The sequence below is a fragment of the Corynebacterium sp. AOP12-C2-36 genome (assembly GCF_052379185.1).
GTDB lineage: Bacteria > Actinomycetota > Actinomycetes > Mycobacteriales > Mycobacteriaceae > Corynebacterium.
Window position 1 is genome coordinate 1 of sequence record NZ_JBQSYJ010000006.1, and the last position, 115,343, is coordinate 115,343.

General features: G+C 69.3%; 102 protein-coding genes, 1 tRNA gene and 1 pseudogene (1 of these 104 running past the window's edge). 27 read left to right on the top strand and 77 right to left on the bottom strand.

What is annotated here, in order from left to right:
- Positions 1–221 precede the first annotated feature (221 nt).
- The 17 genes and pseudogenes from tyrS to infC form a co-directional block, all read right to left on the bottom strand.
- Positions 222–1,487, bottom strand: coding sequence for a tyrosine--tRNA ligase (gene tyrS / locus ACT3UN_RS06555; RefSeq protein ID WP_441583135.1), 1,266 nt, complete (start codon positions 1,485–1,487; stop codon positions 222–224).
- Between the two features lie 34 nt (positions 1,488–1,521).
- A complete protein-coding gene (locus tag ACT3UN_RS06560; protein WP_301441923.1) occupies positions 1,522–1,695 on the bottom strand; it encodes a Trm112 family protein in 174 nt (57 codons plus the stop codon).
- 4 nt (positions 1,696–1,699) lie between these two features.
- Complete coding sequence (gene erm / locus ACT3UN_RS06565; RefSeq protein ID WP_301441924.1) at positions 1,700–2,572, bottom strand: 23S ribosomal RNA methyltransferase Erm; 873 nt, start codon at positions 2,570–2,572, stop codon at positions 1,700–1,702.
- A gap of 258 nt (positions 2,573–2,830) precedes the next feature.
- Complete coding sequence (gene argH, locus ACT3UN_RS06570; RefSeq protein WP_301441940.1) at positions 2,831–4,261, bottom strand: argininosuccinate lyase; 1,431 nt, start codon at positions 4,259–4,261, stop codon at positions 2,831–2,833.
- A gap of 33 nt (positions 4,262–4,294) precedes the next feature.
- The gene (locus ACT3UN_RS06575) at positions 4,295–5,494 is read right to left on the bottom strand and encodes an argininosuccinate synthase (protein WP_301441925.1); all 1,200 of its coding nucleotides are present in this window, start codon (positions 5,492–5,494) and stop codon (positions 4,295–4,297) included.
- 115 nt (positions 5,495–5,609) lie between these two features.
- Positions 5,610–6,098 (bottom strand): annotated as a pseudogene (locus ACT3UN_RS06580) (arginine repressor); the annotation flags it as partial.
- Positions 6,083–6,982, bottom strand: coding sequence for an ornithine carbamoyltransferase (gene argF / locus ACT3UN_RS06585; protein ID WP_441582751.1), 900 nt, complete (start codon positions 6,980–6,982; stop codon positions 6,083–6,085). The gene argF and the pseudogene ACT3UN_RS06580, both read right to left, overlap by 16 nt.
- Positions 6,979–8,169, bottom strand: coding sequence for an acetylornithine transaminase (locus tag ACT3UN_RS06590; protein WP_301441928.1), 1,191 nt, complete (start codon positions 8,167–8,169; stop codon positions 6,979–6,981). The genes argF and ACT3UN_RS06590 overlap by 4 nt, the downstream gene beginning before the upstream one ends.
- Positions 8,162–9,097 carry an acetylglutamate kinase gene (gene argB / locus ACT3UN_RS06595; protein WP_301441929.1) on the bottom strand — a complete coding sequence of 312 codons (936 nt, stop codon included), beginning with the start codon at positions 9,095–9,097 and terminating at the stop codon, positions 8,162–8,164. The genes ACT3UN_RS06590 and argB overlap by 8 nt, the downstream gene beginning before the upstream one ends.
- Before the next feature lie 17 nt (positions 9,098–9,114).
- Entirely contained in the window at positions 9,115–10,383 is a 1,269-nt protein-coding gene (gene argJ, locus ACT3UN_RS06600; protein ID WP_444656792.1) for a bifunctional glutamate N-acetyltransferase/amino-acid acetyltransferase ArgJ, read from the bottom strand.
- Between the two features lie 13 nt (positions 10,384–10,396).
- On the bottom strand, positions 10,397–11,425 hold the full coding sequence (gene argC / locus ACT3UN_RS06605) for an N-acetyl-gamma-glutamyl-phosphate reductase (RefSeq protein WP_444656793.1): 1,029 nt from the start codon (positions 11,423–11,425) through the stop codon (positions 10,397–10,399).
- A gap of 86 nt (positions 11,426–11,511) precedes the next feature.
- A complete protein-coding gene (pheT, locus tag ACT3UN_RS06610) occupies positions 11,512–14,097 on the bottom strand; it encodes a phenylalanine--tRNA ligase subunit beta (RefSeq protein ID WP_444656794.1) in 2,586 nt (861 codons plus the stop codon).
- 57 nt (positions 14,098–14,154) lie between these two features.
- Positions 14,155–15,177 (bottom strand): phenylalanine--tRNA ligase subunit alpha, encoded by a 1,023-nt coding sequence (gene pheS, locus ACT3UN_RS06615; protein WP_301441941.1) that lies wholly within the window; start codon positions 15,175–15,177, stop codon positions 14,155–14,157.
- Positions 15,178–15,308: 131 nt separating this feature from the next.
- Positions 15,309–16,253, bottom strand: coding sequence for a TrmH family RNA methyltransferase (locus tag ACT3UN_RS06620; RefSeq protein WP_441579219.1), 945 nt, complete (start codon positions 16,251–16,253; stop codon positions 15,309–15,311).
- Between the two features lie 146 nt (positions 16,254–16,399).
- Positions 16,400–16,783: a 50S ribosomal protein L20 gene (gene rplT, locus ACT3UN_RS06625; protein WP_301441933.1), complete on the bottom strand. Its 384-nt coding sequence runs from the start codon at positions 16,781–16,783 to the stop codon at positions 16,400–16,402.
- A 103-nt stretch (positions 16,784–16,886) separates the two neighbouring features.
- Positions 16,887–17,081, bottom strand: coding sequence for a 50S ribosomal protein L35 (rpmI, locus tag ACT3UN_RS06630; RefSeq protein WP_075815429.1), 195 nt, complete (start codon positions 17,079–17,081; stop codon positions 16,887–16,889).
- A gap of 50 nt (positions 17,082–17,131) precedes the next feature.
- Positions 17,132–17,653 (bottom strand): translation initiation factor IF-3, encoded by a 522-nt coding sequence (gene infC / locus ACT3UN_RS06635; protein WP_301441943.1) that lies wholly within the window; start codon positions 17,651–17,653, stop codon positions 17,132–17,134.
- 681 nt (positions 17,654–18,334) lie between these two features.
- Here infC and ACT3UN_RS06640 point away from each other — a divergent pair.
- Positions 18,335–19,897 (top strand): hypothetical protein, encoded by a 1,563-nt coding sequence (locus tag ACT3UN_RS06640; protein ID WP_301441934.1) that lies wholly within the window; start codon positions 18,335–18,337, stop codon positions 19,895–19,897.
- Between the two features lie 22 nt (positions 19,898–19,919).
- On the opposite strand, the gene uvrA is transcribed toward ACT3UN_RS06640, so the two are convergent.
- The gene (gene uvrA, locus ACT3UN_RS06645) at positions 19,920–22,766 is read right to left on the bottom strand and encodes an excinuclease ABC subunit UvrA (protein ID WP_301441935.1); all 2,847 of its coding nucleotides are present in this window, start codon (positions 22,764–22,766) and stop codon (positions 19,920–19,922) included.
- A 125-nt stretch (positions 22,767–22,891) separates the two neighbouring features.
- Between uvrA and ACT3UN_RS06650 the strand changes: the two genes are divergently transcribed.
- Entirely contained in the window at positions 22,892–23,536 is a 645-nt protein-coding gene (locus ACT3UN_RS06650; protein ID WP_301441936.1) for an MBL fold metallo-hydrolase, read from the top strand.
- Positions 23,537–23,540: 4 nt separating this feature from the next.
- Here the strand turns inward: ACT3UN_RS06650 and ACT3UN_RS06655 are convergent, their stop codons facing one another.
- Positions 23,541–24,263: an aspartate/glutamate racemase family protein gene (locus ACT3UN_RS06655; protein WP_441579222.1), complete on the bottom strand. Its 723-nt coding sequence runs from the start codon at positions 24,261–24,263 to the stop codon at positions 23,541–23,543.
- Positions 24,260–25,717: an NCS1 family transporter gene (locus ACT3UN_RS06660; protein ID WP_301441938.1), complete on the bottom strand. Its 1,458-nt coding sequence runs from the start codon at positions 25,715–25,717 to the stop codon at positions 24,260–24,262. The genes ACT3UN_RS06655 and ACT3UN_RS06660 overlap by 4 nt, the downstream gene beginning before the upstream one ends.
- A gap of 178 nt (positions 25,718–25,895) precedes the next feature.
- On the opposite strand from ACT3UN_RS06660, the gene ACT3UN_RS06665 reads away from it, so the two are divergent.
- Positions 25,896–28,199: a HelD family protein gene (locus ACT3UN_RS06665; protein ID WP_301441939.1), complete on the top strand. Its 2,304-nt coding sequence runs from the start codon at positions 25,896–25,898 to the stop codon at positions 28,197–28,199.
- A gap of 37 nt (positions 28,200–28,236) precedes the next feature.
- On the opposite strand, the gene ACT3UN_RS06670 is transcribed toward ACT3UN_RS06665, so the two are convergent.
- The 4 genes from ACT3UN_RS06670 to ACT3UN_RS06685 are packed head-to-tail and all read right to left on the bottom strand — an operon-like array spanning position 28,237 to position 31,973.
- On the bottom strand, positions 28,237–28,683 hold the full coding sequence (locus ACT3UN_RS06670) for a universal stress protein (RefSeq protein WP_301444262.1): 447 nt from the start codon (positions 28,681–28,683) through the stop codon (positions 28,237–28,239).
- A gap of 49 nt (positions 28,684–28,732) precedes the next feature.
- Positions 28,733–30,865 carry an excinuclease ABC subunit UvrB gene (uvrB, locus tag ACT3UN_RS06675; RefSeq protein WP_441579225.1) on the bottom strand — a complete coding sequence of 711 codons (2,133 nt, stop codon included), beginning with the start codon at positions 30,863–30,865 and terminating at the stop codon, positions 28,733–28,735.
- A gap of 4 nt (positions 30,866–30,869) precedes the next feature.
- On the bottom strand, positions 30,870–31,451 hold the full coding sequence (gene coaE, locus ACT3UN_RS06680; RefSeq protein WP_301442959.1) for a dephospho-CoA kinase: 582 nt from the start codon (positions 31,449–31,451) through the stop codon (positions 30,870–30,872).
- A gap of 54 nt (positions 31,452–31,505) precedes the next feature.
- On the bottom strand, positions 31,506–31,973 hold the full coding sequence (locus ACT3UN_RS06685; protein WP_301442958.1) for a hypothetical protein: 468 nt from the start codon (positions 31,971–31,973) through the stop codon (positions 31,506–31,508).
- Positions 31,974–32,039: 66 nt separating this feature from the next.
- Between ACT3UN_RS06685 and ACT3UN_RS06690 the strand changes: the two genes are divergently transcribed.
- Positions 32,040–33,320: a DUF4185 domain-containing protein gene (locus ACT3UN_RS06690; protein WP_444656795.1), complete on the top strand. Its 1,281-nt coding sequence runs from the start codon at positions 32,040–32,042 to the stop codon at positions 33,318–33,320.
- A 107-nt stretch (positions 33,321–33,427) separates the two neighbouring features.
- On the opposite strand, the gene ACT3UN_RS06695 is transcribed toward ACT3UN_RS06690, so the two are convergent.
- Positions 33,428–34,795: an acetyl-CoA C-acetyltransferase gene (locus tag ACT3UN_RS06695; protein WP_441579894.1), complete on the bottom strand. Its 1,368-nt coding sequence runs from the start codon at positions 34,793–34,795 to the stop codon at positions 33,428–33,430.
- Positions 34,796–34,976: 181 nt separating this feature from the next.
- Between ACT3UN_RS06695 and ACT3UN_RS06700 the strand changes: the two genes are divergently transcribed.
- The 4 genes from ACT3UN_RS06700 (at position 34,977) to ACT3UN_RS06715 (ending at position 40,232) form a co-directional block, all read left to right on the top strand.
- Positions 34,977–36,314, top strand: coding sequence for a 3-oxoacyl-ACP reductase (locus tag ACT3UN_RS06700; RefSeq protein ID WP_301442955.1), 1,338 nt, complete (start codon positions 34,977–34,979; stop codon positions 36,312–36,314).
- A 13-nt stretch (positions 36,315–36,327) separates the two neighbouring features.
- On the top strand, positions 36,328–37,254 hold the full coding sequence (locus tag ACT3UN_RS06705) for a MaoC family dehydratase (protein WP_301442954.1): 927 nt from the start codon (positions 36,328–36,330) through the stop codon (positions 37,252–37,254).
- A 297-nt stretch (positions 37,255–37,551) separates the two neighbouring features.
- Positions 37,552–38,130: a YdhK family protein gene (locus tag ACT3UN_RS06710; RefSeq protein WP_441582754.1), complete on the top strand. Its 579-nt coding sequence runs from the start codon at positions 37,552–37,554 to the stop codon at positions 38,128–38,130.
- 59 nt (positions 38,131–38,189) lie between these two features.
- Positions 38,190–40,232: a heavy metal translocating P-type ATPase gene (locus ACT3UN_RS06715; RefSeq protein WP_444656826.1), complete on the top strand. Its 2,043-nt coding sequence runs from the start codon at positions 38,190–38,192 to the stop codon at positions 40,230–40,232.
- Here ACT3UN_RS06715 and ACT3UN_RS06720 read toward each other — a convergent pair.
- The 3 genes from ACT3UN_RS06720 to ACT3UN_RS06730 all read right to left on the bottom strand — a co-directional run bounded on the left by ACT3UN_RS06720 (position 40,192) and on the right by ACT3UN_RS06730 (position 45,087).
- The gene (locus tag ACT3UN_RS06720; RefSeq protein ID WP_444656796.1) at positions 40,192–42,216 is read right to left on the bottom strand and encodes a glucose PTS transporter subunit IIA; all 2,025 of its coding nucleotides are present in this window, start codon (positions 42,214–42,216) and stop codon (positions 40,192–40,194) included. The genes ACT3UN_RS06715 and ACT3UN_RS06720 overlap by 41 nt on opposite strands.
- Positions 42,217–42,389: 173 nt before the next feature.
- A complete protein-coding gene (rpsA, locus tag ACT3UN_RS06725; protein WP_444615001.1) occupies positions 42,390–43,859 on the bottom strand; it encodes a 30S ribosomal protein S1 in 1,470 nt (489 codons plus the stop codon).
- Positions 43,860–43,977: 118 nt separating this feature from the next.
- Positions 43,978–45,087, bottom strand: coding sequence for an isocitrate/isopropylmalate family dehydrogenase (locus ACT3UN_RS06730; RefSeq protein ID WP_444656797.1), 1,110 nt, complete (start codon positions 45,085–45,087; stop codon positions 43,978–43,980).
- 108 nt (positions 45,088–45,195) lie between these two features.
- Between ACT3UN_RS06730 and ACT3UN_RS06735 the strand changes: the two genes are divergently transcribed.
- Positions 45,196–46,212, top strand: coding sequence for a DUF368 domain-containing protein (locus ACT3UN_RS06735; protein ID WP_301441683.1), 1,017 nt, complete (start codon positions 45,196–45,198; stop codon positions 46,210–46,212).
- Positions 46,213–46,219: 7 nt separating this feature from the next.
- On the opposite strand, the gene polA is transcribed toward ACT3UN_RS06735, so the two are convergent.
- A complete protein-coding gene (gene polA / locus ACT3UN_RS06740) occupies positions 46,220–48,928 on the bottom strand; it encodes a DNA polymerase I (RefSeq protein WP_444656798.1) in 2,709 nt (902 codons plus the stop codon).
- A gap of 103 nt (positions 48,929–49,031) precedes the next feature.
- On the opposite strand from polA, the gene ACT3UN_RS06745 reads away from it, so the two are divergent.
- The 3 genes from ACT3UN_RS06745 (at position 49,032) to ACT3UN_RS06755 (ending at position 50,377) form a co-directional block, all read left to right on the top strand.
- Positions 49,032–49,682, top strand: a complete 651-nt coding sequence (locus tag ACT3UN_RS06745; protein ID WP_301441685.1) for a TetR/AcrR family transcriptional regulator — start codon at positions 49,032–49,034, stop codon at positions 49,680–49,682.
- A gap of 70 nt (positions 49,683–49,752) precedes the next feature.
- A tRNA-Leu gene (locus ACT3UN_RS06750) sits at positions 49,753–49,837 on the top strand.
- A 399-nt stretch (positions 49,838–50,236) separates the two neighbouring features.
- On the top strand, positions 50,237–50,377 hold the full coding sequence (locus ACT3UN_RS06755; protein WP_301441687.1) for a hypothetical protein: 141 nt from the start codon (positions 50,237–50,239) through the stop codon (positions 50,375–50,377).
- Here ACT3UN_RS06755 and ACT3UN_RS06760 read toward each other — a convergent pair.
- Entirely contained in the window at positions 50,374–51,642 is a 1,269-nt protein-coding gene (locus ACT3UN_RS06760; RefSeq protein ID WP_301441688.1) for a glutaminase, read from the bottom strand. The genes ACT3UN_RS06755 and ACT3UN_RS06760 overlap by 4 nt on opposite strands.
- Positions 51,643–51,755: 113 nt before the next feature.
- Between ACT3UN_RS06760 and ACT3UN_RS06765 the strand changes: the two genes are divergently transcribed.
- From ACT3UN_RS06765 to ehuA, 3 genes are read left to right on the top strand one after another with little or no spacing between them, the layout of a single operon-like run.
- Complete coding sequence (locus ACT3UN_RS06765; RefSeq protein ID WP_441582058.1) at positions 51,756–52,646, top strand: ABC transporter substrate-binding protein; 891 nt, start codon at positions 51,756–51,758, stop codon at positions 52,644–52,646.
- Positions 52,646–53,626 (top strand): amino acid ABC transporter permease, encoded by a 981-nt coding sequence (locus ACT3UN_RS06770; protein ID WP_301441690.1) that lies wholly within the window; start codon positions 52,646–52,648, stop codon positions 53,624–53,626. Before ACT3UN_RS06765 ends, ACT3UN_RS06770 begins: the two co-directional genes overlap by 1 nt.
- Positions 53,623–54,396 carry an ectoine/hydroxyectoine ABC transporter ATP-binding protein EhuA gene (gene ehuA, locus ACT3UN_RS06775; RefSeq protein ID WP_301441691.1) on the top strand — a complete coding sequence of 258 codons (774 nt, stop codon included), beginning with the start codon at positions 53,623–53,625 and terminating at the stop codon, positions 54,394–54,396. Before ACT3UN_RS06770 ends, ehuA begins: the two co-directional genes overlap by 4 nt.
- 26 nt (positions 54,397–54,422) lie before the next feature.
- On the opposite strand, the gene ACT3UN_RS06780 is transcribed toward ehuA, so the two are convergent.
- Positions 54,423–54,800 (bottom strand): hypothetical protein, encoded by a 378-nt coding sequence (locus ACT3UN_RS06780; protein WP_301441692.1) that lies wholly within the window; start codon positions 54,798–54,800, stop codon positions 54,423–54,425.
- A 64-nt stretch (positions 54,801–54,864) separates the two neighbouring features.
- Between ACT3UN_RS06780 and ACT3UN_RS06785 the strand changes: the two genes are divergently transcribed.
- The 3 genes from ACT3UN_RS06785 (at position 54,865) to ACT3UN_RS06795 (ending at position 58,630) form a co-directional block, all read left to right on the top strand.
- A complete protein-coding gene (locus ACT3UN_RS06785) occupies positions 54,865–56,232 on the top strand; it encodes a DUF4921 family protein (protein WP_444656827.1) in 1,368 nt (455 codons plus the stop codon).
- 349 nt (positions 56,233–56,581) lie between these two features.
- Positions 56,582–57,364, top strand: a complete 783-nt coding sequence (locus ACT3UN_RS06790) for a hypothetical protein (protein WP_301441694.1) — start codon at positions 56,582–56,584, stop codon at positions 57,362–57,364.
- Positions 57,365–57,397: 33 nt separating this feature from the next.
- Positions 57,398–58,630 carry an amidohydrolase gene (locus ACT3UN_RS06795; RefSeq protein WP_301441695.1) on the top strand — a complete coding sequence of 411 codons (1,233 nt, stop codon included), beginning with the start codon at positions 57,398–57,400 and terminating at the stop codon, positions 58,628–58,630.
- 36 nt (positions 58,631–58,666) lie between these two features.
- Here ACT3UN_RS06795 and ACT3UN_RS06800 read toward each other — a convergent pair whose 3' ends face one another.
- The 17 genes from ACT3UN_RS06800 to hisD all read right to left on the bottom strand — a co-directional run bounded on the left by ACT3UN_RS06800 (position 58,667) and on the right by hisD (position 75,261).
- Positions 58,667–59,563, bottom strand: a complete 897-nt coding sequence (locus tag ACT3UN_RS06800) for a patatin-like phospholipase family protein (RefSeq protein WP_301441696.1) — start codon at positions 59,561–59,563, stop codon at positions 58,667–58,669.
- Positions 59,564–59,580: 17 nt separating this feature from the next.
- Positions 59,581–60,996 carry a pyruvate kinase gene (gene pyk / locus ACT3UN_RS06805; protein ID WP_301441697.1) on the bottom strand — a complete coding sequence of 472 codons (1,416 nt, stop codon included), beginning with the start codon at positions 60,994–60,996 and terminating at the stop codon, positions 59,581–59,583.
- Positions 60,993–61,970: a prolipoprotein diacylglyceryl transferase gene (lgt, locus tag ACT3UN_RS06810; RefSeq protein WP_441579364.1), complete on the bottom strand. Its 978-nt coding sequence runs from the start codon at positions 61,968–61,970 to the stop codon at positions 60,993–60,995. Before lgt ends, pyk begins: the two co-directional genes overlap by 4 nt.
- Entirely contained in the window at positions 61,967–62,740 is a 774-nt protein-coding gene (gene trpA, locus ACT3UN_RS06815) for a tryptophan synthase subunit alpha (RefSeq protein WP_301441699.1), read from the bottom strand. Before trpA ends, lgt begins: the two co-directional genes overlap by 4 nt.
- Positions 62,740–64,077: a tryptophan synthase subunit beta gene (gene trpB / locus ACT3UN_RS06820; protein WP_301441700.1), complete on the bottom strand. Its 1,338-nt coding sequence runs from the start codon at positions 64,075–64,077 to the stop codon at positions 62,740–62,742. Before trpB ends, trpA begins: the two co-directional genes overlap by 1 nt.
- A 30-nt stretch (positions 64,078–64,107) precedes the next feature.
- Entirely contained in the window at positions 64,108–64,920 is an 813-nt protein-coding gene (gene trpC, locus ACT3UN_RS06825; RefSeq protein ID WP_301441701.1) for an indole-3-glycerol phosphate synthase TrpC, read from the bottom strand.
- 107 nt (positions 64,921–65,027) lie between these two features.
- Positions 65,028–65,705, bottom strand: a complete 678-nt coding sequence (locus ACT3UN_RS06830; RefSeq protein ID WP_301441702.1) for a TIGR02234 family membrane protein — start codon at positions 65,703–65,705, stop codon at positions 65,028–65,030.
- Positions 65,702–67,243 carry an anthranilate synthase component I gene (locus ACT3UN_RS06835; protein ID WP_301441703.1) on the bottom strand — a complete coding sequence of 514 codons (1,542 nt, stop codon included), beginning with the start codon at positions 67,241–67,243 and terminating at the stop codon, positions 65,702–65,704. The genes ACT3UN_RS06830 and ACT3UN_RS06835 overlap by 4 nt, the downstream gene beginning before the upstream one ends.
- Positions 67,236–67,622, bottom strand: a complete 387-nt coding sequence (gene hisI / locus ACT3UN_RS06840; protein WP_301441717.1) for a phosphoribosyl-AMP cyclohydrolase — start codon at positions 67,620–67,622, stop codon at positions 67,236–67,238. The genes ACT3UN_RS06835 and hisI overlap by 8 nt, the downstream gene beginning before the upstream one ends.
- A gap of 5 nt (positions 67,623–67,627) precedes the next feature.
- Positions 67,628–68,404, bottom strand: coding sequence for an imidazole glycerol phosphate synthase subunit HisF (gene hisF / locus ACT3UN_RS06845; RefSeq protein ID WP_301441704.1), 777 nt, complete (start codon positions 68,402–68,404; stop codon positions 67,628–67,630).
- A gap of 7 nt (positions 68,405–68,411) precedes the next feature.
- A complete protein-coding gene (locus ACT3UN_RS06850) occupies positions 68,412–69,437 on the bottom strand; it encodes an inositol monophosphatase family protein (RefSeq protein ID WP_444656799.1) in 1,026 nt (341 codons plus the stop codon).
- On the bottom strand, positions 69,430–70,188 hold the full coding sequence (gene priA, locus ACT3UN_RS06855; protein WP_301441706.1) for a bifunctional 1-(5-phosphoribosyl)-5-((5-phosphoribosylamino)methylideneamino)imidazole-4-carboxamide isomerase/phosphoribosylanthranilate isomerase PriA: 759 nt from the start codon (positions 70,186–70,188) through the stop codon (positions 69,430–69,432). Before priA ends, ACT3UN_RS06850 begins: the two co-directional genes overlap by 8 nt.
- A gap of 52 nt (positions 70,189–70,240) precedes the next feature.
- The gene (gene hisH / locus ACT3UN_RS06860) at positions 70,241–70,900 is read right to left on the bottom strand and encodes an imidazole glycerol phosphate synthase subunit HisH (protein WP_301441707.1); all 660 of its coding nucleotides are present in this window, start codon (positions 70,898–70,900) and stop codon (positions 70,241–70,243) included.
- A gap of 28 nt (positions 70,901–70,928) precedes the next feature.
- Positions 70,929–72,182, bottom strand: a complete 1,254-nt coding sequence (locus ACT3UN_RS06865) for an MFS transporter (RefSeq protein WP_441579366.1) — start codon at positions 72,180–72,182, stop codon at positions 70,929–70,931.
- A 29-nt stretch (positions 72,183–72,211) separates the two neighbouring features.
- Positions 72,212–72,808, bottom strand: a complete 597-nt coding sequence (gene hisB / locus ACT3UN_RS06870; protein ID WP_441579362.1) for an imidazoleglycerol-phosphate dehydratase HisB — start codon at positions 72,806–72,808, stop codon at positions 72,212–72,214.
- Positions 72,805–73,941, bottom strand: a complete 1,137-nt coding sequence (locus ACT3UN_RS06875; RefSeq protein ID WP_301441710.1) for a histidinol-phosphate transaminase — start codon at positions 73,939–73,941, stop codon at positions 72,805–72,807. Before ACT3UN_RS06875 ends, hisB begins: the two co-directional genes overlap by 4 nt.
- Positions 73,942–75,261 carry a histidinol dehydrogenase gene (gene hisD, locus ACT3UN_RS06880; RefSeq protein WP_301441711.1) on the bottom strand — a complete coding sequence of 440 codons (1,320 nt, stop codon included), beginning with the start codon at positions 75,259–75,261 and terminating at the stop codon, positions 73,942–73,944.
- Between the two features lie 92 nt (positions 75,262–75,353).
- Between hisD and ACT3UN_RS06885 the strand changes: the two genes are divergently transcribed.
- A complete protein-coding gene (locus tag ACT3UN_RS06885; protein ID WP_301441712.1) occupies positions 75,354–77,060 on the top strand; it encodes a hypothetical protein in 1,707 nt (568 codons plus the stop codon).
- A gap of 16 nt (positions 77,061–77,076) precedes the next feature.
- Here ACT3UN_RS06885 and ACT3UN_RS06890 read toward each other — a convergent pair whose 3' ends face one another.
- Positions 77,077–77,598, bottom strand: coding sequence for a hypothetical protein (locus ACT3UN_RS06890; protein ID WP_301441713.1), 522 nt, complete (start codon positions 77,596–77,598; stop codon positions 77,077–77,079).
- The gene (locus ACT3UN_RS06895; protein ID WP_301441714.1) at positions 77,595–78,311 is read right to left on the bottom strand and encodes an Rv0361 family membrane protein; all 717 of its coding nucleotides are present in this window, start codon (positions 78,309–78,311) and stop codon (positions 77,595–77,597) included. Before ACT3UN_RS06895 ends, ACT3UN_RS06890 begins: the two co-directional genes overlap by 4 nt.
- Positions 78,312–78,425: 114 nt before the next feature.
- Here ACT3UN_RS06895 and ACT3UN_RS06900 point away from each other — a divergent pair, with 114 nt between their 5' ends.
- The 4 genes from ACT3UN_RS06900 to ACT3UN_RS06915 are packed head-to-tail and all read left to right on the top strand — an operon-like array spanning position 78,426 to position 81,352.
- Complete coding sequence (locus tag ACT3UN_RS06900; protein WP_301441715.1) at positions 78,426–78,962, top strand: TetR/AcrR family transcriptional regulator; 537 nt, start codon at positions 78,426–78,428, stop codon at positions 78,960–78,962.
- 11 nt (positions 78,963–78,973) lie between these two features.
- Positions 78,974–79,816: a BRCT domain-containing protein gene (locus ACT3UN_RS06905; protein ID WP_441579809.1), complete on the top strand. Its 843-nt coding sequence runs from the start codon at positions 78,974–78,976 to the stop codon at positions 79,814–79,816.
- 16 nt (positions 79,817–79,832) lie between these two features.
- Positions 79,833–80,354 carry a hypothetical protein gene (locus ACT3UN_RS06910; protein WP_441579810.1) on the top strand — a complete coding sequence of 174 codons (522 nt, stop codon included), beginning with the start codon at positions 79,833–79,835 and terminating at the stop codon, positions 80,352–80,354.
- A complete protein-coding gene (locus tag ACT3UN_RS06915) occupies positions 80,351–81,352 on the top strand; it encodes a GTP pyrophosphokinase (protein ID WP_301443705.1) in 1,002 nt (333 codons plus the stop codon). The genes ACT3UN_RS06910 and ACT3UN_RS06915 overlap by 4 nt, the downstream gene beginning before the upstream one ends.
- Here the strand turns inward: ACT3UN_RS06915 and ACT3UN_RS06920 are convergent.
- The 7 genes from ACT3UN_RS06920 to nadA all read right to left on the bottom strand — a co-directional run bounded on the left by ACT3UN_RS06920 (position 81,334) and on the right by nadA (position 89,241).
- Positions 81,334–81,690, bottom strand: a complete 357-nt coding sequence (locus tag ACT3UN_RS06920; protein WP_301443706.1) for an RNA-binding S4 domain-containing protein — start codon at positions 81,688–81,690, stop codon at positions 81,334–81,336. The two genes, ACT3UN_RS06915 and ACT3UN_RS06920, sit on opposite strands and share 19 nt — an antisense overlap.
- Positions 81,691–81,693: 3 nt before the next feature.
- Complete coding sequence (locus ACT3UN_RS06925; RefSeq protein ID WP_301443707.1) at positions 81,694–81,924, bottom strand: hypothetical protein; 231 nt, start codon at positions 81,922–81,924, stop codon at positions 81,694–81,696.
- Between the two features lie 19 nt (positions 81,925–81,943).
- Positions 81,944–82,591, bottom strand: a complete 648-nt coding sequence (locus ACT3UN_RS06930) for an IMPACT family protein (protein ID WP_301443708.1) — start codon at positions 82,589–82,591, stop codon at positions 81,944–81,946.
- Positions 82,588–86,151, bottom strand: coding sequence for a DNA polymerase III subunit alpha (dnaE, locus tag ACT3UN_RS06935; RefSeq protein ID WP_441582051.1), 3,564 nt, complete (start codon positions 86,149–86,151; stop codon positions 82,588–82,590). The genes ACT3UN_RS06930 and dnaE overlap by 4 nt, the downstream gene beginning before the upstream one ends.
- 166 nt (positions 86,152–86,317) lie before the next feature.
- Positions 86,318–87,076, bottom strand: a complete 759-nt coding sequence (locus tag ACT3UN_RS06940) for a hypothetical protein (protein WP_441579926.1) — start codon at positions 87,074–87,076, stop codon at positions 86,318–86,320.
- A 171-nt stretch (positions 87,077–87,247) separates the two neighbouring features.
- Positions 87,248–88,162: a carboxylating nicotinate-nucleotide diphosphorylase gene (gene nadC, locus ACT3UN_RS06945; protein ID WP_301444063.1), complete on the bottom strand. Its 915-nt coding sequence runs from the start codon at positions 88,160–88,162 to the stop codon at positions 87,248–87,250.
- Entirely contained in the window at positions 88,159–89,241 is a 1,083-nt protein-coding gene (gene nadA, locus ACT3UN_RS06950) for a quinolinate synthase NadA (protein ID WP_441579927.1), read from the bottom strand. The genes nadC and nadA overlap by 4 nt, the downstream gene beginning before the upstream one ends.
- A 62-nt stretch (positions 89,242–89,303) precedes the next feature.
- On the opposite strand from nadA, the gene ACT3UN_RS06955 reads away from it, so the two are divergent.
- Both ACT3UN_RS06955 and ACT3UN_RS06960 read left to right on the top strand, forming a co-directional pair.
- Positions 89,304–90,476 (top strand): amino acid deaminase/aldolase, encoded by a 1,173-nt coding sequence (locus ACT3UN_RS06955; protein WP_441582050.1) that lies wholly within the window; start codon positions 89,304–89,306, stop codon positions 90,474–90,476.
- Entirely contained in the window at positions 90,473–91,780 is a 1,308-nt protein-coding gene (locus ACT3UN_RS06960; protein ID WP_444656800.1) for a D-arabinono-1,4-lactone oxidase, read from the top strand. The genes ACT3UN_RS06955 and ACT3UN_RS06960 overlap by 4 nt, the downstream gene beginning before the upstream one ends.
- On the opposite strand, the gene rarD is transcribed toward ACT3UN_RS06960, so the two are convergent.
- From rarD to lspA, 4 genes are read right to left on the bottom strand one after another with little or no spacing between them, the layout of a single operon-like run.
- Complete coding sequence (gene rarD, locus ACT3UN_RS06965; RefSeq protein ID WP_301443405.1) at positions 91,777–92,652, bottom strand: EamA family transporter RarD; 876 nt, start codon at positions 92,650–92,652, stop codon at positions 91,777–91,779. The genes ACT3UN_RS06960 and rarD overlap by 4 nt on opposite strands.
- Entirely contained in the window at positions 92,649–93,329 is a 681-nt protein-coding gene (locus ACT3UN_RS06970; protein ID WP_301443404.1) for a hypothetical protein, read from the bottom strand. The genes rarD and ACT3UN_RS06970 overlap by 4 nt, the downstream gene beginning before the upstream one ends.
- Positions 93,329–94,240: an RluA family pseudouridine synthase gene (locus tag ACT3UN_RS06975; RefSeq protein WP_301443410.1), complete on the bottom strand. Its 912-nt coding sequence runs from the start codon at positions 94,238–94,240 to the stop codon at positions 93,329–93,331. The genes ACT3UN_RS06970 and ACT3UN_RS06975 overlap by 1 nt, the downstream gene beginning before the upstream one ends.
- Before the next feature lie 23 nt (positions 94,241–94,263).
- The gene (gene lspA / locus ACT3UN_RS06980) at positions 94,264–94,785 is read right to left on the bottom strand and encodes a signal peptidase II (RefSeq protein ID WP_301443403.1); all 522 of its coding nucleotides are present in this window, start codon (positions 94,783–94,785) and stop codon (positions 94,264–94,266) included.
- A gap of 80 nt (positions 94,786–94,865) precedes the next feature.
- Here lspA and ACT3UN_RS06985 point away from each other — a divergent pair, with 80 nt between their 5' ends.
- Positions 94,866–95,795 (top strand): hypothetical protein, encoded by a 930-nt coding sequence (locus ACT3UN_RS06985; protein WP_441579164.1) that lies wholly within the window; start codon positions 94,866–94,868, stop codon positions 95,793–95,795.
- Here the strand turns inward: ACT3UN_RS06985 and ACT3UN_RS06990 are convergent.
- Positions 95,792–96,388 (bottom strand): hypothetical protein, encoded by a 597-nt coding sequence (locus tag ACT3UN_RS06990; protein ID WP_441579163.1) that lies wholly within the window; start codon positions 96,386–96,388, stop codon positions 95,792–95,794. The two genes, ACT3UN_RS06985 and ACT3UN_RS06990, sit on opposite strands and share 4 nt — an antisense overlap.
- 80 nt (positions 96,389–96,468) lie before the next feature.
- Between ACT3UN_RS06990 and ACT3UN_RS06995 the strand changes: the two genes are divergently transcribed.
- Entirely contained in the window at positions 96,469–97,374 is a 906-nt protein-coding gene (locus tag ACT3UN_RS06995; RefSeq protein WP_441582049.1) for an asparaginase, read from the top strand.
- Here the strand turns inward: ACT3UN_RS06995 and ACT3UN_RS07000 are convergent, their stop codons facing one another.
- The 15 genes from ACT3UN_RS07000 to mraY all read right to left on the bottom strand — a co-directional run.
- On the bottom strand, positions 97,375–98,709 hold the full coding sequence (locus tag ACT3UN_RS07000) for a DNA polymerase IV (protein ID WP_444656801.1): 1,335 nt from the start codon (positions 98,707–98,709) through the stop codon (positions 97,375–97,377).
- Between the two features lie 35 nt (positions 98,710–98,744).
- Positions 98,745–100,061: an HNH endonuclease signature motif containing protein gene (locus tag ACT3UN_RS07005; protein WP_444656802.1), complete on the bottom strand. Its 1,317-nt coding sequence runs from the start codon at positions 100,059–100,061 to the stop codon at positions 98,745–98,747.
- Positions 100,062–100,202: 141 nt separating this feature from the next.
- Positions 100,203–103,409 carry an isoleucine--tRNA ligase gene (ileS, locus tag ACT3UN_RS07010; protein ID WP_301441972.1) on the bottom strand — a complete coding sequence of 1,069 codons (3,207 nt, stop codon included), beginning with the start codon at positions 103,407–103,409 and terminating at the stop codon, positions 100,203–100,205.
- A gap of 293 nt (positions 103,410–103,702) precedes the next feature.
- Positions 103,703–103,861 (bottom strand): hypothetical protein, encoded by a 159-nt coding sequence (locus ACT3UN_RS07015; RefSeq protein ID WP_301441973.1) that lies wholly within the window; start codon positions 103,859–103,861, stop codon positions 103,703–103,705.
- Between the two features lie 49 nt (positions 103,862–103,910).
- Positions 103,911–104,954, bottom strand: coding sequence for a DivIVA domain-containing protein (locus ACT3UN_RS07020; RefSeq protein ID WP_441582047.1), 1,044 nt, complete (start codon positions 104,952–104,954; stop codon positions 103,911–103,913).
- A 177-nt stretch (positions 104,955–105,131) separates the two neighbouring features.
- Entirely contained in the window at positions 105,132–105,428 is a 297-nt protein-coding gene (locus tag ACT3UN_RS07025) for a YggT family protein (RefSeq protein WP_301441975.1), read from the bottom strand.
- 6 nt (positions 105,429–105,434) lie between these two features.
- The gene (gene sepF, locus ACT3UN_RS07030) at positions 105,435–106,037 is read right to left on the bottom strand and encodes a cell division protein SepF (protein ID WP_444656803.1); all 603 of its coding nucleotides are present in this window, start codon (positions 106,035–106,037) and stop codon (positions 105,435–105,437) included.
- Positions 106,038–106,107: 70 nt separating this feature from the next.
- Positions 106,108–106,860 (bottom strand): peptidoglycan editing factor PgeF, encoded by a 753-nt coding sequence (gene pgeF, locus ACT3UN_RS07035; protein ID WP_301441977.1) that lies wholly within the window; start codon positions 106,858–106,860, stop codon positions 106,108–106,110.
- A complete protein-coding gene (ftsZ, locus tag ACT3UN_RS07040) occupies positions 106,841–108,127 on the bottom strand; it encodes a cell division protein FtsZ (protein WP_301441978.1) in 1,287 nt (428 codons plus the stop codon). Before ftsZ ends, pgeF begins: the two co-directional genes overlap by 20 nt.
- Positions 108,128–108,275: 148 nt before the next feature.
- Positions 108,276–108,989, bottom strand: a complete 714-nt coding sequence (locus ACT3UN_RS07045; RefSeq protein ID WP_301441979.1) for a cell division protein FtsQ/DivIB — start codon at positions 108,987–108,989, stop codon at positions 108,276–108,278.
- 6 nt (positions 108,990–108,995) lie between these two features.
- The gene (murC, locus tag ACT3UN_RS07050) at positions 108,996–110,450 is read right to left on the bottom strand and encodes a UDP-N-acetylmuramate--L-alanine ligase (protein WP_444656828.1); all 1,455 of its coding nucleotides are present in this window, start codon (positions 110,448–110,450) and stop codon (positions 108,996–108,998) included.
- Between the two features lie 38 nt (positions 110,451–110,488).
- Positions 110,489–111,607: an undecaprenyldiphospho-muramoylpentapeptide beta-N-acetylglucosaminyltransferase gene (gene murG / locus ACT3UN_RS07055; RefSeq protein ID WP_301441980.1), complete on the bottom strand. Its 1,119-nt coding sequence runs from the start codon at positions 111,605–111,607 to the stop codon at positions 110,489–110,491.
- A 3-nt stretch (positions 111,608–111,610) separates the two neighbouring features.
- Positions 111,611–113,104, bottom strand: coding sequence for a peptidoglycan glycosyltransferase FtsW (locus tag ACT3UN_RS07060; RefSeq protein WP_301441981.1), 1,494 nt, complete (start codon positions 113,102–113,104; stop codon positions 111,611–111,613).
- Positions 113,101–114,561, bottom strand: a complete 1,461-nt coding sequence (gene murD / locus ACT3UN_RS07065; RefSeq protein ID WP_301441982.1) for a UDP-N-acetylmuramoyl-L-alanine--D-glutamate ligase — start codon at positions 114,559–114,561, stop codon at positions 113,101–113,103. The genes ACT3UN_RS07060 and murD overlap by 4 nt, the downstream gene beginning before the upstream one ends.
- A 30-nt stretch (positions 114,562–114,591) precedes the next feature.
- Positions 114,592–115,343, bottom strand: partial view of a phospho-N-acetylmuramoyl-pentapeptide-transferase gene (gene mraY, locus ACT3UN_RS07070; protein WP_444656804.1) — the 3' portion only. Its footprint extends 349 nt past the window's final position; only the last 752 of its 1,101 coding nucleotides appear in the window; its start codon lies off the right edge, out of view; its stop codon occupies positions 114,592–114,594.

Below are 115,343 nucleotides of genomic sequence, written 5' to 3' on the forward strand. Positions count from 1 at the left end.
AAGGGGACGCCGTTGCGGCTGAGATTCAAGGTACACCATCACGTTGCGAGTACGCAACCCGGCGGTTAACAGCCGATGAAGTGTGCACCTCGTGCCAGCACCACCCGGACTGTTTCCCGGTGTCTCGCTGACTCGCATTAATCTACACACATGCCGATGGCCCCACAACTTCGCTGGTCAGCGGGTTGCGGGGCCATTTCTCCTTCCGTGGAAGGGATGTTCTAGCCGACGTGCACGCCGGCGAAGCGCTTCTTGCCCTTCCTCAGCACGAGCCAGTCACCGGCCAGGAGGTCCTCCGAACCCGGTGCCCACTCCGGGTCGGAGACGCGCACGTTGTTCACGTAGGCACCACCTTCACCGATCGTCCGGCGAGCAGCACCCTTCGACTTCTCCAGTCCGGTGGCGACCAACAGGTCCACGACCCCGGTCCCCGGTGCGACCTCGGCGACCTCGGTCTCCGACAGTGCACCTCCCAGGGTCTGCTCGTCGAGCTCGGCGAGTTCTGCCTTACCGAAGAGTGCCTCCGCAGCCTTCTCGACCTTCGCCACCGCCTCGTCACCGTGGACCAGGGACGTCATCTCACGGGCGAGCACCCGCTGGGCCTCCCGCTTGAACGGTCGCTCAGCCACCTCCTGCGCCAACCGGTCCAGCTCGACCTGGTCGAGGAAGGTGAACCAACGCAGGTAACGGATCACGTCGGCGTCCGCCGCGTTCAGGAAGTACTGGTACCAGCTGTACGGGCTGGTCATCTCCGGGTCGAGCCAGAGCTTGCCGCCACCGGTGGACTTACCGAACTTGCGTCCCTCCGAGTCCGTGACCAGTGGGACGGTGAGGCCGTGGACGGTCTCCCCGTCCAGCCGACGGTTCAGGTCGACACCCGAGACGATGTTGCCCCACTGATCGGATCCACCGATCTGCAGCCGGCAGTCGTGCGCGCGACGCAGCTCCACGAAGTCGTTGGCCTGCAGCAGCATGTAGGAGAACTCGGTGTAGCTCATCCCGTCCGACTCAAGGCGACGCTTCACCGTGTCCCTGGCGAGCATCGTGTTCAGGCCGAAGTTCTTCCCCAGGTCACGCAGGAAGTCGATGGCCGTCATCTTCTCGGTCCACTCGATGTTGTTCGCCGGGATCGCGGCGTTGTCCCCCTCGAAGGAGACGAACCGTGCGAGCTGCTTCTTGATCCGCTCGACGTTCGCTGCGACCTCGTCGACCGAGAGCATGGTGCGCTCCCCGACGTCGCGCGGGTCTCCGATCATGCCGGTGGCACCGCCGGCCATGACGATCGGCGTGTGCCCGGCACGCTGCAGACGCGCCAGCATCAGCAGCGGCACCAGGTGCCCGGCGTGCAGCGACGGGCCCGTCGGGTCGAAGCCGACGTAGGCGGTGGTCGGGGTGTCGAGCTCCTCGTGGAGGGCGTCGAGGTCGGTGGACTGTGCGACGAGGCCCCGCCACTGCAGTTCGTCGAGGATGTTGGTGTTGTCGGTCATTCCTGTGGTTCCTTCTGTACTTCCCGTGATGGAGTTAGATACCGGTCAGCGGCCAGCTGACGGCTTCGTCGGCGAGCAGGACGGGGATGCCGTCCTGCACCGGATAGGCCACGCTCAGCCGTGGGTTGACCAGATAGTCACCGTGGACCTCCAGGGACTGCTTGTCCTGGGGGCACACGAGGATCTCGAGAAGTCGGGAATCGATCATGCGCTCAGTCTATCCGCATTCGCGGCCCCCGTCCGCACAGGGTGGTGAACAGGCTGACCCACTGCGTGGCGTCCAGCTCCTTGGGCAGTGCAGCGTCCGGCACACCCGCTTCACGCAGTGCGTCCTGCACGTCCCGCACGCCACGGCCGCGGATGCCGCCGGGCCCGCGTCGCCGCGACGCGTGGACCAGGATCTGCCTGATCCCGTGGCCCTTCCCGGTGAAGACCCCATGAACGAAGGCACGGTAGCGTGCACGGTCCCGGACGTCGAGGAGAGGCTCGCGCCGTCGACTCATCACCAGCACTCCCCCGTCCACCGTCGGACGCGGACGGAAGTGCCCGGCGGGCACCCGTCCGTGGAGGTCGAAGGTGATCCACGGCCACCACTGCGCCGTCATCATCGTCGCGCCACCGACACCGGCGCGTCGCCGTGCGACCTCCCACTGGGTGATCACCACCGCATCGGTCCACCCCGGAGCATGCAGGACCCGTCGCAGCATCGCCGTGGTCAGGTGGAACGGCAGGTTGCCCACGATGCGGTACGGCGAGTCGGGCAGGAGGAACTCGAGGAAGTCCTGCTCGACGATGTGGACGGCCGGGTCCAGTCTCTGCTCCAGCCACCGGACGTTGTCCGGGTCGATCTCGACGACGGTCAGCGACCCGCCGCCTCCGCCGCGCAGGACCCGGTCCTGGAGCGGGAACGTCAGCGCACCGTGACCGGGACCGATCTCGACGGTGTCGCCTCTGTCATCTCTGTCAACTCTGTCATCGCCGTCATCTCGGTGGACGAGTCCGACGACCTTCCTGATCGTCGCGTCGTTGACGAGGTAGTTCTGGCCGTTCTCGTGACGACCGTTGTTGGGCCTGTAGGTAGGCAAGGAAATGCACACTCCGCGGAAAAGCTGTCCCGACGGGTCCTGGTGTGGACCTGCGTCCGGGACGTGTTCCGGGCGCGCCGAAAGCGCCGCCCGGCTGGACTGGCTGAGCGGCGGGTGCGCCTGTTGGCGTTGTCTACTTCCCCCGGGTGACGCGCGACGACGCGCGTTACCGTGTGCACCCACCGACGACTCCGGCGGACCGGAGCCGTGCGGCGGTGTAGTTGACGGCGTACATGGTGTTCATGACACCGGACGCTATCAGCGCAGCGGTGTCCCCGTCCACACCCGCGCGTCGGCGACCGCGTCCTCGACGCGTCCGAGCTGCTCTGCGACCCGCACGCCGGCGGTGCCGCCGCGGGTCGAGCGCGATGCCACCGCACCGTCGACGGTGAGGACCTCGCGGACCTCCGGGGTGAGCCCCGGGTGCACGCCGGACAGCTCGTCGTCGGTGAGGTCGACCAGGTCCACTCCCCTGCTCTCGGCGATGCGCACGCACTGACCGGACGCCTCGTGGGCGTCGCGGAAGGGAACACCCTGGCGGACCATCCACTCGGCGAGGTCGGTGGCCAGGGTGAACCCGGCGGGAGCGAGCTCGCGCAGACGCTGCGGGTGGAAGGTCAGCGTGCCGACCAGCCCGGCCATCGCCGGCAGCAGCAGCCGCAGCTGCGCCACCGAGTCGACGATGGGCTCCTTGTCCTCCTGCAGGTCACGGTTGTAGGCCAACGGCAGTGCCTTGAGCGTGGCCAGCAGGCCGGTGTGGTTGCCGATGAGCCGGCCGGTCTTGCCACGCATCAGCTCGGCGACGTCCGGGTTCTTCTTCTGCGGCATGATCGACGAACCGGTCGACCACTCGTCCGCGAGGGTCACGTAGCCGAATTCGGGGGTCGACCAGGCGATGATCTCCTCGGCCAGACGCGACAGGTCCACGGCGACCTGCGCCAGCACGAAGGAGGTCTCCGAGGCGAAGTCGCGCGAACTCGTCGCGTCGATCGAGTTGTCGCCGGCGGAGTCGAAACCGAGGTCCGCGGCAATCGCCTCCGGGTCCAGCGCCAGCGAGGAACCCGCCAGCGCGCCGGAGCCGTACGGGGACACGGCCAGACGCCTGTCCAGGTCACGGAACCGGGCGACATCGCGCAGCAACGGCTGCGCGTGCGCCAGCAGCTGGTGTCCCAGCAGCACCGGCTGTGCCGCCTGGAAGTGCGTCTTGCCCGGCATCACCACGTCCGGGTTCTCCTGGGACTGCGCGACCAGGGCGTCGACCACGTCGAGCACCCCGTCGGTGGTCTCACGCACCGCGTCGCGCACCCACATGCGGAACAACGTGGCGACCTGGTCGTTACGGGAACGACCCGCACGCAACCGACCGCCGACCTCCGGGCCGACCCGGTCGATCAGCCCGCGCTCCATCGCGCCGTGGACGTCCTCGTCGCCGGCGTCCGGACCGAAGGCGCCGGACGCGACGTCCTCACCCAGGCGGGTGAGCCCGTCGAGCATCGTGGCCAGGTCCTCGTCGGAGAGCAGCCCGGCCCGGTGCAGCACCTTGGCGTGCGCCGTGGAGGCCAGCACGTCGTAGGGGGCCAGCACCCAGTCGAAGTGCGTCGACTTGCTCAACGCGGCCATCGCCTCGGTGGGTCCGCCGGCGAACCGGCCGCCCCACAGTGCGCCCTCGTTGGTGCCGTGCTTCTCGATCGGCTTCTCGGTCGGCTTGTCGGTCATGTGTCCTTACTTCCCGCCGCGGTCGCGCTTGTTGGCGATCTTGGAGGACAGGCCGTGCAGCTCCACGAAGCCCTTCGACATGGTCTGGTCGAAGGTGTCGCCGGTGTCGTAGGTCGCCAGGTTGAAGTCGTAGAGCGAGGAGTCGGAGCGACGCCCGTTGACCACGATCGAACCGTTGTGCAGGACCAGGCGGATGTCGCCGGTCACGTGCTCCTGGGTGGACTCGACGAAGGCGTCCAGGGAACGCTTCAGCGGGGAGAACCAGAGTCCGTCGTAGACCTGGTTGGACCACTCGGCGTCGATGCCGCGCTTGTAGCGGGCCAGCTCGCGCTCGATGGTCACGTCCTCCAGCGCCTCGTGGGCACGGATCAGGGTCAGGGCACCCGGGGCCTCGTAGACCTCGCGGGACTTGATGCCGATCAGGCGGTCCTCGACCATGTCGAGACGGCCCACGCCCTGCGCACCGGCACGACGGTTGAGCTCCTCGATCGCCTGCAGCACGGTGACCTCACGGCCGTCGATCGCCACGGGCTTGCCGGACTTGAAGGAGATGATGACCTCGTCGGGGGCCTGTCCCAGGGACGGCTCCTCGGTGTAGGCGTAGAGGTCCTTCGTCGGCGGGTTCCACAGGTCCTCCAGGAACCCGGTCTCCACGGCACGGCCCCACACGTTCTGGTCGATGGAGAACGGCGAGGACGCCGACTGCTCGATCGGGACGTTGTTCTCCTCGGCGAAGGCGATCGCCTTGTCGCGGGTCCAGGCGAAGTCGCGGGCCGGGGCGATGATCTTCAGGGACGGGTCGGTGTCCATGAAACCGACCTCGAAGCGGACCTGGTCGTTGCCCTTGCCGGTGCAACCGTGGGCCACGTGGGTGCCGCCGTGCTGCTGCGCCGCCTCGACGAGGTGCTTGACGATCAGCGGGCGGGAGATCGCCGAGACCATCGGGTACTGCTTCATGTACATCGCGTTCGCCTTGATGGTCGGGAGGCAGTACTCCTCGGCGAACTCGTCACGGGCGTCGACGACGATGGACTCGACCGCACCGGCGCCGATGGCGCGCTGGCGGACGGACTCCATGTCCTCGCCGCCCTGGCCGAGGTCGATGGAGACGGCGACGACGTCGCCGCCGGTCATCTGCTTGAGGTAGGGGATGGCGACGGTGGTGTCGAGGCCACCGGAGTAAGCGAGTACGACGCGGTCAGTCATGTTGTTCGTCGGTCCTTTCGGATGAGGGTTGCGTTGGGTCAAGTCTATCTGGTGCGTGGTCGTCCACGGCCGGTGGGGACAGAACCGCCGGGGCCGGCGACACCGAGATCTCGTGGAGGTGCTTTGCCAGGGCACGCCCGTCGACGGGGTCCCTCGCCAGCACGAAGACGGTGTCGTCACCGGCGATGGTGGCCACCACCTCCGGCAGCTCCGAGCGGTCGATCACGCTGGCGAGGTACTGCGCCGCGCCCGGCGGGGTGCGCAGCACCGCGGTGTTGCCGGAGTGGTCGGTGCCCACCAGGAGTTCCACGAGGATGCGGCGCAGGCGTGCCGGGCCGTCGGCGGGGATCTCCCCGTCCGGCGAGCCGAGGCTGTAGACCGACTGCCCCTCGGAGCGCACCTTGCGCGCCCCGAGGTCCACCAGGTCGCGGGACAGCGTGGCCTGGGTGATGTCGACCCCTTCGTCGGCGAGCAGGTCCAGCAGCTGGCGTTGGCTCGTCACACGACGGCCCTCGACCAGGCGCGAGATCAGTCCCTGCCGGGCCGAGCGGGTCAGCGGCCCCGTGTTGTTCGGTCCGTTCGGGTTGTTCAGCGCAGCAGCCATTCCAGCAGCGCCTTCTGTGCGTGGAGCCGGTTCTCCGCCTCATCGAAGACGATCGACTGCGGACCGTCGATCACCTCGGCGGCCACCTCGTAGCCGCGGTAGGCGGGCAGGCAGTGCATGAACACCGCGTCCTTGTCGGCGGTCGCCATCATCTCGGCGGTAACCTGGAAGGGCTCCAGCGCCTCGGTGTCGCGGTCGGCGTCCATGCCCATGGACACCCAGGTGTCCGTGATGACCACGTCCGCACCGGTCACGTCCGGTCGGTCGGTCACCGTCAGCGTGGCACCGGTCTCGTCGGCACGGGCCTGCGCGCGGTCGACGAAACGCTGTTCGGGCTGGAAGCCCTGCGGAGCGGCGATGGTGATGTCCACCCCGGCGGTGGCGAAACCGAGCATGTAGGAGTTGGCCATGTTGTTGGCCCCGTCGCCGAGGTAGACGGCCTTGAGCCCCTTGAGCTCCCCCTTGTGCTGACGGATGGTCAGCAGGTCGGCGAGGATCTGGCAGGGATGGAAGTCGTCGCACAGCGCGTTGATGATCGGCACGGTGGCGGTCTCCGCCATGTCGTGCAGGTTCTGGTGCGCGCCGGTACGCCACACCACGGCGTCCACGAAGCGGGAGAGCACCGCGCCGGTGTCCTGGTAGGACTCCTTCTTGCCCATCTGGGACTTGCCGGAGTCCACCACGACGGGGTGTCCGCCGAGCTGGTTGATGCCCACGTCGAAGGAGAAACGGGTGCGGGTCGAGGTCTTGTCGAACAGCACGGCCACGGACTTGTTACGCAGGCTCGTGCGGTAGGGGTCCTGGACCATCTCCATACCCAGGTCGAGGATCTCGGCCTGTTCGGCGACGGTCACCGCGTCGTCGGCGAGGAAGTGACGGGTCATGACAGCAGCTCCTTGATGGTGGTGAGGGATTCACGGAGGTCGGTCTCCGTGACGGTCAACGGGGGGACGAGACGCAGGACGTCCGGCGCCGGCTGGTTGACCAGCAGTCCGGCGGCCAGTGCCTGACCGACGAGCCCGGGGTGGGCCTCGGTGAGCACCACGCCGAGCATCAGGCCGCGTCCGCGGATGTGCGAGACGGTGTCCAGCGGCTCCAGTTCGGCGCGGACCAGCTTCTCCATCTCGACGACGTGCTCGAGAAGGTTCTCGGAACGGATCGTGTCGACCACGGCGTTGCCGGCGGCGCAGGCCACGGGGTTGCCGCCGAAGGTCGAACCGTGCTGGCCCTTGGCCAGCAGCTGGGCGGCGGGGGTCGCGGCGACGCAGGCGCCGATGGGCAGGCCGCCGCCGAGCCCCTTGGCCAGGGTGACGACGTCCGGCAGGACGTCCTCGACCTGGTAGCCGAACCACTGTCCGGTGCGTCCCATCCCGGCCTGGACCTCGTCCACGACCATGAGGATCCCGTACTCGTCGCACAGGGCGCGGACGTCACGCAGGAAACCCTCGGGTGCAGGCACCACGCCGGTCTCCCCCTGGATCGACTCCAGGAAGATCGCCGCGGTGTCAGACACCAGGCCGTCCTGCTCGACGAGGGAACGCAGCGCGTCGATGTCCCCGTAGGGGTAGAACTCCACGCCGCCGGGCAGCGGTTCGAAGGGTGCCCGCTTGTCCGGCTGGCCGGTGAGCGCGAGTGCACCCATGGTACGGCCGTGGAACCCGTGTTCGGCGGCCAGCACGCGGCCACGTCCGGTGAGCCGGGCGATCTTGAACGCCGCCTCGTTGGCCTCGGCGCCGGAGTTGGAGAAGAACACCTGGGCGTCCGGGGCGATGAGGCCCTGAAGGGCGGTGGCCAGCGCGATGGCCTGCGGGTGTGCGTGGATGTTCGAGGTATGCCCCAGCGTGGCGATCTGGTCGCTCACGGCCTGCACGATCGCCGGGTGGGCGTGGCCCAGGGCGTTGACCGCGATGCCGGCGAGCAGGTCGATGTACTCCCGGCCGTCGGCGTCGGTGACCCGCGCGCCGGAGCCGGAGACCAGTTCGATCTCCGGGGTGCCGTAGGTGGGCATCACCGCGGACTCCCAGGCTGACTTCCAGCCGGACTTCCAGTTCTTCGTGTCGTTCTCAGGCATGGGGCGACTCCCAGTCGTCACGGGCGATCATCGTGCCGATGCCGCCCTCGGTCATGAGCTCGAGGATCACGGAGTGGCGCTCACGTCCGTCGATCACGTGTGCCGCGGAGACCCCGGTGCGCACGGCGGACAGGCAGGCCTCCATCTTCGGGATCATGCCGGAGTCCAGGTCCGGCAGGATCTTCTCGAGCTGGTCCGGGGCGATCCTGGACACCAGGGAACTCTTGTCCGGCCAGTCGGTGTACAGGCCCTCCACGTTGGTGAGCACCACGAGGCGCTCCGCGCCGACGGCGGCGGCCAGCGCGCCGGCCGCGGTGTCGGCGTTGATGTTGTGGACCAGCCCGTCCTCGTCGGGGGCGAAGGGGGCGACGACGGGGATGCGTCCGGCGTCGATGAGGTCCATCAGCACCTCGGCGTTGACGTGGGAGATGTCGCCGACCCGGCCCAGGTCGACCTCGACCCCGTCCACCGTGGCGGTGCGCTTGACGGCGGTGAACAGGCCGGCGTCCTCCCCCGAGGTGCCCACGGCGAAGGGGCCGTGCTGGTTGATGAGGTTCACCAGTTCGCGTCCGACCTTGCCGAAGAGCACCATGCGCACGTACTCCATGGTCTCCGGGGTCGTCACCCGGAACCCGCCGACGAACTCGCCGGGCAGGTCGACCTTCTCCAGCATCTCGGTGATCTGGGGGCCGCCGCCGTGGACCACGATCGGGTGGGCGCCGACCGAGCGCAGGAAGGCCATGTCGGCGGCGAAGGCCTGTTTGAGTTCCTCGTCGATCATGGCGTTGCCGCCGTACTTCACCACCACGATCTTGTCGCGGTAGTGCAGCAGCCAGGGCAGTGCCTCGGCGAGCACGTTCGCCCGGGTCGCCGGGTCGAGGTCGGTGGCGCCGCGGTAGACGACCTTCTCGGGGTCAGGTTCGGTCATGGTGTTTCCCTCGTCGTCTAGGAGCTGTAGGCGGAGTTGATGTGGACGTAGTCGTGGGAGAGGTCCGTGGTCCAGACCGTGGCCTTGCCTTCTCCCCCGGTGCCGAGGTCGACGAGGACGTCGATGTCCTCGCCGGAGAGGTCCACGTCCCGGGCCCCGGGGGCGCCGGTGGAGTCCACGCAGACGGGGTGGCCGTTGAAGCTGACCGAGATACCGTCGGGGTCCATGGCCACCGGCGCCATGCCCACGGCGGCGAGGGTGCGTCCCCAGTTCGGGTCGGAGCCGAACATGGCGCACTTGAAGAGGCTGTCGCGCCCGAGGACGCGGGCGGCGGTCTTCGCCTCGGCGTCGGAGTCGGTGCCGGTGACGGTGATCGCCACCCGCTTGGTCACGCCCTCGGCGTCGGCCTGGAGCTGGCGCGCCAGGTCGAGGCACACGGCGTGCACGGCGGCGCGGAACTCCACGTCGTCGGGGGTCACGCCGGAAGCGCCGTTGGCCATGAGGATCACCGTGTCGTTGGTGGAGGTGGAACCGTCGATGTCGACGCAGTCGAAGGTGACCTCGCTGGACGCCTTGAGCGCGGGTGCCGGGTCCTCGACGTGGGCGTCGGTGGTCAGCACGATCAGCATCGTGGCCAGCGAGGGGGCCATCATGCCCACACCCTTGCCCATACCGCCGAGGGACCAGCCGTCGCCGTGGTACACGGCCTGCTTGCTGACCAGGTCGGTGGTCATGATCGCCTCGGCGGCGGCGGTGCCCGCCTCCGGGGACTGCGCCCGGTCGTCCCCCACCTGGCCGGTCAGGGTCTCCACGCCGGCCAGGATCTTGTCCATCGGCAGGGTGTCGCCGATCAGGCCGGTGGAGCACACGGCGATCTCGGAGGACGCCACGCCGAGGTGCTCCGCGACGGCGTCGGCGGTGGCCGCGGCGTCCACGTCGCCCTGGGCGCCGTTGCACGCGTTGGCGTTGCCGGCGTTGAGGATCACCGCGTGGAAGGTGCCGTCGTTGTTCGCGCGGGTGAGCTTCACCGGCGAGGCGACGACCCGGTTGCGGGTGAAGACCGCCGCGGCGGCGTACTCGGGGCCGTCGTTGACGACGAGTGCCATGTCCGGGTTGCCGGACGGCTTGATGCCCGCGGTGGTCGAGGCCGCGCGGAAGCCGGCGGCGGCGGTGACGCCGAGGGCCTCGGTGGTCTGCTCCACGGCGTTCTCCGGCTCGGTGTCCCGGGGCTCGGTGATGTGGTCCGGGAAGGTCGCGGAGTCGTTCGGGTCGAAGGTATCGCTCATGTCCGTTGTTCTCCTACAGTCCGGCCATCGGCAGGCCGGCGGTCTCGTACCAGCCCTGGATCAGGTTGAGGCACTGCACGGCGGCGCCGGCGGTGCCCTTGGTCAGGTTGTCGATCGCACTGGTGGCGACCACCACACCGTCGGTCACGGTGACCTGGATGTGCGCCATGTTGGTTCCGACCACACTCTTGACCTCGGGCTGTTCGCCCTCGGGAAGCAGGTGGAGGAAGGGTTCGTCGGCGCAGTAGTCCTCGTAGGCGGCGCGCAACTCGGCGGCGCTGCCGTTCGCGGCGGCGGTGACGGTGGTCAGGATGCCACGTCCCAGCGGTGCCAGGACCGGGGTGAAGGTGACCTTCGCGCCACCGGACCCAGCGGCACCACCACCAGGTAGGACGCGACGGATGTTCTGCGCGATCTCCGGGGTGTGCCGGTGCGTGCCGACCTTGTAGGCCCGCACGTTGCCCATCGTCTCCCCGCCCAGCAGGGCGACGGCGGGCTTCTTGCCGGCGCCGGTGACGCCGGTGACGGAGACGACGGACACCTCGGGGATCATCAGGCCGGCGGCCATGGCGGGCAGCAGGGCCAGGGTGGCCCCGGTCGGGAAGCAGCCGGGCACGGCGACGCCGGACGCCGCGGCGATGGTGTCGCGGTTGCCGGGCAGTTCGGGGATGCCGTAGGGCCAGCTGCCGGGGTAGTCGCCGCCGTAGTAGGCGTCCCAGTCGGCCTTGTCGGTCAGCCGCCGGTCGGCGCCGCAGTCCAGCACCACGGTGTCGCCGAGGTCGAGGGAGGACGACACCCCGTGCGGCAGGGCGAGTATGGCGACGTCGTGGCCGGCCAGGACCTCATTGGTGGTCTCCTCGACGGTGCGGTCGGCGAGCTGCGGCAGGCCGGGGACGAGGTCCCCGAAGCGCTGGCCGGCATTGGACGCACCGGTGAGTGCGCCGATCCGGAAGTCCCGGCCGTGGCCGGGGTGGTTGAGGAGGAGGCGGAGGGCCTCGCCACCGGCGTACCCGCTGGCGCCTGCGACTGCGATGGATATCATCGTGCAAGTATGCACCCGCACGACCACGAGCGCAAGTTATGCACGAATCCGGTTTTTATGCAGGACGCCCCCCTGCCCCGCGCGGTCTAGCCGCGCAGCGTCGCGCCGACGGCGGTCGCCGCGGCGTCCACGGCCGCGCCGCGTGCCTCGGACGCCTCGTCCTCGGTCAACGTGCGGTCGGCGGCGCGGAAGCGCAGGGTGAAGGTCAGCGACCGCTTGCCCTCGCCCAGGGCGTCGGAGTGGTAGACGTCGAACAACCGGATGTGCTCCAGCAGTTCTCCGGCACCGGAGACCAGCGCGGCCTCCACGTCGGCGACCGGGGTCGTCTCGTCGACGACGACGGCGACGTCCTGGTTCACCGCGGGGAAGGGTGAGAGCACCGGGCGCGGGAAGGACTCCGCCAGCGGCAACGCGTCGAGGTTCATCTCCAGCGCCACGGTCCGCTTCGGCAGACCGGCCCGCTCGCAGACCTGCGGGTGCAGCTCACCAGCGTGGCCGACCACGGTCTCCCACGCCGCTTCGCCTGCGCCACCCACGACGATCTCGGCGCAGCGTCCGGGGTGCCACGGCAGGTACTCCGCGTTGCGCAGGGTGACCTCGACGCCGGCGGCGCGGGCGATGACCGTCGCCGCCTCCAGCACGTCGGACGCCTCGAAAGGCTCGGCGGCACCCCAGGTTCCCTGCAGGACGCGGTCGCCCGCGGCGATGACCGCGACGTTGAGCGGCTGGTACGGCAGTGACGCCAGCAGTGTCGCCGCCTCGTCCTCGGAGGGGCGCTGCGCCACCGAGGGCATCGGCGAGGTGCCCGAGACCTCGGTGGGCAGGGTCACCTGCTCGACACCGTAGAGGGCCACGTCGTGCTGACCGCGGGTGATGTTGCGGCGCAGTGAGTCGATCATCGACGGCAGCAGGCTCGTGCCGATGGTCGCCACGTCGCTCTCCAGCGGGTTCAGCACGCGGACGGCCGAGCGGCGCGGGTCGTCGGCGTCCAGACCCCAGACGTCGAAGACGTCGTTGGCGATGAACGGGCTGGGCAGGATCTCCACGTAGCCGTTCCACGCCAGGGCGTGACCGACCGAACGGCGCATCCGCTGGCGCGGCGAGAGGCCACGTCCGGCCGGGGCGGTGGGCACGATCGAGGGGATCTTGTCGAGCCCCTCGAGCCGCAGCACCTCCTCGACGAGCTCGGCGGGCATGGTGAGGTCGGGACGCCACGTGGGCGGGGTGACCTCGATGGCCTTGGCCCCGTTCGCGTCGCGCTCCCCGGTCTCACGGACCGTGCAGCCGACCTCGGTGAGCCGGGAGACGGTGGTGCCGGTCGGGTAGATCATCCCGGCGGTCTTGCCCGGACGCGAGGTGTGCATGTCGATCACCGGCATGGCGGGAACCTCACCGACCAGGCTGACACCGGCGACGACCTCGCCACCGGCGATGCGGGTCAGCAGGGCGACGGCGAAGTCGAGGGCGGCCTCGATGACCGCCGGGTCGGTGCCACGCTCGAAACGACGCGAGGACTCCGAGGACAGGCGGTGGCGACGCGAGGTACGGGCCACGGTGATCTGGTCGAAGAAGGCGGCCTCGAAGTACACGCTGGTGGTCGAGGCGGAGATCTCGGAGGTCGAACCTCCCATGACCCCGGCCATCGACTGGATGCCGGTGGCGTCGGAGATCACGACGTCCTCACCGGACAGGGTGCGCTCCACACCGTCCAGCGTGGTGATCGTCCTGCCCTCGGGGGCGAGGTGGACGTGCAGGTCACCGGTGATGCGGTCGGCGTCGAAGGCGTGCATCGGCTGCCCGAGCAGGAACATGACGTAGTTCGTCACGTCCGTCGCGGCGTTGACCGGACGCTGACCGCACAGCAGCAGTTCACGCTGCAGCCAGTAGGGGGACTCGGCGGCCGGGTCGACGCCGACGACCTTTCGGATGCCGAAACGGGCACACTTCGTGGCCTCGTCGACGGTCACCTCCGGCAGATCGCCTCGCCCGGTGCCCTGCGGCAGACCGGCGAGCAGGTCGGTCGGCAGCGCGGCGGCCGCCGGGTCCTTCGCCGGGTCGCGGAAGGTCAGGGAGAAGGAGCTGGCGAGTTCACGGGCGAGGCCGCGGGCGGACAGCGCGTAGCCGCGGTCCGGGGTGATGTTGACGTCGAAGACGGTGTCGTCGAGGCCGAGGAACTCGCGGGCGTCCGCGCCCACGGCGATCCGGGCGTCCTGCGCCTCGTCGCCACGGATGGCGATGATGCCGGCGGTCTGGACCTTGGCCAGGCCCAGCTCGGCGGCGGAGCACATCATGCCCTCGGACGTGCGGCCGTAGGTCTCGCGGGCGCTGATCTCGAACCCGCCGGGCAGCACCGCACCGGGCAGGGAGGCGATGACGATGTCACCCTCGCGGAAGTTCCGCGCACCGCAGATGATGTGCTGCAGCTCGCCGGTGCCGTTGGCGTCGGCCACGTCGACGTCCACGTAGCGGATCGGCTTCTTGAACCCCTCGAGCTCCTCGATGGAGGCGACCCGGCCGAAGACGAGCGGCCCGGTGGTCTCGGCGATGCGCTCGTAGCCCTCGGTCTCGAAGCCGACGCGCACGAAGCCGGCGTCCAGCTCCTCGGAGGGCACGGAGAACGGCGCGGTGGAGGTCTGGAGAAGGCGGGTGAGCCAGGACTGTGAGATCAGCATTGACGGGTGCTCGGTTCCTCTAGGTGGTACGGGTTGGTGCGGGGTTCTGCTGCGGAATCAGCCACGGATGCCGAAGGGCTCGGTGAAGCGGACGTCGCCCTCCACCATGTCACGCATGTCCGGAAGGCCGTTGCGGAACTGGAGGGTGCGCTCGATGCCCATACCGAAGGCGAAACCGGAGTAGACCTCCGGGTCCACGCCCATGGCGGTCAGGACGTTGGGGTTGACCATGCCGCAGCCGCCCCACTCGATCCAGCCCGGGCCGCCCTTCTTGTTGGGGAACCACACGTCGACCTCTGCGGAGGGTTCGGTGAAGGGGAAGTAGTTCGGGCGGATGCGGGTGGTGGCGTCCTCACCGAAGAGGGTGCGTGCCAGGTGGTCGAGGGTGCCCTTGAGGTGCGCCATCGTCAGGCCCTTGTCCACGGCCAGCCCCTCCACCTGGTGGAAGACCGGGGTGTGGGTGGCGTCGAGCTCGTCGGTGCGGAACACCCGGCCGGGGCAGGCGATGTAGACTGGGACGTCGCGTTCCAGCAGCGTGCGGACCTGCACCGGGGAGGTGTGGGTACGCAGCACCTGGCCGGAGCCCTCGGGCCCGACGTGGAAGGTGTCCTGCAGCGTGCGGGCCGGGTGGTCCGGCAGGAAGTTCAGGGCGTCGAAGTTGAAGTACTCCGCCTCGACCTCCGGCCCCTCGGCGATCTCCCAGCCCATGCCCACGAAGATGTCGGCGATCTGCTCGGAGAGGATGGTGATCGGGTGCTGCGCGCCACGCTGGCCACGGGTGGTCGGCTCGGTGACGTCGATACGCTCGGCGGCGAGAACCTCTGCGTTGCGCCGCTCCTCGAGCACGGTCTTCGCCGCGGCGAAGGCCTTCTCGATACGTCCGCGCGCCTGGTTGACCAGCCGGCCGGCGTCCTTGCGCTGGTCCTTCGGCAGCGAGCCGAGGTTGCGCCGGGCCGCGGGCACGGGGGCGTCGTCGCCGAGGTGGTCACGCCGCAACGTGGCCAGCTCGTCGAGGTTCCCCGCCGCGGAGAACGCCTTCTCCGCGGCCTCAGCCGCAGCGTCCAACCCGGCTTCACTCATGTCGATGTCGTCAGCCACCTAGCGCACCTCGCACTCAATCTTGTCCCGGTCGATCCCTTTTGGAGTCGACTCAAGATAATACCAATGACCCCCACCACTGCGGGGTGTCGGGGACGTGAACACCGCGGACCTCAGCCCCGGCGGGCGACGCGGGCCGTCTCGTACAGACAGATCGCCGCGGCGGTGACGAGGTTGAAGCTCTCCGCCATGCCCGCCATGGGGATGGAGACCCTCACGTCGGCCAGGTCCTGCCAGTCGCCGAGACCGTGGGCCTCGTTGCCGAACAGCCAGGCGACCTTGCCGGCGAGCAACGCCGGTCCGTCCTGCGCGGTGGCGGCGTCGTCGAGGGAGACGTCCCCTTCACCGGAGGTCGCCAGGACGGTGTAGCCCCACTCGTGGAGCTGGTCGATGACCTCGGCGACGCCGGTGTGCCGGACCACCGGGAGGTGGAAGACCGAACCCGCCGAGGCGCGGACGGCCTTGCCGCCCTGCGGGTCGACGCTGGAGCCGGCGAAGACGACGCCTGCGGCGCCGGTGGCGTCGGCGACGCGGACGAGCGCACCGGCGTTACCCGGTTCCGCCGTCTCCACGGGCACGGCGAGCATGCTGCCGTGCAGCGCACGCTCGGCCAGCCCGTCGAGGTCGGTGACGCAGGTGGTGCACAACGCGAAGATGCCGGTGGGGGTGACCGACTCCGACAGGGCCCTGGCCGCGCGGTCGGTGATCAGGTGGACGCGCACGCCACGGGCCTCGCCGACGGGGCCGTCGCCGTCGGCGTCCGATTCCCGAATGACCTCACGCTCGGCGGTGAGCCGGTCGAGCTCGCCGCCGACGGCCTCCAGGCCCTGCTCGGTGAGGTACACCTCGACCACGTCACCGTGGGCGAGGGCGGAGGTCACCGCGTTGGCGCCTTCGGCGACAAAGCGTCCTGCCTTGCGGCGCGCCTGGGCGCGGTGCAGCTTCGCGGCGTTGACGATGCGCGGGGTGCGTTCGGTGAACGGTTCATCGCCCATCCAGGTCCGCCAGTCGGAGGCGAGGGGGCGTGCGGGCGAAGGCGCGGAGGGCAGTGAAGTCATGGCTCCAGATTCTAGCGCCGACCCCGGACATGAAACGCCCCGCTCCCCCAACCTGCCGTGGATACACGAAACCGCGCCGACCGGCGTCGTGAAATGCACGATACCGGCGGGCGCGGTGAAACGTTCGGCGTTACCGCCGCAGGTCCTTAGTTGGACGCGGGGGCGTTGACGTCCTCGGGGAGGGCGGCCTTGGCGGCGTCGACCAGGGCGGTGAACGCAGCGGCGTCGGAGACGGCGATCTCGGCGAGGTTCTTACGGTCGACCTCGATGCCGGCGAGACGCAGGCCCTGGATCAGACGGTTGTAGGTGATGTCGTTCGCACGGGCGGCGGCGTTGATGCGCTGGATCCACAGCTTGCGGAACTCACCCTTGCGTGCGCGACGGTCGCGGAAGGCGTAGGTCTTCGAGTGGAGGACCTGCTCCTTGGCCTTGCGGTACAGGCGGGAGCGCTGGCCGCGGTAGCCGGAGGCCTCGTTGAGGATCTCGCGACGCTTCTTCTTCGCGTTCACTGAGCGCTTGACACGTGCCATGGTGGGACGTCCTTATCTTCTGGCTTCTTGATGTTCGGGCACCGGAGGTTGTTCCCTCGGTTCCCGGGAATTACGGGATTCGAGTCGAGACGGGCAGGAAGGCTTAAGCCTTGCCCAGCAGGCGCTTGACGCGCTTGACGTCGGCGGGAGCGACGTCCTCGGTGCCCTTGAGGCGACGGGTGCGCTTGGAGGGCTTGCCCTCCAGGAGGTGACGGCGGTTGGCCTGCTCGCGGCGCAGCTTGCCGGAACCGGTGACCTTGATGCGCTTGGCGGTGCCCTTGTGGGTCTTCTGCTTCATCGTGGATCCTTAACTTCTTCGTGAATGGGTGCCGACCGACGTCGGAGGTGCTACTTCTTGCCCTTGCGGACGGGGGACAGCACCATCGTCATATTGCGACCGTCCTGCTTGGCCCGGGTCTCAACAACGCCGTACTCACGCACGTCCTCGGCGAGTCGCTCGAGCAGTCGGAAGCCCAGCTCGGGGCGGGACTGCTCACGGCCGCGGAACATGATCGTGACCTTGACCTTCGACCCCTTCTCCAGGAAACGAACCACGTTGGACTTCTTCGTCTCGTAGTCGTTGTCGCTGATCTTGGGGCGGAACTTCTGCTCCTTGACCACGGTCTGCTGCTGGTTCTTGCGAGCCTCGCGAGCCTTCTGGTCCTGTTCGTACTTGAACTTGCCGAAGTCCATGATCTTGCACACGGGCGGCTTTGCGTTCGGTGCCACCTCGACGAGGTCGAGGTCGGCGTCATAGGCCAGCTTGCGTGCATCGTCGATTCGGACGATACCGACCTGTTCGCCCCCCGGACCGACGAGTCGGACCTCGGGAACTCGAATCCGGTCGTTTATGCGAGCTTGTGCGCTGATGAGAACTCCTCAGTAGCAGTGGTAGAAACGTGTACCGCGTACTGCGAGCGCAATCTCCCCGGGCGGCGCACAGGCACCGCACCTCGGACGGCCGTCGATCCACACACGTTGTGGTGGACACGACGACCGTTCGTTGACCCGAGCCCTGCACGAAGGCGGTCTCAGGTGGGAGAGACTCCACTTGCAGCCTGCCATCATTGACAGGCGGTAGTGCACACGACCATAGCAGTACCCCGGACGGGAAACAAGTCCTCCTGCCCCGCGGCGAACACTGCTAGCTTAAAGCGTATGAATGGAACTTCCACACCGGATGGTTCACGAGCTGACCTGGGGAGGTTGGGGGAAGACCTACGCGAGTCGCTGCGGAGGTCTGAGATCGCACACCGGGACACCGTCCGCATCGCCTCCGAAGTCCTCGGCAGACTCGAAAGCCTAGACAACCCAGAGACCCCAGAGCACCGTACGTACGCCGAGCATCCGGGGGCGCCTGCGGGCACCTCTCCCCCGCCGCAACAGCAGCCACGCCCCGAGGCCTGGCCTGCCGGGCCACCTGCCGGGCAGCAACCAGTACAGCAACCACCGATCCAGCACCCCGCACGGCATCCGTACCCGACTGCGGCCGTCCCGCACCGTCCTTTCCCGAACGCCTCTGCCTCCGCCCCCGGCCCCGTGGCGTCGTACATGGCGGACAAGGACAAGATCACCGTCGGGGTCTCGATCCTCGGCGCGGTCATCACCGTGATCGGACTGGTGTTCCTTGCCGTCCAGGCGTTCAGCCGCGGCTGGCTCGGACCCGCCACCGCGGTGACCGGTGCAGCGGTGATCTGCCTGGCGCTGATCGCCCTGGCCTTCATCGTGCACCGTCGTAGCCCACGGGGGCCGTCCGCGCCAGCGCTGCTGAGTGTAGGAGTACTGGGCCTGTTCACCGATCTCTGGGTTCTGGTGTTCGGCCTTGAGTGGCTGGCACCCACCGCCGGGATCGTCCTGGTCGCCGCGCTCGCGGTGGCAGGCCTGTTCACCGCCTGGGCGTGGGGACGCCAACCGCTCGCCGTGATCCTCGTGGCGGCAGGCACGGTGTTCCTCACCCCGGCGATCATCTACCTGCTCGACGTCACGGCGACGACGCGGTTCGACGCTCTCGCGCTGATCGTCCTGGGACTGCTCGGCGCCACGACCACATGGCACCGCCCGTGGCCCGCCGCGTCCGGGACATCGGCCGCGGTCTACGTCCTGGGACTCCTCGTCCTCGACGTCGGCGGCCAGCACACGGCGCTGGCCGTCAGCGGTCTCGTCGGGGTGCTGGTGATGGCGTGGCTGTCCCTGTCGCCGCCGCTGCAGCCGACGGCACTGTCGGTGTTCTCCCGGTGGATCCCTGTCTCGCTGTTGCCCGTGATGCTCCTCGTGTCGTCCTCCGGCGACGACGACAGCGACCTCGGCGTGACCGGTGGCGTCGTGGCCTGCCTGGTGATCGCCGGTGCCACCACCGCCTTCGCGGTCGTCGGCGCTGCAGTCACCGGGGCCGCACTGCGACCGGTCGACGGTGACCAGAATCCACCGACCGTGGCCGGCGGATTGCGGTGTGCACTGTGCTGCGGCGTCGCCGGCCTAGTCATCGTGGTCGCCACCCGCCAGATGGACATCTACTCGGTGGAGGCGATGGTGTGGATGATCGTCCTGCTGGCGATCGCCACGACGTTGATCGTCCTGGCCGACAGGCTGCCGGTCACCCTGGTGTGGACCGTCTTCATCCTGACCCTCGCCTACTGCCTGCCCCGGGTGGCACCCGCGTGGTTCGACACACCTGCCTCGCCGATCCTGACATGGCCGGTGCTTGTCCTGCTGGCGGTGCCCGGGGCGCTGATACTGCGGTCGGCCGGGGTGCTGGGAGCGACGAAGGAGATCATCGTCGGTCTCGCCGCCGTCCTGCTCATCGTCGTGAGCTCGGCGATCCCGCTGATCTTCATGACCTTCAGCACCGGGGACCTGGCGTTCATGGCCGGGCACCTCGTGATGTCGGTGACCTGGATGAGCCTGGGCGTGATGATGCTCGCCCGGGACAACGGTGCGGTCGGCCTGGCCCTGGCCTTGCTCGCCACGGCAAAACTGGTCTTCTACGACCTGTCCGCCCTGGCCGGGCTGATCCAGGTCGCAGCCTTCATCATCTGCGGTGCGATCCTGCTGGTGACCGCGGTACTGCGGGAACGCCACCGCACCGACACGGCGGACACCCCCGCCGGGGTCTGAACGGTCTGACAGGCCTGACCGGTCAGACCATCTCCTTGAGGAAGTGGCCGGTGTGGGACGCCTCCACGGCGGCCACCTGCTCGGGAGTGCCCTCGGCGACCACGGTGCCACCACCGGAACCGCCCTCCGGGCCCATGTCGATCAGCCAGTCCGCCGCCTTGATCACGTCGAGGTTGTGCTCGATGACCAGCACGGTGTTGCCCTTGTCCACGAGTCCCTGGATGACGAGCATGAGCTTGCGGATGTCCTCGAAGTGCAGTCCGGTCGTCGGCTCGTCGAGGATGTAGACGGTCCGGCCGTTGGAGCGCTTCTGCAGTTCACTGGCCAGCTTCACTCGCTGGGCCTCACCACCGGACAGCGTGGTCGCCGCCTGCCCGAGCCGCAGGTAACCCAGGCCCACGTCGACCAGGGTCACGAGGTACCGGGCGATGGAGGTGATCGGGGCGAAGAACTCGGCGGCCTCGCTGATGGGCATGTCGAGGACCTCGGAGATGGTCTTGCCCTTGTAGTGGACCTCCAGGGTCTCCCGGTTGTACCGGGCACCCTCGCACACCTCGCAGGGCACGTAGACGTCCGGCAGGAAGTTCATCTCGATCTTCAGCGTGCCGTCACCGCGGCAGGCCTCACAGCGCCCGCCCTTGACGTTGAAGCTGAACCTGCCCGCCTTGTAGCCGCGGACCTTCGCCTCGGTGGTCTCGGCGAAGAGGTTGCGGATCTTGTCGAAGACACCCGTGTAGGTCGCGGGGTTCGACCGGGGCGTCCGCCCGATCGGGCTCTGGTCCACACGTACGAGCTTGTCGAGCTGGTCGAGGCCGGTGACCTTGCGGTGGTGGCCGGGCACCTGGCGGGCACCGTTGAGCTCATTGGCCAGCACCTGCGCGAGGATACCGTTGACCAAACTCGACTTTCCGGAGCCGGACACCCCGGTGACGCAGGTCAGGATCCCCAGGGGGAAGTCGACGGTGACATCCTTGAGGTTGTTCTCCGTCGCCCCGTGCACGGTGATCTTGCGGGACGTGTCGACCGGGCGACGCTTGTCCGGCACGGCGAGCACCTTGCGCCCGGACAGGTACTGCCCGGTAAGCGACTCCTCGGCGTCGATGATGCCGTCCGGCTCGCCCTCGTAGACGATCCGTCCGCCGTACTCGCCGGCACGCGGGCCGATGTCCACGAGCCAGTCGGCCGTGCGGATCGTCTCCTCGTCGTGCTCCACGACGATCAGCGTGTTGCCGATGTCCCGGAGGTGCTTGAGGGTGCTGATCAGCCTCTTGTTGTCACGCTGGTGCAGCCCGATCGACGGCTCGTCGAGCACGTAGAGCACACCGGCCAGCCCGGACCCGATCTGCGTGGCCAGGCGGATACGCTGCGCCTCGCCGCCGGAGAGGGTGGCCGCGGCACGCGACAGGTTCAGGTAGTTCAGGCCCACGTCGAGCAGGAACGTCAACCGCGCCTGGATCTCCTTGAGCACGCGCCCGGCGATCATCTCGTCGCGCTTGGACAGGCTCAGCCGGTCGAGGAAGTCACTGGCGGCCTCGATGCTCAGTTCCGAGACGTCGGCGATGGACATCTCGCCGACCTCGGAGCCGATGGTGACCATCCGGATCTCCGGGCGCAGGCGGGTGCCTTCACAGGCCACGCACGGGACCTCGCGCATGTACCCCAGGAAGCGGTCCTTCTGGTGCTCACTCTCGGCCTGGTCGATCTTGCGGTGCAGGTAGGGCATCACGCCCTCGAAAGGCGCGGAGTACTGGCGCGAGCGGCCGTAACGGTTGCGGTAGCGCACCGTGATCTCCTCGGGGTGACCGTGGAGGACCGCCTTGCGCTCCTTCTTCGTCAGTTCCGACCACCGGGTCTGCGCACTGATGCCGATGTTCTCCGCCAACGCCGCGAGCAGTTTGTCGAAGTACTTGTGGTTCGGGCTCGACGCCCACGGGGCGATCGCCGTGATCAGCGGGGCGTCCGGGTCCGGGATGATCAGCGACTCGTCGACCTCCAGGCGGGTGCCGAGACCGTCACACACCGGGCAGGCGCCGTAGGGGCTGTTGAAGGAGAAGCTGCGCGGCTCGAGCTCGTCGATCGCCAGGGGGTGGCCGTTCGGGCAGGCCATGTGCTCGGAGAACCGCCGGTAACGGTTGTCGTCGGAGTCGTCGAGACCCACGAAGTCGATGACCACCCGGCCGTCCGCCAGGCGCAGCGCGGTCTCCACCGAGTCGGTGAGCCGCTGCTTCTGCGACTCCTTGACCTGCAGACGGTCCACGATCACGTCGATGTCGTGCTTGACCTGCTTCTCCAGGGTGGGCGGGTCGGACAGGCGGTAGGTCTCCCCGTCCACCAGCACACGCGAGTAGCCGTCCGAGGCGAGGTCCTCGAAGAGGTCCACGAACTCGCCCTTCCGGGTCCGCACCACCGGAGCGAGGACCTGGAACTTGAGCCCCTGCTCCATCTCCAGGATCTGGTCGACGATCTGCTGCGGCGTCTGCGCCTCGATGCGCTCACCGCACTCCGGGCAGTGCGCCACGCCGGTACGGGCGAACAGCAGTCGCAGGTAGTCGTGGATCTCCGTGATCGTACCGACGGTCGACCGGGGGTTGCGGTTCGTCGACTTCTGGTCGATCGACACCGCCGGCGACAGCCCCTCGATGAGGTCGACGTCCGGCTTGTCCATCTGCCCCAGGAACTGCCGGGCGTAGGACGACAACGACTCGACGTAGCGCCGCTGCCCCTCGGCGAAGATCGTGTCGAAGGCCAGGGACGACTTACCCGAGCCGGAGAGCCCGGTGAAGACGATCATCCGCTCACGCGGCAGGTCGATGTCCACGCCCTGCAGATTGTGTTCGCGCGCTCCGCGCACGGTGAGGATCTCAGCCACCCCGGGTCTCCTTCATGGAATGTCGCAAGTTGTGGTTGCACGTTGTGCTCGTCCCCGCCATGGTACGTGACGGCCCGGACACAGTCGAACGGATAATCGAACGGGATACGGGTTATGGTGGTGCCATGACTTCAGCACAGATCACCACGACGACAGTAGGCCCCATGGGCAACAACTGCTACCTGGTCAGCGTCGAGGGCGACGCCCTGCTGATCGACGCCGCCGCCGACGCACCCCACCTGCTCGCCCTCGCCGAGGAAGCCGGCGTCCGCATCACCGACGTGCTCACCACGCACCAGCACTTCGACCACGTCCAGGCGCTCGAGGAGGTCCTCGCCGCCACCGGGGCGCGGCACCACGCCTCGGTGCAGGACGCTCCGGCGTTGCCCGCCGCCGTCGACGTGACCTGGGGTACTGACCCCGACGACGACGCACCGGAGGCCTTCACGACCTCCTCCCCCGCCCTCGACGGGCTCGGCATGCGGCTCGTCCTGCTGCGCGGGCACACCCCGGGCGGCCTCGGCGTGATCCTTCCAGGCCAGGTTGCAGGCCAGGACGGCCCGACGCAGCTCTTCTCCGGCGACAGCCTCTTCCCCAGCGGCGTCGGCAGGACGGAGACACCGGAGGACTTCACCTCCCTGCTCGGGGACGTGACGCGTCGCTGCTTCTCGCTTCCGGACGACACGGTGGTCCACCCCGGCCACGGGGACGCGACGACCATCGGCGCCGAGCGTCCCCACCTCGACGAATGGCGCGAGCGCGGCTGGTGACCCGCTAGTCCTGCAGGGGCCACCCGGTCATGCGCTTCGGCCGCGGCGCGGCGTACGTCCGGACCTTGGAGGTGGTGAGCCCGAGGTTCACCAGGGACTCCGCCAGCTGGACGGCGGCCGCGACGCCGTCCACCACGGGAGTCCCTGTCGCGGCGCGCACGGCGTCGTCCAGTCCCGCCATTCCCCCGCAGCCCAGGACGATCACCTCGGCGCGGTCCTGCTCGACAGCGATCCTGGCCTCCTCGGCGATGGCCTCCACCGCGGCCTGCGCCGACTCCTCCAGCTGCAGGACGGACAGTCCCGAGGCCCGCACGGAGGCGCAGCTGCGGTCGAGCCCCGCCAGGGTCAGCCGGTCCTCGATGAGCGGGACGGTGCGGTCAAGCGTGGTCACCACGCTGTAGGTGCGTCCCACCAGGCTCGCCACGTGGCCGGCCGCCTCGGTGATGTCGACCACCGGGACGTCCAGCATCTCCTGGAGCGCCTCCCTGCCGTGCTCACCGAAACCGGCCTGGATGACCGCGTCGAACGGCCCGTCGTACCGGGAGACCGCGTCCATCACGCCGACGGCGGCCAGGTGGCTCTCCATGTTGCCCTCGACGGACTCCGCCCCGAAGCGCGGGGTCAGCGCCACGATCTCGGTGCCGGAGGACGCCGCGGCCTCCGCCTGGGCGCCGATAGAGGCGGTCATCGTTGCGGTGGTGTTGACGTTGACGACGAGGATTCTCATGCTCGCTCCTTCTGAGTGGTGGGGTCCTGAATCTCGGGTGCGACGACCGCCGCGGCGTCGGTGCCCGCCAGGAAACGACGGGAGGACGGCAGTGTTCTCATGAGCACCCAGTAAACCAGCGCGGCCGGCACGAGGCTCACGTACCACCCCACGTCCGAGAACGGCAGGGTGATGAGCACGCCGACGACCACGGCGACGACCGCGGCCCAGTTCACCCCGCGGAAGGGCCCACGCGGGTCGTAGAGCTCGTCGATCTCGAGCCGGCGTCGACGGACCAGGTAGTAGTCCACGACCATGACCGCGAAGATCGGGCCGAGGAAGGCCGAGTAGATCTGCACGAAGGTCTGCAGGCCGTCGGCGTTCTCGTCGCGGACCAGCAGCCAGGGGAAGGTCGCCGGAGCGAGCACACCCACCAGGACCGCGGCCGTGCGGAACTTCATGCCGAACATGTCCATCAGCACGTACGTGGGCGGAACCACGTTGTTCAGGACGTTGGTAGTGACCTGTGCGAAGGCGATGAACAGGAGCGTGATGACGAGCAGCGGGGTGTTGTCGACCGCGTTGGAGAACACGTCGATCGGGTCGACCACCCCGGTGGCCTCCGAGACCATCAGCCCGATGAGCCCCATGAACAGGGTCACCGGCAGGATCGCCGCGGTGTACAGCGAGAACATCGTCGCAGGGCCGCTGGAGGTGGAGTGTTCGCGCGAGTAGTCGCTGACGTTGAGCATCATGGTGGCGTAGATGCCGAGGAAGAGCATCGTGGCTCCCCAGAACGGCAGTCCCCAGGATCCTTGGGCATCCAGGCTCTCGCCGAGTTCGGTGCCGTAGCGGTCGATCACGCTGAAGAACATGTAGATCAGCGCGCAGAGGATGAACACCGCGCCGATGTTCTCCAGCCACTTGATGCCCTGGAACCCGGCGACCGACAGGGCGATCTGCAGGGCCTGGAACAGGATGAAGAACAGCACGATGTTGCTGAACCCGAAGAGGGTGTCGGCGATCGAGTTGATCGCCATCGCCCCGACCCAGCTCTGGAATCCGTACCAGACCAGCGCGGGCAGGGCGCGGACCAGACCGGGGATCCGGGTGCCGACGAATCCGAAGGAACTGCGGACCTGGACCATGAAGGGGATCCCCCACCGGTGCCCGGCGGCGCCGTTGATCGTCAGACCCACGGTGATGACCACGCACCCGATGACCATGGCCACGATGGCCTGGACCAGGTTCAGGGTGCCCACCAGCGAGGACCCCATGGTGAAGGTGCCGATCGACACGCAGCCACCCATCCAGGCGAAGAGATACGACGTCTTGCCCATGATGCGGGTCTGCTGCGGCGCCAGCGACTCCTCGCCGGCGCCCTTTCCTTCATGCTTCCCTTCATGCTGCCCGTCGTGCCGCCCGTGGTCCGGGATGGTCGCAGGTGGGCTTTCAGGTGTTCTCTCTGTGGTCACGGTGGTGTCCTTCTCGGTGAAATGTCATGAATCTCTCTGATACCAGGACAGCATATTGATGTTTCACCCTCGTGTCCCTGCTGAACAGATGGGGCCTGCCGATGGCGGCCGTCCGCGGCGTAGGATGGTCGTTCCTGTCGCGACGCCGACGGGGCCCGTTCAAGAGATTCAGGAGACCATGAGCACCACCGCTTCCGACCACCCGGACATCTCCGCCGAGCAGGAACACCTCGACGAGTTGCTGACGGTCGTCGACGAGTCGCGCGAGCGTCTCACCGACCGTATGCGCCGGGCGCAACGCCGCCGTGCCGACATCGACCAGCCGCAGACGCTGCTGGAACGCGACCACGAGACCTACGAGGTCGCCGGGCGTCTGGACGAGTACTCCGCCGCGGAGATCGGCCTGTTCTTCGGTCGTATCGACGTGGAGGACGATGAGCCGGAGAACCCCGTCACCGACGTCGACGGCGAAGCTCCGCTCGACCGTCGTTACATCGGTCGCATCGGCCTGCACACCTCCGACGACGAGATGCGCACCCTGCTGATGGACTGGCGCGCCCCGCTGGCCCGGCCGTTCTACCTGGCGACCACGTTGCACCCCGAGGGTGTGCACGTGCGCCGGCACATCCGCACCCGGGGTCGCACGGTGACCGACGTCGCCGACGAGCGGCTCTCAGGCGGCGACAGGCAGGCAGGACGCTCCGGCGGCGAGCGCGACGGATCGGTCGCCCAGGAGGGCGCGCTGCTCCACGCGGTCAACCGCGCGCGTGACCGTCACATGCACGACATCGTGGACACCATCGTCGCCGAGCAGGACCGCATCATCCGCGAGGAGCACCGCGGCGTGACGGTGGTGCAGGGCGGTCCGGGGACGGGCAAGACTGCGGTCGCCCTTCACCGTACGGCGTACCTGCTGTACACGTGGCGCGAGCAGCTGGCGAACACCGGTGTGCTGATCATCGGCCCGAACCGTCGATTCCTGGACTACATCTCGCAGGTGCTGCCCAGCCTCGGTGAGACGGGCGTGGTGCTGGCCACGCCGGGCAGCCTGCTGCCCGGGATCGACGCCCGGCCGCTGAGCGCGGAGTCGCTGACGACCCAGGAGGTCAAGGGGTCACCGGCGATGCTCGAGATCCTCGCCGCGGCGGTACGGGACCACCAGACGGTGCCGGAGGAGCCGGTGGACTTCCTCATCGACGGGGTGACGGTCGCGCTGACCCCGCGGATCGCCCGGCAGGCGCGTACCCGGGCACGCCGGACGCACCGTCCGCACAACCTCGCCCGCGCCCGGTTCAGCGACGTGGTTCTCGACCTGCTGCGCGACGCGATGGCCGACTCCATCGGCGCGGACCCGTTGGGCGGGGAGAACCTGCTCACCGCCGCCGACCGCGACCAGTTGCGTGAGGACCTCGCCGCCGAGCCCGCGGTCGCCGAGGCCGTCGACGAGTTGTGGCCGGTACTCACCGCCGAGGAGGTCCTCACCGGTCTCTACGGGTCGCGGGAGGCCGTGGACTCCGCCGCGTCCGACTACGACGACGTCACCCGGGACGCCCTGGTGCGCGAGGACGCCCCGGAGGACTGGACGGAGGCGGACGCCCCGCTGCTCGACGAGTTGGCGGAGATCCTCGGGATCGCCGGTGCCGAGGAGGCCGAGGCCGAGGAGCGACGCCGGTGGAAGTCACAGGTCGACGAGGCGCAGGAGGCGCTCGACATCCTCAGCGGTTCGGCCTACCAGGACCTCGACGACGGTACGGACGCCGAGATCCTCATGGCCTACGACGTCATCGACGCCGAGCAGCTGGCCGAGCGTCAGCGCGTGCGTTCCTCGATGTCCACGGCCGAGCGTGCCGCCGCCGACCGCACCTGGGCCTTCGGCCACGTCATCGTCGACGAGGCGCAGGAGCTGTCGGCCATGGCGTGGCGGATGATCTTCAGGCGCTCGCCGAACCGGTGGATGACCCTGGTCGGCGACCCGGCGCAGACGGGCAGCCCGGCGGGCGTGGAGGACTGGTCGGACGCCCTCTCCCCGTTCGTCAAGGACCGGTGGAGGCTGCACGAGCTGACCGTGAACTACCGCACGCCGGCGGACATCGCGGAGATCGCCACCGCGATCCAGTCGGAGATCTCCCCCGGTCAGGCCACCCCTGACTGCCTGCGTGAGACCGGCACCGGGATCCGCGAACTCCCGCTCGCCGACGTGGCGACGGCCGTGGCACGTGCTGTCGAGGCCGCCGGCGACGGCCTGGTGGGCGTCATCGCGGCGCCGCAGCGCATCGCCGGCCTGCAGGAGGCCTACGCCGCGGATGAGGTGGTGGTCTCCGACGTCAACGGTGCCAAGGGCCTGGAGTTCGACGAGGTCGTGCTGGTGGAGCCCGGGGAGATCGTGGACGCCTCGCCCCAGGGGCTCAACGACGTCTACGTCGCGGTCACCCGCTCCACCCAGGGACTCACGCTGGTCCACGACCAGCCCCTGCCCTGGTAGGACCCCCACCCAGGTCCCCCCTCCCCAGGGTGGGGACCTACACGGTGTGCACGATCATCACGTCGCAGTCGGACTGACGCGCCACGTCGGCGGGCACGGAGCCGAGCAGCCGTCCGGTCAGCGAGTTGATCCCCCGGTTGCCGACGATAAGCAGGTCGGCGGACTCGTCGGTGACGATGCCCATCAGGGCGTCCACCGGGGCGCCCTCCTTGATGGCGGTGGAGATCTTCGTCGCGCCGACCTCCTTGGCCGCCTCCACGGCGGCGGCGAGGTTGTCGTGGGCGGGGTCGCCGCCGACGACGGTCTTCGAGTCCATGCGGATCGCCTTCACCGCGGACTCGGCGTTCTTGTAGAAGGCGCATCCGATGACCAGGCGTGCGTCGAAGGCCGCAGCCAGCGCCGCCGCACGTTTGACGGCCAGGACCGAGGACGACGATCCGTCGGTCCCGACGACGATGGTCTCGTAGTTGGTGCTATCGCTCACTGCCAGCCCTTTGTGATCGGTGATGGTTTCCACATGAAGCCTACCCCAGTCAGATGCCGGCTTCGATCATGCCGCGCAGTTCCTTCTTCAGGTCCGCGATCTCATCGCGCAGCCGTCCGGCGAGCTCGAACTTCAGCTCCCGGGCGGCGTCCTGCATCTGCGACGAGAGGTCGGCGATCAGCTTCTCGAGTTCCGGACGCGCCATGTTCGCGGTGTCCCCCGCGCCGACCGCGGCGTCACCGCCGGCGACGCTGACGTCGGCACCGAAGCCGGTCGCCCCACTGCCCGCGCCTGCCTCGTCACCACGGTTCTCGTAGACCTGGTCGAGGATGTCCGCGATCGCCTTGCGCAGCGGCTGCGGGTCGATGCCGTGCTCCTTGTTGTAGGCGATCTGCTTGGCCCGGCGCCGTTCGGTCTCGTCCATGGCGTACTGCATCGAGTCGGTGATCTTGTCGGCGTACATGATCACCTCGCCGGAGACGTTTCGTGCCGCACGGCCGATGGTCTGCACCAGGGAACGCTCCGAGCGCAGGAAGCCCTCCTTGTCCGCGTCGAGGATCGCCACGAGCGACACCTCGGGCAGGTCCAGGCCCTCACGCAGCAGGTTGATGCCGACGAGTACGTCGTACTCGCCCAGGCGCAGCTGGCGCAGCAGTTCCACCCGCTTGAGCGTGTCGATGTCCGAGTGCATGTAGCGCACCCGCACCCCGTGCTCCAGCAGGTAGTCCGTGAGGTCCTCGGCCATGCGCTTGGTCAGGGTCGTGACCAGCACGCGCTCCTGCTTCTCCACGCGCTGGCGGATCTGCTCGATGAGGTCGTCGATCTGCCCCTCGGTCGGGCGCACCTCGACCTTGGGGTCCACCAGACCGGTGGGACGGATGACCTGCTCGACGAACTCACCGCCGGCCGCGGCGATCTCGTAGTTGCCCGGGGTAGCCGACATGTAGATGCACTGGCCCTTACGGTCGTCGAACTCCTCCCAGGTCAGCGGCCGGTTGTCGAGGGCGCTCGGCAGGCGGAAACCGAAGTCCACGAGGTTGCGCTTACGCGACATGTCGCCCTCGAACATGCCGCCGATCTGCGGGACTGTCACGTGGGACTCGTCGATGATGGTGAGGTAGTCGTCCGGGAAGTAGTCGATCAGCGTGGCCGGGGCGGAGCCGGCCTCGCGCTGGTCGACGTGCCGGGAGTAGTTCTCGATGCCGGAGCAGTAGCCGACCTGCTGGATCATCTCCAGGTCGTACTCGGTGCGCATGCGCAGCCGCTGGGCCTCGAGCAGCTTGCCGCGTCCCTCAAGGTCGGCGACGCGCTCCTCCAGTTCGGCGTGGATGTCCTCCATCGCCTTCTCCATGCGCTCGGGTCCGGCCACGTAGTGGGTCGCCGGGAAGATGCGGATCTCCTCGACCTCGCGGATCACGTCGCCGGTGAGCGGGTGGATGTAGAACAGGCTGTCGATCTCGTCGCCGAAGAACTCGACGCGCACCGCGAGCTCCTCGTAGGCGGGGATGATGTCGACCACGTCGCCCTTCACGCGGAACGCCCCGCGGGTGAAGGAGACGTCGTTGCGGTCGTACTGGATGTCCACGAGAAGACGCAGGAACCGGTCACGTTCAACCTCCTCGCCCGCCTTCAGCATCACCGAGCGGTCCAGGTAGGACTGCGGGGTGCCGAGGCCGTAGATGCAGGAGACCGAGGAGACCACGACCACGTCGCGGCGCGACAGCAGGTTGGACGTCGCGGAGTGCCGCAGGCGTTCCACGTCGTCGTTGACCGAGGAGTCCTTCTCGATGTAGGTGTCCGACTGCGCGATGTAGGCCTCGGGCTGGTAGTAGTCGTAGTAGCTGACGAAGTACTCGACGGCGTTGTTCGGCAGCAGGCTGCGCAGCTCGTTGGCGAGCTGCGCGGCCAGCGTCTTGTTCGGCGCCATGACCAGCGTCGGACGCTGCTGCTGCTCGATGAGCCAGGCGGCGGTGGCGGACTTGCCGGTACCGGTGGCACCCATCAGGACGACGTCCCGCTCGCCCCGGTTGAGCCGCTCGTCGAGTTCCTTGATCGCCGCCGGCTGGTCACCGGCCGGCTTGTAGTCGCTGATGACCTCGAAGCGTGCGTCGGTGCGCTCGACGTCACCGACGGGACGGAACTCCGACTCGGAGAGGACGGGGTGTTCTGCGGCGAAGGCCATGGGGTTACACCTTCTCCCAGAACGCGTCGACCTGAGCGATCAGCGACTCCACGTCGCCGCCGTTGTCGAGGACGACGTCGGCGACGGCCAGCCGGGTGTCGCGGTCGACCTGGGCGGCGAGGCGACGACGCGCGTCGTCTTCGTCCAGCCCCCGGGCAACGAGGCGGGTGATGCGGACCTCGTCCGGGGCGTCGACGACGAGGACGGTGTCCACGGTCTCCGTCTCCCCGTTCTCGATGAGCAGGGGCATGTCGTAGACGACGACCTCGCGTCCCTCGGCGGCGGCGGTGTCGAAGAGCTCCGTGGTACGTTCCCGGATCCGCGGATGGGTGATGGCGTTGAGCTTGTCGGTGGCTGCGGTGGAGGCGAACGCCTGGCGGGCGAGCTCGGCGCGGTCGAGGCCGCCGTCCCCGGTGATAACCCCCTCGAAGGCGTCCGCCAGCTCGGCGAGTGCCGGCTGGCCGGGCTCCACGATCTCGCGGGCGACCTTGTCCGCGTCCACGACGAACGCGCCCTTCTGCCGGAGCCGTTCGGCCACCGTCGTCTTGCCGGATCCGATGCCACCTGTCAGGCCGATAATGCGCATGGGGTCAAGGATAGCGCTGTCGGCCGGTGGTGGCAGCGAACACGTGGGCGAAGGTCAGGACCCCGGCAACGGCAGGGTCAGCGACCCGGTGAGCGACCCACTGCCGGAGGAGGTCAGTGCCGCACCGGCGGCCGTGAGGCACTGGTAGTTCGCGGCGTTGGTGTTGGCGAACAGGTAGCGCAACTCACCTGCGGCCTTGAGCGCCCCCTCGGCATTCGCGGCGGCCCACTGGTCGGCGATTTCCTCGAGCTTCGCGCCGAGGTCGGCGCAGAAGGGCTGGTCACCGGTGCCCAGGTCGCGGTTGAGCAGGCTGCCGACCGAACCGTCCACCCCCTGGGGGTCCGGGAGCTCGGGGGACGTGTCGGCGTCGTCCGTGTCCTCTTTGTCATCTGTGGTTTTGGCGGTGCCCTCTGGGGCTGCGGTTGCCAGAGGCGCGCCGGCTGCGAGGAGGAGCGTAGCCAGACCGGTGGCGGCGAGACGGACGGGCCGGCGTCGATTCTTCCGGAGCGATGTACGGGTCATGAGTGTGAACTATAGTCATCAACCGACACTCATTTCACAGTAGTGACGTTTCTTCACAGGAGCCCCATGTTCTTTTCTTCCCTCCAGCGCGTCTCGTCGCTGTCGCTCACGGCCGTCGTGACGGCGGCGACCGCGGCGGTCCTCGGTGGCGCGACAGCCGCCGCGGCGCCGTGCGACACCTACTCCCCCAACCTCATCGACCGGGCGTCAGCCCTGCTCAGCTCGGGCCACGGATCCACCAGCAGCTCAGGGAGTTCAGGGAGCTCGTCCACGTCCGGGTCGCTGACCTCCTGGGCGGACGGCACCCCCTGGGACCTGCCGAACCTCTCCGGCCCGACGGAGGGCATGTACATGGTCACCGGGCCGAACAGCCCGGACCAGACGCACGCGCTGGGCCTGGCGTCGACGGACCTCGGGTTCATGTGGGACGCCGGGGGCGACCGCACCCTCGCCGCCTTCGGCGACAGTTTCGGCTGCGAGTCGGGTCTGAGCGGTTGGCACTCCAACGCACTGTTCTCCTCCACGGACACCGACCCGTCCGACGGCTTCTACCTCGACGGCACCGCCAACGGTGAGCGCTCCGGGGAGTTCCTCCCCTCCTCGTTGAAGGAGCCGGGTACCGAGCACACGAAGATCCCGACGTCCGGGATCGAGGTCGGCGGTAATCAGTACGTGGACTTCATGTCGGTGCGTTCCTGGGGCAACGCCGGGCAGTGGACCACGAACTACGCGCAGACTGTGGTCTCCGAGGACGACGGCAAGACCTTCAAGTCTGTCGAGAACTCCACCCGGGCCTCGACCAAGGCCGCATCGGACCCCAGGATCACCGACATCACCGACGACCGGCCGGTCGTCGACGGCTTCCAGATGACCGCCCTGACGAAGCACAGCGAGAACAACACCAACTACGTCTACGCCTACGGCACCCCCAGCGGCCGGGACGGTTCGGCGAAACTCGCCCGCATCACCGAGGACAACTTCCCGAACTGGTCGCAAGCCGAGTACTGGGACGGCGACGGCTGGTCCACCAAGCCCGACGCCGCTGCCACCGTGCTGAACGGGCGGGTCTCCGAGCTCTCCGTACAGTACGACGAGCACAGCGAAAAGTGGCTGGCGATGTACGAGTCCACCGAGGGCATCGTCCTGCGCGAGGCGCCGTCCCCCACCGGGCCGTGGTCGTCGAAGAAGACCGTGGTGTCGCGCCTGCAGTTGCCGGACGCCTACGGCTCCTTCATGCTGCCGAGGCAGGACCCCGCGGACCCGTCCACGCTGTACTTCGTGATGACCACCTGGTCGGGCTACAACACCGCCATGATGCGCACCGACCTGGACCGCGTGCTGGGCTGACAGGCCTGAGAGCCCCCACGCAGAGAGCAACCCCGAAAGGTCGGTCGCACCGACCTTTCGGGGTTGCTCTCTGGATACCCTCTGCCGAAGTGAGGGTCCGGAAGGATCTACCGCTCGATGATCGCGGTGATGCCCTGTCCGCCGGCGGCGCAGACGGACACCAGGGTGCGTCCGCCGCCGTTCTCCTCGAGGGTCTTCGCCGCGGTGGCGATGATACGTCCACCGGTGGCGGCGAACGGGTGGCCCGCGGCCAGCGAGGAGCCCTTCACGTTGAGCTTGGACCGGTCGATGGAGCCCAGGGGGGCGTCCAGGCCGAGACGGTCGCGGCAGTAGTCCTCGGACTCCCATGCCTGCAGGGTCGCCAGGGTCTGGGAGGCGAAGGCCTCGTGGATCTCGTAGTAGTCGAAGTCCTGGAGGGTCAGGCCGTTGCGCTCCAGCAGACGCGGGACGGCGTAGGTCGGGGACATCAGCAGTCCGTCCGGGGTGAGTCCGTCGTGGCCGTGCAGGAAGTCCACCGAGGCGGTCTCGGAGTCCACCAGGTACGCCTTGACCGGGAGGTTGTGGGCCTCGGCCCACTCCTCGGAGGCCAGCAGGACGGCGGAGGCGCCGTCGGTCAGCGGGGTGGAGTTCGCCGCGGTCATGGTCGCCTGGGTGCCGTGCGCGGCGGCGTCCTTCTTGCCGAAGACCGGCTTGAGCTTGGCGAGCTTCTCCACGGAGGAGTCGGCACGGAGGTTGGTGTCGCGCTGCACGCCGAGGAAGGGGGTCACCAGGTCGTCGAAGAAGCCGGCGTCGTAGGCGGCGGCGAGCTTCTGGTGCGACTCGACGGCCAGCTGGTCCTGGTCCTCGCGGGAGACGTTGAGCTCGCGGGCGGTGATCGCCGCGTGGTCACCCATGGACAGGCCGGTGCGCGGCTCGCCGTTCTGCGGCTGGTCCGGGGCGAACTGGGAGGGACGCACCGAGCCGAGCAGCTTGACGCGCTCACCGGTGGTCTTTGCCGCGTTGACCTTGATCAGGGTCTTGCGCAGCTCGTCGTTGACGGCCAGCGGCGCATCGGAGGTGGTGTCGGAACCGCCGGCGATGCCGGCGTCGATGCGTCCCAACGCGATGGCGTCGGCGACCTGGACGGCGGCGGCCAGACCCGTGCCGCAGGCCTGCTGGAGGTCGAAGGCGGGGGTCTGGGCGTCCAGGGCGGACCCCAGGACGACCTCACGGGTCAGGTTGAAGTCGCGTGCGTGCTTGAGGACGGCACCGGCGACAACCATGCCCAGCTGCTCGTCCTGCAGCCCGTAGCGTGCGACGAGACCGTTGATGGCCGCGGTCAGCATGTCCTGGTTCGACGCATTGGAGAACTCCTTGTTGGAGCGCGCGAACGGGGTGCGGTTGCCGCCGAGGATGGCGACCTTACGAGGCGAAGTAGTCATCTGGATGTCTCTCCATCGGTTGTTGTCGTGTCGTCGTGTCGTGGTGTGTGCCAGACGTCCCCGGGAAGTCTACCGGGGGATCCGGGTCGACCCCAGATCTTCGTGTAACCCGCGTCACGGATTTCCGGGACATGGTTCGGGGTCACATACTAGGGTACAAATGTGAACATACATTGTTCGGGCGACCGTAGGTACGCTTTCGAATAACGGATCCACTACCAAGGAGTTACGAACGTTGTCTTCCTCCAATAAGGGCCTGCTTGACCAGGTCGTCAATTCCGGGCTCGCTGGAAAGCTCGGCGTCCCCCAGGGTGAACCGCTGCGCCGCTACAAGAAGGGCGAGCCCGCCCTGGACGGCCCCGTCGTCATCGGCGGCGAAGGACGACTCGCCGCGGGGATCAAGCCGCTGCTCGCCGACGACTACCAGTTCGTCGACGCCGGGACGGACGCCAAGCGCGCCGCCCTGGTCTTCGACGCCACCGGAATCACCAAGCCGGAGGAGCTCCACCAGCTCTTCGACTTCTTCAACCCGCAGATGCGCAAGCTGCTGCCCTGCGCCCGCCTCGTGGTCATCGGCACCACCCCCGAGCTGGTGAAGGACCGTGACGAGCACATCGTGCAGCGTTCCCTCGAGGGCTTCACCCGCTCGGTCGCCAAGGAGCTGCGCCGCGGCGCCACCGCCCAGCTGGTCTACACCGCACCGGAGGCTTCCTCCGACCTGAGCGGTCTGGAGTCCACCCTGCGCTTCCTGCTGTCCGGCAAGTCGGCCTTCGTCGACGGCCAGGTCATCCGTGTCACCGCGGACGCCTCGACCGCCCCGGAGTCCTGGGACGCCCCGCTGGCCGGCAAGATCGCCGTCGTCACCGGTGCCGCCCGCGGCATCGGCGCCGACATCGCCAAGGTGCTCGGCCGTGACGGTGCCAAGGTCATCTGCGTCGACATCCCCGCCGCCGGCGAGGGTCTGGCGGAGACCGCCAACGAGGTCAAGGGCTCCTCCCTGCCCCTGGACGTCACCGCCGCGGACGCCGCCGAGCGGATCAAGACCCACGCCGAGGAGCGCCACGGCGGCAAGGTCGACATCATCGTCCACAACGCCGGCGTGACCCGCGACAAGCTACTCGCCAACATGGACGAGGGCCGCTGGAACATGGTGCAGAACATCAACCTCGTCGCCCCCGTGCGCATCACCGAGGGCCTGCTGGCCAACGGTGGCTTCGCCGACGGCGGCCGTGTGGTCGGCGTGTCCTCGATGGCCGGCATCTCCGGCAACCGTGGTCAGACGAACTACGCGACCACCAAGGCCGGCGTCGTCGGCCTGGTCGACTCCTTCTCCGAGGAGCTCGCCGACAAGGGCATCACGGTCAACGCCGTGGCCCCGGGCTTCATCGAGACCGCCATGACCGACGCGATGCCCTTCGGCACCCGCGAGGTCGGACGCCGCCTCAACTCCCTCGCCCAGGGTGGCCACACCGTGGACGTCGCGGAGACCATCGCCTACTTCGCCGGCAACGCCTCGAACGCGGTCACGGGCAACACCGTGCGCGTCTGCGGCCAGAACCTGCTCGGCGCCTAGAAAGGACCCCAGCGTGACTGTCACCTACAAGGAACTCCCCGCCATCCCCGACCTGATGGCCGAGTACAAGGGTGCCGCGAAGAACATGGTTCCCGTCGTCGGCGCCAAGCGGTCAGCCACGAAGGACCCGTCGACCGGTTTCGAGGTCAAGGGCGTGACGATCGACATCGCCCACCTCGCCGACTACAACGCGGCGGTGGGTCTGCGCCTCGGCAACGAGCTGCCGTACACCTACCCCTACGTGATCTCCTTCGCGTTGGTGATGAAGGTGATGTCGACCGACGACTTCCCCTTCAACGCCGTGGGTGGCGTGCACCTGACCAACGTCATCGAGCAGACCCGCCCGCTGACCGTCGACGACGTGCTGCACATCCGCACCCACGCGGAGAACCTGCGCAGGCACCGCAAGGGCCTGCTGATCGACATGGTCACCGAGGTCTTCGTCGAGGGCGAGGACGGTTCCGCACCTGTCTGGCGTCAGACTTCCGGCTTCCTGGCCAAGGGCGCGAAGCTGTCGTCCTCGGCGGACGCCGCGGTCGCCGCGCGTGACGAGGACACCGGGTCGCTGTTCGAGCGTCCCGAGGTCCCGTCCGACCCGACGCCGATGGCCACGTGGCCGGTCGGTCCGGCGGACATCAAGCAGTACGCGGACGCCTCGGGTGACAAGAACCCGATCCACGTGTCCACGCTCGGCGCCAAGGCCTTCGGCTTCCCGGCGACGATCGCCCACGGCATGTGGTCCGCGGCGAAGATCCTGTCGGGCCTCGAGGGCCACCTCCCGTCCGCAGGACGCTACGCGGTGGAGTTCGCCAAGCCCGTGGTCCTGCCGACCAAGGTCGCGTTCTTCACCGAGCAGACCGAGGACGGCTGGAAGCTGCAGCTGCGCAAGGCCTCCAAGTTGGAGACCCTGCACGCGATCGCCGAGGTCTCCTCGCTCTGAGGATGCCCTGAGGACGCTGTGACGCCGTAGCCGTCTGCCCCGCCTGAAACCCCGCACACCCTGGGTGTGCGGGGTTTCGTGCTGTCCGGACGACGCCGGGGGACGTACTCTCGGCATCACGGGCGTACCAACGCGCCCCGTCACAGGTCAGCCGGCATCGGCACCCCACACTCGGGGGCACACACTGTTCTCCCGGGTATACTCCTAGGGGGTATAGGTAATCCACCGACTGGAAGTGAGACGACGATGTCGAAACGACTGACCGCACTGACCGCCGCGACACTGATTGGAACCGCAATGTCACTGACCGCCTGCTCCCCCTCCGCCGACGACAGCCAGCAGAGCTCAACCGACAGCACCAGCACTACCAGCACATCCAGCTCCGCCACCGGCCACGGTGACCACGACGGCATGGACATGGGCTCGGACATGAGCATGGACATGGACCACCCGGCCGACGGAGGCCCCGCCCCCGAGGGCATCGCCGAGGCGTCCGACCCGGAGTTCCCGGTGGGCAGCGAGGTCGTCCTGACCGCCGACCACATGGCGGGCATGGAGGGTGCCACGGCAACCGTCGCCGGCGCCTTCGACACCTACACCTACTCGGTGTCCTACACGCCCACCAACGGCGGTGAGCCGGTCAGGGACCACAGGTGGGTCGTCCAGGAGGAGCTCGCCGACGCCGGGTCGGAGCGTCTGGAGGACGGCGCGACGGTCACGCTCGAGGCCGACCACATGGCGGGCATGAAGGGCGCCACGGCCACGATCGACAGCTCCACCGACGAGACGGTGTACATGGTCGACTACGAGTCCGACGGCATGACGATGACCAACCACAAGTGGGTCACCGAGAGTGAGATGCGCGCGGCGAACTGACCTGTCCGTCGCACCACGAGGAGAGCAGCACCATGAATGACATGGAACATATCGACCATATGGACCACATGAATCACTCGGAACACATGGAACACACGGGCGGCCACGCCGACCACGGTGGGCATTCCGGCCACGCCAGCCACGCCGGCCACGTGGCGAAGTTCCGCCGACTGTTCTGGATCATGCTGGTCCTGGCGGTCCCGGTGGTGGCTTGCAACACCATGTTCGCCGACCTGATCGGCTACGACCTGCCCGACAACGCCGTCGTCGGCTGGGTGTCCCCGGTGTTGGGCACGGTGATGTACCTCTGGGGCGGGCGCCCCTTCCTCAGCGGTGCCGTCGACGAGATCAGGTCACGCAAGCCGGGGATGATGCTGCTCATCGCCCTGGCCATCACCGTCGCCTTCGTCTCCTCGTGGGGCGCGAGCCTGAACGTGCTCAGCCATGAGCTGGACTTCTGGTGGGAGCTCGCGCTGCTGGTCGTGATCATGCTGCTCGGCCACTGGATCGAGATGCGCTCGCTCGCGCAGACGTCCTCCGCGTTGGACTCGCTGGCGGCTCTGCTGCCGGACGAGGCCGAGCGCGTCGAGCAGGACGGTTCGGTCACGACCGTCTCCCCCGACGAGCTGGGCCTGCACGACGTGGTCATCGTCCGGCCCGGTGCCGCCGTCCCGGCCGACGGCACGGTGGTGGACGGTTCGGCGTCGATGGACGAGTCCATGGTCACCGGAGAGTCCGCGACGGTGCGCCGCGACGTCGGGGACACCGTGGTCGCCGGCACCGTCGCCACGGACTCGGGCCTGCGGGTGCGGGTCACCGCCGTCGGCGAGGACACCACACTGGCGGGCATCCGCACGTTGGTCTCCGAGGCGCAGAACTCCTCGTCGCGGGCCCAGCGCCTGGCGGACACCGCCGCCGGCTGGTTGTTCTGGTTCGCCCTGGGGGCCGCCGTCGTCACCGCCGTCGTGTGGTCGGTGGCCGGACGCCACGAGGACGCCGTGGTGCGCACCATCACCGTGCTCGTCATCGCCTGCCCGCACGCGTTGGGCCTGGCGATCCCGCTCGTGGTGTCCATCGCCACCGAGCGTGCCGCCCGTTCCGGCATCCTGATCAAGGACCGCCTCGCGCTGGAGTCGATGCGCTCGGTGGACACCGTGCTGTTCGACAAGACCGGCACGCTCACTCTCGGGGAACCGACGGTCACCGAGGTACTCGTCCCCGACGAGAATGACCTCGACGGGAACCGGGCCCTGTCCCTCGCCGCCGCGGCGGAGACCGACAGTGAGCACCCCCTCGCCCACGCGATCGTCACCGCCGCAGCGGACCGTGGACTGGACGTCCCCCGGGCGTCGGACTTCTCTTCCTCCCCGGCGGTCGGCGTGCGCGCGGTCGTCGACGACCACGTTGTCGAGGTCGGTGGTCCCCACCTGCTCGAGCAGCGCGACGCCCCGGCACTGCCCGGCACCGCCGCGTGGCGGGACGAGGGCGCGATCACCCTCCACGTCCTGGTGGACGGTGGTGTCGTCGGTGCACTGCGGCTGGCGGACGGCGTCCGCCCGGAGTCACGCACCGCCGTCGACGACCTGCACGAACGTGGGGTCCGGGTCGTGATGATCACCGGCGACGCCGAGGCGGTGGCGACCTCCGTCGCCACGGAACTCGGCATCGACCAGGTCTTCGCCGGTGTGCGTCCCGAGGACAAGGCGGCGAAGGTCGCCGAACTTCAGGCGGACGGCCACAAGGTCGCGATGGTCGGCGACGGCGTCAACGACGCGCCGGCGCTCGCCGCGTCCGACGTGGGCATCGCCATCGGTGCGGGCACCGACGTCGCCATCGGGTCGGCCGGGGTGATCCTCGCCAGCTCGGACCCGCGTTCGGTGGTCTCCGTGATCTCACTCTCGCAGGCCGCCTACCGGAAGATGCGGCAGAACCTGTGGTGGGCCGCCGGCTACAACCTGGTGTCGGTGCCCCTGGCCGCCGGCGTGCTGGCGCCGGTCGGTTTCGTGCTGCCGATGAGCGTGGGCGCGATCCTGATGTCCGCCTCCACCGTCGTCGTCGCCCTCAACGCGCAGCTGCTGCGTCGCTGGACACCGCAGCAGTGACGGTGACGATGTCGTCGCCGAAGGCCGCGAGCGGTGCGGGCATCCCCTCCACCGAACCGAATGCACGGCTGTTGACCACCACCACCGGGGTGACGGTGGAGTAGCCGGCCTCACGGATCTTCTCGGTGTCGAACCGGATCAACGGGGTACCGGCCTCGACGCGCTGCCTCTTCTCGACGAGCAGCTCGAAGCCCTCACCACCCATCTTCACCGTGTCGATGCCGATGTGGATCAGCAGCTCGATACCGCTGTCCAGCCGCAGTCCCACGGCGTGGCCGGTCTTCTGCACGGTGAGAACCTTCCCGTCGGCCGGGGCCACGACCGTGTCGCCCGAGGGTTCCACGGCCACACCCTGCCCGAGTGCCCCGGAGGAGAAGGCAGGGTCGTCCACCTCGCTCAGCGGGATCACCCGCCCCTCCACCGGCGTGGTCAACACGGTGACCGTCCCCGGGACCAGCGCCGGTTTCGCGGCGGGTGCCACCACTCCGGACGCTGCGTCCTGCCCGGCGTCCTGTTCCTGGTCGAGTTCAGCGTCCCGTTCCGCGTCCTGCTCTGCAGCAAGCGCCGCACGCACCTCGGCCTTCTCGTCCTTACCGCGGTAGTCGAAGAACAGCACAAGCAACATCGAGGTGACGAAGGCGGCGGCGATGCCGAACAGGTAGCCGGCCCAGGGGTCCATCGCCGGGAAAGTCAGCAGCGAGGTGAAGACGAACGCGCTGGCCTTCACGTCGAAGAAGCCCATGATCACGCCACCGACCAGACATCCCGGCAGCAGACGCATGTAGGTCTTGCGGAACCGCAGCAGCACGCCGTACAGCGAGGGCTCGGAGATACCACCGAACAGTCCGGCCATCAGTCCACCGAAGGACACCTGACGCATACCCTTGTTCCGTTCGCGGACCGAGATCACGAACACACCGGCGACGACGCCGAAGCAGGCGAAGTTCCAGGCACCCATCGGCCCCTGGATGAAGTCGTAGCCGAGGGTGGCGATGTTCTGGATCATGATCGCGTTCAGCGGCCAGTGCAGGCCCAACGGCACGAGGAAGGGGTACAGCAGGGGGATGATCACGGCCAGGATGAACGGGGAGACGCCGTTGAGCCACAGCAGGAACTCGGAGATCCCGTTGCCGATGCCGATGCCGAACGGGCCGAGCAGGAACGCCGTCGCCGGGATCATGATCAGCAGCGAGAAGAAGGGTACGAACACCATCTGCACGGACTGCGGGATGATGCGTTTGAGCCCCTTCTCCACCCAGAACAACCCGATGGCCGCGATCAGCGGCGGGAAGACCTGCGAGGAGTAGTCGTTGAGCACCAGCGGCAGGCCGAAGACCTGGACGGTGTCCCCCGCCTCGCCGAGGGAGAGGAACTCTGGGGTGAGCAGGGCCGCCGGGATGGCCGCGCCGACCCACTCGTTGGCGCCGAGCTTACGGGCGGCCGTCGCACCGATCATGATCGGCAGGAAGTAGAAGACGGAGCGCCACATCGCATGCAGCAGCACGTAGCCGTTGGGTTGCTCCTCCATCGGAGCCCGGAAGTCCTGCATCCCGAAGGTGTCGGCGAGGACCAGCATGGTGATGATCAGGGAGGCACCGAGCAGCGCCCACAGCACGGGGCGGAAGGTGTCGGAGAGGAACTCGAAGCAGTAGTTGACCCAGTCGTACCTGCCGCGGACTCCCCCGTACTCCTTCTTCGACGCGGCTCGGCTCTCGGCGTCCGCGTCACCCATGCCGGGTTCCCGGACGATGGCGTTGTAGTAGTCGGCGACGCCGCCGCCCATCACGACCTGCAGGCCGGTACTCCCCTGCTCCACCACGCCGAGCACGGCGGGGTCGCTGTCGAGTTTGTCGATGTCGACCTTCGACCGGTCGACGAGGTCGAACCGAAGTCGGGTGGCGCAGTAGGTGAGCGACGAGACGTTGTCCGCTCCGCCCACCTCCGCGAGAATGTGCCGGGACGTGTCTGTCGCTGCTGAGGCCATCGGGTGTCCGCCTTGGTGAGCTGGAGGGATGTTCCTGCCGCCCAAGGTTAGGGCGGCACCTCACCCATCGTAGAACTTCCCCGGTCAAAACATAAGGCCCTGAACGCACAAAAGACCCGGCCCACCCCGAATACGGGGTGGGCCGGGTCCGACTCGTCTACTGGGAGACGGTACTACTCACCGGAGCCGGCGAGCTTCTCGCGCAGAGCGGCGAGCTGCTCGTCGGACGCCAGGGAACCGGCGTCGGAGGTGGTCTCCTCCGTGGCGGCGGCGGCCGGCTTGTCCGAGTTGCTGGAGTAGGAGCCGTTGTCGGCAGCCTCGTCAGCCTCGGCGGCCTGGGCGCGGTGGCGCTCGATCTGGGCGGCGTGGGTCTTGTGGCGACGCTCGGACTCGGCGTACCGGGCCTCCCATGCCTCACGCTGCTCGTCGTAGCCTTCCATCCACTCGTTGGTCTCCGAGTCGAAGCCCTCCGGGAAGATGTAGTTGCCCTGCTCGTCGTAGGAGTCGGCCATACCGTACTTGGACGGGTCGAACTCCTCGGCGAAGTCCTCGTCGGCCTGCTTCAGCGACAGGGAGATACGACGACGCTCGAGGTCGATGTCGATGACCTTGACCATGAGCTCCTGGCCGACGGTGACGATCTGGTCCGGGACATCCACGTGGCGCTCGGCCAGCTCGGAGATGTGGACCAGGCCCTCGATGCCCTCCTCGACGCGGACGAAGGCGCCGAACGGAACCAGCTTGGTGACCTTGCCCGGGACGATCTGACCGATCGCGTGGGTCCGGGCGAAGACGCGCCACGGATCCTCCTGGGTGGCCTTCAGCGACAGGGACACGCGCTCGCGGTCCAGGTCGACGTCGAGCACCTCGACGGTGACCTCGTCACCGACGGTGACGACCTCGGACGGGTGGTCGATGTGCTTCCAGGACAGCTCGGAGACGTGAACCAGGCCGTCGACACCGCCGAGATCGACGAAGGCGCCGAAGTTGACGATGGAGGACACGACGCCCTTGCGGACCTGGCCCTTCTGCAGCTGGTGCAGGAACTCGGAGCGGACCTCGGACTGGGTCTGCTCGAGCCATGCGCGACGCGACAGCACGACGTTGTTGCGCTGCTTGTCCAGCTCGATGATCTTGGCCTCGATCTCCTGGCCGATGTACGGCTGGAGGTCGCGGACGCGACGCATCTCGACGAGGGAGGCGGGCAGGAAGCCACGCAGGCCGATGTCCAGGATGAGGCCGCCCTTGACGACCTCGATGACGGTACCGGTGACCGGCTCGTCCTTCTCCTTGAGCTCCTCGATGGTGCCCCAGGCGCGCTCGTACTGTGCGCGCTTCTTGGACAGGATCAGGCGGCCTTCCTTGTCCTCCTTGGTGAGGACCAGGGCGTCGACCTCGTCGCCGACCTCGACGACCTCGCCGGGATCGACATCGTGCTTGATGGACAGCTCGCGGGAGGGGATGACACCCTCGGTCTTGTATCCGATGTCAAGCAGGACCTCGTCGTGGTCGACCTTGACGACGGTACCCTCGACGATGTCACCGTCGTTGAAGTACTTGATGGTGGCGTCGACGGCGGCGAGGAAATCCTCAGCGGAGCCGATGTCGTTGACGGCTACCTGAGGAACGTTGTTGGTGGGCATATGTGAAGTTGCTCCGAGACGGATTGTTCTTAGTGATGGACAGGGGGCACCGTTCCGCCAGCGTTCAGCTTCCCGGCACCGTCGCGCGCCTGCGGACAGACGGTTAACAGAATGCAGGCTACACGACCCCTCCGAGCTGTGCAAATACCATCTCCGCGAACTCCTCGGTGCCCGCCCCTGCCGCACCTGAGCCATCTCCAGCCACTCCGGCCTCTCCCGCCACATCCGGGGTGGGCGCGTGCATGAGCGCGTGCCGCACAGCCCCGCCGAGCGCGTCGCCGGCCTCCCCGTACCCGAGGTGCCGCAGCATCAGCGCCGCCGAGTTCATCAGCCCGGCCGGGTTCGCCACGCCCTGCCCCGCGATGTCCGGCGCGGAACCGTGCGCGGCCTGTGCCATCACCGCCGTGTCCCCGGCGTTCACGCTGCCGGCGGCGCCGAGCGTGCCACCGAGGGCCGCGGTGAGGTCGGAGAGGATGTCGCCGAACATGTTCTCCGCCACGATCGTGCGGTGACGCCCGGGGTTGACCACCAGGTCGGCGCACAAGGCGTCGATGTGCACCGGGAGCAACCGCACCCCGGTCTCGTCCGCCATCGCCTCGGCCTCCTCCAGGTACATCCCGGACGTCCTGGCCAGGACGTTCGCCTTGTGCGCGACCGTGAGGACGCCGCCGCGCGCGGCAGCGACGCGTCCTGCGTGCCGGACGATCCGGCGCACGCCCTGGCGCGTGAAGGTTCCGATGGCCAGGGCGACGTCCTCGGTGACCATCACGTCACCGGAGCCGGCGTACATGTTGCGGTCGGCGTAGAGCCCCTCGGTGTTCTCCCGGACGACGACCACGTCCAGGTCGGGCGCCACCGCCCCGGGCAGCCCGCGCACCGGTCGCACGTTCGCCCACAGCTGGGCGCGCACCCGCAGGGCGGCGGAGGGGTTCTGCTGCTCGCGCGCCTCCGGCAGGTAGGACGCGTTGTCGTGTGGGCCGAGCACCCAGCCGTCCAGTCCGGCGACCGTCTCCCAGGTCTGTTCCGGAAGGATCCTGCCGGTCTGCCCGAAGGCCTCCCGGCCGAGCAGCAGGGGCACCCAGCGCACGGAGACGCCGCCGTGGTGACGCAGCGCGGTGGTCGTGGCGGTGACGGTGGGGGCCACGATCTCCGGGCCGATGCCCTCCCCTGGCCAGTAGCCCAGCCTGAGTTCGTGGTGCGTGCCGGTGGAGTCGCCTGGAGTGATCACGGTCACCCATCCTAGGTCCTGCCCCGCCCCTGGGTCGACGGTGGGCTGACACGCGGGCCGCTTCGGACTTTTCACCACCCCACACATCATCCGGATACGATGACGCCCATGAACGAAACCTCACCCGGCACCGGGCACTCCGCCGAGAACGCCGCCGAGCACCCTGCCGAGCACGCGACCTCGCGGCGCCCCGCCTTCGAGAACACCCCCTTCACACCGGGGGCCGTCGTCCTCAACGCGCTCCGCGGCGGCCTCATCGGCTCCGCCGAGCTCGTCCCGGGCATCTCCGGCGGCACCGTGGCCCTGGTCACCGGCGTGTACGAGCGCGTGCTGTACAACGCCAACCGACTGCTCGACGGCCTGAAGGCCTTCGCCACGGACCGCCCGGCGGGGATCCGGAAGATCAAGTCCGTGGACTGGACAATGCTCATCCCGATGGCCATCGGCATGGTCGCCATGGTCTTCGCACTGGCCGGCATCCTCGGCACGTTCGTCGAGGACCACCCGATCCCCGCCAAGAGCCTCTTCCTGGGCATGGTCGCCGTGTCCGTGGTCGTGCCGATCCTGCTGATCGACACCGCCGACCTGAAACGTCGGCTCCCCGTGGCCGTGCCGCTGTTCATCGTCGGCGCACTGTTCACCTTCATCGCCACCGGGTTCTCCTCGTCGACGAACAACGACCCGAACCTGTTCCTGGTGTTCATCGCCGCCGCGATCGCCGTGTGCGCCCTGATCCTGCCCGGCGTCTCCGGCTCCTTCTTCCTCTACGCCATCGGCATCTACTCCGCCACGCTGACCGCGGTGAGCGAACTGGACATCACCTACATCCTGGTCTTCGGTCTCGGCGCCCTGACCGGCCTGGTGCTCTTCGTCCGTGTCATGGAGCACCTGCTGACCAAGCACCGCACACTGAGCCTGTTCACCATGACAGGCATGCTGCTCGGTTCACTGCGCGCCCTGTGGCCCTGGCAGGACGACGACTCCAGCCTGCAGGCCCCCGGCGACCAGGTCGGCACCGCCGTCCTGCTGTTCGTCCTCGGCGCCGCAGTCGTCGCTGCGATGGTCATCGCCGAGCAGGTCACGAAGCGTCGCCGCATGCGGGCGAACGCATCACGTACCTCCTAGACCGGACTCAGTGCCCGGCGGCCTCCCAGTTCTCCCCGGTCCCGGTGGAGACGTCCAGCGGGACGCGCAGTTCGGCCGCCCAGTCCATCTGCTCCTGCAGCAGCGCAGTCATCTCCTCGAGCTCGCCGTCGACGACCTCGACGACGAGCTCGTCGTGCACCTGCAGCAGCACACGTGACCGCATGCCGCGCCGTGTCATCTCCCGGTCGACGCGCAGCATCGCCCGCTTGATGATGTCGGCGGCGGTGCCCTGGATCGGCGCGTTCAGCGCGGCGCGTTCGGCGTTGTCGCGCGCCACCCGGTTGCTGGAGTTGAGCTCCGGCAGGTAGCGACGTCGCCCGTAGAGCGTCTCGGTGTAGCCGACCTCCTTGGCCCGTTCGACCACGGTGTCGAGGTAGTCCTTCACTCCGCCGAAGCGCTCGAAGTAGGTGTCCATGATCTTCTTCGCCTCACCGGCGGCGATGTTGAGCTGCTGGGACAGGCCGAAGGCGCTGAGCCCGTAGACCAGCCCGTAGCTCATCGCCTTCACCCGGCGACGCAGTTCCGGGGTGACCTCGTCGACGGGCACGTCGAAGACCTTGGAGCCCACGTAGTTGTGCAGGTCCTCACCGTTGCGGTAGGCCTCGATCAGGCCGGGGTCCTCGGAGAGGTGCGCCATGACACGCATCTCGATCTGCGAGTAGTCGGCGGTCAGCAGCGTGGTGTAGCCCGCGCCGACGCGGAAGGCGCCGCGGATGTGGCGTCCTGCCTCGGTACGCACCGGGATGTTCTGCAGGTTCGGTTCAGCCGAGGACAGCCGGCCCGTGGCGGCACCGCGCTGGTTGAAGGTGGTGTGGATGCGTCCGTCGTCGGCGGTGGCCTCGATGAGTCCGTCGATGGTGGTCTTCATCTTCTGGTACTCGCGGTGGGCCATCAGGTGCGACAGGAAGGGGTGCCCGGTCTGGGCGGTGAGCTTCTCCAGCTCGCCGGCGGCGGTGGAGTACCCGGTCTTGGTCTTCTTGGTGGTGGGCAGGCCGAAGTCCTCGAAGAGCACCTTCTGCAGCTGCTTGGGGCTGGAGAGGTTGAGCGACTCGTCGCCGGCGATCTCGCGGGCGGCGGTGACCTCCTCGGTGATGCGGTCACCGTAGTTGTCGGAGAGTTCCTGCAGCGAGTCACGGTCCACGGAAATGCCGTGGCTCTCCATGCGCGCCAGGACGGTGGCCAGCGGCACCTCGAGGTCGAGGTAGAGCTCCATCGCGCCGATCCCGGCGAGCTCCGGGGTCAGCGAGGTCACCAGGTCGAGCACGGCCTGTGCGCGCACGCCGCCGGCGGCGTCCTCGGCGAGCTCGTGTCCGACGTGGCGCTGCAGGACGTCCGCCAGCCCGGTGGAGCGCACGTCCGGACGCAGGAGGTAGGCGGCGAGCGCGGTGTCGTGCTCCACGCCGTCGAGTTCCAGACCGGAGCCGTGGAGCATGTGCCAGGCCCGTTTGGAGTCGTGCAGCCACTTGGCGGCGGAGACGTCCGCGAGCCAGGCGGTGAGTGCCGCCTCGTCCTTCGGGTCCTGGTCTGTCAGGTCGATGTCCACGGCGTGCAGGACGCCGTCCTCGCCGGCTTCCGGGTCGAGCAGGACGACGCGCGCGGCGTTGCCGCCGAACGGCGTCCCGGTTCCGGTCACCTCGACGACGAGCGGACGGTTGGTGGACGCGTCGCCGGGGTTGCGGCCGTCCTTCCAGCCGGCGCGCTCGGTGAGCCACTTGGCGAGCTTGCCGTCGTCGACGGTGTCGACGGCGAGTTCGGACGCCGCACCGTCCTCGAACTCGATGCCCATGGTGCGGAAGGTGCGGTTGCGCAGGTTGTTGCCGAACTGCAGGGTGTCGAACAGGTCGATCGCCTCGGAGGCGTCCACGTGTCCGGGACGCAGCGCTGAGAGCTTCCCACCGTCGCCGTTGAGGTCCCCGAGGTCGAGGTCGCGGACCATCTCGGTGACCTTGCGGGCCAGCACGACGTTGTCGATGTTGTCGCGCAGGGCGTCGCCGACCTTGCCGCCGAAGTCGTCGATGTGGTCGATCACCGCGTCCAGGCTGCCGTACTTCGTGATCCACTTCTGGGCGGTCTTGGGGCCCACCCCCGGCACCCCGGGCATGTTGTCTGAGGTGTCGCCACGCAGCGAGGCCAGGTCGGGGTACTGGGTGGGGGTAACCCCGTACTTCTCCTCCACGCGCGCAGGGGTGAACCGGTCGAGTTCGGAGACGCCGCGCAGGGTGTAGAGGACGGTGACGTCGTCGTTGACGAGCTGCAGGCTGTCGCGGTCGCCGGTGCAGATCACCGTGCGCATGCCCGCCTCGGTGCCCCGGCAGGACAGGGTGGCGATGATGTCGTCGGCCTCGTAGGCCTCCTTCGTCAGCGTCCGGACGCCGAGGGACTGCAACGCCTCCTGGATCAGCTCGACCTGCCCGTGGAACTCCTCGGGTGCCGGCGGACGCTGCGCCTTGTACTCCGGGAGGTCCTTCTCCCGGAACGTCGGACCGGAGAGGTCGAAGGCCGCGGCGACGTGTGTCGGCCGTTCTGCCTCCATCAGCCCCAGGAACATGCCGAGGAAGCCGTAGACGGCGTTGGTGTACTGGCCCCCGGTCGTGGAGAAGTTCTGTGCCGGCAGGGCGTAGAACGCCCGGAAGGCCAGGGAGTGTCCGTCGAGCAACAGGAGGGTGGGGCGCTCGTCCCCGGGGTTGTCTGTCATGTGACCTTCCTGCATGTCCGTGACGTGTTCTTTTCACGCCGCCGGACACACTTCTCGTGGTTGCTGCCGCAGTCGGTGTCGTGCCCGGGCTATTCTAGTCGCCATGAGTGACCAGACAGAGAGCGTCCCGGAAGAACCGGCGACTGAACCGGCGACCGAACAGCAGTCGTCGGCCCGGCGTCGTGCCGAGGAGACCCGGGTGTACATCCTGGAGTGCGCGAAGAACGCCTTCAACAAGCGCCCCTACAGCGAGGTGTCACTCAAGGACATCGCCACCGAGGTCGGTGTCAGTGCCCCGCTGATCATCAAGTACTACGGAACGAAGGAGAACCTCTACGAGGCGCAGCTGGACTTCACCGAGGCCGCCGCGCGTCTGGAGAACGTCCCCTTCACGCAGATGGGCACCCACCTGGCACGGCTGGCGGTGACCTCCGCCGACGACAGCCCGAACTCGCTGGTGCGCAAACTCGCCGACGCCGGCGGCAACCGGCACATCGTCGACACCCTCGGACGGGTCTTCCGCCAGCAGGTCGTCGCCCCCGTCCTGGAACGGGTGGCCGCCGAGACCGGCTCGGACTCCGGCGCCGACCCGGAGATGCGGGCAGAGGCGGCGATGTCGATGGTGATCGGCCTGGCGTTGATGCGCCGGCTCGTCACCCAGGAGTACTTCCACGACGCCGACGTCGAGGCCTTCGTCACCTACTACGGCGACCTGATCCAGTGTGTACTGGACGGTGAACCCGCAGGACGGTGAGCCGGTCGCACCCGCCGCCACCCCGGTGTTGTCGGGTGCGACGACCCTCCCGTATCATCTCCGTTTGTTGGCCCTGGTGGCGGAATTGGCAGACGCGCTGCACTCAAAATGCAGTGCCTTCGGGCGTGTGGGTTCGAGTCCCACCCAGGGCACCATCATGACCCCGCCGGTCGAGATCGACCGGCGGGGTCTTCTGCTGCCCGGCCTGCAGGGGCCCGCAGCGGCCCGCACGAGCACGTGACGGTCGGGCTCGGTGTGGTCGCGGTCGTACGGGAAGTGGTTGACCACCGCCCGTCGACCCTCGATCTTCAGCGTCGTCGCCGCGGCGACGGTGTCGAAGGCCCGCAGGAACCTGGGGTGCCCGGCCAGCGCCTTGGCGCGCATGGGGTGCGCGGCGTCGTGGTTTCCGGCGGGCAGCGGGTGGCCTAGGCGTGGATCCGCGGTGAACCGGTCCGTCATACCCCGGATGGTACCGCGGCCCACCATACGGTAGGTTGGCCAGTGAAACTGTCGGGACGGTCCCGGCGCCACACCCCACCCAGGAGGAAACAGCCGTGGACCTTCCCATCGCCGAAGCAATCGAGACGTCCGGCGCCTACGCGTCCAATGCCATCTTCATCGTCGGGTCGCTCCTGTCGTCGCCCTTCGGGCTGATCGGCGACCTCGGGGCAGCAGCCTCCTCGCTGCTCCCCTAATCCTCGTCGGGGTCGACGATCTCGGCCGCGGTGGTGGCCACCGTCGTCCCGTCCTCGAACCGCCTCTTACCGAGGACGTTGTTCGGGTCGACGACCGCGACCTTCTTCCCCGTCTCGCGGATGCGGCGCAGCCCCTCCTTCACCATGCGGCGACCCACCGGGTTGCTCTCGGTCACCCGACGGGCGTCGATGATGACCCGCGGGGTGGAGATGTCCTGGTGCTCGGTCTCCATGAGGAACTCCTCGGCACCGGAGAAGTCCAGACCACCCTGCAGCCGGAAGATCGTGCTGCGCCCGCGGGTACGCACGCCGCGCACCGAACTGCCCTTGCGCGTCACCGCCGACATCAGGTGCAGGCCCATGTCCTCCGAGAGGGCCCGGAAGATCTTCGCCCCGCGCACGCTGTTGCCGGATTCGTCCAGCTGCGGCGAGAACGTCGCGATGCCGAGCTGTCCGGGCAGTGTCCCCATCAGTCCCCCGGCCACCCCGGACTTCGCCGGGATGCCCACGCCCGCCATCCACTTGCCCGCCCCGTCGTACATCCCGGCGGACGCCATGACGGCCTGCACCTGCCGGCACACCAGCGGCTCCAGGATCCTCTCGCCGGTGAGCGGCTGCACGCCTCCGAGGGCCAGGGTGGCCCCCATCACCGCGAGGTCCTTCACCGTGACCCGGATCGAGCACTGCCGGGTGTAGCTCGCCACGGCGTCCTCCGCACGGTCACTGATCACGTCGTAGCTGCGCAGCATGTGGGCCAACGCCAGGTTGCGGTCGGCGGAGCCCGTCTCCGAGGCCGTCACGTCCTCGTCCACGGTGAGCTGCCGCCCGGCGAGCCGGGAGAAGTACTCGACGATCACGTCGACCCGGTCCTCGACCGAGGAGTCCTCACCGTTGATCAGCTGGTTGACGGCGATGGCCCCTGCGTTGATCATCGGGTTGACCGGACGGTGCGTCTTCCCGTCCAAGGAGAGCTCGTTGAAGGCCTCACCGGAGGGCTCCATCCCCACCGTCTCCAGCACCTTCTCCACCCCGCAGTCCTGGAGTGCGGCGGCGTAGGCGAAGGGCTTGGAGATCGACTGGATGGTGAACTCGCGTTCGTCGTCGCCGACGCTGTAGATCCACCCCTGGTTCGTGCACATCGCGATCGCCAGCGGCGTGGGGTCTGCCTTGGCGAGTTCGGGGATGTAGTCGGCGACCGCGCCACCGTCCTCGTCGCGCACCCGGTCCATGATGTCGTTGAGATAGTCTTCGACGAGGGAGTTCATGGCCCCCGAGACTAACAGAATCCGTCGCCGATATACTTCCACCCATGACACCCCTTCCCGTTCCGCGACCGGGCTTTATCGCCCGCAGTGTCGGCTCGGTCCTGGGGGCCCTGATGCTCTCGACGTCTCTGGTGGCCTGCGTCACCAACGAGGAGTCCGGAAACCCGGAGGGCTGGGTAGACACCCTGCCCGAACCCGTCCCCGAACTCCAGGAGCTGCTCCCTCAGGAGTACCGCGACTCCGGACGCATCTCGGCCTCGACCAACCCAACATTCCCACCGAACCAGTTCAAGGACCCGTCCGGCGAGATCATCGGTTTCGAGATCGACCTCGTCCGTGCCGCCGGCGCCGTCCTCGGGCTCGACGTCGGCTTCCAGCAGCAGGACTTCAACCTGATCCTGCCGTCGATCTCCGCCGGGACGGTGGACGTGGGCACCTCCGGGTTCTCCGACACCGAGGACCGCCGGAACTCGTACGACTTCGTGGACTTCTACACCTCGGGCATCACCTGGGCCACCACCCCGGGCAAGACCGTGGACCCGGCGGACGCCTGCGGGCTCACCGTGGCCGTGCAGAAGGGCACCTACTCCGACACCGACGACGTGCAGGTCAAGTCCGACGAGTGTGTCGCCGACGGCCGTCCGGCGATCAACAAGCTGGTGTACGAGTCCGCCAACGCCGCCGCGAACGCCACGGCCCTGGAGAAGGCGGATGCACTGAGTTCGGACTCCGCGGTGACCGACTACGCGATCCGCCTGTCGGAGGGCAAGCTCGTCCCCGCCGGCGACGCCTTCGACACCACCCCGTTCGGCTGGGCCTTCGCCAAGGAGTCGGACCTGGTGCCCGCCTTCGCCGCCGCCCTCGAGTACCTGATCACCTCGGGCCAGTACGACGACATCCTCGGCCCCTGGGGCCTCACCGACGGCGCGATCGACGCCGTCACCGTCAACACGCAGGACGTCGACCTGCCCGCCGCCGCCACCGCCGAAGAAGGAGCCTCCTGATGAGCGACCACTCCAGGGCCCAGGAACGGACCCGACCGACCGACAACGACGTCGTCCCGCTGCGCCACCCGGGACGCATCGTCGCGTCCGTCGTCCTGCTCGTCCTGCTCGCCGTGTTCCTGTGGAGCGCGGCGCACAACGACGCCTACGGGTGGGACACCTACGCGTCCTACCTCTTCGACACCCGGATCGCCGAGGCCGCGGTGCACACCATGGCGCTGACCGTGCTGGCGATGATCGTCGGCGTGGTCCTCGGTGCCGTGCTCGCCGTGCTGCGCATGTCACCGAACCCGGTGACCAGCGGCATCGCCTGGCTGTACCTGTGGATCTTCCGCGGCACCCCGGTGTACGTCCAGCTGGTGTTCTGGGGTCTGCTGTCCTCGATCTACCAGACGGTCAGCGTGGGCTTCGCCGAGATCGAACTCAGTTCGCTGCTGAGCAACATGTTCTGGCTGGCGGTCATCGGCCTGGGCCTCAACGAGTCCGCCTACATGGCCGAGATCGTGCGTGCCGGCATCCAGGCGGTGCCCGAGGGCCAGTCCGAGGCGTCCAAGGCGCTGGGTATGACCTGGTGGCAGAACATGCGTCGCACCGTGCTGCCGCAGGCGATGCGCATCATCATCCCGCCGACGGGCAATGAGCTGATCAGCCTGCTGAAGACCACCTCGCTGGTCATCGCACTGCCCTACGCCGGTGAGCTCTACGGCCGGTCGATGGACATCGCCTACGCCATGTTCGAACCGGTGCCGATGCTGCTCGTCGCCGCCACGTGGTACCTGGTGATCACCTCGATCCTCATGGTCGGACAACACTACCTGGAGCGCTACTACTCCCGGGGTTCCTCCCGTGCGCTGACGAGCCGCCAGCTCGCCGCGCTGACCGACGCGGAGGGCCTGCCCCCGCTGAACATCACGGTCGAGGACCCGGGCAGCGAACGAAACAACAGGAACAGCCGAGACAACAAGGAGAACGGCCGATGAGCACCGACACCCCGATGATCGCCGTGAAGGACGTCTGGAAGCGCTACGGTCGCCTCGACGTCCTCAAGGGCATCGACCTGGAGGTCCCCACCGGCGGCGTGACCTGCCTGATCGGGCCGTCCGGCTCCGGCAAGTCCACGCTGCTGCGCTGCGTGAACCACCTGGAGAGCATCGACGCCGGACGCATCGAGGTCAACGGCGACCTCATCGGCTACCAGGAGCGCAACGGTCGGCTGCACCAGATCTCCGAGCGCGAGGCGTCGCGTCAGCGCGCCGACATCGGCATGGTCTTCCAGCAGTTCAACCTGTTCACCCACCGCACGGTGCTCGCCAACATCATCGAGGCACCGGTGAAGGTGAAGGGCGTGCCGAAGGCGGAGGCCGAGGCCACCGCCCGGGAGCTGCTCGAGATGGTCGGGCTGTCCGACAAGGCCGAGGCGTGGCCGGTGCAGCTCTCCGGCGGTCAGCAGCAGCGGGTCGCCATCGCCCGCGCACTGGCGATGAAGCCGAAGCTGATGCTCTTCGACGAGCCGACGTCCGCCCTGGACCCCGAGCTCGTCGGTGAGGTGCTCAATGTGATGCGCCGTCTCGCCGACGACGGCATGACGATGCTCGTCGTCACCCACGAGATGGGCTTCGCGCGCGAGGTCGCCGACCACGTGGCGTTCATGGACGGCGGACGCATCGTGGAGCACGGTGTGGCGCGCCAGGTCATCACCGACCCCCAGGAGGAGCGCACCCGCTCCTTCCTGTCCAGCATCCTGGACTGACCCCCTCCGCGCGTCCCCGACCTGTTTCAGGGACGGATGTCGACGTGCCAGGGCACACGGGGGGTGCCCGGGTCGTCCAGCACCTGCTGGAAGAGCTGTTCGGCGGGCTGCTTGTCGCGGCTGACCAGCACCTCGGACAGGCGGGCGGTCAGCGCGCTGATGCTGCCCTCACAGCGGGTGACGTCCAGGGTCACCGTCGCCGGTTCGGGGGTGGTGTCGGCGGCGTCGGCGAAACCGTAGTCCTGCCACACCTCCTCGAGGCTGGCGTCTCCCCCGGTGCCGGTGGCCACCTGCAGGTCGGCGGTCAGCGACTCGGAGTTGAGGTCGACCAGGTGCCGGATGTCGTCGACGATGCTGTCGCGCTGATCGGCGGTGGAAAGGATCTTGAACACGATCTGAGGCATGGGCACCAGTAAAGCACTGACTCGCTCCCACTGCCAGGGTCTGACCGACTACTGTTGGGTAACTGTGATCGGCCACTCCCCCATCTCCCCCGCACCGGTACCTCCGTTGACCACGTTGCCCGACGGCACCATCAAACAGGTCAACCCGTTCTCCGGGACCGAGGTCTGGACCGTGCCCAGCCGCGGCCACCGTCCCGTCCGGGAACGTCCCGAGGAGATCGTCGAGGTCAACGACGCCAACCGGGACACGCAGACGGACTTCGGCATCGCCAACCTGCTGCGCACCACCCCGGAGAAGGCCCGCATGGTCATCGACGACAACGGTGACCCCCGGATCCTGCGCGGCCTCACGGTCTCGCAGCTGGAGGCGACGGACCCGCTGTTTCGGCGGGTGGCGAACCTCTACGAGATCCTCACCTACGACTACTGGCTGGTGAACTACGGCCACCGGATGGACGCCACGGCCGCCCGGCACATGGCGGAGTACCTCGCCGAGCCGGAGGGACGCGCCCACGTCGAGCAGCTGCTGCGCATCCGCCTGGCCGCGGCGGGACGTCCCGCGTCCGAGATCGACGCCCTGTTCACCGAGGAGCGGGCGGTGCAGAGCGTCAACGAGCTCGGCGGGCCGTTGTTCGGCGGCGGACACGACATCATCCTCGCCCGCGACCACTACGTCCCCGGGGCCACCCGCAGCGACCAGCTCCTCGGCTCCGGTGAGATGAGCTGGTCGGACCACCGGCTCTACATCGCCTTCACCGTGGACGCGATGGACCGGCTGTACCGCGCCAACCCGTACGTGCGCTACGTCGCGGCGTTCCAGAACTGGCTGGAGCCCGCCGGTGCCTCGATCGAGCACCTGCACAAGCAGCTGGTGGCCATCGACGAGCACGGGCTGCAGAACGAGACGGAGATCGCCCAGGTGCGGGCGAACCCGAACATGTACAACCAGTGGGCGGTGGACTACGCCGGGCACCACAACCTCATCGTCGCCGAGAACGACCATGCCGTCGCCTTCGCCGGTTTCGGGCACCGCTGGCCGACCCTGGAGGTGTTCTCCCGCTCGGGGACCACCGAGCCGTGGCTCATCAGTGTCGAGGAGCGCGACGCGGTGGCCGACCTCGTCCACGCCTGCCATGTGGCGGCCGGGCCTCACATGCCCTCGAACGAGGAGTGGCTGCACCGGCCGTTGGACGTGGACGTGCCGATGCCGTGGCGGATCATGATCAAGTGGCGTGATTCGACGATGGCCGGGTTCGAGGGCGGGACGAAGATCTTCATCAACACCCTGAGCCCCGCCGACCTGAAGGCACAGGTGCTCGAGAAGCTGACCGTCGCCCGCGACGAGGGGCGTCTGGCCCCGGGGATCCGGCTGGGTGGGGAGATCGAGTTCCAGCGCAACTCGCTGCGCTACAACCCGGCGGTGCAGGGCTAGCCGCAGGTCCCGGCGCAGCCCTGACCATCTCCGGAAGTATGACCTGCGCCTGAGCGCAGGCTTTCCACGTACCCCTACCCCCGGCGGTATGGCCGGACACGGGACACTGATAGACGCCTCTGCAACGTCTACCGGGCCGGGGGCTTGTCCCCAGCCGGAACCGTTGACAACACCGGTGACCCCGCCTACGGTCCGCGGTCAGGGCTGCGCCCATGTGGAGCCTCACACCTCTCCAACCGACGACAACCCACATAAAGGGAACATGAGACACCTCTCCCCCTCACGTCCTGGATCACCTCACTCCTCCGCCGGTGCGGCTGGCCGCCGAATGCCGGTCAGGACGTCCCCCGTGCGACGCCACCTGCGTTGTCTCGTGCCTGTCACGGCCGTCGCCGTGCTCGCAGGCGCCTGCAGCGCCGAGGCGCCGGGAGAGACGGGCGAGACGGATGCCACCTTCACCCCGGTCTCCGGGGACGTCGTCGTCGACCCCGGTGAACACCCGAAGGTGAACCTCCCGGTCGTGGCCCCTGCCTCGGACCCGGTCTGGTCACACCTCAGCGAATTCCAGTTGGTCAATGACGTGCCCGACGGCGGCGTCTCGGTCTACGACGGCGACTCGATCGAGGTCGAGCGTGACACCGAGGAGGACGGCACGGCCGCAGGGTCGGTGACCGCCCAGCTCAACGGCGACCGGGACCGCACCGAGCTGTCCCAGGTCCGCCTGGTGACCGACCAGGACGGCACCCTGCAGGACCGCAGCGTCGGCGACTATACGCTGAGCCGGGCCGAACAGGCCCCGGACGCCCCGACCCTCACCCCGACCCGCGACTACCCTGCCGAGCTGGCCGGGTGCGGGGACGTGGAGTTCAGCGTGGAGGAAAGCGTGGAGATCAGCGACGTCGTCACCGAGGCACCCGGGCTCGGAATCACCGACGTGCGCGTCGACTCCGAGGGCTCCGACGGCGAGAACGGCACCACCGTGTCCTTCTCCCTCGACTGCGCCGAGGACTTCGACCGCTACGTGTTCAGCCCCCGGGTGCTCGTCGACGGGGAGACCTCCCACGAGGTGGCACTTCCCCCGATCCAGCTCGACACCGTCACCGCGGAGGACCGGATCCGGGACCACCTCTGAGACCGGTGTACCGGCGTCACTACACTCGGGGCCATGAGCACACCTGATATCGCGGAGTTCATCGGCAACCACGGCGTGGACCTCTCCTGGTCCGACGGTTTCTACACGTGGATGCACGAGAACCCGGAGCTCAGCGAGCACGAGGAGCAGACCGCCGCACACGTCCTCGAGCGCCTCAGCGCCCTCGGCGCAGAGGTGACCACCGGTATCGGCGGCCACGGCATCACCGCCGTGTGGCGTAACGGGGACGGCCCGACGGTGCTCTACCGCGCCGACTTCGACGCCCTGCCGGTCACCGAGGACACCGGGGCGTCCTACGCCTCGAAGAACCCCGGCGTGATGCACGCCTGCGGACACGACGTGCACACCACCGCCCTGATGGGCCTGTGCGAGATCATGGACGCCCGGCAGGACGCCTGGTCGGGCACCTTCATCGCCCTGTTCCAGCCTGCCGAGGAGGTCACCCGCGGTGCCACGTCGATGATCGAGGACGGACTGGCCGAGCGCATCCCCGCCCCGGACGTCTGCCTCGGCCAGCACGTGATGCCCGGCCCGGTGGGCACGGTGTTCTCCTCGGCCGGCCCGGTGATGGCCGCCTGCGACACCATCACGGTGACGTTGCACGGGGTGTCCTCGCACGCGTCCGCACCGCACAACTCCATCGACCCGACGTTCCTCGCCGCGATGATCGTGGTGCGCCTGCAGGGCATCGTGGGCCGCGAGGTCGCCGCGGACGACTTCGCCGTGGTGTCCGTCGGCACACTCACCGCCGGCCACACGAACAACACCATCCCCGACACGGCCACGCTGGTGCTGAACTGCCGCTTCTACGACACCGGCGTGCGTGACCGCACCTACGCCGCGATCGAGCGGGTCATCCAGGCCGAGTGCGCGGCCTCGGGCACGCCGAAGCCGGCGGACGTCGTCTACTCCGCGCGCGGCGAGCTGACCGACAACGACGCCGGCGTGCACGAGCGGGTACGCCCCGTGCTCGACGAGGTCTTCGGCGAGCGTTCGCAGGACGCCGCCCGCTGGACGGCGTCGGAGGACTTCTCCGAGATCCCCCGCCACTTCGGCGTGCCCTACGAGTTCCTGCTCACCGGTTGCACCGACCAGGACGTGTGGGACGCTGCGGTCGCCGCGGACCGGGTCGCGCAGGACGTCCCGGGCAACCACTCGCCGCAGTTCCTGCCGGCGCCGGGCACCGTGGACATCGCCACACAGGCGGCGACGGCGGCGGTGCTGGCCTACCTCTGGCGCGGCTGACACGCCACCGGACGGGTAAGGCTGGCTAAGGCTGGCTCAGGCGGAGCCGACGGCCTCGCGGCCGAGGAACTCGTTCATGCCGTCCCAGTCACGCAGCGCCTGCTCGGTGCCGCGCGCCAGGGAGTCACGCAGGACGTCGACCTTGCGCTCCGTGGAGCTCACCGGGGAGGCGTCCTCCGGGAAGTACAGGAACGCCCGGCCGGCACGCTCCAGGGCGTAGAGCCGCTGCATCGTGGCGTTGTAGCGGATGTGCCGGGTGAGCAGTGCCTCGGCGACCGCCGGGTAGCGTGCCAGCAGCGTGCGCCACACCTTCGAGCGTCCCATCGGTGGCTTCACGTAGCCACGCGGGTGGGTGAGCACCGCGAAGAAGCGGTCGTAGCCGTCGGCCAGGGCCGCGTCCAGGGGGATCCCGCCGGACGGTCCCAGGGCACCGTCGACGTAGGGCACCCCGTCGATGCGTGGCACCGGCATCGCGAACGGGATCGTGGAGGACGCCCGGACGCGGTCCATCAGTTCCTGGCCGGAGCCGATGTCCTCGCGTCCCCAGTAGACCGGGTCACCGTTGTCGGCGCGGGTGGCGCAGATCCGGAACTCGGTGTCCCCCTCCAACGCGAGGCGGGCGTCGTAGGGCCGCGGAAGATCAAGGGTGTGGGCCTGACCGTAGATGAACTCGGCGTTGAAGAAGCCCTTGCCACGCAGCAGCCAGGTCCAGCCACCGAACTGTGGTTCGGTGGCGAAGTCCACGAAGCTGCGGCGCAGGCGGTCCTGCTCCCCGCTGAGGTAGCTGACCAGGTGCGTCGCTCCGGCCGAGACCCCTCCGACCCAGCCGAAGCGCACGTCGTGGTCCATGAGGACATCCACCGCACCGGCGCTGTAGGAGGCACGCATGCCTCCACCCTCCAGCAGCAGTGCCGTGTCGCGTGCGTCGATCATCCTGGTGGGGCCTCCTTCTACGCGGTGTCCTCGCCGAGCAGGTGGACGTGGATCATGTTGGTGTTACCCTCGGTTCCGGGGGGCGAACCGGCCACGATGACCACGGCGTCCTCCCGGGTGTAACCCGCCTTGCCCAGCAGGATGGAGTCCACCTCCTTCATGATCTCGTCGGTGGTGGAGACCTCGTTGGTCAGGTACGACTCCGCACCCCAGGTCAGGGCCAGCTGGTTGCGCACCTCCTGGTACGGGGTGAACACCAGCAGCGGCAGGTCGGAACGCAGCCGGGCCACGCGACGGGCGGTGTCGCCGGAGGCGGTGAAGGCCACGAGCGCGCGGGCGTTGAGCCGCTCGCCGATGTCCTTCGCCGCGAAGCTGATCACGCCACGCTTGGTGCGCGGCACGTGGGACAGCGGCGGCACCTCGCCGTCGATCTCGGCGGCGGTGACGATGCGCGACATGGTCTTGACCGTGTCCACCGGGTACTTGCCCACGGAGGTCTCACCGGAGAGCATGACCGCGTCGGCACCGTCGAGCACGGCGTTGGCGACGTCGGACGCCTCGGCGCGGGTCGGGCGGGAGTTCTCGATCATCGAGTCCAGCATCTGGGTGGCGACGATCACGGGCTTGGCGTTCTCCCGGGCGATCTGCACCGCCCGCTTCTGCACCAGCGGCACCTCCTCCAGCGGAACCTCGACACCCAGGTCACCACGGGCGACCATGATGGCGTCGAAGGCGAGGATGATCGGCTCGAGCGCGTCGACCGCCTCGGGCTTCTCCAGCTTGGCGATGACCGGCACGCGACGGCCGACCTCGTCCATGATCTCGTGGACCAGCTCGACGTCCGCCGGGGAACGCACGAACGACAGCGCGATGACGTCCGCACCCATGGTCAGGGCGAAACGCAGGTCGGCGATGTCCTTCTCCGACAGGGCCGGCACGGAGATGTTCATGCCGGGCAGGGACACGCCCTTGTTGTTGGAGACGGGACCGCCCTCGACGACCTCGCAGACCACGTCGTTACCGTCGATGGCCTTGCAGACGAGGCCGACCTTGCCGTCGTCGACGAGCAGGCGGTCGCCGGGGCGTGCGTCCCGGGCGAGCTGCTTGTAGGTGGTGGAGACCCGGTCGTGGGTGCCGGACACGTCGTCGACGGTGATCCGCACCTCCTCACCGGTCTCCCAGTAGGTCTTCTCCTCGGCGAACCGGCCGAGGCGGATCTTGGGTCCCTGCAGGTCAGCGAGAACGCCGACGGAGCTACCGCTCTCCTCGGCGGCCTGCCGGACCCACTCATAGTTCTGCTGGTGGTCCGCGTGCTCACCGTGGGAGAAGTTCAGGCGGGCGACGTTCATCCCCGCCCCAACGAGCTCACGGATCTTGTCGGCGGAGGCCACTGCCGGGCCCAGGGTGCATACGATCTTGGTGCGTCTACTCACCTGTCCGAGGATAACCCTGTGCCCCCGCCACCGCTACCACCGGATGCCTCAGGAGCTTCTGCATCGGGTTCGGTATCCCCTTCACCGTCCCCCTCCTGGTCCTCACGCGGCGGTCCTGCCACGTACTCCGGCTCTTCGCGGGTGCGTGAGCGGGTGAGGATGAACAATGTCAGGGCGGCGAGGAAGACCACTGCGGAGACCACGCTGTTGATGCGCACGTCGCCGAAGACCGTCGTCGCCGCGTCGGTGCGGAGCAACTCGATGAAGAAACGCCCGAAGGTGTACCCGGCCACGTAGAGCATGAAGACCCGTCCGCCACCCAGGCGGAACCGGCGGTCGGCCCACACGAGCAGGACGACCACCAGCAGGCTCCACACCATCTCGTAGAGGAACGTGGGCTGCACGGTCGCCAGCACGGTGCCGTCGGAGACCCCGTCCATCTGGTCGATGTTGCCGTCGGCGTCGACCCGCCGGTAGATCTCGAGTGCCCAGGGGGCGTCCGACTCCCCGCCGTAGAGCTCCTGGTTGAACCAGTTGCCGAGGCGTCCGATGGCCTGGGCGAGCAGGATCGGTGGGGCCACGGCGTCGGCGAAGGGGGCCAGCGGCACCTTCTTGTACGCCAGCACCGCCCACACGGCCAGGCCGCCGAGGACCACGGCACCCCAGATCCCCAGGCCACCGTTGGTGATCTTGAAGGCGTCGACCCAGTCGCGCCCCTCCCCGAAGTACAGGTGGTGGTCGGTGATCACGTGGTAGATCCGGCCACCGATGATGCCGGCGGGCACGGCGGCGATCGCGCAGTCGATCACGGTCTCCGGGTAGCCGCCGCGCGCCACGTAGCGCCGCACGGTCCAGAACACCGCCACGACGATGCCGGTGAGGATGCACAGCGCGTAGGCGCGCAGGGCGACCGGACCCAGGTGCCACACGCCCTGCGGCGGCGAGGGAATCGTGGCGAGGATCTGCGTACTCACCGACGGACCCCCTCGTACAGGTCCTTGGCCAGGGTTTCCAGTGCGTCCACACCGGAGGACGCCGCGGAGATCAGCGCGGAACCGACGATGACGCCGTCGGCGTAGTCGGCGATAGCGGCGGCGTGGTCGCCGTTCTTCACGCCCAGCCCGACGGCGACCGGCAGGTCCGTGGCCGCGCGGGTACGCGCGACGAGGTCGCGGGCGTCCGAGGAGACGTCCTCCTGCGCACCGGTGACGCCCATGTGCGACTGGGCGTAGATGAACCCGCCGCCGGCGTTGACCGTGAGGTCCAGGCGTTCGGCGGTGGTGGACGGCGCGACCAGGTAGACGTTGTCCAGACCGTTGGCCCGGCAGGCGTCGTTCCAGCGGGCGGACTCCTCCGGCAGCAGGTCCGGGATGATCGACCCGAGGCCACCGGCCTCGGCCAGCTCCTCGGCGAACTTCTCCGGGCCGTACTGCAGGATCGGGTTCCAGTAGCTCATGATGACCGCGCTACCGCCGGCGGCGGTGATCGCACGGACCACGGTGAAGGTGTCGCGGACGCGGAAACCGGCCTCCAGGGCGGTCGTCGCGGCCTCCTGGATCGTCGGGCCGTCCATCATCGGGTCGGTGAAGGGCACGCCCACCTCGATGAGGTCGGCGTGGCGGGCCAGCGCGGTCGCCAGCTCCACGGAGTCGTCCAGCGTGGGGTAGCCGGCCGGCAGGTAGCCGACGAAGGCGGCGTGGCCGTCGGCCCGGGCGGAGGTGAAGACCTCGGACAGTGTGCTCATCAGTTGTTCTCCTCGTCCGTGTGTGCCTCGCCCTGCTCCGGGTGCATGCCGAACCACGTTGCGGCGGTGTCGACGTCCTTGTCGCCACGTCCGGAGACGTTGACGATGAACACCGGCCGTGCCCCGTCGGACGTCGTCCTCTCCCCCGCGGTGTACTCGGCGCCGACCTTCACCGCCAGCGCGACGGCGTGGGCGGACTCGATGGCGGGGATGATGCCCTCGGTGCGGGTCAGCAGCCGGAAGGCCTCCATCGCCTCGGTGTCGGTGACCGGAAGGTACTCCGCCCGGCCCTGCTTGGCCAGGAAGGAGTGCTCCGGGCCCACGCCCGGGTAGTCCAGACCGGCGGAGATCGAGTGCGACTCGGTGATCTGGCCGTCCTCGTTCTGCATCAGCGCGGCGAAGGACCCCTGGAAGACGCCCTCGGAGCCCACGGTGATCGGCGCGGCGTGGCGTCCGGTCTCCACCCCGTCGCCACCGGCCTCGCCGCCGATGAGGGCCACACCCTCGTCGTCGATGAAGGGGTGGAACAGCCCGATGGCGTTCGAGCCGCCGCCGACGCAGGCCATGACCGCGTCCGGCAGACGACCGGACGCGGCGAGGATCTGCGCGCGCGCCTCGACACCGATGATGCGCTGCAGGTCCCGGACCATCTCCGGGAAGGGGTGCGGGCCGGCCGCGGTGCCGAAGCAGTAGTAGGTGTCGTCGGCGTTCGCGACCCAGTAACGCATGGCCTCGTTGATGGCGTCCTTCAACGTCGCCGAACCCACGGTCACCTCGATGACCTCCGCGCCGAGCAGACGCATGCGGGCGATGTTGAGGGCCTGGCGGCGCGCGTCGACCTCACCCATGTAGATCCGGCACTCCAGACCCAGCAGGGCGCACGCCGTCGCCGTAGCGACACCGTGTTGGCCGGCGCCGGTCTCGGCGATGACGTTGGCCTTGCCCATGCGCTTGGCCAGCAGGACCTGGCCGAGCACGTTGTTGATCTTGTGCGAGCCGGTGTGGTTGAGGTCCTCACGCTTGAACCACACGTCGGCACCGACGGCCTCGGAGAACCGTGCGCCGAAGTAGAGCGGCGACGGCCGGCCGGTGTAGTTGCGGTGCAGCTCGTCGAGCTCGTCGAGGAAGTCCTGGTCCGCCCGGGCCTTCGCCCAGGAGTCCTGGATCTCCTCGATGACGGCCATCAGGGCCTCGGGGATGTAGCGCCCCCCGTAGTTGCCCCAGTGACCGTTGTCGTCCGCGTCGTGCGCGGTCGGCACGGCGAGGACCTCCCCCGCCGTCGGCAGGCCGAGCGTGTTCTTGAAGTCACTTCTGTCGTTCCCGGATGGTGTACTCACACCCAGGAACTGTACATTACGCCGCGGACGTCACTTCGGCTCCGGGCGGAACGCGGGGTGCTGCCCGGCGGCGACCAGCGCGCGGCAGGCCTGCCCCGGGTTCGCCGCGGTGACGAGCCCCTCGCCCACCAGGATCGCGTTCGCCCCGGCGTTGGCGTAGGACTGCAGGTCGGAGGTGTTGCGAACCCCGGACTCCGCGACCTTGACCACGCTGTCCGGCAGCCGCGGCACGATCCGGGAAAACACGCCCGGGTCGACCTCGAGGGTCTTGAGGTTGCGGGCGTTGACACCGATGACGGACGCCCCGGCGGCGACGGCCCGGTCGGCCTCCTCCTCCGAGTGGACCTCCACCAGCGCGGTCATCCCGAGGGACTCGGTGCGGTCCAGCAGGGCGGTCAGCCGGTCCTGGTCCAGGGCTGCGACGATGAGCAGGACGACGTCCGCACCGTGGGCCCGGGCCTCGTGGATCTGGTACGGGTTGACGGTGAAGTCCTTGCGCAGCAGCGGCACGTCGACGGACGCACGGACCTTGTCGAAGTCGGCCAGCGAACCGCGGAAGCGCCGCTCCTCGGTGAGGCAGCTGATCACGCTGGCCCCGTTGGACGCGTAGGCCTTGGCGAGGATCTCGGGCTCGGGGATGTCGGCGAGGTGCCCCTTGGACGGGCTCGCACGCTTGACCTCGGCGATCACGCTCACCTCGGGGCCGGCCAGGGCGGCGCGGGCGTCCAACGCCGGGGGCATGTCCAGGGACATGGCCTTGATCTCGGCGAACGGGACCGCGGACTCGCGCCGCGCGGTGTCCTCGAGCACGCCGGCGATAATGTCGTCGAGTACGGTTGCCATCGTTCCTCCCGGGAGGTCAGGTGTCTGCGGTCAGGTGTCTGGTGCAGCTGAATGGACCAATGCTAACGCCACACCCCGGCGGGGACGACATCGGGGTGACGCGAAACTCACACCGGGCGGGCGTCGTCGCCTGAGTCACGGTCCTGCGTGTCACGGTCGGTGGGGTCCACGCCGGCGTCGAGGGCGTCCCACAGGACACGTCCGGAGTCGGGGTTGTCCTCCAGGTCCTTCTCCACGCCCTCGCGGCGGGCCTCGGGGGTCTCGTACTTGCTGTGGCCGGACCGCGCGGCACCCGGCTTCATCGCCAGCAGCACACCGCCGACCACGCCGAGTGCCGCCGAGACCAGGAAGAGCACCACGGGCCAGGTGTGCACCTGGCCGTCGAGCACCACGGCCCATTCGGAGATCTGCACGGGGTCGGACTCGCGCTGCGTACCCGCGCCACTGACCAGCAGCGCCTGCGCGCGTTCCAGGTCCGGGTCGCCGGAGAGCAGGTTCACCGCGGCGAAGCCGGCGGCGGCGGCCAGCAGTGCGGAGATGCCGCCGAGGATCCGTCGGGCCAGGGGCTGCAGCGCCATGGACAGGATCACTGCGGCGAGCATCGCCAGGGCCAGCGGGGTGCCGGCGGCGTCCCACACCGAGCCGATGATGTTCTTGACGGACTCGCCGCTCTTGTCGTCCTCGACCGTGACGGTCAGCCAGGTCATCTGGCCGGCACCCCACAGCCCGGCGGCACCGAGCACGGTCAGCAGCAGGGCCAGGCCGCGTCCTCCGAGGCGCTTCACCGTGCCACGTCCTGCATGGTCTCGGCGGCGGCGACGGCGCGCAGCACCGCCAGGGCCTTGTTCCGGGTCTCCTCGTCCTCGGCGTCGGGGTCGGAGTCGGCGACGATGCCGCCGCCGGCCTGCACGTAGACGGTGCCGTCCTTGTAGAGGCCGGTGCGGATGGCGATGGCCTGGTCGGCGTTGCCGGAGAAGTCGAAGTATCCCACGGTCCCACCGTAGACACCTCGTCGTGTGTCCTCCAGTTGGTCGATGATGCCCAGGGCAGAGGGCTTCGGTGCGCCGGACAGCGTGCCGGCCGGGAAGGTCGCGACGAAGGCGTCGAGGGCGGTCTTGCCCTCGGCGAGCCGTCCGCTGACCCCGGAGACCAGGTGCATGATCGCGCTGTAGCGCTCCACGTGGCGGAAGTCGTGGACCTCCACGGTGCCCGGGGTGCACACCCGGCCCACGTCGTTGCGGCCGAGGTCCACGAGCATCAGGTGCTCGGAGTTCTCCTTCTCGTCGTTGACGAGTTCTTTCTCCAGCAGCTCGTCCTGCTCGTAGCTGGCGCCGCGCGGCCGGGACCCGGCGATCGGGAAGGTGGTCACCCGGCCGTCGGAGACCTGCACCAGCGACTCCGGCGAGGAGCCGATGATCTGGAAGGCGGTCTCGGTGAAGGAGTCGTCCGGCACGTTGAGCAGGAACATGTAGGGGCTGGGGTTGGATACCCGCAGCATGCGGTAGACGTCCACGCCCGGCACGTCGGTGTCGAGTTCGAAGCGCTGCGACAGGACGATCTGGAAGGCGTCGCCGGCGCGGATGTGCTCCTTGCACGTCTCGATGCGGGCCTTGTGGTCGTCGAGGGCGCGCTGCCGGCGCGGCTGCGGTGCCGGTGTGCTGAACGTCGCCGAGGGCAGGTGTTCGCCGGACGCCAGGCGCCGCGCCATCTCGTCGACGCGCGCGACGGCGTCGTCGTAGGCCGCGTCGACGCGGTCATCGGAACCGTCCCAGTTCACCGCGTTGGCGATGAGCCAGATGGTGCCCTCGTGGTGGTCCATGACCGCCAGGGTGTCGGCGAGCAGCTGCACCATGTCGGGAACCTGCAGGTCGTCGGTGCAGGTGTCGGGGATGTCCTCGATGTAGCGGATCACGTCGTGACCCATGTAACCCACCAGGCCGGAGGTCAGGGTGGGCAGTCCGGGCACCGGGTCGGTGTGCAGCAGCTCCAGACTCTCCCGGATCACCGCCAGCGGGTCGGAGCCCTCCGGCACACCTGCCGGCGGGGTGCCGATCCAGTGCACGTCGCCGTCCTTGGCGGTCAGCGCGCAGCGCGCGCCGGTGCCGATGAAGGAGTGGCGTGACCAGGACTGCCCCGGTGCCGCGGACTCCAGCAGGAAGGTGCCGGGACGTCCGCCGGCGAGCTTGGTGTAGGCGCTCATCGCGCTCTCGCCGTCGGCGAGGACCTTGCGCGCGACCGGGACGACCCGGTTGCGCGCGGCCAGGCGGCGGAAGGTCGCCCGGTCGGTGATCGTGTAGGGGTCGGCGGTGTCGTACTCAGTCATCTGCAGGTCTTTCAGTTTGGAGCAGCCGGTCGGCGTCGAAGCAGGTGTGGTCCCCGGTGTGGCAGGCGCCGCCGGTCTGGTCGACGGTCAGCAGGACGGTGTCGCCGTCGCAGTCGAGGCGCACGTCGTGGACGTACTGGGTGTGTCCGGAGGTCTCCCCCTTCACCCAGTACTCCCCGCGGGAGCGCGACCAGTAGGTCGCCTTGCGGGTGGCGAGGGTGTGCGCCAGCGCGTGGTCGTCCATCCAGGCGAGCATCAGGACGTCGCCGGTTCCGTGCTCCTGCACGACCGCGGCGACCAGTCCGGACGCGTCGCGCTTGAGCCGTGCGGCCACGTCTGCGTCGAGCCCGACGGCCCGGACGTCCTCGTTGCTGGTCAGCGCGCTCACCGGCGCACCTCGATCCCCTGCTCCGCCATGGCGTCCTTGACCTCGCCGATGGCGATGTCGCCGAAGTGGAATACGGACGCGGCGAGCACGGCGTCGGCACCCGCCTGCACGGCGGGCGGGAAGTCCTCGACGCGTCCTGCCCCGCCGGAGGCGATGACCGGGATGGTCACCGCGGCGCGCACCCGGGCGAGCAGGTCGAGGTCGAAGCCGTCGCGGGTGCCGTCGGCGTCCATGGAGTTCAGCAGGATCTCCCCGACACCGAGCTCCTGGCCGCGCACGGCCCACTCCACCGCGTCGATGCCGGCGGAACGCGAGCCGCCGTGGGTGGTGACCTCGAATCCGCTGGGCTGGGGGTCCCCGTCGGCGGGCACGCGGCGCGCGTCGACGGACAGCACGATGCACTGGGCGCCGAAACGGGCGGAGAGCTCACTGAGCAGTTCGGGACGACTGATCGCCGAGGTGTTCACCGACACCTTGTCCGCGCCGGCGCGCAGCAGCTGGTTGACGTCCTCCTCCGAGCGCACCCCGCCACCGACGGTGAGCGGGATGAACACCTGGTCGGCGGTGCGGCGGACCACGTCGAGCATGGTGCCACGGCCGTCCTTCGAGGCGGACACGTCGAGGAAGGTCAGTTCGTCTGCGCCCTCGGCGTCGTAGCGTGCGGCGAGTTCCACGGGGTCGCCGGCGTCGCGCAGGTTCAGGAAGTTGACCCCCTTGACCACGCGGCCGTCGTCGACGTCCAGACACGGGATGACCCGTACAGCGACACTCATCGGATGCTCACCTTATTCCTCCCCGGTCCATGATCTCCTGGGCGTTGCGTGCGGCGGTGCCGATCGGCACCGAACGGATGTGGTCGAGCAGGATGGAGTGCACCTCCGGCTCGCCGGCCACCAGGCCGGAAACACCGGGGCGCCACGGGTCACCGTTGAAGTCGGTGACCACCCCACCCGCCTCGCGGACGAGCAGCAGGCCGGCGGCGTTGTCCCACAGGTTGGGGCTGAACGTCACCGTGCCGCCGAAGATGCCGGCGGCGGTGAACGCCAGGTCGATGCCGCACGAGCCGGTGACGCGCATGCGCGGATACGTCCGGCCGATGGCGTTGAGCATGTCCTGACGGTACGAGATCGGCAGGTTGCCGCGGCGCTGCGACAGGATCGAGCCGAAGCTGATCTGCGTGATGCCCGGGTTCGACGGCAGCATCGGACGCGCGGGGTGCCCGTCGACGTAGAGCCCGTGGCCCTTGCGCGCGGTGATGCGCTGGCCGAGCAGCGGCATCTCGGTGACCGCGACCACGGCCTCACCCTTGTGCACGAGGGCGACGAGGATGCAGCAGAACGGGTTGCCCACCGCGTAGTTGGCGGTGCCGTCGATCGGGTCGACGACCCAGCAGGTCTCGGGCAGTTCGTCGAGGCCGGGGTTCTTGTCCGCGTCGGCGCGGCTGAGCGACTCGCCGCGTTCCGGGGACGCGGGGCTGTCTTTCCTGTCGCGGCGCGGCCCGTCGAGGTCGTCGGCCATGCCGTCGTTCGGGTTGACCTCCACCGGTTCGCCGGGGAGCACGACCCCGTACTCCTCGCCGTGCACGGGCAGACCCGTGTAGCTGGTCAGCAGGTGACGCAGCTGGCGTTCCACGCTGAGGTCGGCCTCGGTGGCGAAGTCGCCCGGGCTCTTCATCACCGAGGGCTCGGCGCCGACGGCGGCGGAGAACGTCGCCTCCGCCTCGTCGACCGCGGCCTCGGCGATGGCCAGCAGCGCGCGGGTGTCGATCTCGTCGGTCTGGACCGTCTCGTCGCTGCCGTTACTCACCGGGCACCGCCTGGGCCTCTTCCCTGGTGACCGCGAGGGCCTCCTCGAGGGTGAACTTGTTGGCGTACAGGGCCTTGCCCACGATGGCGGAGTCCACGCCCTCGTCCGCCACGCCGGCCAGGGCGCGGATGTCGTCGAGGCTGGAGATTCCGCCGGAGGCGACGACCGGGGCGGAGGTGGCGGCGGCCACGTCGCGCAGCAGGTCGATGTTCGGGCCGTTGAGCATCCCGTCACGCGAGACGTCGGTGACCACGAACCGCGAGCAGCCCTGGGAGTCCAGGCGTTCCAGGACCTCCCACAGGTCGCCGCCGTCGGAGACCCAGCCGCGCCCGCGCAGCCGCCACTCGCCGTCGACCTGGCGGGTGTCCAGGCCGATGGCGACCCGGTCACCGTGCTCGGCGATGATCTTCTCGCACCACTCCGGGTTCTCCAGGGCGGCGGTGCCGATGTTGACCCGGCGGCAGCCGGTCGACAGGGCACGCTCCAGGGAGGCGTCGTCGCGGATACCGCCGGAGAGCTCCACCTTCACGTCGAGCCGTCCGATGACCTCGTTGAGCAGGTCGAAGTTGCTCCCCTTGCCGAAGGCGGCGTCCAGGTCCACGAGGTGGACCCACTCGGCACCGGCGTTCTGCCAGGCCAGGGCCGCGTCCAGCGGTGCACCGTAGCTGGTCTCGGAGCCGGCGGCCCCCTGGACGAGGCGTACGGCCTGTCCATCGGCGACGTCGACGGCGGGGAGCAGGGTGAGGGTCATGAGAAGTATCCTATCGCGTGGTTCAGGGTGCTGGTGGTGGTCTGACTGGACGTCACAGGGTGGCGAGCCAGTTGCGCAGCAACCGGGCTCCGGCCTCCCCGGACTTCTCCGGGTGGAACTGGGTGGCCCACAGCGGGCCGTTCTCGACGGCGGCGACGAACCTGCAGTCCTCGTGGGTGGACCAGGTCACCGACGGTGCCACGGTGTGCCCGTCGGTCTCCAGTTCCCAGGAGCGCGCACCGTAGGAGTGCACGAAGTAGTAGCGTTCGTCGGCGGCGGCGCCGGCGAACATCCGAGAGTCGGCGGGGGCGTCGACGGTGTTCCAGCCCATGTGCGGCAGGACGGACGCCTCCAGACGGCTCACCGTGCCCGGCCACTCGCCGCAGCCCTCGGCCCCGCTGCCGTCCAGCCCGCCGCCCTCGACCCCGCGGTCGAACAGGACCTGCATGCCCACGCAGATGCCCAGGACGGGACGTCCCCCGGCGAGCCGCTCCCCGATCATCCGGGGACCGTGCACGGCGCGCAGCCCGGTCATGCACGCCGAGTAGTTGCCGACGCCCGGCACGAGCAGACCGTCGGCGGCGAGGACGGTGTCCGGGTCCGCGGTGACCGTGACCTGCGCGCCGGCGTGCTCCAGCGCCCGCTGCGCCGAGCGCAGGTTGCCGGAACCGTAGTCCAGGAGCGCGACCGTGGGAGCTGCTTTTTCCACCATGTGCAGAGATCCTACAAGGCCGCGGGTCTCAGGATCCGCCCCGGGTACGCAAGCTACGCAGGCGTGTGCGGACGTTCTGGTGCTCGGTGACGCGGGAGCGTCCCAACACACGGTCGCCGGCCAGCGTGGCGGTGCCGACACCGACCAGTCCGGCGCCGACGAGGAAGGCCCCGCCGTAGCCGGTGGAGGTCGCCGTGACACCCAGCACCGTGGACCCGGCACCCGTGCCAGAGTCGAAGCCGATGTTCCACATCGCCGAGGCCTCGGACACCCGCTCCTTGGGCATGCGAGAGAACATCATCAGCAGGGTCTCGGACTGGATCGCACCGAAGCCGAGGCCGAACACCGCCGCGGCGCCCAGGGCGCCGGCGATGAGCGCCGCCCCGACCGGGGCGGTGTGGATCAGCGTGGACATCGCCAGCATGCCGCCGACGCAGAACAGTGAGGCGGCCACGACCAGTCGTCCCGGCTCGCCCATGCGGTCGGCCCACCAGCCGGAGATGGTGCGGCCCAGGATCTGGCCGGCGCCGATCACGGCCAGCGTGACGCCGGCCAGGGTGGCGGCCGCCGAGGCGTCGATCCCGCCCACGGCGGGGGCGGTGAAGGTGGAGAAGGCGCCGAAGCCCATCGCCCCGGTGCACAGTCCCACGATCGGCACCAGCACGAGCTTCCACAGCGGGGCGCGCACGGTGGCCGGCGCATCAGACGCATCAGACGCCGAGGACGCATCGGACGCCGCAGCGTCCTTCCGCACGCTCGCCGCGCGCAGCGACGGGATGCCGAGTGCACCGGCACCGCCGACCACCCCGCACGCCACGGCGACGAGGAAGACCACGTCGCCGGCGGCGGTGTAGAGCGGCAGGCCGACGGTGAATCCGATGATCTCGCCGACGCCGATCGAGGCGCCGAAGAAGGCGTTCGCCCGGCCGAGCTGCTGCGCCGGCACGAGTTCGGCGAGCAGCGCCGACTGCGCCACGGTGACCGCGCCGAAGCCCACGCCGCGCACCGCGGAGACCGCGAGCACCAGCCAGGACCCGGCGTCGATGAGGTAGAGCGCCGACGGAACGCCCAGCAGCACCGCACCGCAGAACATCACCGGGACGTAGCCCCACCGGCGCAGCAGGCGCGGCACGAAGACCTGGGTGATCACCGTCGCCGCCATGAAGATGCCGGTGGACAGGCCCGCCAGCGAGTCGCCGTATCCGGCGTCGAGCATGGCCACCGGGATGACCGGCAGCAGCATCGACCAGCCGAGGAAGGCGCAGAACACGCTCAGCAGCATCAGGGGCACGCCCCTGACCTTCAGAACGCTCACAGCGTGCCCTTGGTGGACGGCACCCCCGTCACCCGCGGGTCCGGCTCGACCGCCGCGCGCAGCGCCCGGGCGACCGCCTTGTACTCCGCCTCGGTGATGTGGTGCGGGTCGCGGCCGTAGAGGCAGCGCACGTGCAGGGCGATGCGGGCGTTGAAGGCCAGCGTCTCGAAGAAGTGCTCGTTGATCACGGTGGCGTAGTGCCCGCCGATCACGGTGGTCAGCATGGTCTCCGGTTCACCGGTGCCCACGAAGTAGGGGCGCCCGGAGACGTCCACCACCGCGTGCGCGAGGGTCTCGTCCATGGGGATGTGGGAGTCGGCGAAGCGGCGGATGCCCTTCTTGTCGCCGAGGGCCTCGTTGATCGCCTGGCCGAGCACGATGGCGGTGTCCTCGACGGTGTGGTGGGCGTCGACCTCGGTGTCGCCGTCGGCGTGCACGGTCAGGTCGAAGCACCCGTGGGAGCCGAAGGCGGTGAGCATGTGGTCGAAGAAGGGCAGGCCGGTGGCGATGTCGGTCGTCCCGGTCCCGTCGAGGTTGATCTCGACGGTGATCGAGGACTCCTTCGTGGTGCGTTCGATGCGGCTGGTTCTCACGTGAAATCTCCGATGATCGTTGCGGCGGCGGCGAGGAAGGCGTCGTTCTCCTGCGGGAGCCCGACCGTCATCCTCAGGTGGCCGGGGACCCCGACGTCGCGGATCAGCACGTCGCGGTCGAGGAAGCGCTGCCAGACGTCGTGGGCCGAGGAACTGGTGCCGGAGCCGGTACCGGGCAGCGTGAAGAAGATGAAGTTGGACTCGCTGGGCACCACACCGTAACCCAGTTCCACGAGTGCGGCGACGACCCGGTCGCGTTCGCCACGCAGGGCGTCGACGGTGGCCAGGGTCTCGTCGCTGTGGCGCAGGGCGACGGTCGCCGCCGCCTGCGACAGCGTGGAGAGGTGGTACGGCAGGCGCACCAGCATCACCGCCTCGATGAAGGCGGGGTCGGCGACGAAGTAGCCCAGGCGTCCGCCGGCGAAGTCGAAGGCCTTCGACATGGTGCGCGACACCACCAGGCTGGACGGGTACTCGGCGATCAGCGCGGTGGCGCTGGGTTCGGCGGAGAACTCCGCGTAGGCCTCGTCGACGATGACGATGCCGGGCGCGGCGTCCAGGATGCGGCGCAGGTCGGCCACGCTGGTGACCCCGCCGGTGGGGTTGTTCGGCGTGGTGACGAAGACGATGTCGGGACGGTTCTCCTCGATGGTGCGCACCGCGGCGTCGACGTCGATGCCGAAGTCCACCGCGCTGCGCGGCAGCTCGAGGAACTCGGTCTGCGTGCCGGCGGCGAGGATCGGGTGCATCGAGTAGCTCGGGGTGAACCCGAGCACGCTGCGCCCGGGTCCGCCGAAGGCCTGCAGCAGTTGCTGGAGGATCTCGTTGGACCCGTTGGCGGCCCACACGTTGTCCACCCCGACCGTGACGCCGGTCTGCCGGGTCACGTAGGACGCCAGCTCCCGGCGCAGCTCCACGCTGTCGCGTTCCGGGTAGCGGTTGAGGGTGGACGCCAGGCGGCGGACCTCGGCGACGAGGTCCTCGACGAGGCCCTCGCTGGGCGGGTACGGGTTCTCGTTGGTGTTGAGCTGGTTGGTCACGCTGAGCTGCGGGGCACCGTAGGCGGACTTGCCCTGCAGTTCAGGCCGCAGCGGCAGGTCGGACAGGGTGATCGGGGCGGCGTTGTCAGTCATCTAACGTTCCTCGCTCTCGAACCTCGCACGCACGGCCTCACCGTGGGCGGGCAGCTGCTCGGCGTCGGCCAGGGCGGTCACCGTGTCGGCGACCTCCTTGAGCGCGCCACGGTCGTAGCTGATCACGTCGACGTGCTTGAGGAAGGTGTGGGTCGACAGGCCCGAGGAGTGCCGGGCGGTGCCGGAGGTGGGCAGCACGTGGTTGGACCCGGCGGCGTAGTCGCCGAGCGGCACCGGCGCGTAGTGGCCCACGAACACGGCCCCGGCGTTGGTGATCCGGGCGGCCACGGCCGCGGAGTCGGAGGTCTGGACCTCCAGGTGCTCGGCCGCGTAGGCGTCGGCCACACGGACGGACTCGTCGAGGCTGTCGGTGAGGATGATGCCGGACTGCTCGCCGGTCAGCGCCTCGGCGACCCGGTCGGCGTTGAGGGTGACCTGGTAGCGGGCCTCGATCTCGCGGTCCACGGCGTCGGCCAGTTCCACGGAGTCGGTGATCAGCACGGAGGCTGCCATCACGTCGTGCTCGGCCTGGCTGATGAGGTCGTAGGCCACGGCGACGGGGTCGGCGGTGGAGTCGGCAAGAACGGCGATCTCGGTGGGTCCGGCCTCGGAGTCGATGCCGACCACCGAGCGGCACAGCCGCTTGGCGGCGGTGACGAAGATGTTGCCGGGCCCGGTGATCATGTCGACCGGCTCGAGATCCGGATCGGTTGCATCACCGTAGGCCATCAGGGCGACTGCCTGGCCACCGCCGACGGCCCACACCTCGTCCACACCGAGCAGCGCACAGGCGGCGAGCACGGTGGGGTGCGGCCAGCCGCCGAAGTCGGCCTGCGGCGGTGAGGACACCACGAGGCTGCCGACGCCGGCCTCCTGGGCTGGCACGACGTTCATGATCACCGAGGACGGGTACACGGCGTTGCCGCCGGGCACGTAGAGCCCGACGCGGTTGACCGGGATCCAGCGTTCGGAGACCACGCCGCCGGGGGCGACCTCGACCGAGGCGTCCTGCGGCTTCTGGGCGCCGTGGAAGGCGCGCACGCGCCGGACGGCCTCTCGCAGGGCGTCGGTGACCTTCGGGTCGAGGTCGCGCAGGGCGGCGGCGATGACGTCCTCCGGCACGCGCACCGACGGCGGTCGGACGTGGTCGAAGGTCTCCCCGTACTCCAGGGCGGCCTCGGCTCCGCGGTCGCGGACTGCCTCGACCACCGGTGTCACCGCGGGGAGAACATGGTCGATGTCGGTGCCGCCGCGCGGCAGGATTCGACGGAGTTCGGCGGTGGAGGGGGTCTGGCCCCTCAGGTCCAGGCGCGAGAGCATGGCGTGGCATCGTCTCCAGGGTCGGTGAACGGGTAACGTGTTGTGATTCTAGCCCGTTACCGCACCGAGGAAAGGACGGAGGGTCACCGCCGGTGTCCTCACACCCGCTACCGCTCGTCGACCTGCTGCAGGCGTCCGTCGCCGCCACGTCCGCCGGCGACCACGCCACCAGCTGGCGTCTCACGAGCCAGTTCGGCACCCGCCACTGGCTCGCCGATCCTGCGACAGACCTGCCGCAGGACGCCCCGGCGCACCTGCGCACCGAGTTCCACGTCCTGCGCGCCGCCGTCGCCGACCGCCTGGAGCTGCACGAGGAGTCCGCCGAGGCGGTCATGCAGTGGCGGCGCCTGGCCCGCGAGACCGGTGACGACGCCTCCTCCGTCCTCGCCGACTCCGCGTTGTGCCTGGTGGCGATGGTCGTGGAGTCCGACGGGGTGGACCTGGCCGACCTGCCGCCGGCCGCCCGCCTGCTCGACGACCTGCACGCCTCGATCCTCGCCTTTCGTCCCGACGCCGACGGACCCACCCTCGGGGAGGACGCCTCGATCACCGGGGCCACCCTGCCGCGCCACCAGGCCACGTGCCTGTCGTTGGCCGCGATGGGTGGGCTGACCTGCGCGACGTCGCTGGCGACGCCGGAGACCGCGCCACTGCGCCCGGTGTTCCGCGAACTCGCCGACCGTTTCACCGTCAACGGCGCCTCGGCCGGCGACCGCGAGCTCACCCGCGCCCAGCAGCTGCACGCCGAAGGCGAGGTGGAGGCCGCCGTCGCCGTGGCCACCACGATGCTGGCGTCCGACTCGCCCACCACCCGCTACGAGGCCCACGACCTGCTCGGCTACTTCGCCCTCACCGAGGACGACAACGACACGGTCCTGGAGCACTGGCGCCAGTGCGCCGAGATCGCCCTGGAGCTCGGCGCGCCCCTGGAGGGCATGCACCGGGCGGAGCAGGCCTGCCAGCTGCTCAACGCCGACGGCGACTACGCCGCCGCCCACGACCTGGCCGTGCGCGTCGACGAGGCTGCCGCCGGGGCACCGGTCTCCCCCGCCGTGCTGAACCTGCGTGCCGTGCGCGCCCGCGCCGCGATCGGCGTGGGCAACCTGGAGGAGGGACTCGCCCTGGCCGTGGCGACGGCCGACTGGTCGATGTTCTCCCCCGACACCGAACGCACCCTGGCCTGTCTCACCATGGCGTGCGTTGCCGCCTCGACCTCGGGGCAGCACGTGGTGACCGCGAACCTGCTGGAGCGCAGCTGCACGCTCTACCGCGAACTCGACCGCCCGTTGGCCGCGGCGCAGGCGCTGCGTACCGCCGCCCGCGAGCACCTCAACGTCGGTGACACCTCACGCGCCGTGGAGATGATGGAACGCTCCCGCCGGATACTGGAGGGCTCCGACGGGCTCGCCGACGACCCGATGTTCTCCTGGCACCTGGGTGACTGGAACGAGGACATGTCGGCGATCTGGGAGGACGCCGGCCGCGAGGACCTCGCCCTGGAGTACGCCACGCGTGCCGCCCGGTCCTTCACCGACGCCCGGGACCACAGCAGTGCGGCGATGAACTGGGTCGCCGCGGCGTCGCTGCACCTGGAACTCGGCCAGAACTCCTCCTGCGACGTGGCCCTGGACCGCGCCCACGGAGAGCTCCTGATGGTGCCGGAGGAGACCGGCGTCGAGGACGACGGGTTCGGGGAGGCTGACCCGGACGATGACCCGCAATATGACCTGCAGGATGCCGGCGACGAGGGGTCCGTCTGGCAGGCCTACCGCCAGCTACGGCAGCTGCGCGAGAGCTGACGTCAGCTGACCTGCCCTACCGCTCGAAGGCGGTGTCCGGGGCGAACAGCGAGCACGTCCAGTAGACGACCGCCGCTGCCGCCGGTGCGGCGAGGAACCCGGCCGCCCCGGTGACCCGGGACACGATGGTGAAGTCCTGACCCGGGCTGAGGCTGTCGGCGAGTCCGGCGGTGATCTCCGTGCCGTGCAGGGTCTCTGCCAGCCAGTTGCCGAAGAGCAGGAACACCCCGGCGCCGAGGAAGGCGAGCACGATCACGGCGATCATCATCACCGGGCCGCGCAGCCGGGGCGAGCGCCAGAACGACCAGCCGGCCAGCAGTGCGCCGAGCAGGCCGGTCGCCGCGGCGAAGACGGCGAAGGAGAGGAACGGGGCACCGGACGTCGCCGGGTCGACCTCGGCCGCGCCGGTGTCGGTGATCACCGCGGTGACCGCGGGACGCCACCATCCCCACAGAAGTCCGGAAATGCTGAAGACAGCCAGGAAGACCGTGAGGGTCTTCGCCGACTGTCCGATCAGTGTTCGACGGGATGACGTCATGCGGTGCTGCAGGTCTTCCACTGCCCGTCTTCGCGGACGTAGACCGCGGGTGAGGTCTGGCGCTGGCCCGCCATCTCCGCGTCGACGTTGGCGGTGGCGCGGTCACCGTTGACCTGGATGTCGTTGACCCCGTGGACGACGGGCAGGCTCGTGCCCTGGTCGGACATCACCTTGCTGGCCAGGGTGTTCTCCGACTGCCGCTCCAGGTCCTGCAGGATGGCGTCACGTCCACCGACCTGCTCCAGGTCCGCCGCACACGAGGTGTCGACGACCATGCGCTGGTACTCGCCCCAGGGCTTGTCCTCGCCGAGGCCCCGGGCCACGGCGGTGATCTGCGCGGCGTCGTCCTGACCTGCGGGGGCACCGGCGGCGTTGTTGCCGCCGCCCTGGGCGTTCACGCCGTCCTGGTTGTCCTCCGGGGCGGGCTCGGTGCCGTCCTGGTTCCCGGCACCTGCGTCCTCGGAGCCCTCGGCCCCGGCGTCCTCGGCGCTCTCGGACCCCTCAGGGTTCTCGGAGGAGGCCGCGGCGCTGCTGGAGCTCGTGGCGCTCGACGAACTGCTGGCCGTGCCGGACGCGCTGGTTGACGCCTCGTCGGCATCGTCGTCCGAGCCGCAGGCGGACAGGCCCAGCGTCGTCGCCAGTGTTACGGCGACGGCGCCGGTGAGGACCGCCCTGGTGATTCCCGGCCGGCGGCCAGACACCCGTGGTGACATGAAAGGTTCCCTTCTCGCACTCGTACTACAGCTACGACCCTACAACGTCGCCCGTCACCGGAACGTTAGCCGCACTCCCCCGGATCATCACACCGGATCGTTACACTGGGTGGGGTGCAGCTCAACCGCGACCGAATCCACGCCGCCGCCTTCGACATCCTCTCCGAGTACGGCCTCGGGGACCTCACGATGAGGCGACTGGCCAAGACCCTCGAGGTCGCCCCCGGTGCCCTGTACTGGCACTACCCCAGCAAGCAGGAGTTGCTCGGCGGGATCGCGGAGCGGATCCTGCTGGGCACCGAACAGCCGCAGGACGCCGGGGAGGACGCTGCGACGTCCGGCTGGCGTCCGCGCACCTACGCCGCCGCGGCGGGTGTGCTCGAAGGGTTGCTGGCGGTACGCGACGGCGCCGAGGTCGTCGCCGCCGCCCTGGCGGCGGGCACCACCGCCCACGACCCCGCCGACACCCTCGCCGCCGCACTGCAGGGTTCCCCGGCACAGGACTGTGAGCTGACCGGCTGGGTGCTGTCGCGCTACCTGCTGGGTGCGGCGACGGACCTGCAGACCGCCGAGGCCGCAGGCGGTTCGCCCCGTCCGGTGTCGCAGGTACTCTCCGGGGTCGACCTCGTCCTCGACGGCGTCGCCAACTAGGATCGGACGCCATGAGCACCACGGCAGCAGCGCACACGGTCACCGCACACGGGGCGGACGTCACGGTCGACGGCGACGGGGTCCGCGTCCGCAGGACACCGATGGGCCAGACCCTGCTGCCGCCCGAACTCGCCGAGTTGACCGTGGCTCCGGCGGACCTGCGCGGCTGGTACCACCACGCTCCGACGGCGAGTTCCCCCGGCTGGATCCAGTTCTCGCTGGCGACCGCGCCGGCGAACGCCGCGCTGCGGCCGGTGCGCGGTTTCCCCGCGACGCGCGGGGCGTCCGACGTGGTGGTCTTCGCCCCCGGGCAGCAGGAGGAGTTCGCCACGGTGCACCAGCTGCTGACGAACCTGCAGTCGGGCCAGCCCCTGGAGACCGTGCCCGAGACGCCCGCCGAGCCGGTGGAGAAGCCGGCCGAGAAACCGGCCGAGACCTCCGCCGGGAAGCCGGCCTCGACGAGCTCGACAAGTTCTTCCGCCCCGCAGCAGACGTGGAAGCGCGTCGCCACCCCGGACACCGTCCCGGAGGCGAATGCCTCAGCGGACGCCAACGGCCCCGTCTTCGGCCAGAACGTGACCGTCACCGGCGACTTCGCCCCCTACGAGAAGGGTGAGGTGTGGGACATGATCGCCGCGGCCGGCGGGACGGTCGGAAAGAACGTCACCAAGAAGACCACACTGCTGGTCATCGGCGAGTGGGGCTCGGTGACCAGCAAGGAGAAGCGCGCCCGCGAGCTCAAGGACAAGGGCCAGGAGATCTCCCTGTGGAGCTTCGACGAGTTCCTCTCCGCGCTGGGCAAGCCGCGGCGCCCGGATCTCGACGAGGTGAAGGGAACCTCCGCGCCGTTCTAGGAGTCCCTCTACCGGTATGAGCCGGAAACTCCACCTCCACACCGTCACCACCACCGGGCACGACCCTTTCGACCCCTTCGACCCCACCGCCCCGCTGAGCGTCCCCCTGGGCGGCGGCCTGGTCGCCGTGGTGCACGACGGGCCCACCCCACTCACCGTGGCCGACCTGAGCGTGCACCGCAGCAGCGCGGCCCTGCTGTGGCAGCAGGCCGCCACGGACATGCTCGGCGTCCTGGGCGACCTCACCGCCGTGCACGGCACCGCCCTGCGCCACCGCGACGACGGAGGGGGCGTGCGCGAGATCGCGGTCATCGGCGCCCCCTTCCCCGCCGCCGGGCTGATCGCCCACCCCCTGCTCGCGATCCCGACGCACCGCATCCTGTGCGGGGACGACCACCACCTCTCCACTGCGGTCTCCTTCCACGTCACCGCCGACCAACGCCTGTTCGTCTCCTCGGGACCGACACCCTCGGTACCGTGCACCGGCCCGATCGACGTCTCGGCCGGACACTGCAAGGCGCTAGAGTCGGTGCCATGAAAGATTCCGCCGTCCTGCACGACTTCGACTCCTGGCTCGCCGGGCACCCCACGGTGGTGCCGGACATCCAGAAGGTCCTCTCCGACGAGCTCTCGGACGCGGGCCTGGCCTTCGACCAGGTGTCGGTGCGCATCAAGGACCGTGGGAGCTACCTGGCGAAGATCCACGACCCCGCCCACCCCGACTACCAGGACTTCGAGTCCGCGTACGACGTGCTCGGGGTGCGTGTCACCGTGTACACGACCTCCGACATCGTCCTGCTGGTGGAGGTGATGCGAAGCCTGTTCGACGTCGTCTCGGTCACCGACAAGGCGGCGCAGACCGCGGTGCGCGGCGAGTTCGGCTACGCCTCCTCCCACGTGATCGCCCGGGTCAGCGGGCGGCGGCTGCCCACCCTCACCGACGGCACCGACCTGGACGGCAGGTTGATCGAGATCCAGGTGCGCACCGTGCTGCAGCACGCGTGGGCGGAGTTCGAGCACGACGTGCGCTACAAGAACCCCGGCCACGAACTCAGCCCGGAGGTGCACCGCGCGTTCACGCTGGCGGCGGGGCTGATCGAACTGGCCGACCAGCAGTTCGACAACGTCGCGCGCGCCACCAGCGTCGAGGAGGCCCCCGACGAGTCCGGGGACACCGCGGACACCGAACTCACCGCCACGATGCTGCCCGGTGTGCTCACCATGCTGGTCGGCGGCGGCTACCCGATGTCGAAGGCCGAGTACTACCGCTTCGCCGTGGACATGCTCGCGGCCAACGGTGTCACCACCATCGGCGAACTCAGCGTCCTGTGTTCCCCGGAGGCACTGGCCGGGCTCCAGGAGACGATGGGCTACGACTACCCGCCCGGTCAGGTACGCCTGATCGACGACCTGCTGCTGTACACCTACGGCCGTGACCACATCCGCCGCACCGTGCACATCGGCGACCACGCGTCCTCGCGTCCGGGCCGGCTGGGCAACCGGTGGCAGCGTATGGGTCAGCGCCCGCGCAGCTGATCGATCTGGCGGCGCTCACGTTTGGTGGGCCGTCCGGTACCCCGGTCACGCCGCGGGATGGACGCCAGCACCTCCTTCGACGGCGGTGGTGGTGAGTGGTCCACGTAGCACTGCCGGGCGTGTGGGGCGCCGACGCGTTTGCTCACGAGCTCGGCGACCTCCACGACGTACTCGCGGTGGTTCACCCGGGCGCGCACGGTGTCGCCCACCGCGACGGTCTGCGCGGGTTTCACCGCCGCGTCGTTGACCTTCACGTGCCCGGCACGGCAGGCGTCAGCGGCGGCGGAGCGGGTCTTGTACAGCCTCACGGACCACACCCACGCGTCGATCCGGGCCACCGCTCACCACTCGTCCTTGTGGTTGAGCACCTCGCGGACCTTCACCGCGTTCCAGCCCAGCACGACCAGGGCGACGATGGCGATGACGAGGAAGAAGGTGGTCGCCGTGGTCAGCACGGCCAGCACCCCTCCGGCGACCGCGATGCCCCCGGACACCTGGATCGACCGCGACCGCTTTCGGACGTCGGCCTTACGACGGGCAACGGGATTGTCGGAGTTGTTGTCCATGGTCATACCTGGAGTCTACCCCCGTTCACCGGGCTTGGACGTCGTCCCAGCGAGACCCGTCGCGTACAACTTCCAGCGTCCCACCTGAAATTTCGCTGACAATCCCGCCCGGGTCCTCCCCGGCCGCGACGGTGAGCGTGAGCGTGACCGTCGCGGAGTAGGACGCCGCGACGTCCAGCCCCCGCGCCCGCAGCTCCGCCTCGACGCGTCCTGCCTCGGCGTGGTCGACGTCCAGCGTCCACACGTCGCGCGGTTCCCGGCGTAGCACGCTGACCCGCTCCAGCACCGCGCGCGTGGCGTCCTGGTAGGCGCGCACCAGTCCGCCGGTGCCGAGCTTGACCCCGCCGAAGTAGCGCACGACCACCACGGCGACGTCCTGCAGGCCCGAACCACGCAGCACCTCGAGCATCGGCTGGCCGGCGGTGCCGGCGGGTTCGCCGTCGTCGCTGGAACGTTCCACCGGGTTGGCGCCGTCGACGTGCAGGACGTAGGCGCTGCAGTGGTGACGGGCGTCGGTGTAGGCCGCACGGACCTCGGCGAGGAAGTCCCGGGCGTCGGCCTCGTCGGTGACGCGGGCGGCACAGGCGATGAAGCGGGAGCGCTTGACCTCCGTCTCCGCGACGGGCCGGTCGGTTCCGGGGCGCAGGTAGGCCGGGGTGGGGGCGGCACTCACCCGAGCACGCCGGCCCAGGTCGACGCCTTCAGGTCCCCCATCAGCGAGGACGTGCGCGCCACCCGCAGGTCCGCGGGCAGCATGTACTGCAGCTCCTCCGTGCCGTCGAAGAGGGTGAGGTAGACGTCCGAGTCGCCCTTGTTGTTGTGCAGCACGCCCTTGAGGCGGTCCATGTTGTCCGGGGTGCACTGGTCGATGCGCATGCGCAGACGCAGGGGGACGCCGGCCCCGGCGCCGACGGAGAGCTCTGCGGGCTTGAGGTCGTTGCAGAACAGGCTGGTGCGGTCGTCGCGGATGCTGACCTCGGCCTGGGCGAGGATGATGTTGTCCTCGGCGATCATCGGGGCGACCATCGCGTAGGTCCGGGAGAAGCACAGCAGCTCGATCTGCGCACCGTGCTGGTCCTCGATCGTCACGATGGCCCAGGGGTTGCCCTTCTTGTCCACGCGGCGGTCCACGCTGGAGATGATGCCGCCGACCTTGATGGCCCGCTTGTCCGGCAGTTCGCCGGAGATCACCGTGGTCAGGGGCGTGTCGATCTGGGAGTCCAGGGACGCCTCGAACCCGTCCAGCGGGTGGCCCGAGACGTAGAGCCCGAGCATCTCGCGTTCCAGGGTGAGCTCGTGCTTGCGCTCCCAGTGCTGGTCGGGGACGTCGACCTTGAAGGCGTCGTCCTCCACCGCGTCGAGCCCGGAGAACAGGTCGTACTGGCCGCGCGCGGCGGCCTTCTTCGTGGAGGTCACCGAGTCGACGGCGTCCTCGAAGACCAGCATCAGGCCCTTGCGCGGGTGGCCGAGCGAATCGAAGGCACCGGCCTTGATCAACGACTCGGTGACACGCTTGTTGCAGGCGGTGGCGTCGATCTTGTCGAGGTAGTCGGAGAAGTCCTGGAAGGGGGTCTTCTCCTTGCGCGTCGCCACGATCGAGTCGACGACGTCCTCACCGACGTTGCGCACCGCGCCCAGCCCGAAGCGGATGTCCTGGCCGACGGGCTTGAAGGTGTAGTCGGACTCGTTGACGTCCGGCGAGAGCACGTTGATGCCCAGGTGGCGGCAGTCCGCGAGGTAGATCGCCGACTTGTCCTTCTTGTCCGCCACCGAGGTCAGCAGGGCCGCCATGTACTCGGCGGTGTAGTGCTCCTTGAGGTAGGCGGTCCAGAAGCTGACCAGGCCGTAGCCGGCGGCGTGCGACTTGTTGAACGCGTAGCCGGCGAAGGGCAGGATCGTGTCCCACAGGGTCTTGATCGCGGCGTCGGAGAAGCCGTTCGACTTCATCCCGGCCTCGAAGTTCTCGAACTCCTTGGCCAGCACCTCGGGCTTCTTCTTGCCCATGGCCTTACGGAACCCGTCGGCCTGACCGGCGGTGTAGTTCGCGACCTTCTGGGAGATCCTCATGATCTGCTCCTGGTACACGATCAGACCGTAGGTCTCCTCGAGGATGTCCTGGAGCGCCTCGGCGAGCTCCGGGTGGATCGGCTCGATGGGCTTGCGCCCGTTCTTGCGGTCGGCGTAGTCCCAGTGCGCGCCGACACCCATCGGCCCCGGACGGTAGAGCGCCAGGGCGGCGACGATGTCGTTGAAGCCGGTCGGGCGCATACGCTTCAGCAGCTCCTGCATGCCGCCGGAGTCGAGCTGGAAGATGCCGAGGGTGTCGCCGCGGGCCAGCAGTTCATAGGACTGCGGGTCGTCGGTGGTCAGGCCCTCGAGGTCGAGGTCCTCGTCCCGGTTCTTCTTGATGTTCTCGATGCAGTCGCCGATGACGGTGAGGTTGCGCAGCCCCAGGAAGTCCATCTTCAGTAGGCCGATGGCCTCACAGGCCGGGTAGGGCCAGCCGGTGATGATCGCGCCGTCCTGCTGACGCTTCCACATCGGGATGTGGTCGAGCAGCGGGACGGACGCCATGATCACCGCGCAGGCGTGCACGCCGGCCTGGCGCACCACGCCCTCCAGACCGAGGGCGTCGTCGTAGATCTCCTTGACCACCGGGTCGGTCTCGATGAGGGTGCGGATCTCCGCGGCCTCCTGGTAGCGGTCGTGGTTGGGGTCCATGATGCCGGACAGGGGGATGTCCTTGGCCGCCTGCGCCGGGGGCAGGGTCTTGGTGATGCGGTCGGCGATCTGGAAACCGGGCTGGCCGTGGTGGGCGCGCGCGGCGTCCTTCAGCGCCTGCTTGGTCTTCACCGTGCCGAAGGTGATCACCTGGGCGACCTTGTCCTGGCCCCAGTTGTCCGCGGCGTAGCGGATCATCTCGCCACGACGGCGGTCGTCGAAGTCGATGTCGATATCGGGTGCGGACGGACGCTCCGGGTTGAGGAAGCGCTCGAACATCAGCCCGTGGTCGATGGGGTCGATGTTGGTGATCGTCAGCGCGTAGGCCACCAGGGCGCCGGCGGCGGAACCACGGCCCGGCCCCACGCGGATGCCGATGGAGCGGGCGTGCTTGATCAGGTCGGCGACGACGAGGAAGTAGGACGGGTAGCCCTTCATGTCGATGACGTCGATCTCGTAGTCGGCCCGGTCGAGGTACTCCTTGGGGACCTCACCGCCGTTGAAACGCTCGACCAGGCCGAGCTGGACCTCGTGGCGCAGCCAGGTGGTGGGCGTGTGGCCCTCGGGGACGTCGTAGTTCGGCATGCGGTCGTGGGTGTGCTCCTCCCACAGCTCGCCGTAGTCCTGGACGCGCTCGGCGATCCAGAGGGTGTTGTCGCAGCCGTCGGGCACGATCGGGTCCCAGTAGTTGCGCAGTTCCTCGGCGGGCTTGATGTAGTAGCCGTCGCCGGAGAAGGCGAAGCGACGCCCGCCCTCGTCCAGGGTCGGCTCGTCCATCGTGGCACCGGTCTGCACGCACAGCATGACCTCGTGCGGCTTGGCCTGCTTCTGCAGGACGTAGTGGCAGTCGTTGGTGACCAGCGGCGGAAGGTCCAGCTTGCGGCCGATCTCCAGGAGCTCGTCGCGGACGCGCTTCTCGATCTCCAGGCCGTGGTCCATCAGCTCGAGGAAGTAGTTGTCTCGGCCGTAGATGTCCTGCCACATCGCCGCGGCCTCCAGGGCCTTGTCGAACTGGCCCAGACGCAGGCGGGTCTGCACGTCGCCGGACGGGCAGCCGGTGGTGGCGATGATCCCGTCGGCGTGCTCGGCGACGATCTCGGCGTCCATCCGCGGGTACTTCGAGACCTGCCCCTCGTAGCTGGCCAGGGAGGACAGTCGGAAGAGGTTGCGCAGCCCGGTGGCGTTCTCCGCCATCATGGTCTGGTGCAGGTAGTAGCCGCCGCCGGCGACGTCGTTGCGCTTCTGGTCGGGCTCGCCCCAGCGCACCCGGTCCTTGATCAGGCGGGACTCCGGCGCCATGTAGCACTCGATGCCGATGATGGGTTTGATGCCGGCACCGGTCATCGCCCGGTAGAAGGCGTCGGAGCCGAACATGTTGCCGTGGTCGGTCATGCCCACCGCGGGCATGCCCTGCCGCGACACCTCTTCGGCGAGCAGGTCCACCTTCGCCATCCCGTCGAGCATGGAGTACTCGGTGTGATTGTGCAGGTGGACGAAGGAGGACTTCTTCATGCGGGTCAGTCTACCGGCGGTGGCAAGTCGGGCGACCGGGAGATCGGGGTGCACCGGACGTCCCCGCGGCGCCATACCGTGCTACACGTGCCATACGGTGCTGTACCTTGCTCCGGTGTGCAGCTCCCCGTCAGGAAGAACTCCGGGAACAGATTCCGGCCGACTCCTACAGGCACAGCCCGCCGCTCACGCCACGGTGACACAGCAGGGTGCGCTCCACCTTCTCGGCCGCGTAGCTCCCGTCGTTCTCCCCGACGGTCACGAACAGTCGCTCCCCGGCCTGGGCATCGTCCTTCATCCCGGTGACGTCCACCCGGTAGAACGGTTCACCGGCGTAGTCCGGCGTGGTCAGCAGGACGTGGTCCGCCATGCTCGCCGCCTGCCGACCGACCGTCTCCACCACGGCCTGTTCACTGTCCCCGGTCACGTCCCGGTAGTCGTCGGTGACGTCCGTGGTCGCGGCGAAATGGTAGAGGTGTGCGCTCGGCATCCAGCCGGCGGCACCGTCCACCCGCACCTGCGCCCAGAAGCCCTCGTCGGGGTCCTGGGTGTTGTTCCACTCCCGGCCGGCGAGTTCCACGGCCCCGAGCCGGTCGACCTCCTCGACCTGCGCGCCGGTGGACGAAGGGACGTCCCGCACGATGATCGGCTCCTCCTCGGACTCCAGGCCGGCGACGCCGACCTCCTGGCCGGCGGTGGAGAAGTAGGCCTCGACCTCTTCGCCGGGCACCTCGGCAGGGGTCCCGGTGGGAGTCACACTGGGCGTGGCAGGCTCGGCGACGGTCTCCGTGACGGTGGCTGTCGCCGTGACGGTGCCTGACGGCTCCGAGCCGTCCTGTCCCCCGTCCTCCCCGGACGAGGCGCAGGCGGCGAGCAACAGCACCGTCGTGGCCAGGGTCGCCGCCCCGGTTCCACGGATGCGCATCAGGCAGTCACCTCCATCTCCATGTCGTACACACCCCAATACTAGTTCCCGGCGCGCCTGCACCCCACAGATCCGACGAAACGACGGTCAGTGACCGTCTGCGCAGTTCACGGCCCCGGACTCCGAAGCACTCGAACCACCCCACAGCACCGAGACTCCCGGAGAGAACCCCTACAGGTCCAGCCCGATGTCCAGGGCCGTCACCGAGTGGGTCAGCGCCCCCACGGCGAGCGAGTCCACACCGGCGGCCGCGTAGTCGCCGGCCCTGTCCAGGGTCAGCCCGCCGGAGGACTCCAGCAGCACACCCGGCGCGATCTCGTCGCGCAGCCGCACCGCGGACACGGTGGTCGGCACGTCGAAGTTGTCGAGCAGGACCTGCTGCGGCGGCAGGTCCAGGCCCAGCACCTCACGCAGCTGCTCCAGGTCGTCGACCTCCACCTCGCACCACAGGGCGGTGTCCTCGGCACGTACCGCCCGGTAGGCGGCGACCACTCCCCCTCCGGCGACCACGTGGTTGTCCTTGACCATGGCCTGGTCGGAGAGGTTATAGCGGTGCGGTGTGCCACCACCGTGGACCACGGCGCGTTTCTGCAGCAGACGCAGCCCCGGCAGGGTCTTGCGCGAGTCACGTACGGCCACCCCGTCGCGGGCGGCGGCCACGGCGTCCACCCAGGCGGCGGTGTGGGTGGCCACCCCGGAGGCGTGGGAGAGCACGTTGAGCACGGAGCGCTCCAGCTGCAGGATCGCCCGGACCGGTCCCTCCAGCACGCCGACCACGTCACCGGGAGCCACGCGGGCACCGTTGGCCAGGGCGTCCTGCAGTTCCACGCGTCCGCCGAGCACGGGGTTGGACGCCCCGGCGTCCAGCACGGCGCGCACGGCGTCGGTGCCGGAGATCACGCCGGGGACACGGGCGATGAGGCGTGCGCTGCCCTGCAGGTCCTGCGGGACGGTGGCCAGGGTGGTGGCGTCACCGGCGGCGATGTCCTCCTGCAGTGCCGCCCACGCCAGGGAGGAGAACAGGGAGGGGTCGCCGTCGAGGGTGCCGAGGTCGGTCGTCGGTAGCAGTGCTCTCGCGTCGCTCATTCGCCTCCTCCCGGGGTGCCGACGGAGATCATCCGCTCCACGGCGAGGCGGGCCTGCGCGGCCACGTCCTCGTCCACGTCGACCTCGTCGGTGCCCAGGGCGAGGCAGCGCAGCAGGGCCGCGGGGGTGATCATCTTCATGTAGGGGCAGGAGGCACGTTCGTTGACGGGGGCGAAGTCCACGTCGGGGGCCACGCCCTTGAGCTGGTGGAGCATGCCGACCTCGGTGGCGACGAGGACCTTGCCGCGTCCGGCGGCCGCGGCGTCCTGCGCGCTGGTGAGCATCTCCCCGGTGGAGAGCATGTGCACCCTCCCCGGGTCGATCACGCCTTCGCCGGCGAGGTAGATCGCCGAGTTGGCGCAGCCGCACTCGGGGTGGATGAACAGGTCGGCGTCCGGGTTCTCCTCGGCGCGGCGGGCGAGTTCGGGCCCGGAGATGCCCGCGTGGACGTGGCACTCCCCGGCCCAGACGTGGATGTTGTCGCGCCCGGTCTGCCGGCGAACGTGCGCGCCGAGGAACTGGTCCGGGCCGAAGAGGATCTCGCGGTCCTCCGGCAACCCGGCGACCACGTCCACGGCGTTGGAGCTGGTGCAGCACACGTCGGTGAGGCCCTTCACTGCGGCGGTGGTGTTGATGTAGCTCACGACCAGGGCGTCGGGGTGCTCGGACCTCCACTCGGCGAGTTCCTCGACGCTCAGCGAGTCCGCCAGGGAGCAGCCGGCCTCGGCGTCGGGGATCAGCACGGTCTTGTCCGGGGAGAGGATCTTGGCGGTCTCGGCCATGAAGTGCACGCCGCAGAAGACGATCACCTCGGCGTCGGTCTGCGCGGCGATACGCGACAGCGCCAGGGAGTCTCCGGTGTAGTCGGCGATGTCCTGGATCTCGGGGAGTTCGTAGTTGTGGGCCAGGATCACCGCGTTGCGCTCCTGCTTGAGGCGGGTGATCTCGGCGACCCACGCGGCGTCCCCGGCGAGTCCCTCCCACCGCCCGATGTTGCCTTCAGGACCGGTGTGCCCCGGCGCCCGGAAGACCCGCTCCAACAGCGGACTCCCGAATTGTTCAACACTCGTCACAGTCATGTCCGGTGATGATATCCGAAACCGGCACACGCCGGGGGGTTTCGCGACGTATCCTCAACCCCGTGAGTACACCACGACCTGCGGTGCGCGAGGCCGTCGCGCACCTCGACGCCCCCTTCTCCGTCCTCGACCTGGACAGTGCGCTGGCCAACGCCGCGGACATGGTCCGGCGTGCCGCGGGCACCCCGATCCGGCTGGCCACGAAGTCGGTGCGTGTCCGCGGGCTCATCGAGCGCCTCCTCGCCCTCGACGGTGTGCAGGGACTGCTGTCCTACTCCCTTGGCGAGGCCATGTGGCTGGTGGACGAGGGGGTGTGCGACGACGTGCTCGTCGCCTACCCCAGCGCCGACCGGCAGCTGCTGCACCGGCTGATGTGCGGGGAGACCTACCTGCGGTCGGTCACGGTGATGGTCGACTCGGTGGAGCACCTCGACTTCATCGACGCCGTCGTCCCGCCGACCGAACGCGGCGTGCTGCGGGTGTGCATCGACGTCGACGCGTCCCTGTCCTTCGGTCCGGTGCACCTGGGTGCACGCCGCTCGCCGGTGCACACCGTGGAGCAGGCCCGCGCCCTGGCCGAGGCCGTCAGCGACCGCGACGGTTTCCGCCTGGTCGGCCTGATGGCCTACGAGGGGCAGATCGCCGGCACCACCGACACCTCCCCGCTGGTCACCGCGGTCAAGCGGGTCTCCGCCCGGGAACTGGCGGGACGCCGGGCCGCGATCGTGGAGGCCGTGCAGGCGGTGGACGGCGAGCTGGAGTTCGTCAACGGCGGCGGCACCGGCTCCATCGAGTCCACCACCGCCGAGGAGGTGGTCACCGAGATCGGTGCCGGCTCCGGGGTCGTGGGCCCGGGCCTGTTCGACCACTACTCCGCGTTCCGTCCGGTCTCGGCGCAGTGGTTCGTCCTGCCGGTGGTGCGCCGGCCCGCCCCCGACATCGTCACCGTCGCCGGCGGCGGGCGCATCGCGTCCGGCCCTCCCGGCGCCGACCGCGTCCCGGTCGTCGACTACCCCCGCGGCCTGCGCATGAGTGCCACGGAGGGCGCCGGGGAGGTGCAGACACCCCTGCGCGGCGACGTCGCCGCGGCGATGGACCTCGGCGACCACGTGTGGTTCCGGCACGCCAAGGCCGGCGAACAGGCCGAGTTCGCCGAGTCCGTACTGGTGGTCAGCGACGGCGACATCATCGACGAATGGCCCACCTACCGGGGCGAGGGACGGAGCTTCACATGAGATGGCGCAACTGGTCGGGCGCGCAGCACGCCACCCCGGCCGCATTCGAGCAGCCCACCACCGAGGACGGGGTCGTCGACCTGGTCCGTCGGGCGGCCCGCGGGGGCCTGCGGGTCAAGGCCGTGGGTGCGGGCCACTCCTTCACACCCGTGGCGGTGACCGACGGGATCCTCGTCAACCTCGACCACCTCTCCGGGCTCGTGTCGGTGGACCGCGACGCCATGGAGGTCACCTTCCTGGCCGGCACCCGCCTGCGCGACGTCCCGGCGTTGCTGCGCCCGCACGGCCTGGCGCTGGCCAACCAGGGCGACGTGGACCCGCAGTCCCTGGCCGGCGCGGTGAGCACCGGCACCCACGGCACCGGCATCGGCTTGACCGGTTTCGCCGGGATGGTCCGCGGACTGCGCACCGTCACCGCCGACGGCTCCGTGCACGACGTCGGCCCCGGCGACCCCCTCCACGACCTCGGCCGCGTCTCCCTCGGCGCCCTGGGGGTGACCACCCGCATCACCATGGCGGTCGTCGACTCCTTCGTGCTGTCCGCCGTGGAACGCGCCGAACCACTGGAGGAGCTCGTCGGCGACTTCCCCGCCCGCGCCGCCGCCGTCGACCACATGGAGTACTACTGGTTCCCCGGCACCGGGCGCGCGCACGTCAAGACCAACACCCGCCACAGCCTGCAGGACGCCGCGTCCGCCGACCTGCCCGGTCCCGTGCCGCGCTGGCGGGCGTTCGTCGACGACGAACTCGTCAGCAACACCGCCTTCGCGGCGATGTGCTCACTGATGCACCACGTGCCGCGCACCACCGGGGCGATGAACCGTCTGGCGGCGGCGAGCCTCGCACAGCGCGAGTACTCCGACACCGCCCACGACGTCTTCGTCTCCCCGCGCCGGGTGCGCTTCAACGAGATGGAGTACGCCGTACCCCTGACCGATGCCGCGGAGGTCCTCGCCGAGGTCCACCGTGCCGTGGACGCCTCCCGGCTGCCCGTCGGATTCCCCCTGGAGGTGCGCTGCACCGCCGCCGACGACGTACCGCTGTCCACCGCGAACGGGAGGGAGTCCTGCTACGTCGCGGTGCACCGTTACCACCGCGACGACTACCGCGAACTCTTCGCCGTGGTCGAGCCGGTCCTCGTCGCCGCCGGCGGACGCCCGCACTGGGGCAAGCTGCACACCCTCGACCACGACGGCCTCGCCGCCGTGCACCCCGACCTGGCGGACGTCGCCGAGCTGCGCGCGCAGGTCGACCCGTCCGGCATGTTCCGCAACCCGATGGTCGACCGGGTCTTCGGGATCTAGACGAGTTTCCGCAGCCGGGTGCGCCGGGCGTTGATCAGCGTGTCGGTGACGAACACCAGCAGCGCCACCCAGATCACCGCGAACCCGACCCACCGGGCCGGTTCGATGTACTCGCCGACGACCAGCACCGCCCACAGCATCTGCATCACCGGGGTCAGGTACTGCAGCATCCCCAGACTGGTCAACGACAGTTCGTGGGCCGCACGGGCGAAACACAGCAACGGCAGCGCCGTGATCGCCCCGGCGGTGACCAGCAGCAGCGCATGGCCCACACCGTGCCCTCCCTGCACCATGGTGTTCTCCCCCTGGGACTGCAGCCACACCAGGTAGAGCACCCCCACCGGTGCCAGCACCGCGGTCTCCGCCGTCAACGACTGCAGCGGGGTCAACGGCACCCGCTTCTTCAGCAGCCCGTAGCCGGCGAAGGACAACGCCAGCCCCAGCGACACCACCGGCGGCGAACCCAAGGCCACGGTGAGGATCACCACCGCCACCGCGGCGATGCCCACGGACACCCACTGCAGCGTCCGCAGCCGCTCACGCAGCACCACCACGCCGAGCAGCACGCTGACCAGCGGGTTGATGAAGTACCCCAGGGCGGCGTCGGCGACGTGGTCGTTGTTGACCGCGTAGATGTACAGCCCCCAGTTGCCTGCGATGAGCACGGCGGCCGCGGTGATGCGCAGCCACAGACCCGCGGGGATCCGACGCACCCACCGGAAACCGGTGGTGCACGCCATGACCACCACGACGAAGGCCAGCGTCCACACGAAGCGGTGCGCCAGGATCTCCATCGGCACCGCCGGGCGCAGCAGCGGGAAGAACGCGGGGAAGAACCCCCACATCAGGTAGGCCAGGACACCCCAGATCACCGGGCCGCCGCCTGTTCCTGTGCCTGTTCGCGTTCCTCGGCCGTCACCGGACGCAGCCCGAAACGCCCGTAGGACGCGTCGGGCGGCAACGCCTCGACCGCCAGGACGTCCTCACGGTCGTCCAGGGCCGCCAGGTCGTCCGGCGCGGCGTGCACGAGCACGCCGAGGACGTCGAGCGCCGGGTCGTCCTCCCCCACCCCCGCGTTCGCCGCGACCTGGTCACGGGCACCGGCGAAGACGTCCTCGCGACGGTGGCCGTCCGCCGGCTCGGCGATCTCCCACCGCGAGTTCGCGTACAGCAGGGTCGACACCCGCACGCCGGACATGCCGGAGAAGATCTCGGTGAGTTCCTGCGTCCCGGCCGGCTCGACCGGGGTCACCAGCGCCCAGCGGGCCTCGTCACCTGTGTCACCTGTGTCAGGCGTGTCCTGCAGCGTCGTCCCCGCCCGCGCGACGTACTCGTCCAGGGTCTCGCTGTTGTCGGGGCCCAGCATGTCGCCGTTGATGGCCTGGGGCTGGGACATACGGTCCGAACCTGCCAGGGCGATCACCGTGCCGGCCAGCGCCACCAGGCACAGCACCGACAACCACATCACCCACGCGGGACGACGCGTGTCCTCCCACTCACGCCGGCGCCGCACCTTGCGGTCCGGCGCGATCTGCCGCGAGGTACGCATCAGTTCACCTCCCGCAGTCGCTCCAACGCCACGTCCAGGTCCTCCGGGTAGGGCGACTCGATGTCCATCCACCGCCCGTTCGGGTGTGTGAACCCCAGGTGCACCGCGTGCAGCCACTGACGTTGCAGTCCGAGGAACTCGCTGAGTGCCGGGTCCGACCCGTACATCGGGTCCCCGCAACACGGGTGGTGCAGCGCCGAGAAGTGCACGCGGATCTGGTGGGTACGCCCGGTCTCCAGGTGCACCTCCAGCATCGTGGCCTGCCGGAACGCCTCTAGCGTGCGGTAGTGCGTCACGGCATGGCGACCGTCCTCACGCACCGCGAACTTCCACCCCGCACCGGGGTGCCGGGCGATCGGCGCGTCGATGGTGCCCACCGTCGGGTCCGGGTGGCCCTGCACCAGCGCGTGGTAGGTCTTCTCCACCGTCCGGTCGCGGAACGCCCGCTTGAGCACCGTGTAGGCGCGCTCGCTGGCGGCGACCAGCATCACGCCGGACGTCCCGACGTCGAGCCGGTGCACGATGCCCTTACGCTCTGGCGGACCCGAGGTGGAGATACGGAACCCCTCCGCCGCCAGACCCGAGGTCACCGTGGGCCCGTCCCAGCCGATGGTGGGGTGCGCGGCGACACCGACGGGCTTGTTCACGGCGATCACGTCGTCGTCGGAGTAGAGGATCTCCATGCCCTCGACGAGTTCGGCGGGCTCGTCGGCGAGGTCGCGTTCGGGCTCCGGCAGGGTGACGTCCAGCCACGCGCCGGCGACCAGCCGGTCGGACTTGCCCGCGGTCCTGCCGTCCTGCACCACGTCGCCGGCCTCGGCGAGTTCGGCGACGACGGTGCGCGACAACCCGAGCAACTTCGACAGCCCGGCGTCCACCCGCATCCCCGCCAGGCCGTCCGGCACCGGCATCAGCCGCGACTCCCTCGGGGCGTTCACGCTGCGCTCCCCTCGTTCTCTGCGTTCTCTGAGTTCTCCCTGCGCGCCTGCCGTGGCTCCACGACCAGCGCGTACACCAGGTACACCACCACGCCCACGCTGATCGCCGCGTCCGCCACGTTGAAGATGGCGAAGTTGCCGACGGACACGAAGTCCACCACGTGGCCGTGCAGCCCGCCGGGGGCGCGGAAGATCCGGTCGATGAGGTTGCCGGCCGCCCCGCCGCCGATCAACGCCACCGCAGCCACGGACCACGGGTTGCGCACCCGGAAGGCCAGCACCACGCAGATGGCCACGGCGACCATCTGGATCACGGAGAACACCACGGTGGCGTTCTCCCCCATGGAGAACGCGGCCCCGGAGTTGCGGATCAGGTACAGCCGGGCGACGTCGCCGACCACCGGGTACGCCGTGGCGGGTTCGAGGTTCTCCACGACGAGCCACTTGCTGAGCTGGTCGACGGCCACGATGCCGGCCAGTGGGAGGAGCGCCCAGGGTCGGACGTTGAAAACAGTCACGGCGATGATCCTATCGCGTCGCGGCATGTCCCCGCCCGCGACCCTCTGTTGCCCGGCCGCCAGTTGGTACGCTGACCCACGTGCGCACCCAACGACTCCTGCCGACCCTGTTGACCACCGTGACGACCACCCTGCTGGCGGGATCGGTCCTCACCGCATGCTCCTCCGACGACGCCGCGTCGCCCGAGGAGCCGGTGGACGCCCCGGTGTCCGGGGTCTCCGTCACCGTCGACGACACCGGTGACGCCCCGCGCGAGCCCCTGGTGTGGTTCAGCGACGACACGGAGACCGAGACCGTCTACAAGGCGACCCAGGGGTGGGGGCAGAGCATCGAGGGTGGTGACTCCGACGAGACCAGCGAGGACGACCTGCCGTACGAGGACGTCACCATGGAGGTCCCGGTCACCGTGTCCACCGCCACCGACGGTGACGAGCTGGAGGCCGAGGTCGTCGCCGGGAGCCCGTCGGGCGACAACACCGACGGCAACGAGGACCTCTCCACCGCCGAGGGGTTCACGATGAACCAGAACTACAACCAGGACGGACGCGTCACCACGCGCGGCTTCACCGCGCCCGAGGGCGCCTCGGACGCGGCGCGGTCGAACGTGGAGCGCTCCTTCACCCAGATGACGGACGTGCCGGTGGTATTCCCCGCCGACGACCTGGGCACCGGTGCCCGCTGGACGGTCACCGGCCAGGTCGACGACCCGAACCTGGGGATCTCCATGCGCCAGGGGGTGACCTACACCCTGGTGTCGCGGGAGGGCTCACGCATCGAGCTCGACGTCGACGTGGAGCGCACACCCTCGGTGCAGCAGATGTCGGGCTCCGACCTGAAGGTGGTGGGCTCCGACAGTGAGTCCACCGGCAACATCACGGTGGATCTGCGACGTCCCGTGCCGGTCTCCGGCGTGATCGAGACGTCGACGAGCGTGACCTACGGTGAGACGGACTCGCCGGTCACCGTGGTGCAGACCTCGCGGACGAGGTCCAGCTGGGAGCCGGCCTAGGCGGCGGGCTCGGCGGCGGGATCCTCCGCCGGGGCGTCCTGCTCGGCGGCGGGGTCGGGGGCCTCCTCGAGGAAGGGGGCGCAGCTGTCGGGGACCTGGTCGGGGGCGACGTTGCTGACCAGCGTGCAGGCCCATTCCTGGGACAGCTTCCACTGGCCGTTGTCGTTGACGAACTTCACGCCGTCCATCCGCACCGGCTCGGCGTCCGGCTGGATGAGGTTCATGGTCGCCATGACCTCCTGCGGGGTGTTGCCGGGGAGGATCGGGTCAACGACCTCGAAGGTTGCGCCGGACTCCTGCTGTGACTGCATCATCACGTCGAAGAGGTCCACGGCCTCCTCACCGTTCTCCACGGTGTCGGCCTTCTCCTCCGCCGGGACACCCGGGTCCACGGCGCGGGCGAGGATGTCGCCGAGCTCCTGCGCGTCGGGCAGCGGGGTGGTTTCGGTGGTCTGGGCCGCGGTGGTGTCCGACGAGCCGTCGTCGGAGTCGTCCGAGGAACAGGCGGTGACCGACAGGCCGGCGGTGAGGGCGATGACGGCGGCGAGTGCGCGGGGTCGCTTCAGGGGGTTCAGAGTGGACGTGATGCTCACTGTGACGACGCTCCTTCGAGTCGTGGATGTACGGCGAATGAAGCGAGTCTACCGCCGATGGGACGGTAGCCTTGTAATCCGTGACCGACCAGACCACCCTCGCCCCCACCGTGCTAGCCACCGGCGGCACCATCGCCTGCGCGCGCGACGACCGCGGTGACCTCGTCCCCACCAGGACCATCGCCGACCTCCTGGCCGACGCAACGGACTCCGCCGCCGTCGCTGCCGCCGTGCGAGACGCCCGTGACGTCCTGCACCTCGACTCCTCCACGATGGGCCTCGCCGACCTCGACGTCCTGCTCACCCACATCCACGGGGCGCGCCGCAGCGGGCCGGTCGTGGTCACCCACGGCACCGACTCGATGGAGGAGACCGCCATGGCCGTCGACCGGCTCATCGGCGGGCCGGTGGTGCTCACCGGCGCGCAACGTCCCGCCGACGACCCGGCGCCGGACGGCCCGGGCAACCTGCGCGACGCGATCGAGGCGGCGCGCCGCGTCCTGCATCCCGCCGTGGTGCTCGGCGGGCGGACCTCGCCCGCCTACGGTGTGCGCAAAGTGCACACCACCGCCGACGCCGCCTTCGACACCCCGGCCGGCATCACCCGCCCCACCCGTCCGGCCGACCCGTCCGCTCCCCCGGCCCCGCTGGCCGGGCTGCGCGTGGACATCGTGTCCGCCTGCCAGGGCGCCGACCCCGCCGCGATCGACGCCGCGGTGTCCGCCGGGGCGCACGGCGTGGTCGTGCAGGCCTTCGGGTCCGGCAACATCGGGGTGCTCGCCGACGGTGCCCACCGGGCCGTCGAGGCCGGCGTCCCCGTCGTCGTCGCCAGCCGTGTGGCGTCCGGCGGGGTGCAGCTGGTCTACGGCGGCGCCGGCGGAGGACGCTCCCTCGCCCGTGCCGGGGTGCGCTCCGGCGGAGAACTCACCGCCGCGCAGGCGCGCATGGAACTGCTGTGCGAACTGGCCGTCCGCCGTGCCGGCTGACTAACGGAGACTGTCCAGCGGGTCCGCCGCACTGAGCTCCGGGTCGTCGACGGCGAAGGTGCGCGCCCTGCCCGGCCCGGTGGAGCGGGTCTCGAAACGCACGCTCACCACCCCCGCGCCCGTGCCCTGCACCCAACCGTGGCCGAACTCGGGGTGGTGCACGTCCGCAGAGGGACGCCAGGAGGTGACGGTGGCCTCAGGTTCCGGCTCGGGTTCGGGCGCCGGCTCGGTCTCTGTCTCGGTCTCCGGTTCCACGGCGACCATGCCGGGCTCCGGGAAAAGCACGGCCTGGAGTTCCTCCGTCAGCCCGGACAGGCTCACCCCCACCAGCCGCACCGCGCCGGACACCTCGGGCCGCGGGACCACCGAGCGGGCCGCGGCGAGGATCTCGTCGAGGTCGTCGGTCGGGGTGACCAGCGTGGTCGAGCGCGTGTGGGCCTTGAAGTCTGCGGTCCGGGTCTTCACCGTCACCGTACGGGCCGCCCGACCGTCCCCGAGCAGTCGACGACGCGCCGCGGTGGCCGCCAGCACCAGCACCGGGTCGACCTCCACCGTGGTCACCGCGTCGACCTCCAGGGTGCGCTCCGCGGACACCTGCTTCGACCGCGCCCGCGGTGCCACCGGGCGGGTGTCCGCACCACGGGCGTAGCCGAGGACCTGCAGACCCACCGAGCCGAGCAGGCCCTTGACGTCCACGTCGTCCATCGCGGTGAATGCGCCGATGGTGGTGACGCCGACGTCGGCCAGCTTGCCCTGGGCCACCGGGCCGATACCCCACAACTCCCCGACCGGACGGGGGCCGAAGACCTCCCCGCGACGATCGGCACCCACCACCGTCACCCCGTGCGGCTTGGCGAGGTCGGAGGCCATCTTCGCGTCCAGCTTCGTGGTGGCCACACCGATCGAGCAGGGCAGGCCGATCTCGGCGTCGACACGCTCCTGCAGAACGCGGGCCCACCGTTCGACCTCCGCGGCGTCCAGCCCGACCAGCGACTCCGGCTCCACGAACCCCTCGTCCACGCTGAGCTGCTCGACGGTGTCCTCCTCGCGCCCGAGGAGCTCGAAGACCTGGGCGGAGACGGTGGAGTACACGCTGAAGCGCGGGGACACGACCACGGCCTTGCCGCGGCACAGGCGCACGGCCTGCTGCATCGGCATGGCCGACCGGGCCCCGTACACCCGCGACTCATAGGACGCACCGGCCACGACGCCCCGGCCGGAGGCACCGCCGACGAGGACGGGGCGTCCGGCGAGCGTCGGACGGGTCAACTGCTCCACGGAGGCGAAGAACGCGTCCATGTCGAGGTGGACCACCCATCGCTGCGTGGAGTTCATGTCCCCGAGTCTAGTTCCGGGGACCGCCAGCACCGTCAAAAAGGCACCTCCTGAGCCGCGACGCGGGCAGCCTCGACGACCTCGCCGATCCGACGAAGCCTGGCCTCGTTGTGCGCCGCCAGGGTTCGGACCTTGCGGTGCAGACGAGTGTCGAAGTCCAGGACCGCCTCGGCCAACGGGCCGGTCGGGGTGGTCACGTACACGTGGCCGTCCTCCACGCTGGTCCACCAGTCCGAGCCGTCCGGGTTCAGGGTCACGTCGTAGAGTCCGCGGGTCTTGAGGCTGTGGCACCCCGGACACAGCGAGTGCATCGCCCAGGACGCGGACTTTCCCCCGTCCTCCTCGTCACCGGTCCAGCGGCTCACGTGGTCGATCTGCGACTCCGCGGCGGGCCGGTCGCACCCGGGGAACCGGCACGTGCCGTCCCGCCCGGCGTCCGTGGCGCGCTGGTGGGCCGAGGGCGTGTAGCCGGAGACCTCGCTGTGCCCGGCGACGCACAGCTCGGTGACCCGCTCCATCCAGCGGTCCGTGGCGACCTCGTGCAACCACGTGCTCTCCAGGTGCATCGTGCCGCTGTCCAGGTTGCGGTAGCAGTTCAACGTCACCGACACGTCCCCCGCCCGACCGTGCACCAGGTCGATGAAGGCCTGGGCGCGGGTGCAGTCGCGGGCCGCGGCGACGGCGTCGATGATGCGGATGGCGCCGATGCCCTCGTCGGTGGGCACGGTGACGTGGAAGACCGTCGCCGCGTCCGCACGGGTGTCGACCGAGAAGTCGAGCTGGCACTGCGGCGGCGGAACCTCACCGTGGCCCTCCGGGTCGAGTGGTCGCGCCGAGGGCTGGATCTCCGCGACGACCTCCTGGACGAGACGGCGCAGGGTGACCACCCCGGGTACCGCCTGCCGCGGAACCGTCGGGGTGAGCACACCCATCACGGAACGCTCGACCTCCTCGAGGTGCCCGTCGTCCACGGCGGCGACGGAATCCGCGAGCGCGCGCAGGTGGTCGAAGGAGAACGCGCCGTTCTTCAGCAGCAGGCCGACCCCGTGCATCCTGGTCAGCATCGTCCCGATGTCGCAGTATGCAAGGGCCTTACCCTTCGACACCCCCAACCCCACTGACAGCTTCCGGACGTGGCGGGAGACCTCCATACCCGGCGACGGTGCCGCCTCACGGGCGATGTCGAGCTCCAGGACGTTGATGTCGCGCTTGGCGTTGAACATCACCTCCTGCGCGCTGACCGCCCAGCAGGGTTCGTCGAGGTTCTCCTCCACGTACTCGACGTCGCAGTCGAAGCACAGCTCCTCGTAATCACGTTCGATGACGCTCAGTCCCGTACCGTCCTGCACCATGTCTTTCCCCTCAGATTCATGGAACCGCTCTCGATAGCAAACACATTATCGATGGTGTGTTCGAGTGTCAAGGTCTCGGGGCGGAGACGTCGAAAACCCCGGACGGCGAACCGTCCGGGGCAGGTCGACGACGCGGCGGGACTACACCTTCGCCACCTCGGCGGTGACCCCGTCGCCCACGTCGTGACTCAGCGTCTCGTCGACGACCACGGTCACGGAGGTCGCGAGCACCTCGCCGGCGATCGCGTCGGCGTGCCGGTCGGCCCACTCCCGCTTGTCCGCCGGCACCGACAGCGTCAGCGTGATCCGGTCGGAGACGTCGAAGCCGGACGCCTTGCGTGCGTCCTGCACACCACGGACGCGGTCAGCGGCCCAGCCCTCGGCCTCCAGCTCGGGGGTGACGGCGGTGTCCAGGACGACCAGGCCGTCGCCGCCCGGGATCTCCGTGGTGTTGTCCGGGTCGACCGCCACCAGCTTGCGGCTGAACTCACCGTCGACCAGCTCGATGCCGTCGGCGGTGACCGTGCCGTCCTCGGCGACCGTGTAGTTGCCGGTCTTCACGGCCTTGATCACGGTCTGGACGTTCTTGCCCAGGCGCGGGCCGGCCACACGTGCGTTGACGACGACCTCGAAACGACCCACGGAAGACACATCGTCGGTCAAGGAGATTTCCTTGACGTTGACCTCGTCGCGGATGATCGACGAGAAGTCCGCCAACGCAGCGGACTCCGGCAGGGCCACGGTCAGCCCCGGCAGGGGCAGGCGGTTGCGCAGCTTGTGCGACTTGCGCAACGACGACGCCGCCGAGCAGACCCCGCGCACGGCGTCCATCGAGGCCACCAGGTCCGCGTCCGCCGGCAGTTCGTCCGCCGACGGCCAGTCGGTCAGGTGCACCGACCGCTCACCGGTCAGACCCCGCCAGATGACCTCCGTGGTCATCGGCAGCAGCGGGGCGGCGATCCGGCACAGCGTCTCCAACACGGTGTAGAGCGTGTTGAAGGCCTCCGGGTGGCCGTCCTCGCCGGAGTCGCCGGCCCAGAACCGGTCACGCGAACGACGCACGTACCAGTTGGTCAGCGCATCGCAGAACTGACGGATCTCGTCGGTCGCCGCAGCGATGTCGGTGGCGTCCAGCGAACCGGTGACCGCCTCGACCGTGTCGTGCAGCTTGGCCAGGATGTAGCGGTCCAGGACGTTCGACGAGGAGGTGTCGTACTGCGCCGGGTTGTGCGCGTACAGCCGCAGGAACGAGTAGGCGTTCCACATCGGCAGCATCGCCTGACGAACACCCTCACGGATACCCTGCTCGGTGACGATCAGGTTGCCGCCGCGCAGGATCGGCGAGCTCATCAGGAACCAGCGCATCGCGTCCGAACCGTCACGGTCGAACACCTCGTTGACGTCCGGGTAGTTGCCCTTCGACTTGGACATCTTCAGTCCGTCGTCGCCGAGCACGATGCCGTGCGAGACGACCTTCGTGAACGCCGGACGGTCGAACAGCGCCGTCGAGAGCACGTGCAGCAGGTAGAACCAGCCACGGGTCTGGCCGATGTACTCCACGATGAAGTCCGCCGGCGAGTGGGAGTCGAACCACTCCTTGTTCTCGAACGGGTAGTGCACCTGCGCGAACGGCATCGACCCGGAGTCGAACCACACGTCCAGCACGTCCGGCACGCGGCGCATCGTGGAGCGGCCCGTCGGGTCGTCGGGGTTCGGGCGGGTCAGCTCGTCGATGTACGGGCGGTGCAGCGACTCGGGACGCACCCCGAAGTCCGCCTCCAGCTCGTCCAGGGAGCCGTAGACGTCGGTGCGCGGGTAGGCGTCGTCGTCGGACACCCACACCGGGATCGGTGAGCCCCAGTAGCGCGAGCGCGAGATGTTCCAGTCCCGCGCGCCCTCCAGCCACTTGCCGAACTGCCCGTCGCGGATGTGGTCCGGGATCCACTCGATCTGCTCGTGGTTGAGCTCCACCATCCGGTCACGGAAGGACGACACGGACACGAACCAGCTCGGCAGCGCCATGTAAATCAGCGGCTCACCGGAGCGCCAGGAGTGCGGGTAGGAGTGCTCGATGGTCTGGTGGCGCACCACCCGGCCGGCGGCCTTGAGGTCCTTGATGATGTCCTTGTTGGCGTCGAAGACCAGCTGGCCCTCGTAGTCCGGCACCAGCGAGGTGAACTTGCCGTCCATGTCCACCGGGACCACCGTGTCGATGCCCTCGGCGTTGCAGGTCAGCATGTCGTCCTCACCGAAGGCCGGCGCCTGGTGGACCACACCGGTACCGTCCTCGGTGGTGACGTAGTCCGCCGCCAGGATCCGGAAGGCACGCTTCTCCCCCAGCTCCGCACGGTCGGCGAAGTAGCCGAAGACCGGCTCGTAGGTCAGCCCCACCAGCTGCGCGCCGGTGAACTCCGCGACGACCTCGGAGTCCTCGCCGAGCTCCGCGGCGTAGGCACCCGCCAGGTCCTTCGCAAGCAGGACGCTGCGTCCGGCGATCGCGTCCGCGCCGTCCTGCGCGGCGGTGACCAGCACGTAGGACACCGACGGGTTGACCGCCAGCGCGAGGTTCGACGGCAGCGTCCACGGGGTCGTCGTCCAGGCCAGGGCGGACGCCTCGGCGAGCGCCGGGTTGGCGGCCAGCGTCTCCACCGCGGCGGTGCCCGGCTGCGCACCGGTGACCGGGAAGGTCACCGTGAGCGTGGGGTCCTGACGCATCTTGTAGGAGTCGTCCAGGCGGGTCTCCTGGTTCGACAGCGGGGTGTGCTCGGCCCACGAGTACGGCAGCACCCGGAAGCCCTGGTAGATCAGGCCCTTGTCGTAGAGGTCCTTGAACGCCCAGATCACCGACTCCATGTAGGTGATGTCCATGGTCTTGTAGCCGTTGTCGAAGTCCACCCACCGGGCCTGCCGGGTGACGTAGTCCTTCCACTCGTCGGCGTAGCGCAGCACCGACGTCGCGCAGTACTCGTTGAACTTCGCCAGGCCCATCTTCTGGATGTCGCCCTTGTCGGTGATGCCGAGCTGCTTCTCCGCCTCCAGCTCCGCCGGAAGGCCGTGGGTGTCCCAGCCGAACACCCGCGGCACGCGGTAGCCGCGCATCGTCTTGTAGCGCGGGACGATGTCCTTGACGTAGCCGGTCAGCAGGTGACCGTAGTGCGGCAGACCGTTGGCGAACGGGGGGCCGTCGTAGAAGATGTACTCGGGGGCGCCCTCACGGTTGTCGAGGGACGCCTGGAAGGTGTCGTCCCGACCCCAGTAGTCCAGGACGTTCTCCTCCATCGTGGGGAAGGAACTGGTGCCGTCCGACATGTCGGTGTGCGGGTACGCTCCGCCTGCGGGGGTGCTCATCGCGGACTCCTCGTAAGTTGGTGTGCTTCTCACGGTCCGCGGGGACGAGAGCCCGGCACAACGACCGGACCACGCGGTACCACCCCGCTTGGGCTCCCCGACGACACCGCCGGACCGGGGAATCCCACTTGTTCCTACGGCTGTGACGTGCCGCGACCACGTCCGGCTCTACTCGGCGCAACCGGGGTGGTTGAACGCCTTTCTTCCGGATCGCTCCCCGGTGATGGCCGGATCAGTGCGAATGAAAGGCCCCGCACGGCGGTGCGGGGCCGGTCATCAATGAAGTATACGTGTCACTGTCTGCGGCGGAGAATCAGGTCCACCACGAAGACGGCCAGGCCGACGACGGCGACCCCGATGCAAACCCACGCCCAGAACGTGGATCCCACGTACAGGGCCACCAGCAGAGCCAGGAACCCCAGGAGGGACATCAGCAGGGACAGTGCGAGCATCTCGGTTGCCGTCCGTCCTCGTCCGTCGTCGTCAGACCCGGGAAGGGCCTTACTTCTCGCCGAAGTCGATGTTGGAGTTCGGGGCCGCGGTGCTGCGGCTGTTGAGCTCCTCCAGCTGCGACTCGAGGAAGGTCTTCAGGCGGGTACGGTACTCCCGCTCGTAGGTACGAAGCTCCTCGATGCGGCTCTCCAGCGCGGACTGCTGCTTCTTCACCGTGGTCATGATCTCGGTGTGCTTGCGCTCCGCGTCCTTCTGCAGCGCGTCGGCCTTCTCCTGCGCCGCGCGGACCTGCGCCTCGGACTGTGCCGTGGCGTCCGAGATCAGGGTCTCGGACTTCTGCGTCGCGTCGGCGACGAGGGTGTCAGCCTTCTGCTGCGCCTCGGCCACCGACTTGCGGGCCTGCTGGTCGGCGTCGGCCAGCTGCTTCTCGGAACGCTTCTGCGCGTCGGAGAGCTGCGAGCTCGCCTTCGTGTTGGCGTCCTCGAGGGTGCGGTTGGCCTCGTTGCGGGCGTCGTCCAGCATGCCCTGCGACTCGGTCTTGGCGTCGCCGGTGAGACGGTCCGCCATCTCCTGGGCCATGCTCAGCACGCGGGCGGCCTGCATGTGGGTGTCCGCGTTGGCGGTACCGGCGGCCGTGGCGGTGTCCACCGGGGCCTGGGCCTGGGCGGCGGCCGGAGCCTGGTTGGACTGTGCGGAACTGGCGGACTGGGCAGCCTGGGCCTGCGCCGACTCGGCGCGCTTGTCGGCGGCGGCGGCCTTGTCCTCGGCGGCGTTCGCGCGCTTCTCGGCGGCGGCCGTGGCGTCCTGCGCCTTGGCGAGCTCGGCCTCGAGCTCGGACACCCGGGCACGGGCCTCGTCCAGCTCGGCGCTCAGCGCCGAGTCGTCCGACGAACCGGTAGCGGCGGCGGCGACCGGTGCCGCGGCACCGGAGCCGGCCTGGCCGCGCAGGTCGTCGTTCTCGTCCTGCAGCTCGGCCAGCGTGTCTTCGACGAGATCGAGGAACTGGTCAACCTCGTCCTCGTTGTAGCCACGCTTGCCGATCGGCGGCTTGCTGAATGCCACGTTATGAACGTCAGCGGGAGTCAACGGCATCGGTAGTTCCCTTCACAGTCGATGTGTTCCGCCAAGCCTAGTGGGGCCGGACGGTGAGTCGGTCACGATCTTATCAGCGACCACGGTCATGAGGCTTCAGGTTCAACCTCATGTGTAGTCTTTCAGGTCAGTTATACAGCAGGCGTTTTCCCACCTGCAAGAACGCCCCACCCCGCGTCACACACTGTTGGCGATACCCAGCAGCACGGAGGTGAGGATCGAGATGCCGAAGAACAGCACCAGGACCGACACGTCCAGGGCGACCCCGCCCAGACGCAGCGGCGGGATGATGCGACGCAACGGCTTGACCAGGAAGTCGGTCAACACGAAGATCGGCTCGGCGATCAGCGCGAAACGCCGCGACGGCCTCCACTGCCGTGAGAAGGACCGGATCATCTCGATGATCACCCTCGCCAGGAGGATGAACCAGTACAGCCGGAGGAGCAGGGCGATGAAATAGAGAGTGGCAGCCACGGTGTTCTACTGGTCCTCCACCAGCTGGTCGAGCTGGCTCTGGTCTAGGGTCACGGAAGCGGGGATCAGCGCGAAGTTGCGGATACCGCCGAGCTTCTTCAGCGTACCGTCGAGCCCCTTCGCGAGACCAACGGAGAAGTCCAGGACGCGGCTCGCCTCCGACTTCTCCATCGCAGAGAGGTTGAGGACCACGATGTCCCCCGCCTTGAACTCCGTGGCCAGTTCCCCGGCCTGCTGGAAGGAGCTCAGTGCGAGACGCACGACCTGCGGCTCACGCGACTGCGCCGGCGACACCGGGGCCACAGGGGCCACCGGGGCCACAGGGGCCACCGGGGTCTCCGCGCGCCGCGGCGTGCGCGGGGCGCGGTAGTCGTAGTCGGAGCGCTCGGACCGCGCAGGACGCTCGGCGCGCTCGGCACGCTCCGTGCGGTCGGGACGCTCGTAGTCGCGGTCCCGGTCACGGTCGTCCTCGCGGTCCTGGTAGCGACCGGAGGAACGGTAGCCGCCGCGGTCCTCCTCGAACTCGTCGCGGTAGTAGGGGTCATCGAAGCTGTCAACGTCACCGAAGCCGAAGAAATCCTTGACCTTCCCGGTGATTCCGTCTGCCATGGTCTGTCTCGCTTTCTCTGGGATGTGTCGTGCGGGGATCGTCTACTGTCGAAATTACCGGGAAGTCCGGTCAGGCGTCGGGAATCCAGATCACGGAGGCCTGGCGGCCCGTGCGCCCCTCCCTCCGGTAGGAGAAGAAGTTCTCCTCGGAGACGGTGCTGCGCGGGTCGGCGTCGACCGAGCGGACACCCTCACCGAGCAGTTGACGGGTGATCCCCGCGCGGATGTCCAGACCCGGGGTTCCGCGTGATGTCGTCGTGCGTGACCCCGGCAGACGCCCCTCGACGTCGGCGGCCATCTCCTCGGGCACCTCGTAGTCCACACCGGCGGCCGCGGCACCGAGCAGGGCGTGGATGCGCGCCGGCACAGCGCCGAGCTCCACCATGCGCCGCAGCGTCGCGGGCACCACGCCGTTGCGCGCGCCCATGCGTCCGGCGTGCACGGCGGCGACCACCCCAGCCTCCTCGTCGGACAGCAGCACCGGCACGCAGTCCGCGGTCAGCACGACCAGGGCCACACCGGGCTCGGCGGTCACCAGGGCGTCGGTGAACTCCACCGGCGCGCCGTCCAGTTCGTCGAGCATCTCCGCGGTGACCACGGTGACGTTCGGCGAGTGGATCTGCTCCATGTACACCATGCGGGACTCGGGCACACCGATCAGCCCGGCGAGCCGGGCACGGTTCGCCGCGACGGACGCCTCGTCGTCGCCGACATGGCCGGCGAGGTTGAAGGAGTCGAAGTCTCCCGTGGACGCACCGCCGTGTCGGTCGGTGACGACCTTGCGGACGCTACGTTCCACCGGCTCAGAGGAAGGTCGGGACATCGAGATCGTCGTCTCCGTCATCGCGGCTGTCACGGTTGTCGCGACGGTCGCCGTTCGAGGTGAACAGGCCCGAGGAGTTCGCCGGCTCGGAGGAACCGGGCACACCCGAACGGGTACGGCGGGTGAAGCTCGTCGACTCTTCCTGCTGACGCTGGGCGGCGGGCGCCTCCTCACCGTTGAAGATCCCCGGCTGGGACTGCTCGGCGGCGGGCTGCTGGGCACGCTGTGCCGGCTGGGACTGCTGTGCCGACTGTGCCTGCTGGTTGTTGGAGGTCTCCGGCGCGCGGTGCTGACCGCGGCGCGGCTGGGCGACCACGTTCGGCGAGTCGTCGAAACCGGTGGCGATGACGGTCACGCGGACCTCGTCGCCGAGCTGGTCGTCGATGATCGTGCCGAAGATGATGTTGGCGTCCTCGTCGGCGAGGTCCTGGACGATCGTGGCCGCCTCGTTGACCTCGAACAGCCCCAGGTCGGAACCACCGGCGAAGGACAGCAGCACACCCTTGGCGCCCTGCATCGTGGTCTCCAGCAGCGGCGAGTTGATCGCCAGCTCGGTGGCCTTGCGGGCACGGTCGTCCCCACGGGAGCTGCCGATGCCCATCAGGGCGGAACCGGCGTCCGTCATCACGGAGCGCACGTCGGCGAAGTCGACGTTGATCACGCCGGGCGTGGTGATCAGGCGGGTGATGCCCTCGACACCGGAGTGCAGGACCTCGTCGGCCTTGCGGAAGGCGTCCATGAGCTGGAGGTCCGCGTCGCCCATCTTGAGCAGGCTGTCGTTCGGGATCACGATGAGCGTGTCGCAGACGTCGCGCAGGGCCTCGATGCCCTCGAGAGCCTGCTTGGAACGACGCTGCCCCTCGAAGGTGAACGGGCGGGTGACCACACCGACGGTCAGCGCGCCCTTCTTCTTGGCGATGTTGGCGACGACCGGGGCGGCGCCGGTACCGGTGCCGCCACCCTCACCACAGGTCACGAAGACCATGTCGGAGCCCTCGATGACCTCCTCGATCTGCTCCTTGTGGTCCTCGGCGGACTTGCGTCCGACCTCGGGGTTGGCGCCGGCGCCGAGCCCGCGGGTCTCGGCCTGGCCGATGTCGAGCTTGGTGTCCGCGTCGGTGAGCAGGAGTGCCTGCGCGTCGGTGTTGATCGCGACGAACTCCACACCCTGCAGGTTCGCGTCGATCATCCTGTTCACGGCGTTGACACCACCGCCACCGACACCGACGACGGTGATCTTGGCGAGGTGGTTGTCGTAGAGGGTCATGGTGTGCGCTCTCTTTCCCGATGTTTCGGCCAGTGTCTGCCCGTGTGCTGTCGCTGCTAACTCTGCGACCAATTGTGTGTGACACGGCGGTGATTTCCGCGCACATTTTTCGTGCGTGTCGTATCCCTCAATGTGGGGTTGAGGGTTCTCACTCCCGGACGGAGGGCATCGCCGGGTTGGAGACGTTCCACCGGTCGCCCTCGCGGGTGAGGACCACCCGGGTGGCCTCGGCCTTCTCCTCGGCACGGTCCGCCGACCCCCAATAGACCTCACGGCCCTCCGGGAAGCGCAGGGTGAGTTCCTCGGCGGAGGACGCCTCCAGTTCCTCGACCTGGTCGCGCAGCTCCGCCGGCAGGGCGGCGAGCGCCTCGCCGGCGGCGGTGAGCGCGTCGGAGTCGTCGGCGGACGCCCGTACCGGCACGGCCCCCTCCGGGCTCTCGCCGCGCAGGAAGACCCGGCCGCGCTCGTTGATCACCAGCGGACCGTCACCGTCACCTTCGACGACACCGACGGCCTCGAACTCGGTCACCTGCACCCGCACCGAGGACGGCCAGTCGCGCGACACGGTCACCTTCTCCACCCACGGCAGGGCCGACACCGAGCGCGCCGCCTCGTCCGTGTCGGCGAAGAGCAGGTTCTGCCCCTCCACCGACGCGGCCGCGGAGATCACGTCCTCCGGCGCCAGCCGCTGCGTGCCCTCGACCTCGATGGAGCGCACCTGCAACAACGGACTGAGGACGAGCACCACCGCCAGGACGACGACCAGGACGAGCCCGCCCAGGACGACGGCCAGACGGCGGCGACGCCGCGGGTCACGCCGGTTGCTGCGGTTGCGGCGGTTGCGACGGTTGTTGCCTGCCATCGGCGATCAGGCCTCGCCCAGGGCGCGGAGGATCTCGTCGGCGAGCATCGTGACGGTGCCCGCCCCCACGGTCAGCACCACGTCCCCGTCGGTCGCCAGGCCGGCGACCAGGGCCGGGGCGTCGGCGAAGTGCGCTTCGTAGTGCACCTCGGCGGACCCGTCGATCCGGTCGGTGATGATCCTGCTGTCGAGACCCTCCACCGGCTCCTCACGGGCGCCGAAGATGTCGAGGACCACCGCCACGTCCGCCAGGGACAACGCCTCGGCGAACTCGTCGGCGAAGGCCAGCGTCCGGGAGTACAGGTGCGGCTGGAAGACCGCCACGACACGACCGGCACCACCGGTCTGCTCCTGGCGTGCCACGACCTTCTCCCGTGCCGCGGTGACCACCGCGCGCACCTCGGTCGGGTGGTGGGCGTAGTCGTCGTACACCTCCACCCCGCCGACGGCGCCGTGGTACTCGAACCGGCGACGCACCCCGTCGAAGGAGGCGACACCGGCGGCCATCCCCTCGGCCGAGGCGCCGACGAGCACACCGGCGAGCAGGGAGGCCACGCCGTTGAACAGCATGTGCAGCCCCGGCGTACGCACGGTCACGGAGACTTCAGCGACATCAGCGGAATCACCACCGAGCCGGACCTGCGCCTGCGTGCCGCCGTCGGGCAGCGTCGAGGTCGACAGGATCTCCGCGCCGACGGGGACCGAGGGGTGCGCGGCCACGGCGTCGGACGTGCCGTAACCCAGCACGCGCACCCCCTCGGCCACCTCGACGCGTCCGGCGACGACCTGCTCGCCGAGGTGGGCGCTGCCCTCGTCGTCGAGGCAGACGACCAGGGCACCGCCGGCGACGACGCGTCCGGCGAACTTGCCGAACACGTCCCGGTAGGCCTCTTCGGTCCCGAAGAAGTCGAGGTGGTCGGGCTCCACGTTGGTCACCACGGCGACCTCGGGCGAGTAGGACAGGAAGGAGCCGTCGGACTCGTCGGCCTCGGCGACGAAGACGTCCCCGGTCCCGTGGTGGGCGTTGGTGCCCGCCCGGTTGAGCTGACCGCCGATGGCGAACGACGGGTCCATGCCCGCGTGCTGCAGGGCCACGACGGCCATCGAGGTGGTCGAGGTCTTGCCGTGCGTGCCGGCCATGAGCACCGCCCGGCGGTCCTCCATGAGCAGGGCCAGCACGTCGGAACGACGCAGCAGCGGCACGCCGGCCTCGCGGGCGGCGACGAGTTCCGGGTTGTCCTGCGGGATCGCCGCGAAGGACGTGACGACCGCGTCCGGCAGGACGCCGTCGCCGGCCAGCGTGAGGTTCTCCGCCCGGTGGCCCACGGCCACCTCGGCGCCGGCGGCACGCAGGGCCAGGACGACCCGGGACTCCTTCATGTCCGACCCGCTGACCTGCACGCCACGGTCCAGCAGGATCCTGGCGATGCCGGACATGCCGGCACCACCGATGCCGACCATGTGCACGCGGTGGAGGTCACCGAGGTTGTACTTGTCGCTCACTTCTTCTCCCCTGCCTCACTGATCACGATCTGGGCGATGCGGTCCGCCGCGTCGCGGTGCCCGGCGGCCGCGGCGGCATCGCCGGCGGCCTGCAACCGGGTGCGGTCACGCAGCAGCGGGACGACCTCGCGCGCCACGCGTCCGGCGTCCAGCTCGGCGTCCGGCACGATCACCCCGCCACCGGCGGCGACGACGGGGCGGGCGTTGAGCTCCTGCTCACCGTTGCCGTGCGGCAGCGGCACGTACACCGCGGGCAGACCGCAGGCGGAGATCTCCGCCACGGTCATCGCGCCCGAGCGGCACAGCACCATGTCCGCCGCCGCGAGGGCGAGGTCCATGCGGTCGATGTAGGGCACGGCGACGTACGACGCGCCACCGTGCGCAGCCACGTCCGGCGCGTCGTTCTTCCGGCCGTAGGCGTGCAGGACGTCGATCCCGGCGTCGGCGAAGGTGCCGGACGCCGCGGCGACGGCGGAGTTGATCGACGCCGCCCCCTGGCTGCCTCCGGTGACGAGCAGGACGGGACGCTCGGGGTCCAGCCCGAAGAACTCGCGGGCCTGCGCGCGCAACGCCGCGCGGTCCAGCGACAGCAGGGACTCACGCACCGGGATGCCGACGACCTCGGCCTCCCCCGACTTGCCGCCGAGACCGGAATCCCCGGAGGCCGCCAACGCACGGGCGCCGAGACGCACGCCGAGCTTGTTGGACATGCCGGCACGCGCATTGGCCTCGTGCACCACCACGGGCAGACGCAGCGACTTCGCCGCCAGGTACGCCGGGGCGGACACGTAGCCGCCGAAACCGACGACGACGTCCGCACCCACCTCGCGCAGCGTGCGACGGGTCTGCCGCAACGCCCCGACGAGCCGGAACGGCAGGGTGAACAGGTCCTTGTTCACCTTCCTCGGCACCGGCACCGCCGGTATGAGCTCCAGGTCGAAACCGCGGTCCGGGACCAGGGTCGTCTCCAGCCCGCGGGTGGTGCCCAGGGCGGTGACCCGGGCGTCCGGACGGGCGCGCCGGACGGCGTCGCCCACGGCGAGTGCGGGTTCGATGTGCCCGGCCGTCCCGCCGCCCGCGAGGACGACGGACAACGGACGGGAAGAGGGGGACACGGCTCAACGCCTCCTGCGGTTGTACTGCTGACTTGTGTGGTTGGTGCTTCTGGAACTTCGGGTGCTCCGGGAACTCCGGGGCTCCGGGAGGGGTTCCCGCTCGCCACGGTAGCGCGGCTCGCCGGCTGCTCCGGACGGTTCACCGGGCGGCGGTCGACGCCGACGCGTCACCGGTTCACCGTACCGCTTCGGCTGCTCCCGGACACGCTCCCGACGCTCCTGGCCCGGACGGTACGGTTCGGGCTCCGGGAGGAACAGGATCCGGTCGATCAGCGGCCTGCCCTCGTGCTGCATCGACGACACCGTCGCCGGTTCGTGCCGGGCGATGTTGGCCAGCAGGCCCAGTGAGGCCAGGGTCACCACCGCCGAGGAACCGCCGGCGGAGATCAACGGCAGCTGCACACCGGTCATCGGGAACAGACCGACCACGTACCCCATGTTGTAGAACGCCTGGACGGTGATACCCATCGTCAGCGCCGCGGCCAGCAGCCGCAGGAAGGGGTCGGTCTGGGCCGTGGCGGTACGGATGCCGAACCAGGCCAGCACACCGAAGAGGATGACGACCAGGCCTGCGCCGAGCAGGCCGAGCTCCTCACCGAGGATGGCGAAGACGAAGTCGTTCGCCGCCTCGGGAAGGTAGAGCCACTTGGCCCGCGACTGGCCCAGCCCCTGGCCGAGCAACCCTCCGTCGGAGAGCGACAGGATGCCCTGCCTGGACTGGAACGTCGCGCCACGGGAGGTGGCGTCGTTGAAGCTCAGGGTGAAGGTCTCGGTCCAGGAACTGAACCGGGCGCTGCGGAAGGCGTGCTGGAGGCTGAAGATCACGCCGAGCACCGCCGCCACCGCCAGCACGGACAGCAGTGCCACGGTGCTCACGCCGGCGAAGAACAGCATCGCGGCGACCACGGCTGCCAACGAGAGCATCATGCCCAGGTCGTCCTGCAGCAGCACCAGGCCCAGGATCACCGCCGCCACCACGAAGAAGGGGTTCAGCACGAAGCGGGCGGAGTTGCTCACCCGCGAGCGGGCGGCGACCACGGCCGCGCCCCAGACCGCCAGGGAGAACTTCGCCACCTCGGAGGGCTGGATGCCCACACCGGCGAAACGGATCCACGAGTTCGAGCCGACCTCGGTACCGCCGACACCGATGCCGGGGATCAGCACCAGGATCAGCAGCACCACGGAGATCCCGAGGAAGACCACCGACAGGTTGCGCACCGTGGACGGGGTGATCCGCAGGAAGAACCACATGCCGACCAGACCCGCGGCGACGACCACGGCCTGCTTCATGAACTCGCCGAAGACGCCGGTATCGCTGTCGATGGAGGTGACCATCGAGGAGGAGAGCACCATCGTGAGCCCGATGAGCACGAGGATGGCGGTCACGCTCATGATGACCTTGTAGTTGAACTGCGGGGTCGCCAGGACGCGGCGACCGCGCTCCCGGATGCCCTGCCACGGCGACTCCGTGCGGGTGGGCTGGTCCTTCACGCTCATGGCTCGCCGTCCTTCCGTGCCGCCGCGGCGAAGAGGTCACCGCGGTGGGACATCCCGTCGTACATGTCCAGCGACGCCGCCGCCGGCGCCAGGACGACGGACACCGCAGAGTGGCAGGACGCCGCGAGGTCGCGTGCGGCGTCGACCGCCTCGCTCATCGCCGCGACCGGGTCGGTCTCGTCGACCACCCGCACCGGCACGTCCGGGGCGGCGAGCGCCAGGGCGTCGGCGAGGACCGCGCGGTCCACGCCGAGCAGCACCACGCCGCGCAGGCCCGGGGCCACCTCGGCGACCATCTCGTCGACGGCGGCACCCTTGAGCTGACCACCGGCGACCCAGACGACGTCCGTCAGCCCGCGCAGTGCGGCGGTGGCGGCGTGCGGGTTCGTGGCCTTGGAGTTGTCGATCCAGCGCGCGCCCTCGGTCTCGGCGACGACCTGGCCACGGTGGGCCTGCACCCGGAAGTCCGCCAGCGCCGCGGCCACCGCGGAGGTGGACACCCCGATGCTGCGGGACAGGGCCGCGGCCGCGGCGGCGTCGGCCACCCCGGCGGGCCCGGGAGGCGAGATGCCCTCGGTGTCCGCCAGGTCGGTGAGCGTACCCGTGGAGGTGTCGAGTTCGACGAGCCGGCCGTCGCGCACGCCGGTGACCGTCGAGGCGGGGTCGGCGACTTCGGCGGGGTCCCCGGTGGTGAACGCGCGGCGCTCCCCCGTGACACCGGAGCCGCCCGAAGCACCGGCGACCACGCGGGCGTCGTCGGCGGCGACCACGGCGACGTCACCGGTCAAGGCACGCATCTTGTCCGCGGCGTAGTTGTCGAAGGAGCCGTGCCAGTCGAGGTGGTCCTCAGCGAGGTTGAGCACGCACCCGGCGTCCGGTGCGAAGTCCGGCGCCCAGTGGAGCTGGAAGCTGGAGACCTCCGCGGCCAGCACGTCCACCCGCGGTTCGGCGAGCAGCGCCTCACCGGGGGGCGTGCCGATGTTGCCGACGGCGAGCGAGCTGCGTCCGTCGGCGCGCAGGATCGCGTCCAGCATGGCCGTGGTCGTGGTCTTTCCGTTCGTCCCGGTGACCGCCAGCCAGGTCCTCGGCGCGCCGAACAGTCCGGCACGGTCGGCCAGCCAGGCCGCCTCGACGTCGCCGATGACGGGCACGCCGGCCTCTCCCGCCGCCACGGCGACGGGTCCGTCCGGACGCCACCCCGGCGAGGTGATGACGAGGGCGAACGCCCCGTCGGAAAGCAGTTGGACAGCGTCGACGACGGTGACGGCGCGGGCACCGGTCTCCTCGGCGAGTCGGCCGCCGGCGGCGACGTTGTCGTCGGCGATCGTGACCGCACGGTCGGGCGCACCGAGGCGCCCGAGGCACCCGAGCATGCGGGCGACACCGGCACCGGCCACGCCGGCACCGGCCACGAGGACGTCCCCGTTACGTATCGCCTCGACGGTCTGGTTCACCATGTGTGATCGCTCTCCTGTCCTGAATGCATCTTACAGTGGCGAGTTGCTCAACCACTCCGAGTAGAACACCGCCACACCGACGACGGCGAACAACGCCGACAGCAGCCAGAAGCGCACGGTGACCGTGGTCTCCGCCCACCCCCCGGCCTCGAAGTGGTGGTGGAAGGGTGCCATGCGGAACACACGGCGACCCGCGGACTTGAAGGACACCACCTGGATGACCACGCTGGCGGCCTCCATCACGAACAGCAGGCCGACGATGATCATCAGGAGTTCGGTACGCGAGGCGATCGACAGCCCGGCGACCAGGCCACCGAGGGCCAGCGAACCGGTGTCACCCATGAAGATCTTCGCCGGTGCGGCGTTCCACCACAGGAAGCCCACGCAGCCACCGAGGCCGGCGGCCGCGAGCATCGACAGGTCCAGCGGGTCACGCACCGCGTAGCAGCCGGCCTCGGCGGCGCCGGAGCAGGAGTTGCGGAACTGCCAGAAGGTGATGACCACGTAGGCCGACAGCACCATCGCGGTCACGCCCGAGGCCAGTCCGTCCAGCCCGTCGGTGAGGTTCACCGCGTTCGACCACGCCGAGATGACGAGGTAGATGAAGATCAGGAACAGGATCGTGCCCACGACAGCACCGCCCACGGCGAGGTCGAGGGTGTTGATGTCGCGGGTGAACGACAGCTTCGTCGACGCCGGCTTGAGACCGTCGGCGTTGGGGAACTGCAGTACCAGGAAACCGAAGATCAGGGCGGTGACCAGCTGGCCGGCGAGCTTGGCCT

Coding starts and splice junctions, on each gene's coding strand:
- ACT3UN_RS06715 (WP_444656826.1), top strand. CDS start 38,190: ATGGACCACATGAATCACTCGGAACACATGGAACACACGGGCGGCCAC.
- argF (WP_441582751.1), bottom strand. CDS start 6,982: ATGACCCGTCACTTCCTCGCCGACGACGCGGTGACCGTCGCCGAACAG.
- ACT3UN_RS06975 (WP_301443410.1), bottom strand. CDS start 94,240: ATGCCGGTGCCGGACGGCCTGGCGGGGATGCGGGTGGACGCCGGGCTG.
- ACT3UN_RS07020 (WP_441582047.1), bottom strand. CDS start 104,954: ATGCCGTTGACTCCCGCTGACGTTCATAACGTGGCATTCAGCAAGCCG.
- ACT3UN_RS06895 (WP_301441714.1), bottom strand. CDS start 78,311: ATGTCACCACGGGTGTCTGGCCGCCGGCCGGGAATCACCAGGGCGGTC.
- ACT3UN_RS06650 (WP_301441936.1), top strand. CDS start 22,892: ATGACTTCAGCACAGATCACCACGACGACAGTAGGCCCCATGGGCAAC.
- ACT3UN_RS06875 (WP_301441710.1), bottom strand. CDS start 73,941: ATGACTGACAACGCCGCCCCGATCACCCTGTCCGACCTGCCGCTGCGG.
- sepF (WP_444656803.1), bottom strand. CDS start 106,037: ATGGCAGACGGAATCACCGGGAAGGTCAAGGATTTCTTCGGCTTCGGT.
- ACT3UN_RS06735 (WP_301441683.1), top strand. CDS start 45,196: ATGAACGAAACCTCACCCGGCACCGGGCACTCCGCCGAGAACGCCGCC.
- hisD (WP_301441711.1), bottom strand. CDS start 75,261: ATGCTCTCGCGCCTGGACCTGAGGGGCCAGACCCCCTCCACCGCCGAA.
- argB (WP_301441929.1), bottom strand. CDS start 9,097: ATGACCGAACCTGACCCCGAGAAGGTCGTCTACCGCGGCGCCACCGAC.
- argC (WP_444656793.1), bottom strand. CDS start 11,425: ATGATATCCATCGCAGTCGCAGGCGCCAGCGGGTACGCCGGTGGCGAG.
- murC (WP_444656828.1), bottom strand. CDS start 110,450: ATGGTCGGCATCGGTGGTGCCGGCATGTCCGGCATCGCCAGGATCCTG.
- ACT3UN_RS06685 (WP_301442958.1), bottom strand. CDS start 31,973: ATGACCCGTACATCGCTCCGGAAGAATCGACGCCGGCCCGTCCGTCTC.
- ACT3UN_RS06970 (WP_301443404.1), bottom strand. CDS start 93,329: ATGCGTACCTCGCGGCAGATCGCGCCGGACCGCAAGGTGCGGCGCCGG.
- argJ (WP_444656792.1), bottom strand. CDS start 10,383: ATGAGCGATACCTTCGACCCGAACGACTCCGCGACCTTCCCGGACCAC.
- uvrB (WP_441579225.1), bottom strand. CDS start 30,865: ATGGCCTTCGCCGCAGAACACCCCGTCCTCTCCGAGTCGGAGTTCCGT.
- coaE (WP_301442959.1), bottom strand. CDS start 31,451: ATGCGCATTATCGGCCTGACAGGTGGCATCGGATCCGGCAAGACGACG.
- ACT3UN_RS06710 (WP_441582754.1), top strand. CDS start 37,552: ATGTCACTGACCGCCTGCTCCCCCTCCGCCGACGACAGCCAGCAGAGC.
- ACT3UN_RS06760 (WP_301441688.1), bottom strand. CDS start 51,642: ATGAACTCCCTCGTCGAAGACTATCTCAACGACATCATGGACCGGGTG.
- ACT3UN_RS06640 (WP_301441934.1), top strand. CDS start 18,335: ATGGCGGACAAGGACAAGATCACCGTCGGGGTCTCGATCCTCGGCGCG.
- ACT3UN_RS07045 (WP_301441979.1), bottom strand. CDS start 108,989: ATGGCAGGCAACAACCGTCGCAACCGCCGCAACCGCAGCAACCGGCGT.
- ACT3UN_RS06575 (WP_301441925.1), bottom strand. CDS start 5,494: ATGACTGACCGCGTCGTACTCGCTTACTCCGGTGGCCTCGACACCACC.
- dnaE (WP_441582051.1), bottom strand. CDS start 86,151: ATGAAGAAGTCCTCCTTCGTCCACCTGCACAATCACACCGAGTACTCC.
- ACT3UN_RS06590 (WP_301441928.1), bottom strand. CDS start 8,169: ATGCCTGAGAACGACACGAAGAACTGGAAGTCCGGCTGGAAGTCAGCC.
- nadC (WP_301444063.1), bottom strand. CDS start 88,162: ATGAGCGACGCGAGAGCACTGCTACCGACGACCGACCTCGGCACCCTC.
- ACT3UN_RS06720 (WP_444656796.1), bottom strand. CDS start 42,216: ATGGCCTCAGCAGCGACAGACACGTCCCGGCACATTCTCGCGGAGGTG.
- priA (WP_301441706.1), bottom strand. CDS start 70,188: ATGACCCTCACCCTGCTCCCCGCCGTCGACGTCGCCGATGGACAGGCC.
- nadA (WP_441579927.1), bottom strand. CDS start 89,241: ATGACTGTGACGAGTGTTGAACAATTCGGGAGTCCGCTGTTGGAGCGG.
- ACT3UN_RS07015 (WP_301441973.1), bottom strand. CDS start 103,861: ATGCTCGCACTGTCCCTGCTGATGTCCCTCCTGGGGTTCCTGGCTCTG.
- rpsA (WP_444615001.1), bottom strand. CDS start 43,859: ATGCCCACCAACAACGTTCCTCAGGTAGCCGTCAACGACATCGGCTCC.
- pgeF (WP_301441977.1), bottom strand. CDS start 106,860: ATGTCCCGACCTTCCTCTGAGCCGGTGGAACGTAGCGTCCGCAAGGTC.
- ACT3UN_RS06690 (WP_444656795.1), top strand. CDS start 32,040: ATGTTCTTTTCTTCCCTCCAGCGCGTCTCGTCGCTGTCGCTCACGGCC.
- ACT3UN_RS06655 (WP_441579222.1), bottom strand. CDS start 24,263: ATGAGAATCCTCGTCGTCAACGTCAACACCACCGCAACGATGACCGCC.
- ACT3UN_RS06960 (WP_444656800.1), top strand. CDS start 90,473: ATGAGATGGCGCAACTGGTCGGGCGCGCAGCACGCCACCCCGGCCGCA.
- hisH (WP_301441707.1), bottom strand. CDS start 70,900: ATGGTGGAAAAAGCAGCTCCCACGGTCGCGCTCCTGGACTACGGTTCC.
- ACT3UN_RS06780 (WP_301441692.1), bottom strand. CDS start 54,800: ATGCCTCAGATCGTGTTCAAGATCCTTTCCACCGCCGATCAGCGCGAC.
- ACT3UN_RS06915 (WP_301443705.1), top strand. CDS start 80,351: ATGAAAGATTCCGCCGTCCTGCACGACTTCGACTCCTGGCTCGCCGGG.
- ACT3UN_RS06890 (WP_301441713.1), bottom strand. CDS start 77,598: ATGACGTCATCCCGTCGAACACTGATCGGACAGTCGGCGAAGACCCTC.
- ACT3UN_RS07005 (WP_444656802.1), bottom strand. CDS start 100,061: ATGGTGCAGGACGGTACGGGACTGAGCGTCATCGAACGTGATTACGAG.
- trpA (WP_301441699.1), bottom strand. CDS start 62,740: ATGAGCACACTGTCCGAGGTCTTCACCTCCGCCCGGGCCGACGGCCAC.
- ACT3UN_RS06835 (WP_301441703.1), bottom strand. CDS start 67,243: ATGACTGAGTACGACACCGCCGACCCCTACACGATCACCGACCGGGCG.
- ACT3UN_RS06560 (WP_301441923.1), bottom strand. CDS start 1,695: ATGATCGATTCCCGACTTCTCGAGATCCTCGTGTGCCCCCAGGACAAG.
- trpC (WP_301441701.1), bottom strand. CDS start 64,920: ATGGCAACCGTACTCGACGACATTATCGCCGGCGTGCTCGAGGACACC.
- murD (WP_301441982.1), bottom strand. CDS start 114,561: ATGGTGAACCAGACCGTCGAGGCGATACGTAACGGGGACGTCCTCGTG.
- ACT3UN_RS06910 (WP_441579810.1), top strand. CDS start 79,833: ATGAGCCGGAAACTCCACCTCCACACCGTCACCACCACCGGGCACGAC.
- ACT3UN_RS07000 (WP_444656801.1), bottom strand. CDS start 98,709: ATGAACTCCACGCAGCGATGGGTGGTCCACCTCGACATGGACGCGTTC.
- ACT3UN_RS06925 (WP_301443707.1), bottom strand. CDS start 81,924: ATGACCATGGACAACAACTCCGACAATCCCGTTGCCCGTCGTAAGGCC.
- ACT3UN_RS06765 (WP_441582058.1), top strand. CDS start 51,756: ATGCTCTCGACGTCTCTGGTGGCCTGCGTCACCAACGAGGAGTCCGGA.
- ACT3UN_RS06865 (WP_441579366.1), bottom strand. CDS start 72,182: ATGCTGCTGAGCGTGTTCTGCGCCTTCCTCGGCTGGTCGATGCTGCTG.
- hisF (WP_301441704.1), bottom strand. CDS start 68,404: ATGAGTGTCGCTGTACGGGTCATCCCGTGTCTGGACGTCGACGACGGC.
- ACT3UN_RS06905 (WP_441579809.1), top strand. CDS start 78,974: ATGAGCACCACGGCAGCAGCGCACACGGTCACCGCACACGGGGCGGAC.
- rplT (WP_301441933.1), bottom strand. CDS start 16,783: ATGGCACGTGTCAAGCGCTCAGTGAACGCGAAGAAGAAGCGTCGCGAG.
- ACT3UN_RS06795 (WP_301441695.1), top strand. CDS start 57,398: ATGAGCACACCTGATATCGCGGAGTTCATCGGCAACCACGGCGTGGAC.
- tyrS (WP_441583135.1), bottom strand. CDS start 1,487: ATGACCGACAACACCAACATCCTCGACGAACTGCAGTGGCGGGGCCTC.
- ACT3UN_RS06620 (WP_441579219.1), bottom strand. CDS start 16,253: ATGACTTCACTGCCCTCCGCGCCTTCGCCCGCACGCCCCCTCGCCTCC.
- ACT3UN_RS07060 (WP_301441981.1), bottom strand. CDS start 113,104: ATGAGCGTGAAGGACCAGCCCACCCGCACGGAGTCGCCGTGGCAGGGC.
- ACT3UN_RS06770 (WP_301441690.1), top strand. CDS start 52,646: ATGAGCGACCACTCCAGGGCCCAGGAACGGACCCGACCGACCGACAAC.
- ACT3UN_RS06745 (WP_301441685.1), top strand. CDS start 49,032: ATGAGTGACCAGACAGAGAGCGTCCCGGAAGAACCGGCGACTGAACCG.
- ACT3UN_RS06665 (WP_301441939.1), top strand. CDS start 25,896: ATGAGCACCACCGCTTCCGACCACCCGGACATCTCCGCCGAGCAGGAA.
- ftsZ (WP_301441978.1), bottom strand. CDS start 108,127: ATGACCCTCTACGACAACCACCTCGCCAAGATCACCGTCGTCGGTGTC.
- polA (WP_444656798.1), bottom strand. CDS start 48,928: ATGACAGACAACCCCGGGGACGAGCGCCCCACCCTCCTGTTGCTCGAC.
- pheS (WP_301441941.1), bottom strand. CDS start 15,177: ATGAGTGAAGCCGGGTTGGACGCTGCGGCTGAGGCCGCGGAGAAGGCG.
- ehuA (WP_301441691.1), top strand. CDS start 53,623: ATGAGCACCGACACCCCGATGATCGCCGTGAAGGACGTCTGGAAGCGC.
- ileS (WP_301441972.1), bottom strand. CDS start 103,409: ATGAGCACCCCCGCAGGCGGAGCGTACCCGCACACCGACATGTCGGAC.
- ACT3UN_RS06940 (WP_441579926.1), bottom strand. CDS start 87,076: ATGCGCATCCGTGGAACCGGGGCGGCGACCCTGGCCACGACGGTGCTG.
- pheT (WP_444656794.1), bottom strand. CDS start 14,097: ATGCTGATCTCACAGTCCTGGCTCACCCGCCTTCTCCAGACCTCCACC.
- ACT3UN_RS06800 (WP_301441696.1), bottom strand. CDS start 59,563: ATGATCGACGCACGCGACACGGCACTGCTGCTGGAGGGTGGAGGCATG.
- rpmI (WP_075815429.1), bottom strand. CDS start 17,081: ATGAAGCAGAAGACCCACAAGGGCACCGCCAAGCGCATCAAGGTCACC.